The 115,343-nt window shown below is 39.1% G+C and carries 110 protein-coding genes, 1 tRNA gene, 1 other RNA gene and 4 pseudogenes (1 of these 116 cut by a window edge); 44 read left to right on the top strand and 72 right to left on the bottom strand.

Annotation, left to right across the window (positions count from 1 at the left end):
• Window positions 1–199, top strand: partial view of an MATE family efflux transporter gene (locus tag EAL49_RS02155; RefSeq protein ID WP_240461639.1) — the 3' end only. 1,118 nt of this gene lie to the left of the window's left edge; 199 of the gene's 1,317 nt are visible here — the last part of the coding sequence; the start codon falls outside the window, past its left edge; it ends in the stop codon at window positions 197–199.
• Here the strand turns inward: EAL49_RS02155 and rny are convergent, their stop codons facing one another.
• On the bottom strand, window positions 200–1,711 hold the full coding sequence (rny, locus tag EAL49_RS02160) for a ribonuclease Y (protein ID WP_240461640.1): 1,512 nt from the start codon (window positions 1,709–1,711) through the stop codon (window positions 200–202).
• On the bottom strand, window positions 1,689–2,363 hold the full coding sequence (locus EAL49_RS02165) for a 5-formyltetrahydrofolate cyclo-ligase (RefSeq protein ID WP_120828609.1): 675 nt from the start codon (window positions 2,361–2,363) through the stop codon (window positions 1,689–1,691). The genes rny and EAL49_RS02165 overlap by 23 nt, the downstream gene beginning before the upstream one ends.
• Before the next feature lie 97 nt (window positions 2,364–2,460).
• Between EAL49_RS02165 and EAL49_RS02170 the strand changes: the two genes are divergently transcribed.
• Window positions 2,461–3,018 (top strand): hypothetical protein, encoded by a 558-nt coding sequence (locus tag EAL49_RS02170; RefSeq protein WP_120828611.1) that lies wholly within the window; start codon window positions 2,461–2,463, stop codon window positions 3,016–3,018.
• A gap of 6 nt (window positions 3,019–3,024) precedes the next feature.
• Window positions 3,025–3,906, top strand: coding sequence for a signal recognition particle-docking protein FtsY (ftsY, locus tag EAL49_RS02175; RefSeq protein ID WP_101006128.1), 882 nt, complete (start codon window positions 3,025–3,027; stop codon window positions 3,904–3,906).
• An 8-nt stretch (window positions 3,907–3,914) separates the two neighbouring features.
• Here ftsY and EAL49_RS02180 read toward each other — a convergent pair.
• Window positions 3,915–4,112: pseudogene (locus EAL49_RS02180) on the bottom strand (YkgJ family cysteine cluster protein); the annotation flags it as partial.
• Window positions 4,113–4,118: 6 nt separating this feature from the next.
• On the bottom strand, window positions 4,119–5,084 hold the full coding sequence (gene moaA / locus EAL49_RS02185) for a GTP 3',8-cyclase MoaA (protein ID WP_120828612.1): 966 nt from the start codon (window positions 5,082–5,084) through the stop codon (window positions 4,119–4,121).
• A gap of 87 nt (window positions 5,085–5,171) precedes the next feature.
• Between moaA and mobA the strand changes: the two genes are divergently transcribed.
• Together mobA and flhB are read left to right on the top strand one after the other, a co-directional pair.
• A complete protein-coding gene (mobA, locus tag EAL49_RS02190) occupies window positions 5,172–5,777 on the top strand; it encodes a molybdenum cofactor guanylyltransferase MobA (protein ID WP_120828614.1) in 606 nt (201 codons plus the stop codon).
• A complete protein-coding gene (flhB, locus tag EAL49_RS02195) occupies window positions 5,770–6,846 on the top strand; it encodes a flagellar biosynthesis protein FlhB (RefSeq protein ID WP_120828616.1) in 1,077 nt (358 codons plus the stop codon). The genes mobA and flhB overlap by 8 nt, the downstream gene beginning before the upstream one ends.
• 53 nt (window positions 6,847–6,899) lie before the next feature.
• Here the strand turns inward: flhB and EAL49_RS02200 are convergent, their stop codons facing one another.
• The 8 genes from EAL49_RS02200 to EAL49_RS02235 all read right to left on the bottom strand — a co-directional run bounded on the left by EAL49_RS02200 (window position 6,900) and on the right by EAL49_RS02235 (window position 15,379).
• Complete coding sequence (locus EAL49_RS02200; RefSeq protein ID WP_015644458.1) at window positions 6,900–7,637, bottom strand: hypothetical protein; 738 nt, start codon at window positions 7,635–7,637, stop codon at window positions 6,900–6,902.
• A gap of 18 nt (window positions 7,638–7,655) precedes the next feature.
• Complete coding sequence (locus EAL49_RS02205) at window positions 7,656–8,972, bottom strand: N-acetylmuramoyl-L-alanine amidase family protein (RefSeq protein ID WP_120828618.1); 1,317 nt, start codon at window positions 8,970–8,972, stop codon at window positions 7,656–7,658.
• A 6-nt stretch (window positions 8,973–8,978) separates the two neighbouring features.
• Window positions 8,979–10,070, bottom strand: coding sequence for a decanoate oxidase/trans-2-decenoyl-[acyl-carrier protein] isomerase FabX (gene fabX / locus EAL49_RS02210; RefSeq protein ID WP_000255243.1), 1,092 nt, complete (start codon window positions 10,068–10,070; stop codon window positions 8,979–8,981).
• Window positions 10,071–10,086: 16 nt separating this feature from the next.
• Window positions 10,087–11,295, bottom strand: a complete 1,209-nt coding sequence (gene tyrS, locus EAL49_RS02215; RefSeq protein ID WP_120828620.1) for a tyrosine--tRNA ligase — start codon at window positions 11,293–11,295, stop codon at window positions 10,087–10,089.
• A gap of 23 nt (window positions 11,296–11,318) precedes the next feature.
• Entirely contained in the window at window positions 11,319–13,646 is a 2,328-nt protein-coding gene (locus EAL49_RS02220; protein ID WP_120828622.1) for a RelA/SpoT family protein, read from the bottom strand.
• On the bottom strand, window positions 13,633–13,857 hold the full coding sequence (locus EAL49_RS02225; RefSeq protein ID WP_000712204.1) for a DNA-directed RNA polymerase subunit omega: 225 nt from the start codon (window positions 13,855–13,857) through the stop codon (window positions 13,633–13,635). The genes EAL49_RS02220 and EAL49_RS02225 overlap by 14 nt, the downstream gene beginning before the upstream one ends.
• 41 nt (window positions 13,858–13,898) lie before the next feature.
• Window positions 13,899–14,621: a UMP kinase gene (gene pyrH, locus EAL49_RS02230; RefSeq protein WP_001148056.1), complete on the bottom strand. Its 723-nt coding sequence runs from the start codon at window positions 14,619–14,621 to the stop codon at window positions 13,899–13,901.
• A 71-nt stretch (window positions 14,622–14,692) separates the two neighbouring features.
• Window positions 14,693–15,379, bottom strand: a complete 687-nt coding sequence (locus EAL49_RS02235) for an MqnA/MqnD/SBP family protein (protein ID WP_120828626.1) — start codon at window positions 15,377–15,379, stop codon at window positions 14,693–14,695.
• Between the two features lie 131 nt (window positions 15,380–15,510).
• On the opposite strand from EAL49_RS02235, the gene acnB reads away from it, so the two are divergent.
• The 5 genes and pseudogenes from acnB to hofE all read left to right on the top strand — a co-directional run bounded on the left by acnB (window position 15,511) and on the right by hofE (window position 21,435).
• Entirely contained in the window at window positions 15,511–18,069 is a 2,559-nt protein-coding gene (gene acnB, locus EAL49_RS02240) for a bifunctional aconitate hydratase 2/2-methylisocitrate dehydratase (RefSeq protein ID WP_120828628.1), read from the top strand.
• Window positions 18,070–18,150: 81 nt separating this feature from the next.
• Complete coding sequence (locus EAL49_RS02245) at window positions 18,151–18,417, top strand: hypothetical protein (protein WP_120828630.1); 267 nt, start codon at window positions 18,151–18,153, stop codon at window positions 18,415–18,417.
• Between the two features lie 54 nt (window positions 18,418–18,471).
• Window positions 18,472–18,658 (top strand): annotated as a pseudogene (locus tag EAL49_RS08580) (hypothetical protein).
• Window positions 18,659–18,684: 26 nt separating this feature from the next.
• Window positions 18,685–19,974 carry an IS701 family transposase gene (locus EAL49_RS02250; RefSeq protein WP_120828632.1) on the top strand — a complete coding sequence of 430 codons (1,290 nt, stop codon included), beginning with the start codon at window positions 18,685–18,687 and terminating at the stop codon, window positions 19,972–19,974.
• Between the two features lie 93 nt (window positions 19,975–20,067).
• Complete coding sequence (gene hofE / locus EAL49_RS02255) at window positions 20,068–21,435, top strand: outer membrane beta-barrel protein HofE (RefSeq protein ID WP_120828634.1); 1,368 nt, start codon at window positions 20,068–20,070, stop codon at window positions 21,433–21,435.
• Window positions 21,436–21,441: 6 nt separating this feature from the next.
• Here the strand turns inward: hofE and EAL49_RS02260 are convergent, their stop codons facing one another.
• From EAL49_RS02260 to lolA, 3 genes are all read right to left on the bottom strand, one after another.
• The gene (locus tag EAL49_RS02260; protein ID WP_001168786.1) at window positions 21,442–21,969 is read right to left on the bottom strand and encodes a hypothetical protein; all 528 of its coding nucleotides are present in this window, start codon (window positions 21,967–21,969) and stop codon (window positions 21,442–21,444) included.
• Between the two features lie 43 nt (window positions 21,970–22,012).
• Window positions 22,013–22,397: a transfer-messenger RNA gene (gene ssrA / locus EAL49_RS02265) on the bottom strand.
• A 55-nt stretch (window positions 22,398–22,452) separates the two neighbouring features.
• The gene (lolA, locus tag EAL49_RS02270; protein WP_120828636.1) at window positions 22,453–23,007 is read right to left on the bottom strand and encodes a LolA-like outer membrane lipoprotein chaperone; all 555 of its coding nucleotides are present in this window, start codon (window positions 23,005–23,007) and stop codon (window positions 22,453–22,455) included.
• A gap of 147 nt (window positions 23,008–23,154) precedes the next feature.
• On the opposite strand from lolA, the gene secA reads away from it, so the two are divergent.
• The 3 genes from secA to hofF all read left to right on the top strand — a co-directional run bounded on the left by secA (window position 23,155) and on the right by hofF (window position 28,748).
• Entirely contained in the window at window positions 23,155–25,752 is a 2,598-nt protein-coding gene (gene secA, locus EAL49_RS02275) for a preprotein translocase subunit SecA (RefSeq protein WP_120828638.1), read from the top strand.
• The gene (locus tag EAL49_RS02280; protein WP_120828640.1) at window positions 25,742–26,974 is read left to right on the top strand and encodes an ABC transporter permease; all 1,233 of its coding nucleotides are present in this window, start codon (window positions 25,742–25,744) and stop codon (window positions 26,972–26,974) included. Before secA ends, EAL49_RS02280 begins: the two co-directional genes overlap by 11 nt.
• 274 nt (window positions 26,975–27,248) lie before the next feature.
• Window positions 27,249–28,748: an outer membrane beta-barrel protein HofF gene (gene hofF / locus EAL49_RS02285; RefSeq protein WP_100953741.1), complete on the top strand. Its 1,500-nt coding sequence runs from the start codon at window positions 27,249–27,251 to the stop codon at window positions 28,746–28,748.
• Between the two features lie 372 nt (window positions 28,749–29,120).
• Here hofF and EAL49_RS02295 read toward each other — a convergent pair whose 3' ends face one another.
• The 16 genes from EAL49_RS02295 to EAL49_RS02370 form a co-directional block, all read right to left on the bottom strand.
• Window positions 29,121–30,389, bottom strand: a complete 1,269-nt coding sequence (locus EAL49_RS02295) for a restriction endonuclease subunit S (protein WP_120828644.1) — start codon at window positions 30,387–30,389, stop codon at window positions 29,121–29,123.
• 47 nt (window positions 30,390–30,436) lie between these two features.
• Window positions 30,437–32,497, bottom strand: a complete 2,061-nt coding sequence (locus EAL49_RS02300; protein ID WP_120828647.1) for a heavy metal translocating P-type ATPase — start codon at window positions 32,495–32,497, stop codon at window positions 30,437–30,439.
• Between the two features lie 24 nt (window positions 32,498–32,521).
• Complete coding sequence (locus EAL49_RS02305) at window positions 32,522–34,042, bottom strand: YifB family Mg chelatase-like AAA ATPase (RefSeq protein WP_120828649.1); 1,521 nt, start codon at window positions 34,040–34,042, stop codon at window positions 32,522–32,524.
• A 5-nt stretch (window positions 34,043–34,047) separates the two neighbouring features.
• A complete protein-coding gene (gene def / locus EAL49_RS02310; RefSeq protein ID WP_033759593.1) occupies window positions 34,048–34,572 on the bottom strand; it encodes a peptide deformylase in 525 nt (174 codons plus the stop codon).
• Window positions 34,573–34,576: 4 nt separating this feature from the next.
• The gene (clpP, locus tag EAL49_RS02315; protein WP_000540573.1) at window positions 34,577–35,164 is read right to left on the bottom strand and encodes an ATP-dependent Clp endopeptidase proteolytic subunit ClpP; all 588 of its coding nucleotides are present in this window, start codon (window positions 35,162–35,164) and stop codon (window positions 34,577–34,579) included.
• Window positions 35,165–35,183: 19 nt separating this feature from the next.
• The gene (tig, locus tag EAL49_RS02320; RefSeq protein ID WP_120828651.1) at window positions 35,184–36,539 is read right to left on the bottom strand and encodes a trigger factor; all 1,356 of its coding nucleotides are present in this window, start codon (window positions 36,537–36,539) and stop codon (window positions 35,184–35,186) included.
• Between the two features lie 112 nt (window positions 36,540–36,651).
• Entirely contained in the window at window positions 36,652–37,488 is an 837-nt protein-coding gene (locus EAL49_RS02325) for an outer membrane protein (protein WP_120828653.1), read from the bottom strand.
• Window positions 37,489–37,509: 21 nt separating this feature from the next.
• Window positions 37,510–38,292 carry a flagellar sheath lipoprotein HpaA gene (hpaA, locus tag EAL49_RS02330; RefSeq protein WP_120828655.1) on the bottom strand — a complete coding sequence of 261 codons (783 nt, stop codon included), beginning with the start codon at window positions 38,290–38,292 and terminating at the stop codon, window positions 37,510–37,512.
• 119 nt (window positions 38,293–38,411) lie between these two features.
• Window positions 38,412–38,888 (bottom strand): cyclic pyranopterin monophosphate synthase MoaC, encoded by a 477-nt coding sequence (gene moaC / locus EAL49_RS02335; protein ID WP_033786749.1) that lies wholly within the window; start codon window positions 38,886–38,888, stop codon window positions 38,412–38,414.
• A 10-nt stretch (window positions 38,889–38,898) separates the two neighbouring features.
• The gene (gene mog / locus EAL49_RS02340) at window positions 38,899–39,429 is read right to left on the bottom strand and encodes a molybdopterin adenylyltransferase (protein ID WP_120828657.1); all 531 of its coding nucleotides are present in this window, start codon (window positions 39,427–39,429) and stop codon (window positions 38,899–38,901) included.
• A gap of 11 nt (window positions 39,430–39,440) precedes the next feature.
• Window positions 39,441–39,878 (bottom strand): molybdopterin synthase catalytic subunit, encoded by a 438-nt coding sequence (locus EAL49_RS02345; protein WP_120828659.1) that lies wholly within the window; start codon window positions 39,876–39,878, stop codon window positions 39,441–39,443.
• Window positions 39,879–40,100, bottom strand: coding sequence for a MoaD/ThiS family protein (locus EAL49_RS02350; protein ID WP_033602203.1), 222 nt, complete (start codon window positions 40,098–40,100; stop codon window positions 39,879–39,881).
• A gap of 48 nt (window positions 40,101–40,148) precedes the next feature.
• Window positions 40,149–40,727: a GTP cyclohydrolase II gene (gene ribA, locus EAL49_RS02355; RefSeq protein WP_021435953.1), complete on the bottom strand. Its 579-nt coding sequence runs from the start codon at window positions 40,725–40,727 to the stop codon at window positions 40,149–40,151.
• A 426-nt stretch (window positions 40,728–41,153) separates the two neighbouring features.
• On the bottom strand, window positions 41,154–41,900 hold the full coding sequence (locus tag EAL49_RS02360; RefSeq protein ID WP_240461638.1) for a DUF3943 domain-containing protein: 747 nt from the start codon (window positions 41,898–41,900) through the stop codon (window positions 41,154–41,156).
• 178 nt (window positions 41,901–42,078) lie between these two features.
• A complete protein-coding gene (locus tag EAL49_RS02365) occupies window positions 42,079–43,113 on the bottom strand; it encodes a bifunctional 3,4-dihydroxy-2-butanone 4-phosphate synthase/GTP cyclohydrolase II (RefSeq protein WP_120828663.1) in 1,035 nt (344 codons plus the stop codon).
• A 79-nt stretch (window positions 43,114–43,192) separates the two neighbouring features.
• Complete coding sequence (locus EAL49_RS02370) at window positions 43,193–44,032, bottom strand: glycosyltransferase family 25 protein (RefSeq protein ID WP_120828665.1); 840 nt, start codon at window positions 44,030–44,032, stop codon at window positions 43,193–43,195.
• An 81-nt stretch (window positions 44,033–44,113) separates the two neighbouring features.
• On the opposite strand from EAL49_RS02370, the gene EAL49_RS02375 reads away from it, so the two are divergent.
• On the top strand, window positions 44,114–44,734 hold the full coding sequence (locus tag EAL49_RS02375; protein ID WP_120828667.1) for a M48 family metallopeptidase: 621 nt from the start codon (window positions 44,114–44,116) through the stop codon (window positions 44,732–44,734).
• Between the two features lie 10 nt (window positions 44,735–44,744).
• On the opposite strand, the gene EAL49_RS02380 is transcribed toward EAL49_RS02375, so the two are convergent.
• From EAL49_RS02380 to EAL49_RS02405, 6 genes are all read right to left on the bottom strand, one after another.
• Window positions 44,745–47,117: a TonB-dependent receptor family protein gene (locus EAL49_RS02380; protein WP_120828669.1), complete on the bottom strand. Its 2,373-nt coding sequence runs from the start codon at window positions 47,115–47,117 to the stop codon at window positions 44,745–44,747.
• Between the two features lie 195 nt (window positions 47,118–47,312).
• The gene (gene acpS, locus EAL49_RS02385; RefSeq protein WP_020972442.1) at window positions 47,313–47,672 is read right to left on the bottom strand and encodes a holo-ACP synthase; all 360 of its coding nucleotides are present in this window, start codon (window positions 47,670–47,672) and stop codon (window positions 47,313–47,315) included.
• Between the two features lie 6 nt (window positions 47,673–47,678).
• Window positions 47,679–48,230 carry a flagellar basal body-associated protein FliL gene (fliL, locus tag EAL49_RS02390; RefSeq protein WP_000797032.1) on the bottom strand — a complete coding sequence of 184 codons (552 nt, stop codon included), beginning with the start codon at window positions 48,228–48,230 and terminating at the stop codon, window positions 47,679–47,681.
• A gap of 8 nt (window positions 48,231–48,238) precedes the next feature.
• Complete coding sequence (gene rsmD, locus EAL49_RS02395; protein ID WP_120828671.1) at window positions 48,239–48,841, bottom strand: 16S rRNA (guanine(966)-N(2))-methyltransferase RsmD; 603 nt, start codon at window positions 48,839–48,841, stop codon at window positions 48,239–48,241.
• Window positions 48,820–49,146 carry a dihydroneopterin aldolase gene (locus tag EAL49_RS02400; protein WP_120828673.1) on the bottom strand — a complete coding sequence of 109 codons (327 nt, stop codon included), beginning with the start codon at window positions 49,144–49,146 and terminating at the stop codon, window positions 48,820–48,822. The genes rsmD and EAL49_RS02400 overlap by 22 nt, the downstream gene beginning before the upstream one ends.
• A gap of 463 nt (window positions 49,147–49,609) precedes the next feature.
• Window positions 49,610–50,638, bottom strand: coding sequence for a class I SAM-dependent methyltransferase (locus EAL49_RS02405; RefSeq protein ID WP_162973090.1), 1,029 nt, complete (start codon window positions 50,636–50,638; stop codon window positions 49,610–49,612).
• A 102-nt stretch (window positions 50,639–50,740) separates the two neighbouring features.
• Here EAL49_RS02405 and EAL49_RS02410 point away from each other — a divergent pair, with 102 nt between their 5' ends.
• The 7 genes from EAL49_RS02410 to egtV all read left to right on the top strand — a co-directional run bounded on the left by EAL49_RS02410 (window position 50,741) and on the right by egtV (window position 56,510).
• Window positions 50,741–51,358, top strand: a complete 618-nt coding sequence (locus EAL49_RS02410) for an MBL fold metallo-hydrolase (protein WP_120828675.1) — start codon at window positions 50,741–50,743, stop codon at window positions 51,356–51,358.
• On the top strand, window positions 51,359–52,126 hold the full coding sequence (locus tag EAL49_RS02415; RefSeq protein WP_120828677.1) for a HesA/MoeB/ThiF family protein: 768 nt from the start codon (window positions 51,359–51,361) through the stop codon (window positions 52,124–52,126). It begins immediately after the preceding gene.
• Between the two features lie 15 nt (window positions 52,127–52,141).
• Window positions 52,142–52,915, top strand: a complete 774-nt coding sequence (gene motA, locus EAL49_RS02420) for a flagellar motor stator protein MotA (RefSeq protein ID WP_000366185.1) — start codon at window positions 52,142–52,144, stop codon at window positions 52,913–52,915.
• Between the two features lie 3 nt (window positions 52,916–52,918).
• Window positions 52,919–53,692 (top strand): flagellar motor protein MotB, encoded by a 774-nt coding sequence (motB, locus tag EAL49_RS02425; RefSeq protein WP_120828679.1) that lies wholly within the window; start codon window positions 52,919–52,921, stop codon window positions 53,690–53,692.
• Between the two features lie 5 nt (window positions 53,693–53,697).
• Window positions 53,698–54,135, top strand: coding sequence for a hypothetical protein (locus EAL49_RS02430; RefSeq protein ID WP_025455389.1), 438 nt, complete (start codon window positions 53,698–53,700; stop codon window positions 54,133–54,135).
• Between the two features lie 68 nt (window positions 54,136–54,203).
• A complete protein-coding gene (gene egtU / locus EAL49_RS02435; protein WP_120828681.1) occupies window positions 54,204–55,865 on the top strand; it encodes an ergothioneine transport permease/ergothioneine binding protein EgtU in 1,662 nt (553 codons plus the stop codon).
• A 3-nt stretch (window positions 55,866–55,868) separates the two neighbouring features.
• Complete coding sequence (egtV, locus tag EAL49_RS02440; RefSeq protein ID WP_120828683.1) at window positions 55,869–56,510, top strand: ergothioneine transport ATP-binding protein EgtV; 642 nt, start codon at window positions 55,869–55,871, stop codon at window positions 56,508–56,510.
• Window positions 56,511–56,521: 11 nt separating this feature from the next.
• On the opposite strand, the gene EAL49_RS02445 is transcribed toward egtV, so the two are convergent.
• Window positions 56,522–56,701: a hypothetical protein gene (locus EAL49_RS02445; protein WP_000468794.1), complete on the bottom strand. Its 180-nt coding sequence runs from the start codon at window positions 56,699–56,701 to the stop codon at window positions 56,522–56,524.
• Here EAL49_RS02445 and EAL49_RS02450 point away from each other — a divergent pair.
• The 7 genes from EAL49_RS02450 to EAL49_RS02480 all read left to right on the top strand — a co-directional run bounded on the left by EAL49_RS02450 (window position 56,693) and on the right by EAL49_RS02480 (window position 62,944).
• The gene (locus tag EAL49_RS02450; protein ID WP_120828685.1) at window positions 56,693–57,154 is read left to right on the top strand and encodes a hypothetical protein; all 462 of its coding nucleotides are present in this window, start codon (window positions 56,693–56,695) and stop codon (window positions 57,152–57,154) included. The genes EAL49_RS02445 and EAL49_RS02450 overlap by 9 nt on opposite strands.
• A complete protein-coding gene (uvrC, locus tag EAL49_RS02455) occupies window positions 57,155–58,939 on the top strand; it encodes an excinuclease ABC subunit UvrC (protein ID WP_120828687.1) in 1,785 nt (594 codons plus the stop codon).
• 10 nt (window positions 58,940–58,949) lie between these two features.
• Entirely contained in the window at window positions 58,950–60,215 is a 1,266-nt protein-coding gene (locus EAL49_RS02460) for a homoserine dehydrogenase (RefSeq protein ID WP_120828689.1), read from the top strand.
• On the top strand, window positions 60,216–60,560 hold the full coding sequence (locus tag EAL49_RS02465) for a YraN family protein (protein ID WP_001211696.1): 345 nt from the start codon (window positions 60,216–60,218) through the stop codon (window positions 60,558–60,560). It abuts the gene before it with no gap.
• A 91-nt stretch (window positions 60,561–60,651) separates the two neighbouring features.
• Window positions 60,652–60,972 carry a thioredoxin gene (trxA, locus tag EAL49_RS02470; RefSeq protein ID WP_000020199.1) on the top strand — a complete coding sequence of 107 codons (321 nt, stop codon included), beginning with the start codon at window positions 60,652–60,654 and terminating at the stop codon, window positions 60,970–60,972.
• Window positions 60,973–60,977: 5 nt separating this feature from the next.
• On the top strand, window positions 60,978–61,913 hold the full coding sequence (gene trxB, locus EAL49_RS02475; protein WP_120828691.1) for a thioredoxin-disulfide reductase: 936 nt from the start codon (window positions 60,978–60,980) through the stop codon (window positions 61,911–61,913).
• Window positions 61,914–62,122: 209 nt separating this feature from the next.
• Complete coding sequence (locus EAL49_RS02480) at window positions 62,123–62,944, top strand: glycosyltransferase family 25 protein (RefSeq protein WP_120828693.1); 822 nt, start codon at window positions 62,123–62,125, stop codon at window positions 62,942–62,944.
• A 231-nt stretch (window positions 62,945–63,175) separates the two neighbouring features.
• Here EAL49_RS02480 and EAL49_RS02485 read toward each other — a convergent pair whose 3' ends face one another.
• From EAL49_RS02485 to EAL49_RS02515, 7 genes are all read right to left on the bottom strand, one after another.
• The gene (locus EAL49_RS02485) at window positions 63,176–63,424 is read right to left on the bottom strand and encodes an RNA-binding protein (protein WP_000790557.1); all 249 of its coding nucleotides are present in this window, start codon (window positions 63,422–63,424) and stop codon (window positions 63,176–63,178) included.
• 317 nt (window positions 63,425–63,741) lie between these two features.
• Window positions 63,742–64,422: a F0F1 ATP synthase subunit A gene (locus EAL49_RS02490; protein WP_000401225.1), complete on the bottom strand. Its 681-nt coding sequence runs from the start codon at window positions 64,420–64,422 to the stop codon at window positions 63,742–63,744.
• A gap of 121 nt (window positions 64,423–64,543) precedes the next feature.
• Window positions 64,544–65,989: an IMP dehydrogenase gene (guaB, locus tag EAL49_RS02495; RefSeq protein WP_001221704.1), complete on the bottom strand. Its 1,446-nt coding sequence runs from the start codon at window positions 65,987–65,989 to the stop codon at window positions 64,544–64,546.
• Between the two features lie 9 nt (window positions 65,990–65,998).
• Window positions 65,999–67,360 carry an Asp-tRNA(Asn)/Glu-tRNA(Gln) amidotransferase subunit GatA gene (gatA, locus tag EAL49_RS02500; protein WP_000631406.1) on the bottom strand — a complete coding sequence of 454 codons (1,362 nt, stop codon included), beginning with the start codon at window positions 67,358–67,360 and terminating at the stop codon, window positions 65,999–66,001.
• A 58-nt stretch (window positions 67,361–67,418) separates the two neighbouring features.
• Window positions 67,419–68,009, bottom strand: a complete 591-nt coding sequence (gene coaE, locus EAL49_RS02505) for a dephospho-CoA kinase (protein ID WP_120828695.1) — start codon at window positions 68,007–68,009, stop codon at window positions 67,419–67,421.
• 1 nt (window position 68,010) lies between these two features.
• Window positions 68,011–68,799: a spermidine synthase gene (locus tag EAL49_RS02510; protein ID WP_120828698.1), complete on the bottom strand. Its 789-nt coding sequence runs from the start codon at window positions 68,797–68,799 to the stop codon at window positions 68,011–68,013.
• A 74-nt stretch (window positions 68,800–68,873) separates the two neighbouring features.
• Complete coding sequence (locus tag EAL49_RS02515; RefSeq protein ID WP_120828700.1) at window positions 68,874–69,746, bottom strand: hypothetical protein; 873 nt, start codon at window positions 69,744–69,746, stop codon at window positions 68,874–68,876.
• A gap of 76 nt (window positions 69,747–69,822) precedes the next feature.
• Here EAL49_RS02515 and der point away from each other — a divergent pair, with 76 nt between their 5' ends.
• The 9 genes from der (at window position 69,823) to EAL49_RS02560 (ending at window position 78,348) form a co-directional block, all read left to right on the top strand.
• Window positions 69,823–71,205 carry a ribosome biogenesis GTPase Der gene (gene der, locus EAL49_RS02520; protein WP_120828702.1) on the top strand — a complete coding sequence of 461 codons (1,383 nt, stop codon included), beginning with the start codon at window positions 69,823–69,825 and terminating at the stop codon, window positions 71,203–71,205.
• A 143-nt stretch (window positions 71,206–71,348) separates the two neighbouring features.
• Window positions 71,349–71,633 carry an HU family DNA-binding protein gene (locus EAL49_RS02525; protein WP_050839937.1) on the top strand — a complete coding sequence of 95 codons (285 nt, stop codon included), beginning with the start codon at window positions 71,349–71,351 and terminating at the stop codon, window positions 71,631–71,633.
• A gap of 57 nt (window positions 71,634–71,690) precedes the next feature.
• Window positions 71,691–71,767 (top strand) — tRNA-Arg (locus EAL49_RS02530).
• A gap of 562 nt (window positions 71,768–72,329) precedes the next feature.
• Window positions 72,330–72,935 carry an LPP20 family lipoprotein gene (locus EAL49_RS02535; RefSeq protein ID WP_001236597.1) on the top strand — a complete coding sequence of 202 codons (606 nt, stop codon included), beginning with the start codon at window positions 72,330–72,332 and terminating at the stop codon, window positions 72,933–72,935.
• A 19-nt stretch (window positions 72,936–72,954) separates the two neighbouring features.
• Window positions 72,955–73,572 (top strand): HP0838 family lipoprotein, encoded by a 618-nt coding sequence (locus EAL49_RS02540; RefSeq protein ID WP_001268730.1) that lies wholly within the window; start codon window positions 72,955–72,957, stop codon window positions 73,570–73,572.
• Window positions 73,569–75,332 carry an OmpP1/FadL family transporter gene (locus EAL49_RS02545; protein WP_033753243.1) on the top strand — a complete coding sequence of 588 codons (1,764 nt, stop codon included), beginning with the start codon at window positions 73,569–73,571 and terminating at the stop codon, window positions 75,330–75,332. The genes EAL49_RS02540 and EAL49_RS02545 overlap by 4 nt, the downstream gene beginning before the upstream one ends.
• A 21-nt stretch (window positions 75,333–75,353) precedes the next feature.
• Window positions 75,354–76,337, top strand: coding sequence for a UDP-N-acetylglucosamine 4,6-dehydratase (inverting) (gene pseB / locus EAL49_RS02550; RefSeq protein WP_020972469.1), 984 nt, complete (start codon window positions 75,354–75,356; stop codon window positions 76,335–76,337).
• Window positions 76,334–77,611 (top strand): bifunctional phosphopantothenoylcysteine decarboxylase/phosphopantothenate--cysteine ligase CoaBC, encoded by a 1,278-nt coding sequence (gene coaBC / locus EAL49_RS02555; protein ID WP_120828704.1) that lies wholly within the window; start codon window positions 76,334–76,336, stop codon window positions 77,609–77,611. Before pseB ends, coaBC begins: the two co-directional genes overlap by 4 nt.
• Window positions 77,611–78,348, top strand: coding sequence for a hypothetical protein (locus EAL49_RS02560; RefSeq protein WP_120828706.1), 738 nt, complete (start codon window positions 77,611–77,613; stop codon window positions 78,346–78,348). The genes coaBC and EAL49_RS02560 overlap by 1 nt, the downstream gene beginning before the upstream one ends.
• Before the next feature lie 377 nt (window positions 78,349–78,725).
• Here the strand turns inward: EAL49_RS02560 and thiE are convergent, their stop codons facing one another.
• From thiE to EAL49_RS02590, 6 genes are all read right to left on the bottom strand, one after another.
• Window positions 78,726–79,379, bottom strand: coding sequence for a thiamine phosphate synthase (thiE, locus tag EAL49_RS02565; protein ID WP_120828708.1), 654 nt, complete (start codon window positions 79,377–79,379; stop codon window positions 78,726–78,728).
• The gene (thiD, locus tag EAL49_RS02570) at window positions 79,372–80,181 is read right to left on the bottom strand and encodes a bifunctional hydroxymethylpyrimidine kinase/phosphomethylpyrimidine kinase (RefSeq protein WP_120828710.1); all 810 of its coding nucleotides are present in this window, start codon (window positions 80,179–80,181) and stop codon (window positions 79,372–79,374) included. Before thiD ends, thiE begins: the two co-directional genes overlap by 8 nt.
• On the bottom strand, window positions 80,178–80,957 hold the full coding sequence (gene thiM, locus EAL49_RS02575; RefSeq protein WP_162973083.1) for a hydroxyethylthiazole kinase: 780 nt from the start codon (window positions 80,955–80,957) through the stop codon (window positions 80,178–80,180). The genes thiD and thiM overlap by 4 nt, the downstream gene beginning before the upstream one ends.
• Window positions 80,958–81,048: 91 nt before the next feature.
• Window positions 81,049–84,060 (bottom strand): HsdR family type I site-specific deoxyribonuclease, encoded by a 3,012-nt coding sequence (locus EAL49_RS02580; protein WP_120828714.1) that lies wholly within the window; start codon window positions 84,058–84,060, stop codon window positions 81,049–81,051.
• Window positions 84,057–85,265, bottom strand: a complete 1,209-nt coding sequence (locus tag EAL49_RS02585) for a restriction endonuclease subunit S (RefSeq protein ID WP_120828716.1) — start codon at window positions 85,263–85,265, stop codon at window positions 84,057–84,059. Before EAL49_RS02585 ends, EAL49_RS02580 begins: the two co-directional genes overlap by 4 nt.
• A gap of 9 nt (window positions 85,266–85,274) precedes the next feature.
• Window positions 85,275–86,861: a type I restriction-modification system subunit M gene (locus tag EAL49_RS02590; RefSeq protein WP_120828718.1), complete on the bottom strand. Its 1,587-nt coding sequence runs from the start codon at window positions 86,859–86,861 to the stop codon at window positions 85,275–85,277.
• Between the two features lie 179 nt (window positions 86,862–87,040).
• On the opposite strand from EAL49_RS02590, the gene EAL49_RS02595 reads away from it, so the two are divergent.
• The gene (locus EAL49_RS02595; RefSeq protein WP_120828720.1) at window positions 87,041–87,727 is read left to right on the top strand and encodes a phosphatase PAP2 family protein; all 687 of its coding nucleotides are present in this window, start codon (window positions 87,041–87,043) and stop codon (window positions 87,725–87,727) included.
• 23 nt (window positions 87,728–87,750) lie between these two features.
• Here EAL49_RS02595 and EAL49_RS02600 read toward each other — a convergent pair whose 3' ends face one another.
• Complete coding sequence (locus tag EAL49_RS02600) at window positions 87,751–88,710, bottom strand: COG2958 family protein (protein WP_120828722.1); 960 nt, start codon at window positions 88,708–88,710, stop codon at window positions 87,751–87,753.
• Window positions 88,707–90,308, bottom strand: coding sequence for an ABC-F family ATP-binding cassette domain-containing protein (locus tag EAL49_RS02605; protein WP_033750776.1), 1,602 nt, complete (start codon window positions 90,306–90,308; stop codon window positions 88,707–88,709). The genes EAL49_RS02600 and EAL49_RS02605 overlap by 4 nt, the downstream gene beginning before the upstream one ends.
• 254 nt (window positions 90,309–90,562) lie before the next feature.
• Between EAL49_RS02605 and guaC the strand changes: the two genes are divergently transcribed.
• From guaC to EAL49_RS02620, 3 genes are all read left to right on the top strand, one after another.
• Complete coding sequence (gene guaC / locus EAL49_RS02610; RefSeq protein ID WP_162973084.1) at window positions 90,563–91,540, top strand: GMP reductase; 978 nt, start codon at window positions 90,563–90,565, stop codon at window positions 91,538–91,540.
• Window positions 91,541–91,722: 182 nt separating this feature from the next.
• Window positions 91,723–93,270, top strand: coding sequence for an MBOAT family peptidoglycan O-acetyltransferase PatA (gene patA / locus EAL49_RS02615; RefSeq protein WP_276205818.1), 1,548 nt, complete (start codon window positions 91,723–91,725; stop codon window positions 93,268–93,270).
• A 9-nt stretch (window positions 93,271–93,279) separates the two neighbouring features.
• On the top strand, window positions 93,280–94,374 hold the full coding sequence (locus EAL49_RS02620) for a hypothetical protein (RefSeq protein ID WP_120828728.1): 1,095 nt from the start codon (window positions 93,280–93,282) through the stop codon (window positions 94,372–94,374).
• Window positions 94,375–94,376: 2 nt separating this feature from the next.
• Here EAL49_RS02620 and gmhA read toward each other — a convergent pair whose 3' ends face one another.
• The 15 genes and pseudogenes from gmhA to cdh all read right to left on the bottom strand — a co-directional run bounded on the left by gmhA (window position 94,377) and on the right by cdh (window position 107,702).
• Window positions 94,377–94,955, bottom strand: coding sequence for a D-sedoheptulose 7-phosphate isomerase (gene gmhA, locus EAL49_RS02625; protein WP_120828730.1), 579 nt, complete (start codon window positions 94,953–94,955; stop codon window positions 94,377–94,379).
• Window positions 94,948–96,339 (bottom strand): D-glycero-beta-D-manno-heptose-7-phosphate kinase, encoded by a 1,392-nt coding sequence (gene rfaE1 / locus EAL49_RS02630; RefSeq protein ID WP_120828732.1) that lies wholly within the window; start codon window positions 96,337–96,339, stop codon window positions 94,948–94,950. The genes gmhA and rfaE1 overlap by 8 nt, the downstream gene beginning before the upstream one ends.
• A complete protein-coding gene (gene rfaD, locus EAL49_RS02635) occupies window positions 96,336–97,328 on the bottom strand; it encodes an ADP-glyceromanno-heptose 6-epimerase (RefSeq protein WP_120828734.1) in 993 nt (330 codons plus the stop codon). The genes rfaE1 and rfaD overlap by 4 nt, the downstream gene beginning before the upstream one ends.
• A gap of 8 nt (window positions 97,329–97,336) precedes the next feature.
• The gene (gene gmhB / locus EAL49_RS02640) at window positions 97,337–97,858 is read right to left on the bottom strand and encodes a D-glycero-beta-D-manno-heptose 1,7-bisphosphate 7-phosphatase (protein WP_033616055.1); all 522 of its coding nucleotides are present in this window, start codon (window positions 97,856–97,858) and stop codon (window positions 97,337–97,339) included.
• Window positions 97,848–98,609 (bottom strand): sulfite exporter TauE/SafE family protein, encoded by a 762-nt coding sequence (locus EAL49_RS02645; RefSeq protein ID WP_120828736.1) that lies wholly within the window; start codon window positions 98,607–98,609, stop codon window positions 97,848–97,850. The genes gmhB and EAL49_RS02645 overlap by 11 nt, the downstream gene beginning before the upstream one ends.
• The gene (locus EAL49_RS02650; RefSeq protein ID WP_120828738.1) at window positions 98,600–99,271 is read right to left on the bottom strand and encodes a type III pantothenate kinase; all 672 of its coding nucleotides are present in this window, start codon (window positions 99,269–99,271) and stop codon (window positions 98,600–98,602) included. The genes EAL49_RS02645 and EAL49_RS02650 overlap by 10 nt, the downstream gene beginning before the upstream one ends.
• 4 nt (window positions 99,272–99,275) lie before the next feature.
• On the bottom strand, window positions 99,276–100,943 hold the full coding sequence (gene pgbB / locus EAL49_RS02655; RefSeq protein ID WP_120828740.1) for a plasminogen-binding protein PgbB: 1,668 nt from the start codon (window positions 100,941–100,943) through the stop codon (window positions 99,276–99,278).
• 4 nt (window positions 100,944–100,947) lie between these two features.
• Window positions 100,948–101,604: a hypothetical protein gene (locus EAL49_RS02660; RefSeq protein ID WP_120828742.1), complete on the bottom strand. Its 657-nt coding sequence runs from the start codon at window positions 101,602–101,604 to the stop codon at window positions 100,948–100,950.
• Window positions 101,601–102,038 (bottom strand): dUTP diphosphatase, encoded by a 438-nt coding sequence (gene dut, locus EAL49_RS02665; RefSeq protein WP_120828744.1) that lies wholly within the window; start codon window positions 102,036–102,038, stop codon window positions 101,601–101,603. Before dut ends, EAL49_RS02660 begins: the two co-directional genes overlap by 4 nt.
• Entirely contained in the window at window positions 102,028–102,522 is a 495-nt protein-coding gene (gene greA / locus EAL49_RS02670) for a transcription elongation factor GreA (protein WP_120828746.1), read from the bottom strand. The genes dut and greA overlap by 11 nt, the downstream gene beginning before the upstream one ends.
• Before the next feature lie 40 nt (window positions 102,523–102,562).
• Window positions 102,563–103,645, bottom strand: a complete 1,083-nt coding sequence (gene lpxB / locus EAL49_RS02675) for a lipid-A-disaccharide synthase (protein ID WP_120828748.1) — start codon at window positions 103,643–103,645, stop codon at window positions 102,563–102,565.
• Entirely contained in the window at window positions 103,645–104,106 is a 462-nt protein-coding gene (gene mua, locus EAL49_RS02680; RefSeq protein ID WP_120828750.1) for a nickel-binding protein Mua, read from the bottom strand. The genes lpxB and mua overlap by 1 nt, the downstream gene beginning before the upstream one ends.
• A gap of 6 nt (window positions 104,107–104,112) precedes the next feature.
• Window positions 104,113–104,466 carry a hydrogenase/urease nickel incorporation protein HypA gene (gene hypA / locus EAL49_RS02685; RefSeq protein ID WP_000545280.1) on the bottom strand — a complete coding sequence of 118 codons (354 nt, stop codon included), beginning with the start codon at window positions 104,464–104,466 and terminating at the stop codon, window positions 104,113–104,115.
• Between the two features lie 58 nt (window positions 104,467–104,524).
• Window positions 104,525–106,681 (bottom strand): flagellar hook protein FlgE, encoded by a 2,157-nt coding sequence (gene flgE, locus EAL49_RS02690; RefSeq protein ID WP_000946402.1) that lies wholly within the window; start codon window positions 106,679–106,681, stop codon window positions 104,525–104,527.
• 203 nt (window positions 106,682–106,884) lie between these two features.
• Window positions 106,885–107,702: pseudogene (gene cdh / locus EAL49_RS02695) on the bottom strand (CDP-diacylglycerol diphosphatase).
• A gap of 268 nt (window positions 107,703–107,970) precedes the next feature.
• On the opposite strand from cdh, the gene EAL49_RS02705 reads away from it, so the two are divergent.
• On the top strand, window positions 107,971–108,300 hold the full coding sequence (locus tag EAL49_RS02705) for a zinc ribbon domain-containing protein YjdM (protein ID WP_120828754.1): 330 nt from the start codon (window positions 107,971–107,973) through the stop codon (window positions 108,298–108,300).
• Window positions 108,301–108,356: 56 nt separating this feature from the next.
• Here the strand turns inward: EAL49_RS02705 and EAL49_RS02710 are convergent, their stop codons facing one another.
• The 3 genes and pseudogenes from EAL49_RS02710 to EAL49_RS02720 all read right to left on the bottom strand — a co-directional run bounded on the left by EAL49_RS02710 (window position 108,357) and on the right by EAL49_RS02720 (window position 111,209).
• Window positions 108,357–108,572: a hypothetical protein gene (locus EAL49_RS02710; RefSeq protein ID WP_001206520.1), complete on the bottom strand. Its 216-nt coding sequence runs from the start codon at window positions 108,570–108,572 to the stop codon at window positions 108,357–108,359.
• 84 nt (window positions 108,573–108,656) lie between these two features.
• Window positions 108,657–109,532 carry a twin-arginine translocation signal domain-containing protein gene (locus EAL49_RS02715; protein ID WP_120828756.1) on the bottom strand — a complete coding sequence of 292 codons (876 nt, stop codon included), beginning with the start codon at window positions 109,530–109,532 and terminating at the stop codon, window positions 108,657–108,659.
• A 150-nt stretch (window positions 109,533–109,682) separates the two neighbouring features.
• A pseudogene (locus EAL49_RS02720) lies at window positions 109,683–111,209 on the bottom strand (catalase).
• 321 nt (window positions 111,210–111,530) lie between these two features.
• Between EAL49_RS02720 and EAL49_RS02725 the strand changes: the two are divergent.
• Window positions 111,531–113,900 carry a TonB-dependent receptor gene (locus EAL49_RS02725; RefSeq protein ID WP_120828758.1) on the top strand — a complete coding sequence of 790 codons (2,370 nt, stop codon included), beginning with the start codon at window positions 111,531–111,533 and terminating at the stop codon, window positions 113,898–113,900.
• Here EAL49_RS02725 and ruvC read toward each other — a convergent pair whose 3' ends face one another.
• Window positions 113,901–114,374 carry a crossover junction endodeoxyribonuclease RuvC gene (ruvC, locus tag EAL49_RS02730; protein ID WP_108247398.1) on the bottom strand — a complete coding sequence of 158 codons (474 nt, stop codon included), beginning with the start codon at window positions 114,372–114,374 and terminating at the stop codon, window positions 113,901–113,903.
• 130 nt (window positions 114,375–114,504) lie between these two features.
• Between ruvC and EAL49_RS02735 the strand changes: the two genes are divergently transcribed.
• Window positions 114,505–115,236: an NYN domain-containing protein gene (locus EAL49_RS02735; RefSeq protein WP_120828760.1), complete on the top strand. Its 732-nt coding sequence runs from the start codon at window positions 114,505–114,507 to the stop codon at window positions 115,234–115,236.
• The last annotated feature ends 107 nt before the right edge of the window (window positions 115,237–115,343 follow it).

Genomic DNA, 115,343 nt, shown 5'->3' on the forward strand with positions numbered 1-115,343 from the left:
CATTTCTAAAGTCTCACTATACATTAACACCCTAAGCTTATGGGGGTTAAGGATCATACCCATTTACTTGCTTTTAATTCATCATTTTAAGGTGGAATTTATTTTTGTGGTGATCGCATCAGAAACTTTTTTGCGCTCATTCATCTATTATAAAGTTTTTTCTAAAGGCATATGGAAAAGGTGCGGGAAAAAGGCTTGATTATTGCTTGAGCGTAGCGGTCGTTTTGAAACGGCTTTCTCGCACCACTTGCACGCCCACTTCGCCCACATACTGAGCGCTCTCTTCTATCTTTTTAGCGATCTTTCTGGCAATAATAGGCACTTGATTGTCCCTAACTTGGTTGGATTTGACAATCACTCTTAATTCTCGCCCGCTCTCCATCGCATACGCTTTTTCCACCCCATCAAATTCTAGTGCGATCTCTTCTAAAGCTTGCATGCGTTTAGCGTATTCTTCATCGCTCTTTCTCCTAGCCCCAGGACGCCCTGCAGAAAGTGCATCAGCCGCGCACACGCTCGCGCACTCCACGCTCAAAATCTCTTCATGCCCATGGTGGGCGTAAATCGCATTGATCACAACCGGGTCTTCTTTATGGCGCTTGCACACCTCAACGCCTAAATTCACATGATCTCTCCCAAGCTCTTGGGTGAGCGCTTTACCAATATCATGCAAAATACCGGCTCTTCTGGCGAGCTTTTTATCCCCCCCAAGCTGCTCTGCAATCAAGCCGGCTAAAAGAGCGACTTCTTTAGAGTGCTGTAGGGCGTTTTGCCCAAAACTAGAACGATAACGCATTTTGCCTATTAAAATTTTAAGCTCATCTTCCATAGCCCCAAGCTCTAATTCTAGCACCACGCTCTCCCCTTCAGAAAGCAATTCTTTTTCCAGGTTGCGCGCGACTCTGTGATAAACCTCTTCAATCCTGTTAGGCTGGATACGGCCGTCTTCTATTAAAATTTTAAGCGTCTCGCTCGCCACTTCACGCCGATAAAGATTGAAACTGGACAAACACAATTCGCTGCTGTCTTCGCTAAATTCTATATCCACCCCGCTGACTTTTTTAAACGCTTCAATATTTTTCCCGTCTTTGCCTATCACACGACCAATATAATCTGAGCAAGGCAAAGCGATACGAGTTGTTAAATTCTCTGTCGCATAATTACCCGCAAAACGGGCTGTCGCTTCCGCTAAAATGGCATACGATTTTTTCTTGCCCTCTTCTTTGGCTTCTTTTTCATAACGCCTGATTAACGCGCTTTTTTGGGCTTCTAATTCTTCTTCTAATTGCTCTAAAATCATGTTTTTAATTTCATCTTTGGTATAAGCCATGTAATTGAGCATCGCGTCTAGCGCTTTGGCTTGAGCTTCTTTACAAACAGCGCGCTGTTTTTTGAAATTTTCCCTCTCTTGTTCTAAAATCTGGCGTTCTTTTTCAAGCTCTTTTTTTTCCTTTTCTAAATAGCGTTTTTCATCTCTTACAAATTCTTTGTGCTGTGCTTCTAAATGTTTCAAATGCGCTTCTTTTTTGTCAAAATGGGTTTGGAGTTGCAAGTTCTTGTTTTCATATTGCTGTTGCAATTTGCATTCTTGGCTTTTCATGCGCATCTCTTCAGCTTCAACAAAAGATTTCGCTTGAAACTCCATTAATTTGGCTTTAGCTGAAGCGCTTTTTAAAGTGGCTTGCCCTCTAGCGTAATAGATCTTTTTCATCACATAATACATGACTAGAGCGGTAATCAAACACGCTACCAAGACTTCTAATGAAATGTAAATTAACCCGCTGCTCATAATGTTTCCTCTTATTATTCTTCATAACGATACGAGCATTCATGTAAAGATCCGCTTCAATGTCATAGGCGTTTGTGAGAACACCATTAGCCAGCGCTAACTCCCTACTCACAAACACGATCAAGGGGCGTTTTAGTTGCTTTTTGAATAATTGGGGCAAACTCCTATCATACATGCCTAGCCCAAAACCCACGCGCCTAAAGCTTGTATCCATTCCTAAAATCGGCACGACAATACAATCTAATTCCTGCTTATAACAGCGCGACAAACTCGGCTCATCAAACCACCCTAAACGCCTTAAGGGCAACCTAAAGGGTGCGATAGTAAAGCCCTCTTTAGAAAAATGAGCGCCTTTTTTGATGCTTTTAGGCAACCACACGCGCTTATTTTTTTGTCTTAACTTCAAAATCAAAGGCCTAATGTCAAGCTCATGCCCTAACGGGCTATACAATAAAATATTTTGATAATCTTTGAGTTTCCAAAATAAAAGCTTGCAAGCCAGTTTATCCCTAACTGCTTTATCTTTGGTTGGTTTAGCCCTTTTCAAGCGTTCTTTACAAAAATCTCTAAAAATCGTTTTAATGGTTATAATCCTTAAATTTTAGACTTACATTATAGTATAATTTTAGGTTATTAGTTACCATTTTATTATTCCTAAGGATGTGTTTATAATGAGAATTAAGGCTTATTTTTTGCGTTTTATCGCGCTGGTTTTGATCGTTTTGTTAGGTTTTAGCGCTTGTAAAAATTCTCAAAAACCTCAAGATTCTCAAAACAATACCACCCAACAAGATAGCCCTAAAACCTACACCGCTATGGATCTAAATAACCAAGAATACACGATTACAGGCGATTTAGATTCTCTAAACATCAGCCCGGATTCCAACACCCCTACTCTATTAGTTTTAAGTGCTTTAGACGATTTTTTAAAAAATTACGCTCCCACCTTTAACATCTTAAAAAAAACTTTTAAAGATCGTTTGAGGGTGCTTATTTTACTCAATCAACCCTATTCAAGCGATGCAATCAAAGACTTTATTGCACCCTTTCAAGCTGATTTGATGATTTTAAACCCTAAAGATACCGCTCTTTTTGATCATTTAAACCATAACGCTTTAAACCATTCCTTTAACATGCTCTTATATGACAAACATCAATTGATTAAAATATATCAAGGGATCGTGCCAATAGAAATGCTCCAATTTGATATTTCCCACTTAAAGGATTAAAAAATTATGTTTAATTTTTTCAAAAAAATTGTCAATAAAATTAAGGGTGAAGAGGCTAAAGAAGAAAAACGCCAAAGCGTTTCTAAGGAGGAATTAGAAGAAATTTTGATTGGCTTTGACATCCAATACGATTTGATAGAGAGCTTGTTACAGCATTTAGGCGATTTGGTTACGCCCAAGCAATTAGAAGTCGCTTTATTGCGTTTTGTGCGTGGGGAAAGCTATTATGATAAAACCCGCCTAAAAACTATCACCACAAAACCCTTAGTGCACTTAATCGTGGGGGTTAATGGGGCGGGTAAAACCACAACGATCGCTAAATTAGCCAAGCTCTCTTTAAAACAGCATAAAAAAACGCTTTTAGGGGCAGGCGATACCTTTAGAGCGGCCGCAGTCAAACAGCTCCAATTGTGGGGTGAAAAGCTTAACATTCAAGTCATTAGCGCTAAAGAAGGGAGCGATCCAAGCTCTCTAGCTTATAACACCATAGAAAGCGCGATCGCTAAAAATATAGATGAAGTTTTTATAGACACCGCCGGGAGGCTACACAACCAGACCAATCTTAAAAACGAGCTTTCTAAAATCGCGCGCACCTGCTCTAAAGTTTTAAAAGACGCCCCCTTTTATAAATTCCTTATTTTAGACGGCACGCAAGGGAGTTCTGGGCTAACGCAAGCCAAAATTTTCCATGAGACTTTGGCGTTAGATGGCGTGATTATGACTAAGCTTGATGGCACTTCTAAAGGCGGAGCGATTTTAAGCGTGCTGTATGAGCTGAAATTACCCATTCTTTATTTAGGAATGGGCGAAAAAGAAGACGATTTGATCGCTTTTGATGAAGAACGCTTTATAGAAGACTTGGTTGATGCGGTGTTTGTGGAACAATAAATTAAAAATTATTGATTAATAATAACCCTAAAACTTATATCCATGTGGTTTGTTTCTTGCAAAGCGTTACAAACCTCTGCGTTTTTGGCATAAAACTCCTTCAGTGGGATATGAGAATAAAGCTTTTTGTGCACTTCATCAACCCTGCAAATTAACGGGTGCGATTCATAAATCTTGCACAGATTGGTTTCTGAATCCAAAAATTTACTCCCCTACCCCCCTGTGTAGTAAAACGCCCTTGTGGGAGTTTCGCTGTTTTTATCATTCCACATGTTTTTTTCTGGTTTATTGATGACAGATTGTTTTAAAAGCCTTTTCATCATTTTTGTATCCTTATTGATGATCGCCTCTTTAGCGTCTATGGCGTCTTGATAGTATAAACATGGGCAAATCTTGCCATCAGAAGCCAAACGGATACGATTACAAGATTGGCAAAAGTCATCGCTATGCGGAGCGATAATGCCAAATTGATAGCCATTTTCTAGCGTGTAGATTTTAGAAGACCCTTGTTTGGGTTTTTCTGTCTCCATTATTTTGTATTTTTGAGCGATCAAATCTAAAATTTCTCGCTCTTTCAAGCCTTTAACCAAACTTTTAGCATGCGTATTTTCCATAAATTCAATGTAGCGGATTTGTATATGCCTGTTTTTTGCGTATTCTAAAAGCTCTAAGATTTCATCATCATTAACGCCTTTCATCACAACCGTGTTTAATTTGAGTTTTAAACCCACTTTTAAGGACTCTTCAATCCCTTCTAGCGTGTTTTTAAGAGCGTCTTTTTGAGAGATTTTTAAAACCCTATCGCTTTTTAAAGAATCTAATGAAACATTCACCCGTGATAACCCGGCATTTTTTAAATCCTTAGCCATTTTTTTGAGTAAAAAACCATTAGTGCTTAAAACTAACGCCACTTCTTCATTGTAAGCGTGTAGTTTAGCGATAAACTCATCTAAACCCTTGCGTAACAATGGCTCTCCGCCAGTGATCCTAATCTTTTTAACGCCTTCATCAATGGCGATTTTAAGAAATTCTAAAACATTATCCAAAGGCAATAATTCTTCATCATCAAAAAAATCTAATGGCGTAGCAGGCATGCAATACTGACACCTGAAATTGCATTGTTTGGTTACAGAAACCCTAATATAATCAATAACCCTATTAAAACTATCTACTAACACTCCCTTTATCCCTTATGCCCTTTATTTAAGCTTTTAGTGTAACATAATAAAACAATGACTTAACAACATTAAACATGGATAGATCTTTTGAAAAACCCTATCATTGATAACATTCCTTGCGTTTTATTAGCTGGGGGCAAAAGCTCTCGTTTTATCATCAATAATATTCAAATCAATAAGGCTCTCATGCCTTTAAAATCGTATCCTAGCCTTTTAGAATACCAATACTCGCGCCTTTTAAAACTTTTCAAAAAAGTCATTATCAGCGCTAAAAAATCGTATGAATTAAACGCTCCCTATCTTTTAGAAAGAGAGAACGATCTTTTTTCACCCCTTTTTGGCATTCATAACGCTTTTTTAACGCTGCAAACCCCTTATATTTTTTTTATCCCTATAGATACGCCTTTAGTGTCCTTTGAAAGCATTAAAACTCTTTGTGAAATTAAAAATTTTAGCGTAGTCTATGCTAAAAGCCCTACAAAAGAGCATTATTTGATTTCTCTGTGGCATCAAAATACCCTTAACGCCCTTAGTTACGCTCTTAAAACGCAAAATTATCGCCTTAGCAATCTTATCAAAAACGCCTCTTCAGTCGCTATCCATTTTGACAAAGAAGAAGAATTTTTAAACCTCAACACCCTAAAAGACTATGAATTAGCCGTTCAAATTTTAAAAGAGAGGGCCAATGGCTGAAGAAGAAAAGACCGAACTCCCTAGCGCAAAAAAAATCCAAAAAGCCAGAGAAGAAGGCAATGTGCCTAAAAGCATGGAAGTGGTGGGGTTTTTAGGGTTATTGGCCGGGCTAATGAGTATTTTTGTTTTTTTCATATGGTGGGTGGATGGCTTTAGCGAGATGTATCGCCATGTGTTGAAAGATTTTTCCCTAGATTTTAGTAAAGAAAGCGTTCAAGAGCTGTTTAACCAACTGGCTAAAGACACTTTTTTATTGCTTTTACCGATTTTAATCATTTTAATGGTGGTGGCGTTTTTATCCAATGTCTTGCAATTTGGCTGGCTCTTTGCCCCTAAAGTCATTGAGCCTAAATTTTCTAAAATCAACCCTATCAATGGCGTCAAAAACCTTTTTTCTTTAAAAAAGCTCCTTGATGGGAGTTTGATCACTTTAAAAGTTTTTTTAGCTTTTTTTCTGGGGTTTTTCATCTTTTCCTTGTTTTTAGGGGAATTAAACCATGCGGCTCTTTTGAATTTGCAAGGCCAGTTGTTGTGGTTTAAAAGCAAGGCGTTATTACTCATTTCTTCGCTTTTATTTTTATTTTTTGTCTTGGCTTTTGTGGATTTAGCGATCAAACGCCGCCAATACACCAACTCTTTAAAAATGACTAAACAAGAAGTTAAAGACGAATACAAACAGCAAGAAGGGAACCCAGAAATCAAAGCCAAAATCCGCCAAATGATGGTAAAAAACGCCACGAATAAAATGATGCAAGAAATCCCTAAAGCCAATGTCGTGGTTACTAACCCTACCCATTACGCCGTCGCTCTTCAATTTGATGAAGAACACCCTGTGCCTGTGGTAGTGGCTAAAGGCACGGATTATTTAGCCATTAGGATTAAGGGCATCGCTAGAGAGCATGACATAGAAATTATAGAAAACAAAACGCTCGCTAGAGAGCTTTATAGAGACGTGAAATTAAACGCTGCCATACCAGAAGAATTGTTTGAAGCCGTGGCGATAGTCTTTGCTCAAGTGGCTAAATTAGAGCAAGAACGCCAAAAACAAAAGATCATTAAACCTCTTTAAGATTTTTTAAACCCGCTTTTAAGCCCTAAAAAGACACTCAATTAATGAGAGCTTTAAATTTGATGTTCCAAACGCCTTAAAGTGTTATGGATGTATTCTAAAAGCCACCCTAACAAGCCTAAAAAGTAAAAACCCAATCGCATGCCATAGTATTCTTTAGTTTGAATGAACATGCTAGAGCATAGCACCACCACGCTAAGCCCCACAATCAAAATAAGCGTGTTAGCGTATTCATACAACCCAAAAAGGCGTTTGTGATAGATTAAAACCAGTATCAACAAAATAAGAGCGAGTGTAAAAAGGGAAAAATCCACGCAATCAGACACGCTTAAAAATCTAAAACTCTGTAAAGAAGAAGCAAAAACCCACACGATGCAAATATTCATAGAGGGCAAGAAAGATTGCTTCATGCTAGCCCCTAAAAAACGCCACAATAAAGTCGCTAACAGTGCAAAATAGAAAAGATAAAGCGCCATTAAAGAATCTTTAACAGGAAAATTCCAAGCGTAGAAGGAAAGGCATAATATCCCTACGCAAGCGCATTTTTGGCGCGTGAGGGTGAAAGGCTTTAGAATAAGCACAAGCAGATAAATTAAAGAAACGCCTATTAACCCCAAGTAATCTAATTTGACAATGAAATCATAAACATGGTTTTCAAACAAAAAAAACAATTGCGAAAAATCATCGCTGAAATGCGAAAGCAATAAAGTTTCCACATTGAACAAAAACAACAAAAAAAACAATGAAGAAAAAACGACCTTATGCGTGTATATTTTTTGATAAAAATTCATCTATAACCTAATCATTGCCTAATCATTCTTGCTGAAGAAACTATCAATGCCATCAGCAATGCCCTTAGCCAAGATTTTTTGATACGGTTTGCTTTGGATGCGCCTAGATTCTATCGCATGGGAATTATAACCAATTTCTATTAAGATTGAAGGCATTAAAGCCCCGGCCAACACCCAAAAAGGCCCCTCTCTCACGCCCCCATCCACCACATCAGGGTAATTTTTGCGGATACTTTGGAGCATGCCGTATTGCACATCAATCGCCAGTTTGTTAGAGACAATCAATCGCTGCGTGTTTAATGAATTTAAAAGCAAACTTTTAGAAAAATAATCCATCAAATTCACATCGTCTTTATTTTCTTGCTCAGCCACTTTCCTAGCCCTTTCGCTCCTTGCGGTGGATAAAAAATAAGTTTCTATGCCATGAGCGTTAGAGGTGGAGCGCTTGGGGATGGAATTGGCATGCACTGAGATGAATAAATCCGCGCTTTTTCTATTGGCTAATTCCGTGCGCCCCACCAAATCAATATAAATGTCCTTATCCCTTGTCAATAAAACGCTATAGCCTCTTTTTTTAAGCTCTTTATGCAAAAACTTCACCACTTCTAAAACAATGTCTTTTTCACACACTAAATTCGCGCTCATCGCCCCGCAATCTTTCCCCCCATGCCCGGCGTCTAAAACGATCTTTTTATGTTTTTTGCGCTTGGTTTTGATGAAAGCGTCATTTTTTTCTGCTATAAAAACTTGGTTCTTACTCTCATTTTCTGCTTCTTTTTTAGGAATTTCTTTTTTAGCACTCCTTTCGTTCAATGGAGAGTGCGCATGTTTTGAATGTGCATGCTTAATGGGCGTTTTTTCTTTGGTCTCTTTAGACTTTTTAGCCTCTTTTTTAATGGGCTTAGGGGTGGGTTTAGGTGTCTGGTGTTTTAACGCATGGTGTTTGGGGGGGTTTGGTGCCATTTGATGCCTAATTAAGGGCTTTTTCTCCACGATAGAAATATAGAGCTTGTCTTTAAAAATCTTAATCTCATAAGTCATCTTAGGAGCGTAGCCAATGACCACTCGTGCTAATTTAGGGCTGAATTGCGCGATCGTGATGGACGATTGTTTAGAAAATTGGTAATGCTTTTTAGGAATGGTTAAAACGGCTTCTAATTCCAAATAGCTCTTGAAATTTTTGAGCGAAACTTCTTTGAATTTTTTAACTTCTTGATTGAACAGAATTTTAACACTGCTAGAGCCAAAAGGCACAATGTTGATAATTTTAAGGGTTGTAGCATAAGCAAAATGCAACCAAAAAAGACATGCAACAACCCCTAACCTCACAAGCACTACAAATTAACCCTCTGTAAGCTCTTTAATCAATTCATGCACGCTGATAATCTTATCCACTCTATAGCCATTAGCCCCGGTAAAATAAAGCCCCTCTTCTCTGTTTCCTAAATAACTGCGCCCCAAGCCATCAGCGATACAATAGCCCACTTTTTTAGCCTCTTCACCCCTGTTACAAGGCGCTACACAATTGCTCACGCATGCGATTTTAGGTGCGTTACCCTCTTCAATACGCTTGATCACCCCCGTATTAATAGCCCTAGCCGGATAGCCTACAGGCGATTTAATGAGTAAAATATCTTCTTTTTTGAGCGTGGGCAAAAGATCGGCATACGCTTTAGCGTCGCATTCTTTCGTGCCTAAAAAACGAGTCGCCATTTGCACCCCACTCGCTCCAAGGCTTAACATGGTGTCTATATCCTTCCTATCCCAAATCCCCCCAGCAGCGATGATAGGGATATTCCCCCATTCCTTAGAAGCTTCCACGACTTTAGGCACTAAGTTTTCTAATCGGAATTCTTCTTTGAAACAATCTTCGTATTTAAAGCCCTGATGCCCCCCACTCAAAGGCCCTTCCACAATGAAAGCGTCCGGGATTCTTTTATAGCGATCGCTCCATCTTTTACAAAGGATTTTTAAAGCCTTCGCTGAAGAAATAATAGGGATGAGCGCCACATCGCTAAAATCCTTAGCGAATTCAGGCATGTTGGTGGGCAAACCAGCCCCTGTAATAATGATATTCGCTCCTGCTTCACAAGAGTCCCTTAAAACACGGCCATAGTCATTGATAGCGTATAAAATATTCGCTCCTAAAGGGTTGTTCCCGCAAATCTTCCTAGCGTTTGCAAAAATCTCATTCAACGCTTTTTTGGAGTAAAAATTCAACGCTTCAAAGGGTTTTTTAGCCACAATCCTTTCTACAAAACGCATGTTTTTATAATAACCAGTCCCTACGGCTGAAATCACTCCTAAAGCCCCTTCTTTGGCAACATTTCCAGCTAGTTCATCCCAGCTAATCCCCACACCCATTCCCCCTTGAAAGATAGGGAATTTTATGGTGTGCTTACCGATTTTTAGCGGTTTGAGTGTTGATACCATAGCTCTTTCCTTAATATTAGTTAATATTTAATTTCATAAATCTTTTCTTACCAAGCTGTATAACATAATTTCCTTTAACAAAACGATAACTCTCATCTTTTATCGCTTCTTGATTAATCTTTACCCCTCCCCCTTGAATATCGCGCCTGGCTTGTGAAGTGGATGGGCAAAAGCCAATCTGTTTTAAAACATCTAAAATCCCAACCCCCTCATCAAAATCGCTTTCTGATAAAATTTCGGGCAAAAGGTTTGCGCTAAACACTTTAGAAAATTGATCTTTAGCCTTAATCGCTTGTTCATTATCATAATAACGAGCCACGATTTCACTAGCGAGATCCTCTTTAACGGCTTTAGGGTGCAAGGTTTGATTTAAAATACCATGTTTTAAGTCTTCAATTTCTTCTAAAGTCTTAGCGCTCAAAAGGGTGTAGTATCGCCACATGAGATCATCGCTCACGCTCATGATCTTCCCAAACATCGCATTAGGCTCTTCAGTGATCCCCACATAATTCCCCAAGCTTTTACTCATTTTTTGCACCCCATCAAGCCCTTCTAATAAAGGCATGGTAATAATAGATTGCTCTTTATTCAAGCCATAAGATCGTTGCAAAAAGCGCCCCACCAGCAAATTAAACTTTTGATCATTGCCCCCAAGCTCAATATCCGCATCCATCGCCACTGAATCATAGCCTTGCAACAAAGGGTATAAAAATTCCACGATGCTAATGGGGCGGTTTTCTTTATAGCGTTTAGTGAAATCGTCCCTTTCTAGCATTCTAGCGACTGAAAACTTCGCGCACAATTCTATCATGCCTTTTGCGCCTAAAGCGTCAAGCCAAGTGGAATTAAAGCACACTTCAGTGTGTTTTTGATCTAAAATTTTATAGATTTGCTCTTCATAAGTTTTAGCGTTTTCTAAGACTTGCTCCCGGTTTAAGGGTTTTCTCGTTTCATTTTTCCCTGTAGGATCGCCTATCATAGCGGTAAAATCCCCAATCAAAAACTTAACCCTAGCCCCATATTGTTGCAATAAAGCCAGTTTTTGGATCAATACCGTATGCCCTAAATGCAAATCGGGAGCGGTAGGATCAAACCCGGCTTTAACGATAAAGCGTTCATTGGTTTCGTAATATTTTCTCACCAGCTTTTCAATGTATTCTAACCCAATGATTTCATTAGCGCCTCTTTTGATCTCTTTTAAGGCGGTACTGACTTTTTGTTCCATGTTTATTCCTTAATTAGGGCTTATTATGATTCATAAGCGTCATCTAGACTGGATAATTCTACAATCCTATCCTGATATTTGCGATTGATTAAGGCTCTGATCCAATCCGCCTTATCTGTGGCTATTTCAAAACTCACTTCGCAATGGCTAGAATACTTGTCTTTATAGCCCAAGTAAGACACACCCACAATGTTGCATTCATTCCTGTTTAAAAAAGTTAATAAACCCGCTAAAACCGACTTTTTTTCGCCTAAATAAAACATCATTTTATAAATCGTTCGATCCCGCTTGTGCCATTCTATATAAACCATAGGCGCTTTAGCATCCACTTCCGCTATCGCTTTTTTGCAAAATTTATGGTGCGCAACCGCCTTTGGATCTTTCAAATCCGTTACAATCGCAATGATTTCATCGCCATATTTAGGATAACAACAATCATTCAACAACACCTGTTTGATTTCTAAAGCGTTGCTGGAACAAACGCTAAAATGTTCTAATTCCTTACACTGCCATTGCCGGTTGGGGGTTAAAAAATTCAAAACATTGGTTTTAAAACCCAAATACCTCAAACCTCGAGTCCATAAACTCATCTCTTGGTATTCCAAAATCGCGTCTTCTTTTAAAGAAAACACCTTATTTTCAATTTCTTCAGTGAGCTTGGCTAAATTTTCAAAGCTTTTCATCGCTTCTGTTAAGGTGGTCTCCACCCCACAATCCGTTAATTTTTCTTCAAAGTTTTTATAATCTTTCAAATCCGCATCTTCAAAAACAGAGCGCCCAAAAAAAGTCGCTAAGATATTGATCATGCTCTTAGTGTCAATTTCTTTCAAGCGGTTTCTTCTTTGGATGCGCAAATGGTTTTTAGCCTTAGAAGTTTTAAGCTGATCCATCCAAATGAAACGAGGTATTATTTTATCGCCTTTAATGATTTTAACCACATCCCCACTCCTTAATTCTTGATTGAGTAAGGCTTTTTTACTATTGATATAAGCGTCCGTGGCTTTATCGCCCAAATCGCTATGCACCATGTAAGCGAAATCTAAAGCGATCGCGCCCACCGGTAAAGTGTAAGTGTCCCCATGGGGCGAAAAAACGACAATATCTTCACGATACAAATCGTTCTTAGCGAGTTCGTAAAATTCTTTAGGGTCGTTTTTTAGATCGCTGTCATGGTATTTAAAATTTTGCAACCACCGCATGCCCTCATGATGTTCTTCATTATCCACGCCCCCAGCTTTATACTTCCAATGGGCTGAATTACCATACTCCGCCCCCATGTGCATATCAAAGGTGCGGATCTGCACTTCATAAACAGAAGATTCATCAAAAATCGTCGTGTGTATTGTCTTGTAGCCATTTTCTTTCGGTAAAGCGATGTAATCTTTAAAACGAGAGACAATGGGCTTGAAATTCAAATGGATAATCCCTAAAACCTTGTAGCAATCAATCGGGTTTTTCAATAAAATCCTAATGGCTAACAAGTCCAAAATTTCATCAATATTAACCGCACCTTTTCGTTGCATCTTAAGATAAATAGAATAAGGGCGCTTCACCCTTGTAACGAGTTTGAAATCCGAATGGCTAAACCCGCTGTCAAAAAGCTTTTTTTCTAACTTGCTCGCAAAAGCGTTGAGTTTTAAAAGTAAAGACTGCTTGTTTTTGTGTAAATATTCCTTGATATTTTTATACTCTTCTGGATAAATATAATAAAAGCTCTTGTCTTCTAATTCATTTTTGATTGAAGACATGCCCAATCGGCTCGCTATGGGGGCATACACCGCTAAAGTCTCTTTAGAAATACGCACCTGCTTGTCATGAGGCAAGGCGTCTAAGGTGAGCATGTTGTGCAACCTGTCGCTAATCTTTACCACTAAGGCTCTTGGATCTTGTATCGCGCTAATAAGGATCTTTCTAAAAGTGAGGGCTGAAACCACCATTCTGGGATCTTGAGAGCTCACGCCTAACTCTTCTTTCCTGATTTCAGTGATTTTAGTGAGCGCATCCACTAAATTAGCCACATCTTGCCCAAATTCTCGCTCAATCGTTTCAATCTCACAAGGCGTGTCTTCTACCACATCATGCAAAAGCGCGGCGCACACCATCGCCTCATCGCCCCCACAAAACGCCACCACGCTCGCCACGCAAATAGGATGGACAATATAAGGCTCGCCGCTCTTTCTGTATTGACCCTTATGGCTTTTGGTCGCTAAATTTAGGGCGTTTTCAATCTTGGGCGTGGAATCAATTAAAGTCCTTAAGATTTCAATGCCGCCCTTTGGGGTCGTAACTTTTTTGATAACATCCAAAATCCGTAAGAATCCGATATCAACGGATTTATCAATTTCGTTCATCTATCCTGTCTATATCAATTTTCCCTTCAGCGATTTCTCTAATGGCAATATCCACTAATTTATGACGCTTAGGGTCCATATTCACTAAAGTTTTGGCTCCGGCGTTTAATTGCTTCACCCGAACGAAAACTAAATTATCTAGCATGTAGCGGTCGTTCCCAATATTTTTTAAGGCTTGAGCGACTAAACTCTCTGTTCTCTCTTTTTTCAAACTGATCCTTTTATTTTGAGTTCTATCCAATGTTAAAGGGCTTATTTTACCATAGAAAATACGCCTTGTTGGTGCTTGATCACTTGCAACAAATTCCCTTTTTTGAACATGTTACACACCACAATGGGGAGCTTATTGTCTTTAGCTAAAGAAATAGCGGTATCATCCATCACTTCAATATCCCCTATCAAGGCATCGTTATAGCTTAAAGTGTCTAATTTTTTAGCGTCTTTAAACTTGTTAGGGTCTTTGTCATAAATACCATCCACTTTAGTCGCTTTAATGATTAAATCCGATCCAATTTCAATCGCTCTTAAAGTGGCCGCCGTATCCGTAGTGAAAAACGGGTTTCCCGTGCCTGCGCCAAAAATCACCACCCTACCCTTTTCTAAATGCCTGATCGCTTTTCTGTAAATGTAACTTTCACAAATTTCTTTGATTTCAATCGCGCTCTGCACCCTTGTGTCTAAGCCGATATGCTCTAAAGCTTCTTGCATGGCTACCGCATTAATCACGGTGGCTAACATGCCCATATAATCCCCACTGGTGCGCCTGATAATCCCCCCTTGAGCCGCGCTAACCCCCCTAATGATATTGCCTCCACCAATCACAATACCCACTTCAATATCGTTTTCCACTAAGCTTTTGATCTCTTTAGCGATGTGATCTAACACATGAATGTCAATCCCAAACTGGTTGTCCCCAGCTAACGCTTCCCCAGAAAATTTCACCAAAACCCGTTTGTTTTTTATTTTTGCTTGCATGATCCCTTCTTAAATTAATAAAACTTTAATAAAACTTATGATTGTAACCTAATCTTGCTTAAAAACACCCTTTAACTAAAACGCTTGGGTTTTTGAATGCGTTTGAATAACAATTCACGATAGAACGCTTTAAGGCCTAGTTGTTCCTTTTTGCCTAAAGTGTAGTAAATTTTTTGCAAGTAGTTTAAAATGTCTTGGCGTTTTAAGTTGGTTTTTAAAGCGGCTTCTTTAAGGATGTAGTAAGGGATTTTTGTTTTTTGGTGTTTGAAAGCTAAAGACAAGCGCTTGTAAAAATCCTTGTTTTGATGGTAGCACAAACGCCCAAAAACAAAGGGTAAGCGTTTCTTTTCATACCAAAGAGCGGCTAAATCTATAAAATCTTTTTTAGGGTTAGAATAATAAAATTGCAGCGCTTTATTGCCGATTAAAACTTCGCCTTTTAACCCTAGCGCTTGAGAAAGGGCGTTTGAAGAAGCGCTCTCTTTGTCAAAAGCGTTTTCTTGATTTACAACCAGCACGCTCAAAACTTCCTTATAAGCCACAATGCCTAAAGAATAAGGATAAAGCGCGAATGGATGGCCAGCGATAGAAGAAATAAAGCCCGCATCAATACGCCTGAATAAAAAACTTTGATTGAGTTTGGAGGGGTAGGTTTTTTTAAGCCGTAAAAATTGTTTGAAATGACAAGGGGTGGGGTAGGATTTGATAAACACATCAAAAGGGAGCATGTTCAAATAGTCAATTTTACCAAAACGCACTTAAAATCCTTTTTTGTATCGCATGGTAGCTAAAGTTTCTTACAACTTAACTAAAAGTAAAAAGAGTTTTGTTATCATGGAGTAGTTTGTAATGCATTAGCGAGTAACGCCATTTAAAAAGGAGAAATTTAATGAAAGATTTTTTAGAAGATTACAAAAAAAGCGTTTTAGAAAGAGAAAGTGAGGGCATTCCGCCACTCCCTTTAAACGCTAAACAAGTGGAAGCGGTCGTTGAGATTTTGATGAAAGATCCCGCAAACGCCGCTTTTGCTAAAGAATTACTCATTCACAGAGTAAGCCCTGGGGTTGATGAGGGGGCGAAAGTCAAAGCGGAATTTTTAGCTAAATTGTCCCAAAAAAAACTAGAATGCGCACACATTAGCGCTTTAGAAGCGACCACTCTTTTAGGCACGATGCTTGGAGGCTATAATGTAGAGCCTTTGATTATGGGTTTAGAAAGCCAAGACAAAGAAATCGCTAAAGAGAGTGCGAAAGCTTTAAAAACCACTCTTTTAGTTTATGGATCGTTTGATAAAATCGCCGCAATGAGTAAAACTAACGCTTTAGCTAAAGAAGTGATAGAGTCATGGGCGAATGCAGAATGGTTTTTGAATAAAGAGCCTTTGAATGAATGCATTGAAGCGTGCGTGTTTAAGATTGATGGCGAAACCAATACCGATGATTTAAGCCCAGCGAGCGATGCTTTCACGCGAAGCGATATTCCTTTACATGCCAAAGCCATGTTAAAAAACCGGATTGAAAATTACGAACAACGCATAAAAGCCATTAAAGCTAAAGGCGTTCCTGTAGCGTATGTGGGCGATGTGGTAGGCACAGGAAGCTCTAGAAAAAGCGCGACAAACTCTATCATGTGGCATTTTGGTAAGGACATTCCTTTTGTGCCTAATAAAAGGAGTGGGGGCATTGTGATTGGGGGGGTGATCGCTCCGATTTTCTTTGCGACTTGTGAAGATAGCGGGGCGTTACCTATTGTGGCTGATGTTAAGGATCTAAAAGAGGGCGATTTGATTAAAATCTATCCTTATAAAGGCGAAATCACGCTGAACGATAAGGTGGTCAGCACTTTTAAATTAGAGCCTGAAACTTTGTTAGATGAAGTTAGGGCTTCTGGGCGTATCCCTTTAATCATTGGTAGGGGTTTGACGAATAAAGCGCGTAAATTCTTGGGGCTAGGCGAATCTGAAGCGTTTAAAAAACCATCCGCTCCTAAAAGCGACGCTAAAGGCTACACTTTGGCTCAAAAAATTGTAGGCCATGCTTGCGGGGTAAAAGGGATCTTACCTGGCGCTTATTGTGAGCCAAAGGTTACCACCGTGGGCAGTCAAGACACCACAGGGGCGATGACTAGAGATGAGGTTAAAGAATTGGCGAGTTTGAAATTTGATGCGCCTTTTGTGTTGCAGAGTTTTTGTCATACCGCCGCTTACCCAAAGCCTAGCGATGTGAGTTTGCATGCGACTTTGCCTAGCTTTATCACTCAAAGAGGCGGCGTGGCGTTGCATCCGGGCGATGGCGTGATCCATACATGGCTGAACCGCATGGGATTGCCTGACACTTTAGGCACAGGGGGGGATAGTCACACCCGTTTCCCTTTAGGCATTAGTTTCCCGGCAGGGAGCGGGTTAGTCGCTTTTGCAGCGGTTACAGGCACGATGCCATTAAACATGCCAGAATCCGTGTTGGTGCGTTTTAAAGGGGAAATGAATCCTGGGATCACCTTAAGGGATTTGGTGAATGCGATCCCTTATTATGCCATTAAAAAAGGGTTACTCACGGTGGAGAAAAAGGGTAAAATCAATGTCTTTAACGGGCGTATTTTAGAGATTGAAGGCTTGCCTGATATTAAAATGGAGCAGGCTTTTGAACTAAGCGATGCGAGCGCTGAAAGGAGCGCGGCGGCTTGCGTGGTGCGTTTGAATAAAGAGCCGATGATTGAATACTTGAAATCCAATATCAAGCTGATTGATGAGATGATTGCAAGCGGTTATGAAGATAAAGAAACTTTGAAAAAACGCAAAGATGCGATGCAAGCTTGGGTGGATAATCCGGTATTGTTAGAGCCAGATAGTAACGCTCAATACGCCGCTGTCATTGAAATTGATGCGGCAGAAATCACGGAGCCTATTTTGGCATGCCCTAATGACCCCGATGATGTCGCTACTTTGAGCGAAGTTTTAGCGGATACGACCGGCAAAAGACCCCACGCTATTGATGAAGTGTTTATTGGCTCTTGCATGACGAATATCGGGCATTTTAGAGCCTTTGGTGAAATCGTTAAAAACGCTCCTCCCAGTCAAGCACGCCTTTGGGTAGTGCCACCCAGTAAAATGGACGAACAAGAGCTGATTAATGAGGGCTATTATGCGATTTTTGGAGCTGCCGGGGCAAGGACTGAAGTCCCAGGCTGTAGCTTGTGCATGGGCAATCAAGCGAGGGTTAGGGATAATGCGGTTGTCTTTTCCACTTCCACGCGCAATTTTGATAATCGTATGGGTAGAGGGGCTAAAGTGTATTTAGGCAGCGCGGAGCTTGGGGCGGCGTGCGCTTTACTAGGGAGAATCCCCACTAAAGAAGAATACATGAATTTAGTGAGTGAAAAGCTAGAAAGCCAAAAAGACAAGATCTATCGCTACATGAACTTTAACTTAATGGAGAATTTCAGGCTCTAGTTTTATTTTCATTAAAAGGGAATGATCCCTTTTATTTGGCTATGACTGAGTGTTGAGAGAGGATAAAAAAGGAGAGCGGTGATGAAAAAAATCGTTGTGAGTTGGTGTGTAGCGTTGGCTTTTTTGAGTGCGGATTCAACGCAAGCCAATAAAGCGATCAGTAATGCGGATTTGATTAAAGAAATAAGGGATTTAAAAAAAGTCATCAGTGCACAAAACACTGAGATCAACAATTTAAGAAAAGTGCAAGAAGTGTTGTCTGGACAATTAGTGGACATGCGTAAGGATATATTAAGCACTAGAGATTATTGCATTAGCTTAAGGCCTTATATCTATAATTGGTGCTAGGGGATCATCAAAGCATGAGAGCATGCGGCCATTTAATCCTTTGATGCTCCTTTAATGGTTGAAAAATTAAAGTTGGTGGGGTTTGGTTCCCGCTCTATTTCCTTATAATGGGGATTTTATAGGGTTTGAGTGTCCAAGCGTATTAATCCCACACGCCTTGAAAAAAGCCCTCTTGTTGGATTGTAGGGGTAAAATCAGTCCCCTTGTTAGGGTTAATTATTCTATAATAATAAAATTTTAGGAAATTCAGTTTAAAGATATTAAAAAATGCCATACGCCTTAAGAAAAAGATTTTTCAAACGCCTTGCGCTGATTGTTTCCACTTTTTGCACGATAAGTTTGAGCGCTAAAAGCTATCTGTTTTCCCCCTTGCCCCCAGCACACCAGCAAATCATTAAGACAGAGCCTTGCTCTTTGGAATGCTTGAAAGACTTGATGTTGCAAAATCAAATCTTTTCTTTTGTTTCTCAATACGATGACAATAACCATGATGAGAGCCTTAAAACTTATTATCATGACATACTCAATAAACTCAACCCCGTATTCATCGCTTCTCAAACTCCAGCTAAAGACAGCTATGAGCCTAAGATTGAATTAGCGATTTTACTGCCTAAAAAGGTGGTGGGGCGTTATGCCATTTCGGTGATGAACACCCTTTTAGCGTATTTGAACACCAGAAACAACGATTTCAATATCCAAGTCTTTGACAGCGATGAAGAGAGTCCTGAAAAATTAGAGCAAACCTATAAAGAAATTGAAAAAGAAAAATTCCCTTTTGTGATAGCCTTATTGACTAAAGAGGGCGTGGAAAATTTGCTCCAAAACACCACCATCAGCACCCCTACTTATGTGCCTACGGTGAATAGAGCACAATTAGAAAATCAAACCGATCGTTCTTTAAGCGAGCGCTTGTATTTTGGGGGGATTGACTATAAAGAGCAATTAAGCATGCTAACTTCCTTTATTAGCCCTAATTCACCCGTGATTGAATACGATGATGATGGCTTAATAGGCGAACGCTTGAGACAAATCACGGAGTCTTTAAACATTGAAGTCAAACACCAAGAAAATGTTTCTTACAAGCAAGCCACCAGTTTTTCTAAAAATTTTAGAAAAAACGATGCGTTTTTTAAAAATTCTATTTTGATTTTAAACACCCCTACCACTAAAAGCGGCCTTATTCTTTCTCAAATAGGGCTTTTAGAATACAAGCCCTTTAAAATCCTTTCCACACAAATCAATTTCAACCCCTCTTTACTCTTACTCACCCAGCCTAAAGACAGAAAGGATTTATTCATTGTCAATGCCTTGCAAAACAGCGATGAAACGCTTATAGAATACGCCTCCTTATTGGAGAGCGATTTAAGGCATGATTGGGTGAATTATTCCAGCGCAATCGGGCTAGAGGTGTTTTTAAACACACTGGATCCGCATTTTAAAAAATCTTTTCAGGAAAGTTTAGAAGACAATCAAGTCCGTTACCACAATCAAATTTATCAGGCTTTGGGGTATTCTTTTGAGCCAATAAAAAATGAAAGCGCAACCAAAAAAGAATAATATTTAGATAATTATTTGAATACTTTTATTTTTAATGGATTTTTTAATAGAATTGGAATATGATACGAGCGAAAATTAAACAAAGGTTATTCTGTGTTAAAATTTCAAAAATCACCCTTATTGTTTGTTTCTATTCTTTACACTCAAAGCCCTTTGTTGGCTTTTGATTATAAGTTTAGTGGGGTAGCGGAATCTTTTTCTAAAGTGGGGTTTAACCATTCCAAACTCAATTCCAAAGAAGGGATTTTCCCTACAGCCACTTTTGTAACCGCTACGATCAAGCTTCAAGTGGATTCCAATCTGCTCCCTAAAAACATTGAAAAACACAGCTTAAAAATAGGCGTTGGCGGGATTTTAGGAGCGCTCGCTTATGATTCTACCAAAACGCTCATAGACCAAGCCACGCATCAAGTCTATGGCTCAGAACTTTTTTTCTTCATAGGGCGTTGGTGGGGGTATTTAGGCGACGCTCCTTGGAAAGACTCCCGCATAGAATCTGACGCTCACACCCGTAATTATGTGCTGTATAATTCCTATTTGTTTTATTCTTACGGCGATAAATTCCACCTAAAGCTAGGGCGTTACCTTTCTAAAATGGATTTTATGAGCGGTTATACGCAAGGCTTTGAACTGGATTATAAAATCAACTCTAAAATAGCGTTAAAATGGTTTAGCTCTTTTGGGAGGGCTTTAGCTGCGGGGCAATGGATACGAGATTGGTATGCCCCTATTGTAACTGAAGATGGCAGAAAAGACGTTGATTATGGCATCCATGCGGTGCAACTCTATTTTTCTAGCAAACATGTTAAAGCCACGCCCTTTTTTTATTTTTCACCTAAAACTTACGAAGCGCCCGGGATTAAAATCCATATTGATAGCAACCCGAAATTTATAGGTTTAGGGTTACGATCCCAAACCCTTATCAATGTGATTTTCCCTGTTTATGCTAAAGATTTATACGATGTGTATTGGCGTAACTCTAAGATTGGCGAGTGGGGTTCATCGCTTTTAATCCACCAACGCTTTGACTGCAACGAATTTAACTTTGGCTTTGGTTATTACCAAAATTTTGGCAACGCTAACGCAAGGATTGGCTGGTATGGCAACCCGATCCCTTTTGATATAAGAAGTAACAGCATTTATGGTTTGGTTTTTAGTAACGCTGTTACCGCAGACTCTGTTAGCGGATATGTTTTTGGTGGGGGCGTGTATAAAAGATTTTTATGGGGTATTTTAGGCCGATACACTTACGCCACTAGAGCGAGCGAAAGATCCATTAACTTGAACTTGGGCTATAAATGGGGTTCTTTTGCTAGCGTTGATGTGAATTTACAATACTATGCGGTGAGCATGCACAACGGCTATAAGGTTAATGATCTCACCAGCCCTTTTGATAAAGCCTTTAAAGCGAACACACAAGACAGGAGCAATCTCCTGGTGAGTTTGAAGTTCTTTTTTTAAACCCTATCAATTAGGCTTAGTGGAATTGAGCCATTGTTTTTGGAAATTAATGGCTTTTCTCAATTCGGCTTCTAGTTGGGCTAAAACATCTTTTAAGGGCTTAACATCAACCAAATTGTCTTGCTTGAAAGAATCCAGCTGTTTGTCAATTTGCAAAGCGGCGTCTAGCGCGTCTTGGGGGAATACCGGCTCGCCTAAAGCCTTCTTAACCGCTTCGCCGATTTCAATCGTTTCAGAGCCTTGATGATCTTTTAAGTTAGGATTATTTTCTTTGTCCTTAGGCTTAGGCTCTAAAATCAAGCGCAAATGTTTGATTTTTTCATGCAAATCGCTAAGATCTTTTAAGTGATCGGTATTGCGTCCCCTATCCACCGCTTTTTCTAAAAGCTTATCGCTCAGGCTCACTAACTGATCGCTTAATTTCACGCTGTTAGCTTGAGCTTCTGTTACTTCATCAATATCAATCGCTGCTAGAGCGCTCACAAAATAAAAGGGCAACGCCCACCTTCTAAAACGAGAGAAAAACTTCTGCATTTACCTTCCTTAAATACGCTATAAAAATGATACTTTTTTAATATGGTGGAGCTGTGGGGAATCGAACCCCAGTCCAAAAATCTTGTCCTAAACACAAACTTCTACAATGCTTAGAAAATTGGTTAGTTTTTAGCCTTAAAACTAGCTCTGGTCCAACTTTCTAAAACCTTGAGGTAGTTTCAAGAGTTCTTGTTTCTTAGTTTAAAAGGCGAACCACCTTTTAAAAGCGTCTAGCTTAAGGTTATGGAGTGATTAAAACGCTAGAAATTCTAATCAGTCCAGCTCCAAAAGGAGATTAACTCACGCGGCTTTAGCGTAAGCTGGAGCGTAATCTGCGTTGTTTACAGTTATTTTTGTTGCTGTTTTACAAGCAGCACTTGGCATGCTGTCTGTGCGACAAGAAATCTGTCGAAATCCAAGTCAGCCCCATGATTCTAAAAACTTGGTTATTGTAACTAACTTTTATTAATGAGCGGCTAAAAATCACTGGCGCACAATATCAATATTTTCATCTTTAGGCTTAAAAACAAAGATTTCATCAGCAATGGTGGGGTTAATTTCTGCTTGAGAAAAAGTGATCGTTACAAGATTATTCATTTCATCTTTAAATTCCAGCGAAAAAGGCTTGCCGTCTTTGAAAACCAAACGATAAATGGTTTTGTTGATAGTCGTTTGAAAAGAGCCGTCAGTTTGCTTTTTTAAGCGCTTGAGAATGGTGAAAAAATCCGTCTTGTCTTTTAAGGGCGTGATGGTCGCTTGAAACAAATTAGGCTCATAAATTACCACTTCTTTATCGTTCATGTAAATTTCTTTTTTTAAAGGCTTTTCATAAACCCATAAAGCCCAATTAGGGGCTTTAGCCTTTAAAACTCCGTAATAAACCAAAGGTTTTTCACTTTTTAAAACCTGCTTGAAATGCGCGCTAAAACTTTGCAAATGCTGCAAGATCTCTTCTTCTTTAGAAAGCGTTGGAGGATTTTTAGCATAAGCAACGCTCGTAAAAATCAAAACCATTACAATCTTTAAAAAAGCTTTCATTATTCAAACCTTAAAACAATCTCTCATCTTTAATAAAACCCTTCATTTTACAAGACTTTTATTTTATCCATGCTAAAATGGGATTAAAAACTGACGCTTTAATAAAATAAATGAGGTTAAAGCACTCTTAATAAGGTTATCACTACTATGATAAAAGCAATCATTGGAAAAATCATTGGCACCAGAAACGATCGCTGGATCAAACAATACAAAAAACAAGTCCTAACTATCAACGCCTTAGAGCCTGCTTATGAAAAAATGAGCGATGATGAGCTGCAAAACGCTTTTGAAGAATTAAAAAAACGAGTGCGATCCACAGAAAAAGATTTGCAAGAAAAAACCCTTTTAGAAGTCCTTCCTGAAAGTTTTGCTATCACTAGAGAAGCGAGTAAAAGGATCTTAAAGATGCGCCATTTTGACGTACAACTCATTGGGGGCATGGTTTTAAACGATGGCAAAATCGCTGAAATGAAAACCGGTGAGGGCAAGACTTTAGTCGCTACTTTAGCGGTGGCTTTGAACGCTTTAAAGGGCGAGAGCGTGTTCGTGGTAACCGTTAATGATTACCTAGCCCATAGGGATTCTAAAGAAATGGAGCCGTTGTATCAATTCTTAGGTTATAGCGTAGGCACGATCACTGCAAGCGTTCGAGATGATGATGAGCGTTTAGAAATTTATTCTAAAGACATTGTTTATGGCACTAATAATGAATTCGGCTTTGATTATCTAAGGGATAACATGAAATATTCTTTAGAGCATAAAGTGCAAAAATCCCATGCGTTCGCTATTGTTGATGAGGTGGATTCCATTTTAATTGATGAAGCGAGAACCCCTTTAATCATTTCAGGGCCTGTGGATAGGCGCATGGAAAATTACAACAAGGCTGATGAAGTCGCTAAAAGCATGCAAGCGGAAATAGATTTCACCATAGATGAAAAAAACCGCGCGATTTTAATCACTGAAGAGGGGATTAAAAAAGCCGAAAACCTCTTTGGCGTGGATAATTTATACAAGATTGAAAACGCCGCCCTATCGCACCATTTAGACCAGGCTTTGAAAGCGAATTATCTCTTTTTTATTGATAAAGATTATATTGTAGCCAATAATGAAGTGGTGATTGTAGATGAATTTACCGGCCGTTTGTCTGAGGGGAGGCGCTTTAGTGAGGGCTTGCACCAGGCTTTAGAGGCTAAAGAGGGCGTGAGCATTAAAGAAGAGAGCCAAACCTTAGCCGATATTACTTTCCAAAATTATTTCAGGATGTTTTCCAAACTCGCTGGCATGACCGGCACGGCTCAAACCGAAGCCACAGAATTTTTAGAAATTTATAATTTAGAAGTGGTGTCTATCCCCACTAATTTAGCGATCAAACGAAAAGATTTGAACGATCTCATCTATAAGAGTGAAAAAGAAAAATTTGACGCCGTGATCCTTAAAATTAAAGAATTACACGATAAGGGACAGCCGGTTTTAGTTGGCACGGCCAGCATTGAAAAGAGTGAAACCTTACACGCTTTACTCAAAAAAGAACGCATCCCTCACACCGTTTTAAACGCCAAGCAGCACACCAAAGAAGCTGAAATCATCAAAGACGCCGGGCTTAAAGGGGCGGTTACGATTGCGACTAACATGGCAGGGAGGGGCGTTGATATTAAACTCACTGATGAAATTAAAGAGCTTGGAGGGCTGTATATCATTGGCACTGAAAGGCATGAGAGCCGCAGGATTGACAACCAATTAAGGGGGCGAAGCGGGCGCCAAGGCGATCCGGGAACAAGCCAATTTTATTTGAGTTTAGAAGACAATCTGTTGCGCATTTTTGGGAGCGATAGGATTAAGGGGGTGATGGAAAAATTAGGGCTTAAAGACGGCGAACACATTGAATCAAAGCTTGTTACAAGAGCGGTGGAAAACGCGCAAAAAAAAGTGGAAAACTTGCATTTTGAAAGCCGTAAGCATTTGTTAGAATACGATGATGTGGCTAATGAACAACGAAAAAGCGTGTATAAATTTAGAGATGAATTGTTAGATGTTAATTACGATATTAGCGCTAAAATCGCTGAAAACAGAGAATACGCGCTCAATCAAATCTTTTCTAAACTCAAAGCCTTTGACCATCAAAACCTGTCTGAAGAGGAACTTTTAGAGCTTAAAAACATCTTAAAAGAAGATTTTAACGCTCATGTTGCATTAGAAGATTTAGAAAAAGCCTCCCCTATTGAAAAGTTTGTGGCTGAAAAATTAAAAAGCGATTATGAAAACAAAATGAAAGTTTTGGACAGCGAACAAAGAAGCCGGATTGAACGCATCGTGTATTTGCAGATTTTAGACAACGCATGGCGAGAGCACCTTTACACGATGGATAATCTCAAAACCGGTATCAATTTAAGAGGCTATAACCAAAAAGACCCTCTCGTAGAATACAAAAAAGAGAGTTACAACCTTTTCTTAGAACTCATTGAAGACATTAAAATGGAAGCGATCAAAACCTTTTCTAAGATCCAGTTTGAAAACGAGCAAGATTCTAACGATGCGGAGCGTTATTTGGATAACTTTAGCGAAGAAAGAGAGCATGAGAGCGTAACCTACCGCCATGAAGAAGCCTTAGATGAAGATTTGAATGTGGCCTTGAAAGCTTTCGCTAAAACCCCTAAAAGAAACGAGCCTTGCCCTTGTCAAAGCGGTAAAAAATACAAAGATTGTTGCGCTAAAAGCGGGCCTAAAAAGGGCTTATTTGCCAAATAGATCGTTGATTTTTTTCCTTATCAAGCGTTATTTGCGTTTTGATAAAAGCCAGCCATTTATTAGCATCACCGCTTTGTTGGCTTTTTTTGGCGTGGCGGTTGGCGTGATGGTTTTGATTGTGGCTATGGCGATCATGAACGGCATGAGTAAGGAATTTGAAAAAAAGCTTTTTGTGATGAACTACCCCTTAACGCTCTATACCACAAGCCCTTATGGGATCAGCGAAGAAGTGGTTCAAGCTTTAGAAAAAAAGTTCCCTAATTTGCTTTTTAGCCCCTATTTGCAAACCCAAAGCCTGATTAAAAGCGCGCATTCTATGAATGGCGGCGTGGTGTTTGGGGTTGATTTTTCTAAAGAAAGGCGCATCAATGAAGTTTTAAACGACGCTTTAAAAAACATTAATGAAAATGATCTTCTCAAAAACCCTTTCAATTTGATCGTGGGGAAAAGCTTGAGATACAGCTTGAATTTAGATCTCAACCAAAAAGCCGATTTGTTTTTCACCGAATTAGAGCCAACAGGCCTAACCCTCTCCCCTATCATGAAGCGTTTTACCATAAAAGGCGATTTTGATTCAGGGCTAAAATCTTATGACATGAGCTACATGTATGCGAACCTTCAAGCCATAAGCGCGATCAGGAGGTTGCCCTTAGGGCTTTATGATGGGGTGCATGTCTATTCTAAAACGCCCATGAAAGATATTGAAATTTTACGCAACGCTTTAAAAACGATCAACCACCATGGCATAGGCATTGAAGGGTGGTGGCAACAAAATGGGAATTTTTTCTCGGCGATGGAATTAGAAAAAAGAGCGTTATTCATTGTGCTCATGCTCATTATTTTAATGGCGTCTTTGAATATTATTAGTTCGCTTTTAATGGTGGTGATGAACAGGCGTAAAGAAATCGCCCTACTCTTTAGCATGGGGAGCAGCCAAAAAGAAATCCAAAAAACCTTTTTTTATTTGGGCAATATCATTGGTTTAGGCGGTGTGGCACTTGGGGTGGTTTTAGCGTTTTTAAGCATGTATCTTTTAAGCGTGTTCCCTATCATCTCGCTCCCAGCAGATGTCTATGGCATTAACACCTTGCCTTTGGATCTGTCTTTAATGGATTTTATGCTCACTCTAATAGGCTCTGTGATCATCGTAGGGCTTTCTTCTTATTACCCGTCTAAAAAAGCTTCTCGTATTGACGCTTTAAGCGTGTTAAGGAATGAATAAATTAAAAAATTAAATAAGATTAAATAAGGCTTTGAGTGTCTGTATTTGACTAACAAAGAAAAATTTTATTCTCAAAATTAAAAAAAACCATAATATTATGCTAGTATTAACGCACGACTTAGTTAAGAATTAACTTTGTAAGTCGGACTTCGTAGAAAAAAGGACGAAAGATGAACAGACTGATTAGACTCTCAAGATCTGTAAGAAAAAATTTTCTTTAAAATGGTGTTGGCCTACTCTATTTAGATTTTTTTGTTTATACTAAGGGTTAAACATGAACTATAAAGTTGCATCTGCTAAAAATATCGCAACGCTTCTTTTTTTATTCTCTTCTCAAGCCCAAGCGTTTGATTTGGGTAAAATCGCTAAAATTAAAGCGGGTGCTGAAAGTTTCTCTAAAGTTGGTTTCAATAACAAACCCATCAACACTAATAAAGGACTTTACCCTACCGAAACCTTTATGACGATCATGGCTTACATGCAAGTGGATTTTACGGAACTCTTGCCTAAAAGTGCTACGGCTAACGGGCACCATTTAGACGGGAGTCTTGGAGGTTGGGGGGGTGCTGTAATTTATGATACCACTAAGGATTTTATTAACGAAGTTACAGGGAAAACCTATGGGGCTATGGCTTGGAACTATGTGGGCTATTGGGGCGGTCTTGTAGGGCAAAAACCATGGGCTAGTTGCGGGTTAGCCACAGGGAATTTGACCCAAGGCCAATACGATAAGATGACTCAAGCTGAAATGACACAGCTGTCCAATCAAGAAGCTTTAGAGGCTTCCACTTGCGCGAAAAGTTATGCCGATCACACCAGAAACTATGTGATTTATAACGCTTACTTGCGCTACAACTACAAAGATATTTTTGAAATTAGGGGTGGGAGATACGAATCCCCAGCGGATTATATGAGTGGTTACAACCAAGGCTTGGACATGACCTTAAACTTAGGGAATTTCAAATTCTGGTGGTTTAGCTCTTTTGGCCGTGGCTTTGCCTATAACGAATGGCTTTATAATTTCTATTCGCCCAAAACCTACACCCTTAAAAACGGGCAAACCATAAACCCTGGGGTGCATGCCTTTTATATCATTTGGAATTACAAGGGTTTCAGCATTCAGCCTTTCGTCTATTTTTCACCCTTTAATGAATACGACCCCAACTTTACGATCACTTATGATAGTAACCCCACTTTTACTGGCTTGGGGTTTCGCTCTCAAACCGATATTACCGTGCTCAATCCTTTTTACGCTAAAAGATTTTGGGACACCTATCAATTTGGCATGCCAGCCGGTAAGAACGCGCACAGCTTGATGATCAAACAAAAGTTTGAATGGAATGAATACAATTTTGGTTTTGGGATTTATAAATCCTTTGGGAACGCCAACTGGATGATAGGCTACCATGGTAACCGCTTGGGCTTTGACTTTTGGACGAACACCGTTTATGCAAACACCCTTAACTCTTTGTCTTACATGATGGATGCGAACGCTTTCACCGTGTTTGCCTTTGGCGGTGGGGTGCATAGGAAATTCCTTTGGGGCTTATTGGGGCGTTTGACTTATGGGCCTAGGGCGAATGAACAAGTCCTATCGCTCAACTTGGGCTATAAATTCACTAAAAATTTCTCAGCCGACATTAAATTTGAATATTATAATGTGTTGATGCATCAAGGCTATAAAATGGGGTGGAACGGGCCAAAATTAGACAGCCAGCCCGCCACCGATCAAGACAGGAGTCATATTTTCACCGAAATCGTGTGGAAGCTTTAAACCCTCTTTAAATAACAACCCTTTAAGGGTTTGTTAAACGCCTAGCAAAAAACAGCCGTTAAAAACCGCTTTATCGCCTATTTTGGGGCTTGTTTTTAAAAAAGCGTTAGAATTTTAAACTTTTTTATTGTGCTATGGGTATTTTTGGATCTGTTATACTAAAACTTTTATTTTTAAAAACGGGCTTTTATTTGCTTTGTTTTGTCATTTTAAAAAATATTTCAAATTCTTTTTATAAGGGGATAGAGGGGTATTTTGAAATAATTCTCCCCCTTAACCCCCTTAAGATCCCCCTAACCCAAGAAGACCGCTTTTTTTAGAGAATACCACTTGCTACCGCAAGCTCTTTTATCATTGATTGTAAAAACGCTTTTAGCATTTTTTAACTTCTTTGTGGGGGGTGAGTGGCTTGAAAGTCAGTAGTTTTTCTCGGTAATATTCGTATTGCTTTTTTCGCGCTTTTATTTCAGCGGGGATACCGGCTAATAAATCGGTGGTTAGAGCCGCAAATTGATCCAAAATCTTAACGATCTCTTGTTGGACTTCTAGGGGTGGGATGGGGATTAAAAAATTTTGTAAGTCTTTGCTATAAACATGAGGAATTCCCCCTGTGCTTTTTGTTGCATGGATTGCATCTTGTTGCGTTGTAAGATAGTGAAAAAGATATTTAGGCATTAGGGTTTTTTGTTTTGGTGAAACAGAAAAAGAGTCAGCAAGAAAAACAGGAATATCCCAATAACTAACATAGCCAGCATACACTCCAGATGAAGAAATCGCTATTGTTTCTCCGCTACGATTTGCCTCGTTGTGATAATAAGCGGGTTGTCTTCCCCCCGAAATAACGGGGACTTTTCCAAAAGTTACGGCTTTTTTTGTTATTGATTTTCCTTTTTGAAAATCACACACCTCCCCCAACTTCCTAAACTCCACCCCTTTAGGCGCTAAAGTTTGGAGCAGGGTTTTTAAGCGTTTAGGGTAGGTTTTTGCGCTCATTTTGGCGTCTTTGTGGTTTGAATGGATTCCATTAAAGTCTAAAAGCATGTTTTGGTAGTATTCGTATTGCTTTTTGCGCGCGTTTAATTCTGTGTTTAATTCTGTGTTTAATTCTGTGAAAGCGTCCAAAATCTTAACGATCTCTTGTTGGACTTCTAGGGGTGGGATGGGGAACTTATATTTTTTAAAAGCAGTCATATCCACAGAAGCAAAACCTGAAACATTAATATTATTTTTGCACCATTCCCCTAAAAGAAAGCATTGGTAAAAAAAGAATTTCATGTCTAAAGCAAGATTACAATTCGCTTTTTTGCTTAAAAAAGTGAATCGTTGATTCGCTAACGAATCAACGATTAAAAGGGCATGCTCTCCTATCGTTGCTGTTGTAGAAATGATAATAGAATTTTTAGGGAATAATTTCTTACCTTTTAAAGCCTTTGGGGTAATGTGTTGGATAGAGTCTTTTAAAATCCTCCCATTTTCTCTAATGTCTTCCATTCTAAACCAAGGGATAGTCCCTTTTTCCCAAAATTCAGGATTTTTTTTTGATGGGGTGTAACCATTTTTGATTTCAAAAACCTCTTCAAGCGTTTTAAACTCCACCCCATCAGGCGCTAAAGTTTGGAGTAACCGCTCTATTTTATGCATTTTGTTTCCTTAAGCTTCTAGCTCGCTAATGATGGATTCAAGGCGCTCTAAGCCCTCATCGCGCGCATGGAATTGGCTAAGGCCAAAAGCGTAACCCCCACATCGCCAAAGACCGCTTCCCACAAGCTCGCTACCCCCATAAGCCCTAGCGCAATAAAAACGGCTTTAATCCCCAAAGCAAACAGGATATTTTGCCAAATAATGCTTTTAGTTTTTTTAGCGATCGCTAAAACTTTCACTAAAGAATTTAAGGAGTCATTGGTGATCACAATGTCCGCGCTTTGCTTGCTCAATTCTGAGCCTTTCCCCATGCCAATGCCCACATCAGCGCTCGCTAGAGTCGGAGCGTCATTGATGCCATCGCCTACAAAAATCGCCGGGGCTTTATAGCGTTCTTTAAAAGTTTTAAACACGCTCGTTTTTTCTTCAGGCAACAAGCTCGCATGATATTCACAGCCCAGAGTTTGAGCGATGCTCTCAGTCGCGCTTTTTCTGTCCCCGCTCAAAATGCAAAAATTTTCTATCCCTTGCGCTTTTAAATCCCTTAAGCACTCTATGGCGTCATCTTTAATCTCATCGCTAATGACGATATAGCCTATATAAGTTTGGTTAAAAGCCACATGCACGATCGTGCCGTTTTCTTTGGAAGGGCTGTGCGCGATATGGAATTGATCGAGCATTTTTTCATTCCCTGCGATGATTAGATCCGTATGGCATTGCGCTTTAACCCCCATCCCGCTCAATTCTTCGTAATTTTTAATGTCATGCTGGTGCTTATCGTCCTTTAACATTTCTTCGCATGCTTTTTGAATGGATAAAGCGATCGGGTGCGTGGATAAAAGCTGCGAACAAGAAGCGTAATGCAAAACTTCTTCTTTAGAATGCCCATTTTGCGGCACAATATCTGTTACTTTAAAAACGCCTTTAGTCAAAGTGCCGGTTTTATCAAAGGCGATGCTTTTAGCTTGGGTAAGCACTTCTAAAACATGCACGCCTTTCATTAAAATACCCTTTCGGCTCGCCGCTCCCACGCCTCCAAAATACCCTAAAGGCACAGAAATCACTAACGCGCAAGGGCAGCTCACCATTAAAGCCACAAGCCCCCTATAAATCCACTCATCAAAGCTCCCCATAGAAAATAAGGGCGGTAATATAGCAATCATTAACGCAATGAATAAAACGCTTGGGGTGTAGTAGCGTGAAAATTTAGTGATGAATTTCTCGGTTTCGCTCTTTTCATTCGTGGCTTGTTGGACCAAATCCACCACTTTAGCGATAGAAGAATCTTTATACATTTTTTCTACTTGGATTTCAAGGACCGCTTTTAAATTCAAGCTCCCCCCTAAAACTTTAGAGCGTTCGCTGACATTAACAGGCATGGACTCCCCACTCAACGCCCTTTCATCTAGCAAACTTTCGCCCTTAACTACCACGCCATCCACAGGCACTTTTTCGCCAACTTTCACCACCACGATGTCATTAATTCTTAAATCTTCAGGCGCGACGCTCACTAATTCATCGCCCTTTTTCAAATAAGCCAAATTAGGAGCGACATCCACCAAAGCCTTAAGGGATTTTTTAGAGCGAGAGACAGCGAGTTTTTGCAAAAATTCGCCCGCTGAATAAAACACCATAATAGACACGCTCTCTTCATAAGCCCCCACGCAAAAAGCCGCAATAGTCGCAATGAGCATCAAAGCGTTTTCATCAAAAAACTGCCCTTTCCTAAGCCCACGAAACGCCCCTAAAATCACATCTTTACCGCTCACTAGATACACTAAAGCCAACACGAAAAACATAGCCTTTTCAATCAAAGGGCTAGGATTTAGGTTTAAGATTAAAATCGCGCCCAAAAAGACCATGATCGTAATAATGAGTGGCGTAAAACTCAAGGGTTTTTCTGTAGCCTCTTTAAAAGACAGGCTCAAATGCGGTTCATTTTGCTTAATAAAATCCTTAACTTTTTCAAAATCGCTCGTATCCAAAAACAGCTTACTGGTGCTGAAATTGATTTGAGCTTTTTTCACATAGTCCAGTTTGTTTAAATCCCTTTCTAATTTAGACGCGCAATCAGGGCAATCCAAATTATGAATGTGGTATTCTTGCATTTTCTCTCCCTTATAAAAATCCTTTTAAGAAATCTTTCTAAAACTCAGCGCTTTAAGCATGTGAGATTTTTCTATATTCTCGCAAGCGTTTAAATCCGCAATCGTCCTAGCGACTTTTTTGACCTTATTAACAGAGCGCATGGACAGATTAAACCTTTCAACCGCCTGCTCCAACAACTTTTGCGCTTCAAAATTTAAAGGGCAAAATCGTTCGATCTGCTCTTCATTAAGCTTACCATTAAAAGCGCTCTGTTTCCTTAACTTTTGCTGTTTGAAAGCTAATAACACCAACTCATGCATCTCTTTTGAAGTCCAAGAATGCGACGGCGTGTCTTTATAATTCCCCTCTTCCATTTGCACAAACAAATCAATCCTATCTAAAAAAGGCTCGCTCAAGCGGTTTTTATACTGCGTGATTTCTCTGTCTTGGCAACGGCATGCTTTGGTTGCGCTGAGTAAATTCCCGCACAAACAAGGGTTTTGAGCCCCTACAAATAGAAAAGAGGTTTCGTATTCAATTTTGCTATGCACTCGTGAAACCACCAATTTATTGTTTTCTAAAGGCTCTCTTAAAGCTTCCAAAATATCCTTTTTAAAATGAGGCAATTCATCAAAAAAAAGCATGCCGTTATGCGCTAATGCGATTTCGCCAGGTTTTGGCTCTTTTAAAGAGCTTGAGCCTAAAATGCTGGATTTTGAAGCGCTTTGGTGCGGGTTTCTAAAGCTTCTTAAGGGGTAATAGGCGCTGTCTTGCTCGCTTAAAATGCGTAATTTTGTGGCTTCTAGGATTTCATTCAAACTTAAGGGAGGTAAAATATAACGCATGCGATTAACGATCATGCTTTTACCGCACCCTGGACTTCCCTCTAAAAGCAGGTTATGAAACCCAGCGCTAGCGATCAAAGCGGCTTCTTTAGCGATAGCTTGCCCCTTAACTTCTTTAAAATCTAAAGCGTAGGTGTCTGAAAAATAATACTCTTTGTGGTGGATTTCTATCGTTTCAAAAGGGAGGTTTTTAATGTGGGTGTGCGCTTTGATTTCAGGGTTTTGCAAGATTTCTAAGGCTTCTTTAAAATGCTCCACAAAAAAACATTGCAAATTAGGAATGAGCGAAAAAAGCTCTTCATTCGCTTTAGGCGCGATGATTTTTGCATGGGGGCGTTTGATGGCAATGTCTAAAAGCATGGGGAAAATATTAGAATTGGGTTTGATCTTACCATCAAGCCCTAACTCCCCAAAAGCAAACCACTCTTTAGCGCTTAATTCTTGTTTTTGCAAAGCGATTAAAAGAGCGATAGGTAAGTCAAAATGACTCCCTGATTTAGGCAAATCTGAAGGCGAAAGGTTGATGGTGATTTTTAAAGGCGGGAAAGTGAAATCGTTATTTTGTAAGGCTGATTGGACTCGCTGCTTGGCTTCTTGGATAGAGTTATTAGCTAAGCCTGAAATCACAAACGCCGGTAAAGCCCTTGTGAAAGTCGCTTCCACAGCCACGATTTCTGCCACCCCCTTTTGCATGGTCGCACAAAATATCGTGTTAATCATGGTTGCTACTTGCGTTTTTGTTTTTTTTGCAGCTCTTTGAGTTCTTTTTCAAATTTCTTACGCTTCAAAATGGACAATTTATCCACGAATAGCACACCATTGAGATGATCTATCTCATGCTGAATGGCTACCGCTAATAAAGCGCTCGCTTCTAAGATTTTCACTTCAGCGAAGCGGTTTTGATACTCTATTTTAACCTTTTCAAAACGCTCCACTTCTTCATAAAACCCCGGCACAGACAAGCACCCTTCTCTATACATCAATGAGCCCTTCGTTTCTATCCATTTAGGGTTAATGATTTCTAAGCAATCTTCTTTGTGTTGCACATCGTCTTCTCGTGGGAGATTGATGATGAGCATTCTTAAGGGCAAGCCCACTTGAATTGCGGCTAACCCTATTCCCTCACTAGCGATCATGGTTTCATACATGTCATCTAGTTGTTGGTGGAGTTTTTCATCAAAAGAAACGACCTCTTTAGAGACATTCCTTAAGATTTTAGAAGGGTAATGGATAATTTCTAATAACGCCATGCGATCACTTCACATTTTTTTGTAACACTTTATCAATCAAGCCATACTCTTTAGCTTCTTTAGCGCTCATGTAAAAATCCCTATCCGTGTCTTTAGCGATTTGCTCTAAGCTTTGCCCTGAATTTTGAGCCAAAATAGAATTCATCAAACCCTTAAGCCTAAGAATTTCGTTAGAAATGATTTCAATATCGCTCGCTTGCCCTTGAGCCCCCCCTAAAGGCTGGTGGATCATAATCCTTGAATGAGGTAATGAAAAGCGCTTGCCCTTAGCCCCACAGCTCAATAAAAACGCCCCCATAGAAGCCGCTTGACCGATGCAAATCGTAGAAACATCAGGGCGGATAAAATTCATCGTATCATAAATACTAAGACCGCTTGTTATCACCCCACCGGGAGAATTGATATACAAACCAATGTCTTTTTCAGGATCTTCAGCTTCCAAAAACAAGAGTTGGGCCACAATAGAAGACGCCACGCTATCATTAATCTCACCGCTCAATAAAACGATGCGATCCTTTAAAAGGCGCGAGTAAATATCATAGCTGCGCTCCCCACGATCGGTATTCTCTATCACATAAGGAATGTATCCCATCATTTCTCCTTTTTAGCGCTCAGCTCACTTGAGTTTTTTGAGCGTTAGGCCTCATTTTTTCTAAAATTTCTTGTTGCTCTTTGGATAGGTTTTTATCCAAGAAATAAGTCAGCACCCTATCTTCAATCATCGCCATTTTCACCGCTGCTAACATGTTGTTTTTGCGGTATTGCTCAATGAGATTTTCTGGGTTTTGCCCTGTCATCAGCGCTTCATAATACAAGGTTTGAAAGACTTCATTATCATGCACGCCAATTTTTTCTTCTTTAGCTAAAGCGTCAATGATGAAAGTGATTTTCACGCTTTTTGTCGCATCATTCCTAAAACTTTCACGCTTTTCTTTAGCTTTTTCTTGATTTTCTTGCAAGGATTTGACTTCCTCTGCTTGCATGGAATAAAGAGCGTTCCTGAATAACAAATCCATTTCTTGCTCTATGATCGTTTTAGGCAAATCAAAAAGGATTTTTTCATCTAAATTTTCAATCAATTTTTCTTTCAACTCTTCATTGTAGAGCCTGGCCTTATTTTCTAAAAATAATTGCCCTTTAACCCTTTCTTTTAAAAGCTCTAAAGTCGCATTTTCTTCATTAGCTAACACGATTTTAGCGAGTTCGTCATTGATTTCTAACACTTCACGTGCTTGAATCTGGTACAATTTCACTTTAAAAAGGGCTTCTTTGCCGGCTAAATGCTCTGCGTGGTATTCGCTAGGGAAAGTCAAAGAAAATTCTTTTTCTTCGCCTGCTTGCATGCCTAAAAGAGCTTTTTCAAAATCTTCTAGCATTTGCTTACTACCCAAAATCAAACTGAAATTTTGAGCCTTGCCCCCCTCAAAAGGCGCATTGTCTATAAAGCCTTCAAAATCAATCGTTAATTTATCATCGTTTTGAGCTTTTTTTTGAGCGTCAGTGTCTATAAACTTCGCATAGTCTTTAGCGAATTGCTTCAAACGCTCATTAACCTTTTCTCCATCTACCGCTTCCACTCCCACGCTAGGCACACACTCTTTGATCTTGTCTAACACGATCGTGGGCTTCAAGCCGATATCTGCTTCTATTTCAAAATGCGTGTCTTTTTTTTCAAATTTAGTGAAATTGGGGCTACCGATGAGATCCTTAGCTTCAATCCCCAATTCTTTGAGAGCGTTTTTTAAAATCTCTTGAAACATTTCTTCTTGGGCGTCTTGTTCAACTTGAGCTTGGTAGCGACTTTTCACTAAACTAAGGGGGACTTTACCTCTTCTAAATCCGTCAATCTTAACTTTTTGGGCGATTTTTTGAGCGATTTTATCATAACGCTTTTCTAAATCTTCAATGGAAGGTTTAGCGCTCAAACGGGCGTTAGCGGTGTCAATCTTTTTCACTTCAAGATTCATCTTTTTCCTTAATGGTTAAAAATTAAAGTTTTATGGTCATTATAGCTTAATTTATTTTAATTCCGGTTTATAAAAAGCGCTTTTAATTCTAGTTTTCAAAAATTTAAAAAAACTAAAAATCATAAGTTGAAGTGAGATAGACAGAGATATTGCGCTTGAAATGAAGGGTGTATAAGGGGGTTTCAAAATAATCGTTGGTTAGAAAGGGGATGCGAGCGCCAAATTCTATCGCCCAATTCTTATACCTTGAAAAGCGGTAGCGATACCCCACATTCAGCATCACTTGAAACATGTAAGGGTGATAAATGCTTGAAGGATCTTTAGCCCACTTTTTAAAAATCTTTGTTTCATAAAACCAAGTTTCTCCCACGAAATTCATTCCTAAAATCAGCGTTCCAAAAGCGCGTTTGTATAAAAAGTCAGCTCCCACGCCATAAAAAATAGCGTTAATAAAAGTTTCTTTTCTTTGCAATTTTTCTCTATACCTTTTAGGGATTTGCGAGCTTTCTCTCAAACTATCGCCTAATATGCCTTTATTTTTGAGAAAAAAACCATAAGCATAGTCCAAAGAAGCATAAACACGGAAACCATAGCGTTCTTTTTTAGGAAAAAATTGTTTATAGCCATAAATCAAACTGACTTCAGCGAAAGGAATGTCTCGGTATTTTGAATGGTTTTCAAATTTTTCCCTACTCTGTAGCCATGACATTTGCACCACGCTTGTGCCGTAATAATGGGAGCTTTTGTCTATGTTAAAAGGCTTTCTTCTTGGCTTTTTAGGTTTAGTAAAACACGGAGGGTGGGTTTTACCCCTTAAACACTTCTTGGCTAAAAACCGCTGGTATCCTAGATCTTCTTCTTTGACGACCGTATAGGTAACTAGATCATCAGATCTTAAATACGCGCTTAAAAAGAACGCTAAAACCCCCCTTTTAAGCAACTCGTTCAAGCGTTCTTTTTCTTATCTGTTTTATCGGTTTCTTTTGTTTTTCAATTCCTTAGCGTCTTTTTGATAAGATTCTAAATTCTTTTGAGTGAGTTTTTTGTCTACTTCTTGCATAATATCCATAAAAATCTTATTCAAAGCGCTTTTAATCGCATCATTAGAATTATCCGTTCCCTTAACCATAGTGCTAACTAACCCTCCGCTATGGCTTGAATGGGTGGTTCGCAAGAATTTTTGTTGGATGTCTAACTCGCTCAAATCCATCGTGAAAGAATCCAAAGATTCCCCACTCATAGGCTCTATTATGGTAACCTTGATAAAACCGGCTGAAATCAAGACCCCTTCCATTTTGTCCAAACCAGTGGAGAATAATAACCCAGGTTCTGATTTTTTCTGTGTGGTTCTTTTAGGATCGGGGCGTAACACAATCTCCCCATTCATAGCGACAGCCAAATACCCTTCTTTTTTTTGTGCAAAAGAAAAATCGTCTTTATCGCTGCTATCCACGCTAATAACCTTATAGCCTTGATTTTGTAAAATCTCTTCAACCTTAATTGCGGTTTGATTTTTGAATTTATTTTCATACTCTTTAGCAATATTATCGCTATATTGGAAAGCTGGCCTTAAAAGCAAGATCTTTTCGTCTAACGCTTGAGCTTTAGCGCTAGCTGGATGGTAATTCAATTTCAAAGCGACTTCATTAGTTTCAATAATGTGCGGGCTGCATCCCACTAATAACGCCACCATGCTCGCACCCAAAAGGTATTTTTTCCATGCAAAATCCTTAAAATGACCATTTTTTTTCATCGTTCTATCCTTGATTGTAATATTTTAGATTTCTATAACAACAAACACGAAGCAACCAACACGCTTTTGTTGTCAAAATGTTATTTTACCCTAACATCTTTAGATTATTAGATTTTTTTCTATTTTTTAGCGTTATAATCCCCACTTTTACCTCCACTCTTATGCTCTAACATCACACCGCTAATCACCATGCCCTTATCAATGGCTTTCACCATATCATAAATAGTCAAAAGCCCTATGCTCACGCTCATTAAAGCTTCCATTTCTACGCCCGTTTTAGCTTGAGTTTTGACTCTTGCATAGAGTTTAAAACTGCAAGTCTCTTTTTCTTCTAAAATATCAATATCCACCCCATTGAGCATGATTGAATGGCACATAGGAATGAGCTCGCTTGTCTTTTTAGCCCCCATAATCCCAGCAATAATCGCAGTCTGCAATACCGGACCCTTTTTAACGCAATGATTAATAATAGCGTTATAAGCCTCTTCATTCATGCTGATACGACCGCTTGCTAGAGCGATTCTTTCAGTGGTTTCTTTATCCCCTATATCCACCATTTTAGGCTGATTTTCTTCGTTCAAATGAGTGAGCGGCATTCTTTTTTCCTTATTGTTTGGGGCGAAACGCTTGAATGTTTTTTTCATTCACTTGCATATAATTTCCTAAAATCAAATCCACGCAATAAGGAATGGCTGGAAAAACTGCCTCTAAACATTCTCTAATGCTTTTTGGCTTACCGGGAAGATTGAGAATCAAACTCTTGTTCCTGATGCCAGCGCTTTGGCGCGACAGAATCGCTGTAGGCACATATTTTAAGCTAGTCATTCGCATAAGCTCTCCAAACCCAGGAAGCATTTTTTGACACACTTTTTCTGTGGCTTCTGGGGTTACATCTCTTAAAGCAGGGCCTGTGCCTCCTGTAGTAACGACCAGATCGCATTGATACTCATCGCACATTTTAATCAGCGCTTTTTCAATCAATCCTCTTTCGTCAGCGACAATTTCATAATGAAATTCTAAAGGATTGAGCAAATATTCACGCAACACTTCTTGTATCGCTTTACCGCTTAAATCTTCATAAACCCCTTTTGACGCTCTGTCGCTCGCGCTCAAAACGCCTATATGAATCGTTTGCATTCAAACTCCTTTTAAGCTAGAATCCCGCTCCCTTTTAAAAGATGGCTTCTTTCTTTGGCGTAGATGCGTTCATTATTGACTAAATCGTATTTCCAAATAGGGGCGTTACGCTTAAAATCTTCAATAAATTTTTCATATAATTCTAAGGCATTTTTTCTATTTTTTCCCATTAAAACGCATAAAAATGAGCTTTGCCCTATCAAAACATCGCCTAAGCTGTGCGCCATTTTCAGCGTTACGCCCCAATCTTTGGCTCTATGGTGCCATTTTTCAAACCAAGCCTTTAATAACGCTTCATGAATATCAAAACTCAAGCCTTGAATACGATCTTCTTCTCTCACAATCCCCACAAACACGCAAAACGCTCCAAAGTTTTTGGCGCAAGCTTCTTCTTGATAGGCTTTTAAAAGCTTGTCAGTATCCAACGCCCCTTGAATGATTTTTAGCACCTAGCCCCCACAAACCGGTGGCAACAAACTGATCACATCGCCATCTTTTAAAGGTGCATCTAAATTGTCTATTAAACGATCATTAATTGCTACAGCGCAAACGCCCAACCACTCTTTTAGGCCCTCTTTTTCTTGTAAAACCGCCCTTAATTCTTTCAAATCATTCGCTTTGATGAAAAAATTTTCTTCTTTTATGGGTCCAAAAAATCGCACTTCTACCATTATCTTACCCCTATATTGTGCCTTTTAAAGCTTCTTTTAAGAGAATTTTCACAATAAATGCCCCATTTTGAGCTTTTTAACTTCTAAATACCCTTGATTATGCTCATTAGCGCACACGATCAAGCTCTCTCTTGTAACCTCAGCGTATTTTTCTAAAGCGGCGATTTTTTTAGGGTTATTCGTGAGCAAGCGTATTTTTTTAATGCGGTAGTGTTCTAAAATCTCGCCTGCAATACTATAATCCCTTTCATCGTCTTTAAACCCTATCATTTCATTGGCTTGAATGGTATCATAGCCCTTATCTTGTAAAGCGTAAGCATTGACTTTGTTAAACAGCCCTATCCCACGCCCTTCTTGGCGCAAATAAATCACTAGCCCCCCTTCTTTAGAAATCCTTTCTAACGCCATTTGCAACGCCCCCCCGCAATCGCATTTTTGAGAGCCTAGAGCATCACCCGTTAAGCATTCTGAATGCAAGCGCACTAAAGGATTTTCTGGAAAATCAAGGGTGAAAATCACTAAATGATCTTTAGAGCCATTAGAGTTTTTTTCTCTAAAACACTGGATATAAAACTCCCCAAATTGAGTGGGTAATTTGGCTTGGTTAGAAACTTCTAATCGTTTCAAGAATACTCCTAAAATTAGTTTAAAAACGCATCTTTTAAAAAAAGGTATTCTATCAAAACTCTTTGTAGTTTTTTTAATAAAATCTTTTAAAATCCCAAGGGTTCATTCAATGGAGTGGCTTTAAGGGGTTTGCAAGTGTTGCCTAAAACGCTGTCCATAGTAAAGGAATTATTTGGGTCGTATCCGTATTTAGTTTTGGATTTCAACCCATACCACCAATAGCGGTTCTGTTTCCCCCTACTCTATTGGCTTTTAATTTAGCAAACTTCTTGGCTGTCCCATATTGATTAAAAGCGATCATCAATGATAGATGATAACGAATAAGAGTTGATAGGGTTTTTTTCGTTATCAATCAAGCTTAGCGCGTTTAGAATTATTAACCCTAATGAAAATGTTTTGAAATCGCTTGACATAAAGTTTCTTTTTTTAAAATTTGTAAGTCAAATTCAAACCATTAGGGCTTAGACTAGAATGGATTTCATGTTTATTGCGGATCCCTAAAGCTTCCCCAAGCCCTAAATCCCTAATCACAAAACCGATAGGATCCATCAGCGCAATAACCAAACGACCCAAAAATAAAGAGCCAAAAAGCCTACCCCCATTGCGTTGGATATAGCGCGTGAGCTGGTAAAACCCTTCCCCTAGTATCGATCCTAATAAAGGCGTGATCACCAAATCCTGCCAGCTAGGCACTTCCACAAACGCTTCCAAGCCATATTCCCAAAAAACCGTAGAAGTGATAAAAGAAAAAAACGCCGAAGTTATCCAGCTAAACCCAGCCATGCGCGGTTGCATGTAATACATAGCCCCAAAATAAGGGTGCAAAATTTCATTGAAAATAAAACTATCGTTGTCCAGTTTTGGCCCCATGCGGACATTCTCAAACCAACTTTTGATGCCAAACTTTTCTCTATCCCAATTCGTTACGCTCTCTGGCATGAGATACAACCCTATAATCCCTATCACCAACGACACGCCCAAAATCCCAATGCTCGTGCCTAAATATTTCCAACGGCTATTAGGGGCATAAGGGATAGTATTGCTTTTTTTAAACTTCTTTTTAAAGTGTTGCCAAATAAGATTTTTAGAGGGGCGTCTGAGCGTTTCTTCTAATTGAATGCTATTAGCGTTTAAAAAACTACAGCCTAACCCCCAAATAACAACGCAAACCACCCAAATTTTTTGGAATGTTTTTAGAAATATTTTTAATAATATTTTTAGGAATGTTTTTAATGAAATCAGCATAAACTCTATTATTACTCTCATCAGGTTGCAAACTTTATTGCTTGACTTAAAAAGAGTTTATTATATCTTAAAATATTGCAACGCATTCAATCAAATGAAACAAGCTTTAAAGGCTAATCGTTTCTACAAGTTTAAGCCCAAACCCGCTCAAAGCCTGATACTGCCTGTCTTCAGAAGAGCTTAAGAGCCTAAAATCCTTTATCCCCAAATTTTTTAACACTAACGCCCCAATCCCAAAATCTTTAACGATATTATTTTCTTTAGAATGGGTGTTCATAAAAACCAAGTAACCCCCCTCGCGCTTCAAATATTCTAACGCTTTAAAAAACACTTCAAACGCATCAGTCGTTAAAAAATCAAAATCCTCTTTAATAGGGTGGAAACGCACTAAAGGGGCTAAATCGTTGGCTTTTGCGCCTTTAAACTTAAAAGCGTAATGGTTTTTTTGCTGGTGATCTAAAAAAGTGTAGCATTGCGTTTGATTTTTTAAAAATTCTTTTTCTTCTTGACAAAACATTTTAAGCAAATTTTCATTTTCTAAACGATAACTGATCAAGTCAGAGACATAAAGGGTTTTAAGGTTGTGTTTAAGGGCAAAATCGCTCAAAAATTTGTCCCCCCTTCTCGCCATAGAACCATCTTCTTTCATGATTTCACAAATCACGCTCACCGGTTTTAATCCAGCCAATTTGCACAAATCCACGCTCGCTTCAGTATGGCCCGTGCGCGCTAACACGCCTCCATCTTTAGCGATCAAAGGGAAAATATGCCCCGGGCGCACAAAATCGCTCGGTTTTGTGGTGTCTTTACACAATAAGTCAATCGTTAAATGCCTTTCAAAAGCAGAAATCCCGGTTTTGGCTTCTTTAGCGTCAATGGATACCGTGAAAGCGGTTTCATGGTTAGAATCATTCACGCTAACCATAGGGGGTAATTCAAATTTTTTCGCTAGATCTTTGGTTAAAGACACGCAAATCAACCCCCTGGCATGCGTGGCCATGAAATTGATTTTTTCAGGGGTGGAAAAAATCCCGGCTAAAACCAAATCCCCCTCATTTTCTCTGTCTTCATCGTCCATGACAATCAGCATTTCGCCATTTTTATACGCTTCTAAAGCTTCAGTAACTCGTTTTAAAACCATTCTAACTCCCTAGTTTCATTCAGTAGTATTGAGTGTCATAAAAATAAGAAATATAGCATGTTTAATAACGATTATTACTTTATTGTTGGTTAGGGAAAAGCAATTTCAAAATATTCCATTGTTTGATCGCGCCTTTATGCAAAGATCGACCTATCCTGATGCTTAAAGGTAATTTTTTAGGCCTTTGTTTTTCTGTGTTGGAGTTTTGAGCGTTCATCCCGTCGCAAGCGATCGCAAATTCTTCTAACACATAGTTTTTGACCCCATGCCAATAATGCCTGTCCATCACGCAATCTATAGGCATCACCCATTCTTTCGCGCTGTATTTCAATAATTTTTGCGCGGCTTTGGGGGCTAAAACATACCCTTGAGTGCCAATGCCATCTTTAAAATTTAAGATTTGAGAAACCCCTTTAATGGAGGTCTTTTTTTTAGCCACATTTTCTTCTAAATGCATCAAGCGGATATAGCCTAATTTGTTGATGTGTTGGTCACAAAACTCTAGGCTTTCTTTAAAACGCTCTTTTAGGGTTATATCGTCTTCTAAAATACAGATCGCTTCATTAAGTTCTATGCATTTTTGCCACAAGGAATAATGGCTCGCATAGCACCCAAGCTCCCCAAACCCCATCCTCTTCCCGCAATGCTTGAGCGCGTAAAAGAAATTTTTAAACGCGCAAAGGGGATATTTTTTATCTTCGCAAAAAGCCAACAAATCTCCAACCGCAAAAGAAGGGTGCAAATGCTCTAAAATCAAGGGGTGTAATTGAGTGGGAGAACTTTTAGAATAGATCGCATCAAAAATTTCATAAGAGATCCCTTGAAGTTTAAGGCTCTCTAAAAGGGGGGTTATATGAGTTTCTTTTAAAGAAAAATTGTGACAGGTTTTTGGGCTTAAATGAATAATAAAAACACGCATGTTAGCCTTAATTCTTAATACAAATAAAATCAATGTTAAACAGATTTACATTCTAGCGCAAATTTTAGTAAAATACGCATCATGTTAGATGATATTCCTATTACCATTCAAAAAAGCAAAAAAATCAAAACCCTAAGCTTGAATATCACGCCCTCTTTGGAAGTGATTCTCAAAATGCCTGATTCTTGCTCTCAAGCTAGGGCGAGTGCTTTTTTAAAAGAACAAGAAGCTTGGTTAAAAAAAACCCTTTTAGCGATGCAAGAAAAATACTCCCTTTTACACTCGCGCCTAGAAACCTATCAAAATAAAATCCTTGTGTTTGATGAGGTGAAAAACGCCAACGATTACACCCTAACAGAGCTTAAAAAAATCTTAAAAACTTATTTGGAGCAAAAACTCCCCTTAATCGCTCAAAAAATGCAAACTTCCTATACCGGTTTTAGTGTTAGAAACAACGCCAAAGTTTTAGGGAGCTGCTCTTATCATAACCGCTTGAGTTTCGCTCTTTTATTGGTTTGCGCCCAAAAAGAAGCGATTGATTATGTCATCATCCATGAGCTCGCCCACACGATCCACAAAAACCATTCTCAAAATTTCTGGCGCTGCGTAAAAACCTTTTGCCCTAATTACCGCGCTCTAAGAGAGCATTTAAAACAAAGGGTTGTTTTTTATACCCAACTGCTCAAGCCATTACAGCCATAAACATTAAGCCTTAAAAATGATAGCTCACATACGCTGTGATGCTTCTAGGAGGCGCAGCTTCTTTCCCGTTAGGGCTAGTGCCTATCCCACTAAACCAATATTTCATGTTAAAAATGTTATTGATTTGCAAGCTCGCACTAACGCTTTGATTTTTGCGTTCCCATAAAACGCTAGAAATTTGCAAATTCCACACCCAATACCACGGCGTCATGCCTGCTGTTTTAGTGATAATAGCCCCATTTTTGATCGTGGGCGCGTATTCTGTAAAAGGCACGGTGTTTAACACATCGCTATAAGCGCGGCTATAAAAGAAAGAGCTCAACCCAATCGTGGTTTTAGCGTAAGTGTAGCTCGCGTCTAAAATGAATTGGTACGGGCTTACAAAAGGGAGTTTTTTGCCAAAAATATCTTTTTTAGGCCCTTTAGGATTAGCAGGGTTAGTGACCATCGTGTGGCTTGTGATATTAGCGTCTATGAAAGTGTAAGCCACATGGAAATTAAGCCCTCTAATTGGCGTGTAATACAGCTCCAACTCCACGCCTTGCGATCTCGCATTCACCGGTTCTCTGTTATCCCCATAGCGCCCGGTAAAATAGTGGTTCGCAAAAATCACAAAATAATTCGCGTTAAAACTCACTTGATTGTTGAAATAATATCTTGATCCGCCCTCCATGACATTAAAGATTTGAAAATAATCCGTGCTTGTGCCTACAAAATTACCGATATTGCTGAATTGGGGCGGAATGTAACTTCTTTGATAGTTGAAATAAAACAACCAATCTTTAATGGGTTTATAGCCCACATTCACCGCCGGATTCCACTGGTTATAACGATCTTTAATCGTTTTTGGGGTTTGCCCTGCCTTAAAGGGGGGAGCGTCTTTTTTCTCGTAATTTAAAAAAGTGTATCTCAACCCTGGCGTGATTGTCAGCATGCCGTTATTGAAATTGACTTCATCGCTTGCATACACGGCGGTATAATTGTTGAAATTATTGAGTGAAGTCCCTGGATCAAACCCGCTCCCATTAGGCATGCTAGGGTTTGTCCTGGTGGTGGATCGGCGGTATAAATCTTCAGTTAAAAACCTCATCCCCATATTAAATGTTTGTTTGACTTTGCCGGTATTGACCACGAGATTGAGTTTAGGCTCAAAGGCATTCACCACGAAGCGGCGGATATTGTCAAAAAATTGCCAACAAGGGCTATTCGTATCGCTATAAGAATACAACCCGCAATTAGGGTTAGTCGCGCTAATCTTTCCTTTCCCTTTAAAAGGGAGAATCTGGTTTTGACTGCTCATATACACGCTTTGGTATTGGTTGGAAAACCCAAAATCCCTGCTCATGTCATGCGTGAAATAAGTGAATTTAAAATCCCCTCCCACTTTCCTATCCGGATCACCAAAATAATTTTGATACACAATCCCAAAGCGTTTGGCTCGCCCTCCATCTTGATTGTCAGGGCGCTCGTTAATGAAGCGGTTATAAGCGTAATCTTGTGCGCTTAAAGTGCCTGGATGGTAAGAGTTGTATTGATAATATTGATAATAGGCCTTAAAAGTATTGGTCGCATTAATCTTATAAATCGCATCAAGTAAGTAGTTTTGCACCTTTGTAGGGCTATCTTGCCTAAAACCCTGCCCATTAATCCAATTGCCTTGAATGCTAATGCCTATATACTTACCCAACATTCCAGCCGTTCGCCCATAAGTGTTAAACAGCATTTGGTTGCCTAAAGTTTGGGCTAAAGGCTTACCTTTTTCTTCGGGATCTACAAAATTCCCGTTGGACGAACGCCCCCAAAAAGTGATCCTTTCAGCCGCTTGATTTTCCCACTCTTTAGGGATTTCTTTCGTGATGACATTCACCACGCCCCCAAAAGTGTTAGGCCCGTATTGGACGCTCGTGCCTCCCTTAATCACATCAATCCTATCCACTGACTGGAAGGTTACAGGGAAAATAGCCAATTCAATATTAGAATACGGCGCGCCATAAATAGGGATACCATTGACTAAAATCATGCCCGTATTGCTATGCCCGTTACCGCCCCCACCAAAACCGCGCACCGAAATTTTAGGCAGCACTCCTGTGCCTGTAGCGTCTCTGATTTGAATCCCTGGCACATTTTGCAAGGCGTTTTCAATGTTCAAATTACCCGTTTTTTTGAGTTCTTTGTTGGAAATCACCGTGCGAGAACTTGTGGAATTGCGCACTTCTTCACTTTGCCAAGAAAGCGGGGCGCTTGAACTGAATTTTTGCTCAGTGGTTGTAACTTTTTTTAAAAAATGGTGCTTATCTTTCGCGCCCACCAAAGAGCTAAAAGAAAAAGTCAAAACACCCAACGCTAAAAAATAAGGGGATTTTACTCTCAAATAATCATTCATTATGATAACCTTTCTCATTTAATTAAAAGCCGACATACTATAAGAATAATTATTATAATTAGCTTAAGAATTGAAGTTTGATTTTATTTATTTACAATTTGTTATTAAAACAATTTGAAAAAGGTTTTTGTGTTTTTTTAAACAGCTTAAACGCTTTTTAAAAACAGAATGTTATGGGGTTTTAGAATGCGTTATTTATAAATTTAACGAAGAAACCATTACAACCGCTATTGCAAAACCAGCGTCATGGCTGATGCTCGCGCTCAAGCTTTGGATGTTAAAATAGTTCATTTTTTCTTTGGAAAGGGTGATTAAGGGGGCGTTTTTAGGGCTTTTAGAAATGTGCATATCCAAAAAGCTTAATTCCTTACCAATGCCTACTTGAAGGGCTTTAGAGCAAGCCTCTTTGAGCGCGAAAAACCCAGCGATGGTGCTTGATTTATCCTTGCATAAAAGAATCTCGCTTGGCGATAAAAAACGCTCTAAAAACTTCATTTTGAAGCGTTTCACGCACTTTTCTATCCTAGCAATAGAGACAATATCTATGCCAATCATTTAAAATTATTGGATGATAAAATCAGTGAAAAAGACATTTTTAATAAAGCCATCAATCAAAAACGAATTCAAATGGCTTTTAATTTCATCTTTAAGCTTGTTTTTACCCTTATTAGTAACCACCTCTTCCACGCTTTTAGACGATAGGATTTCTATAATCGTGTCCTTAATCGCTGTGTCTTTAACTTTCACTTCATTTAAAAGTTTTTCATTACTCAATTCCAACGAAATAGAAGCTTTAAGGTAGCGTCGGCCATTTTGAGAGACTAAATTCACCGCAAAAGGCGCATCAATCGCATACAAAGGCCCAAGCACTAAATATTGCTGGATATTAGAGCCTTCTTTGGCTTCTTGATTTTTGTTCGCCATAGGATTAGCTTGAACTTCTTGGGTGTTTTTAGAAGCGTTTTCTTTAGATTCTTCCTTATTCCCCATAAGCAGCATGATAATCACCCCTACTAGTAAAAGCATCACTAACACGCTTCCAATAATGACAAATAAAAGGGCTTTGCTTTTTTTTTGGGGTTGTTGCGCGGTATTTTCTTGTTCTTCTGCCATGCCTATTCCTATTGAAAATAAGTTAAAGTGGTTTTCCCGAATTTTTTCTGTTTGATTATAGCTAAAGTTGCAAGACTTTTAGGCATCTCATGCAGGCTTTCATGCTCAAAAACCACTAAAAGATTTTTGGGATTAGAGCGTTTCAATAACCTTTCTAAAGCTTGAAAACACTTTTCATAAATCCCTAAAAACCCGCTTGTTTCAAAAGGAGGATCAAAATAAAGGATATTCAAAACGCCATTTTTTAAACACAGCGTGGGCAAAAGCTTGAAAGCGTCATCTAAAAAGGTTTGAATTTCAATTTCCTTTTTCAGGCGGTTTTTAAAAAGGGAAATATTTTCTAAAAGCGTTTTATAAGCGCTTTTATTTTGCTCAAAAAACACCGCGCTTTTAGCCCCCCTACTCAAAGCCTCTAAACCCATAGAAGCGCTGCCTGAAAACACTTCTATAAAATGCGCTCCATTAATTTCTGCTTGCAAGGTGTTAAAAAACGACTCTCTTACGATCGCTTTGGTGGGGCGCGTGCTAGAAATGTTAGGCAAATTCAAGCCTAATCCCTTACAAGCCCCCCCAATGATCTTAAATTTTTTTACTGGCTGATGATTTGACATAATTTTTGGGTGTATTCTTCTAGCAATTGCTTAATCTCTTGCTCTTTAGAATGTTTGATTTCTCCGCAAGGTTTTTCGCTCTCTTTTAAGGCGCAATAAAAATTTTTTACATCTTCTTTCACGCTCTGTTTGGTAAAAGGCTTTCTTAAGCGCTCTTCTATAGAGCATAGGGGCTTATCAATCTCTAGCGTTTCATCATCGCTTAAGACAAAGTCGCAAACTTCCACAGGAGAAAGGCAATCGCTCAAATAAAATTCCAAACTTTTTTGGTGCAACAAAGACTTGCAAGAAAGAAAAATTTTCAAAAAAAACCCCTTTTTTACTTTCAATAGATTTAAATTGTTTCAAATTATAGCAATTTTTTCTTTTAAACACCAACCTTAACTAAATAAAGCTAAAAATTGTTTCATTTTGTAAAAAATAAAAATAGAATGTTAAAAGTAGGGTTCAAGTAACATCTTTTTTTTTTTTTTGGTATAATGGGCGTAAGGTAAGAGCAAAAGGCGTATTATATTCCTTCCTTCTTTACTATAAATTAGCATTTTAATAAACTTTTTCATTAAAATGTCCTGATGCTCTTACCTTAATTGAGAAAGCGGGTCAGCCGCTCTCATTTTTCAAACAAATTAATTTTGAAATCGTAATGTTTAATAGTAAATACTTAGTGTTTAATATTCTAAAAATTCCAAAATATAAATTCCCCCTTTAAAAACACGCAAACTCTTTAATTATCTAACCCTAAAAATGCTTTTAATCATTTTTTATATTTCACCTTTTTTTCACAAATTCCACCGCCTTGAAACGCTCCCCTAAACCTCCGGGGCTAATTAGGGGTTTGATTTTAGCGGCTTCTTTTAAATACCTTTCATAATTCACGCTTTTTGAAAATACCTCCAACAATTCCATAAGCCCCATATCAAGCAAAGCGTTAGCCTGCGATTTAAAGAATGAAAATTGCGCATGGTGTTTTTCAAACAAAAAGCGCACTAAAGAAAAATTGACATCATAAGTCAAATCGCTTTGCTGATACAAAGAAGCTAAATGGTTTAAAATATCCTTGAAATCCAGCGCTTGATGGTTTTTAAAAGCCCTTAAATGCATGTCTTTTCGCTCTATTGTATCGCCATAATCAAAGCTTAAAAACACCCAAGAAGAAGCCTTATTCAATTTTTCTAACAAATCCTTAATAAAAGCGTTCAAAAATAACGGCGCGCACCCTTCTTTTAAATTCAAGGTTTTAAGAAGTTCTTTAGTAGGCTCATTGATATTATCCCAAACGCTTTGGTGATCATGGGTGATGAAAAGCATTTGATTGTCTTTAATGATCTCGCAAGCGAACGCATCAAACAATTCATTAGAGACAACAAACGCGCTTTCCTTTTTTTTCAAATCAAGCCCTTTTAAATCGCAGCTGGTTAAATTTAATTGTGTGGCTTGTTTAAAAGTGGTTTGTTGGATATTTTGCAATTCTATTAAAGGCTCACAGCTGACAAACTCGCATTTTTCTATCACGCCCTCGCTCAAAGTTTTTAAAAAATTGGCTATATCGCTCAAAAAATGCCCATGATGAGAGCCAATTTCTACAATTTTTAAAGGCAAAAATAATTTTTCTTCTTCTAAAAGTTTGATGATATAAAACGCCATAGCGCCCCCAAAAAACTTGCTCAAAGACACCGAAGTGTAAAAATCCCCTTTTTGACCGATTGTAGCCTTTCTGTAATACCCTTTTTTTCCATAAAGCCACTCTTGCATGTAATTTCCAAACGAACGCACGATTTTCCTTTCATTCAAACTCATCTCAATCAACAATAAGAGAGCGCTATTCTAGTCAAAATCGCCTTATTTTTGCGCTATGATATTTGATGATTTTTTAAGCTAGTTTAGTAGGGAGTTAGTGGTTTGGAAATTTTAAGGCGAGAGTGCGGGGCGGTGGAAGAAAACGCTTATATTGTGAAGCTTTCTAGTGGGATAGATTTTATTATCGATCCCGGATTTTCTAGCAGCGAGTGGGTGTTAGAAAACGCTAAAAACCCTAAGGCGATTTTAATCACGCATGGGCATTATGATCATGTATGGGATAGCGTTCAATTGTCAAAAACCCTTAAAGACACCCCCATTTACGCCCCCAAAGACGATGTTTTTATGTTAGAAAATGATATTTTCCATTTAGGCATGCCGGTTTTTAGCCCCAATTTCAGCGTGCCTTGCAACAAGGGTTGCACCACTTTAGAGATAGCAAACACTACCATTAAATATTGGCATTTTCCCGGGCACACGCCCGGTTGTTCTATCATAGAAATAGAAGGGGTGATTTTTAGCGGGGATTTTATTTTTTATCGCAGCATTGGCCGTTATGATTTCCCTTATTCTAATGAAAAAGACATGAAAGAGTCCCTGTTAAGGTTTCAAAAATTAGATTTCCCTAAAGACATAGAGATTTATCCAGGGCATGGGGATAAGACGAGTTTTTTTGCTGAAAGAGAGCATTCTAAAATTTGGGTTTCAAGGATGGCTTAATTGTTAAGCCGGCCAGAAAAAGAGCGTTATTTGCGCCATATCATGCTAGAAGATGTGGGCGAAGAAGGCCAATTGAAGCTTTTAAAATCTAGCGTTTTAGTTATTGGGGCTGGGGGTCTTGGATCAGCGGTTTTGATGTATTTGTGCACCGCTGGGATAGGAAAAATCGGTATTGTAGATTTTGATGTGCTAGATATGAGTAATTTGCAACGCCAGATTATCCATTCACAGGATTTTTTAAACCAATCTAAAGCCTCTAGCGCGAAAGCGCGCTTAAAACAACTCAATGCTGGTATTGAAATAGAAACTTTTGAAGAACGCTTTAAGGCTCATAACGCTCTTTCTCTCATAGAGCCTTATGATTTTATCATAGACGCTACAGACAATTTTAACGCTAAATTTTTGATCAATGACGCTTGCGTGTTAGCCCAAAAACCCTATTCGCATGCCGGGGTTTTAAAATACAGGGGGCAAAGCATGAGCGTTTTACCCCATAGCGCATGCTTGGCGTGTGTTTTTGATAAGCCCCCTAAAAAGGGATTAAATCCTATTTCAGGGCTTTTTGGGGTCTTACCCGGAGTTTTAGGGTGTATCCAAGCGAGCGAATGCCTTAAATATTTTTTAGGGTTTGAAACTTTACTTATAAATACTTTACTTATAGCCGATATTAAAACGATGGATTTTAAAAAAATTCAAGCACCCAAAAATCCTGAATGTAGGGTTTGTGGCACGCATAAAATAACGCATTTACAAGATTATGAAATTTAGATTAAGGGGTAAGTTTTGGATTTATCAACCATACTAGGCTTGGTATTGGCGGTCGCTTCTATTTCGCTAGGCGATATTTTAGAAGATGGCAATCCGTTGCACATTATCCATTTGAGTTCAGTCATCATCATCGTGCCCACTTCGCTTTTTGCCGCCATGACAGGCACGCATGCACGCTATGTGAAAGCCGCTTACAAAGAGATAAAAATTGTTTTTTTAAACCCTAAAATCAATTTGAACGAAACCATTAAAAATTTAGTGGAATTAGCCACTCTAGCCAGAAAAGATGGGGTGTTGAGTTTGGAGGGGCGGGTGGCGCAAATTGAAGACGATTTCACCCGTAATGGTTTGTCTATGATCATAGATGGCAAGGATTTAAAATCCGTTAAGGAAAGCTTAGAAATCAGCATTGAAGAAATGGAAGAGTATTACCACGGTGCCGCTCATTATTGGGAAACAGCCGGCGAGACCGCTCCTACTATGGGGTTAGTGGGGGCGGTTATGGGGCTTATGCTAGCCCTGCAAAAACTGGACAACCCGGCTGAAATGGCAGCAGGGATCGCTGGGGCATTTACGGCTACTGTTACAGGGATTATGTGTTCTTATGCGATTTTTGGCCCTTTTGGGCATAAGCTCAAGGCTAAGTCTAAAGACATTATTAAAGAAAAAACCGTTCTTTTAGAGGGGATTTTAGGCATCGCTAATGGGGAAAACCCAAGGGATTTAGAAAACAAACTCTTAAACTACATCGCTCCCGGTGAGCCTAAAAAATCCCAATTTGAGGGCTAAACTATGGCTAAGAAAAACAAACCCACCGAATGCCCCGCCGGCGAAAAATGGGCGGTTCCTTATGCGGACTTTTTGTCGTTGTTGCTCGCGCTTTTTATCGCTCTTTATGCCATTTCAGCGGTCAATAAATCCAAAGTGGAAGCCTTAAAAACCGAATTCATTAAGATTTTTAATTACGCTCCCAAGCCAGAAGCGATGCAGCCGGTTGTAGTGATCCCCCCTGATTCAGGGAAAGAAGAAGAACAAATGGCGAGCGAAAGCTCCAAGCCGGCTTCGCAAAATACCGAAACAAAAGCCACTATCGCTCGCAAAGGAGAAGGCAGTGTTTTAGAGCAAATTGATCAAGGCTCTATCTTAAAGCTCCCCTCTAATTTGCTGTTTGAAAACGCCACTTCAGACGCCATCAATCAAGACATGATGCTTTATATTGAGCGGATCGCTAAAATCATTCAAAAACTCCCCAAAAGGGTGCATATCAATGTGAGAGGCTTTACAGACAACACGCCTTTAAATAAAACCCGTTTTAAAAGCCATTATGAATTAGCCGCCAATCGCGCTTATAGGGTGATGAAAGTCCTTATGCAATACGGCGTCAATCCTAACCAATTGTCTTTTTCTTCTTACGGCTCTACAAACCCTATCGCGCCTAATGATTCTTTAGAAAACAGAATGAAAAACAATCGTGTGGAAATCTTTTTTTCAACCGATGCGAACGATTTGAGCAAGATCCATTCTATTTTAGATGAAGAATTCAATCCCCACAAACAGCAAGAATGAATCGCATGAAATCAATTTTTTTATCCATCTTTTTGTTGTTAGCGATCCTTGTTGGCAGAGAAAAGGACGCTTCTTCAAACCTTTTTGATTTGATTGATAAAGGGATCAACAGAGAACAAGAATTAAAAGAGCAGGAGCAAAAAACGCGCTTAAAACTGGCTCAAAGCCCTTTAGTGGCTTTAGAGATTGTCCCCCAAGAAACGCCCTATTTAGAATGGCAAGGGGCTAGGGAGTCGTATTATTTAAAGGTGAGCGCTGTAGTGGAGAGCGTGGTTATCTTAAAAATTGACATCAATCAAGGGCGTTCTTGCTCCCTCTACCCCACGCCTAAAAGCGTTTCTTTAGTGAGAAACCAAAGCGTAGCCTATGAGATTTTATGCGAAAACCAGCCGCTATGGATAGAAGTGAGCACGAATTTAGGCAAACGCACCTTTCAGTTTTAACCTGCAACCAACATTAAAGAATGCCTTTAGCGTTTTAAAACCCCTTTATTCAAATAAGTTTGGTTATAATGCTAGGCATGGGCGTTTTTAAACAATTGATCAAAGAATTGTATGAATGGTTGCTCCATTCTATGGATATGGCTACGCAGCATTTAGTTGCCATAGTATTAAAAATAAGCATGGTAAAATATTTGATAAAAGAATTTCATGATCGCTTCATTTATTTTATAGATTTGATTGCGCAACATTTTATCATCGTTGCGCTTTCTAGTCTTCTCGTGTTGGTGTTTGGGGTTTTGATTGGGGTTTTGGTGTTTTATAACTCAAAGGCTAGGGCGTTTTTGCTCCCTGTGGTGAATTTCCTCTACACCATCCCATCGCTAGCGTTATTCGCGTTATTCATTCCTGTGATTGGGGTGGGGTTAAAAAACGCGCTTTTAGTGTTGGTCTTATACGGCTTATTACCCATTGTCCATAGCACTTATAACGCTTTAAAAGAGGTGCGAGAAGAGGTCATTAAAGCCGCTATTGGGCTAGGGTGTAACCCCAAAGAGTTGTTTTTTAGGGTGCACTTCTTGCTCGCTATCCCTCAAATTTTAGTGGGTTTAAGGATTGCGGTGGTGATGTTAGTGGCGATGGCTGGGATCGGGGCGCTCATTGGGGCTGGAGGCTTAGGGCAAGCGATTTTTAGAGGGCTAAACACGCAAAACACCACGCTTTTAGTGGCGGGCAGTTTGATCATAGCTCTTTTTAGCGTTTTAGCGGATCAATTTGTGAGCGTCTTTCAGCATGAAAACGCCTTGCAACGCCTATTTTCTCAAAACGCCACCCAAAAACAAAAAAGAAGAGTTTATATTAATTTAGCGGTGTTTCTTTTTTTATTGCTAGCGAGCGCTTTATGGCTCATTCCTAGAAACGCCATAGAAGAAAAGCCCTTAGTCGTAGCGACAAAACCTAGCAGCGAGCAGTATATTTTGGGCGAGATTTTAAGCCTTTTGTTAGAAAAACACCACATTCCTATCAAGCGGGCGTTTGGCATTGGTGGGGGGACGATGAATATCCATCCGGCATTAATTAGAGGCGATTTTGATTTGTATGTGGAATATACCGGCACCGCTTGGGTGAACACGCTCAAAAACCCTTTGACTCAAAAAGTGGATTTTGAAACGATCAAAAAGCGTTATGAAAAGGAATTTAATCTTTTATGGGTGGGGCTTTTGGGCTTTAATAACACCTATTCCTTAGCGATTTCTAAAGAAGACGCTCAAAAATACGCGATTGAAACTTTCAGCGATTTAGCCTTTCATAGCCCAAATTTTGATTTTGGAGCGGAGTTTGATTTTTTTGAAAGAGAGGACGCTTTTAAGGGCTTAGTGAAAGCTTACCGCTTTCATTTTAGAAGTTTGCATGAAATGGATATTAATTTGCGTTATAAGAGTTTTGAATCCCATAAAATCAACGCTTTAGATGTCTTCACCACAGACGCTCAAATCAAAGAGTTGGATTTAAAGGTGCTTAAGGACGATAAAGGGTTTTTCCCTAATTATCAAGCCGGTATTGTTATAAGAAAAGAAATAGTAAAAAAGTATCCTGAAGCACTAGAAATCTTAGAAAAATTGGATTCAAAAATTAGCGATGAGAAAATGCAGGATTTAAACTATCAGGTGGAAGTGTTGAAAAAAAGCCCTAAAATCGTAGCTAAAGATTTTTTAGAAAGATTAGGGTTATAAAGCATGAAAGAAATCGTCAAAATAGAGAATGTGTCTTTTAACTACCGCAATCGCGCTGTTTTTAAGGATTTTAATTTAAGCATTGAAAAAGGGGATTTTTTATGCGTTTTAGGGGAGAGCGGGAGCGGCAAAAGCACGCTTTTAGGCTTGATTTTAGGGCTTTTAAAACCTGATCTTGGGAGCGTTAAAATCTTTAATGAGACCCTTTCAAACAACGCTTTTTTACGCCAAAAAATAGGCTATATCGCTCAAGGCAATTCCTTATTTTCTCATTTAAACGCCATGCAAAACATGACCTTTTGCCTTAATTTACAAGGCATAAACAAACAAGCCGCTCAAAAAGAAGCCAAAGCCTTAGCGTTAAAAATGGGGTTAGAGGAGAGCCTTATGGATAAATTCCCCAATGAATTGAGCGGGGGGCAAGCCCAAAGAGTGGGCATTATTAGGGGGATTATCCACAGGCCAGAACTCATTTTATTAGACGAGCCTTTTAGCGCTTTAGATAGTTTTAATCGTAAGAATTTGCAAGATCTCATCAAAGAGATACACCAAAATTCTTGCGCTACTTTCATTATGGTAACGCATGATGATGAAGAGGCGCAAAAGTTAGCCACAAAAACCCTAGAAATCAAAGCCCTTAAATAAGAGCAATGATTTTAAGGCTGATTTAAAAATTCTGGTGTGGTGTTGTTGGTGGGCGTTTGCATAGAAGAATTAGAGCTGTTTGAAGTTTTTTTAGCGGGTTTTTCATTGAATGGGGGGGCTTTATAGCCGCAAGCTTGAATCGTTATTGCTACAAGCGTTAAAAAGCATGTTAAGATCAGTTTATGGAACAAAATATTTTCTCCTTACTCATTCAAAAAAAGTCTTATAAAAAGCTTGAAACCCTTTTGAAATTCAAAAAGCTTAAGGTTTTTATGCCTTTAAGTTTACAAGAAAATTTGCTTTTTATCTTCATAAAAGACTCTAAATTGCTTTTTGCGTTTAAAGATCTTTGGGCTTCTAAAGAATTTAACCAGCGATTCGCTAAAGAAATCAGCCATTTTTTAAACACGCAAGGGCATGCTTATGGGTTTGATGAATTTAGCGCGTTAGAAATTTTAGGTTATGTGCCTAAAGATTCCTTAGAAAAAGCCAATTTTTATGCCCCCATTAAAAAACAAGCCCGTTTTTTTCGCCCTAGCGCTTTAGGGTTGTTCCATAACCCCATTAAAGACGCTCGTTTGCATGAATGTTTTGAAAAAGCGCGCGCTTTGATCCACTACCAACGCAGTTTTTTTGAGAAGTGAATGGCTGATTTATTGTCCAATTTGAAAAACCTTCCTAATAGCAGTGGCGTGTATCAATATTTTGATAAAAACCGCCAATTACTCTATATCGGTAAAGCGAAAAACTTAAAAAAGCGCATCAAAAGCTATTTTTCTGTCCGTAATAATGAAATCACGCCCAACCATCGCGCAAGCTTACGCATCCAAATGATGGTCAAACAAATCGCTTTTTTAGAAACGATTTTAGTGGAAAACGAGCAAGACGCTTTGATTTTAGAAAATTCTTTGATCAAGCAGCTCAAGCCCAAATACAACATTCTTTTAAGAGACGATAAAACTTACCCCTATATTTACATGGATTTTTCCACCGATTTCCCTATCCCTTTAATCACACGAAAAATTTTAAAACAGCCTAGCGTTAAATATTTTGGCCCTTTTACGAGCGGGGCTAAGGATATTTTGGACAGCTTGTATGAATTGCTCCCGTTAGTTCAAAAGAAAAATTGCATCAAGGATAAAAAGGCATGCATGTTTTATCAAATAGAGCGTTGCAAAGCCCCATGCGAGGATAAAATCACCAAAGAAGAATATTCAAAAATCGCTAAAAAATGTTTAGAAATGATTGAAAATAAAGACAGACTCATCAAAGAGCTTGAATTGAAAATGGAGCGCCTTTCTAGTAACTTGCGTTTTGAAGAAGCTCTCATTTATAGGGACAGGATTGCAAAAATCCAAAAAATCGCCCCTTTCACTTGCATGGATTTAGCCAAACTCTATGATTTGGATATTTTTGCTTTTTATGGTGCAAGCAATAAAGCGGTGTTGGTGAAAATGTTTATGCGTGGGGGTAAAATCATTTCTTCAACATTTGAAAAAATCCACTCTCTCAACGGGTTTGACACTGATGAAGCGATGAAACAAGCCATTATCAATCATTACCAATCGCATTTGCCTTTGATGCCTGAACAAATTCTATTAAACGCTTGCTCTAACGAAACGCTTAAAGAATTGCAAGAATTTATCTCTCATCAATATTCTAAAAAAATCGCTCTTAGCATTCCTAAAAAGGGCGATAAGCTCGCTTTAATAGAAATCGCTATGAAAAACGCTCAAGAGATTTTTAGCCAAGAAAAAACCTCTAATGAAGATCTGATTTTAGAAGAAGCGCGATCGCTTTTCAATTTAGAGTGCGTGCCTTATAGGGTGGAAATCTTTGATGTAAGCCACCATTCAAACAGCCAATGCGTGGGAGGAATGGTCGTGTATGAAAATAACGCTTTCCAAAAAAACTCTTATCGGCGCTACCATCTAAAAGGCTCTAACGAATACGATCAAATGAGCGAATTGCTCACCAGAAGGGCTTTAGACTTTGCCAAAGAGCCACCGCCTAATTTGTGGGTAATAGATGGAGGAAGGGCGCAATTAAACATCGCTTTAGAAATTTTAAAAAGCAGCGGGAGTTTTGTAGAAGTGATCGCTATTTCTAAAGAAAAAAGGGATTCTAAGGCTTATCGCTCTAAAGGGGGCGCTAAAGACATTATCCATACGCCTAGCAATACTTTTAAATTGCTCCCTAGCGACAAACGCTTGCAGTGGGTGCAAAAATTGCGCGATGAAAGCCACCGGTATGCGATAAACTTCCACAGATCCACTAAACTTAAAAACATGAAACAAATCGCTCTTTTAAAAGAAAAGGGTATAGGAGAAGCCAGCGTGAAAAAATTGTTGGATTATTTTGGGAGTTTTGAAGCGATAGAAAAAGCGAGCGAGCAGGAAAAAAACGCCGTTTTAAAAAAACGAATTTAAAGGAAAAAACATGAAAAAAAGATTGAATATAGGGCTTGTGGGTTTAGGGTGTGTGGGGAGCGCGGTAGCTAAAATCTTACAAGAAAATCAAGAAATCATTAAAGACAGAGCCGGCGTGGAAATTAAAATTAAAAAAGCGGTGGTGCGAGATGTGAAAAAGCACAAGGGCTATGCTTTTGAAATCAGCAATGATTTAGAGAGTGTGGTTGAAGATGAAGAGATTGATATTGTCGTAGAGCTTATGGGTGGGGTGGAAGCGCCTTATCTTTTAGCTAAAAAAACTTTAGCCAAACAAAAAGCCTTCGTTACAGCCAATAAAGCCATGTTAGCGTATCACCGCTATGAATTAGAACAAATCGCTAAAAACACCCCCATAGGCTTTGAAGCGAGCGTGTGTGGGGGTATCCCTATTATCAAAGCTTTAAAAGACGGCTTGAGCGCTAATCATATCCTTTCTTTTAAAGGGATTTTAAACGGCACGAGCAATTACATTTTAAGCCAGATGTTTAAAAATCAAGCGAGCTTTAAGGACGCTTTGAAAGACGCGCAACATTTAGGCTATGCGGAATTGAACCCTGAATTTGACATTAAAGGCATTGATGCGGCGCACAAATTGTTGATTTTAGCGTCTTTAGCGTATGGCATTGACGCGAAATTAGAAGAAATCTTGATTGAAGGCATTGAAAAGATAGAGCCAGACGACATGGAGTTTGCTAAAGAGTTTGGTTATAGCATCAAACTTTTAGGCATCGCTAAAAAACACCAGGATTGCATTGAATTAAGGGTGCATCCAAGCATGATTAAAAACGAATGCATGCTCTCTAAAGTGGATGGGGTGATGAACGCTATCAGCGTTATAGGGGATAAAGTGGGCGAGACTTTGTATTATGGGGCTGGGGCTGGAGGAGAGCCTACCGCAAGCGCGGTCATTAGCGATATTATAGAAATCGCAAGGAAAAAAAGCTCTCTAATGCTAGGCTTTGAAACCCCTCAAAAACTCCCCCTAAAACCCCAAGAAGAAATCCAATGCGCTTATTATGCGCGTTTGTTAGTGAGCGATGAAAAAGGGGTTTTTTCTCAAATTAGCGCGATTTTAGCTAAAAACGATATTTCACTCAACAATGTCTTGCAAAAAGAAATCCCGCAATCTAACAAGGCTAAAATCTTATTTTCCACGCACACCACCAACGAAAAATCTATGCTGAACGCCCTTAAAGAGCTTGAAAATTTACAAAGCGTGTTGGATACCCCTAAAATGATCCGTTTGGAAAATTGAATGCGTTTTTTGAATAACAAACACAGAGAAAAGGGCTTAAAGGCTGAAGAAGAAGCTTGCGAATTTTTAAAAACGCTGGGCTTTGAAATGGTGGAGAGGAACTTTTTTTCACAATTTGGCGAAATTGATATTATCGCTTTTAAAGAAGGGGTTTTGCATTTCATTGAAGTCAAAAGCGGGGAAAATTTTGATCCCATTTATGCGATCACGCCGAGCAAATTAAAAAAGATGATTAAAACGATCCGCTGTTATTTGTCTCAAAAAGATCCTAATAGCGATTTTTGCATTGACGCCCTTATTGTGAAAAATGGTAAATTTGAGCTTTTAGAAAATATCACTTTTTAGATTTTTATCAAAAATCAATGCGATTTCATTAACATTCTTAGGATAAGATAGTTCTCGTTAATCAAAATCATAGAATAATTAGGAGTAACCAATGAGTCACTATATTGAATTAACTGAAGAAAATTTTGAAAGCACCATTAAAAAAGGGGTTGCGTTAGTGGATTTTTGGGCGCCATGGTGTGGTCCTTGTAAGATGCTATCCCCTGTGATTGATGAATTAGCTAGCGAATATGAAGGTAAGGCTAAGATTTGTAAAGTCAATACCGATGAGCAAGAAGAATTGAGTGCGAAATTTGGTATCAGGAGCATCCCTACGCTTTTATTCACCAAAGATGGCGAAGTTGTCCATCAGTTGGTGGGCGTGCAAACTAAAGTTGCTTTAAAAGAGCAATTGAACAAACTTCTAGGCTAGTGGCCATGATAGATTGTGCGATTATTGGAGGTGGTCCTGCAGGTTTGAGTGCGGGGCTTTACGCCACTAGAGGCGGTGTTAAAAACGCCGTTTTATTTGAGAAAGGAATGCCTGGAGGGCAAATCACTGGCAGTAGTGAGATTGAAAACTATCCGGGCGTTAAGGAAGTGGTGAGCGGGTTGGATTTCATGCAACCATGGCAAGAGCAATGCTTTCGCTTTGGCTTAAAGCATGAAATGACCGCTATTCAAAGGGTTTCTAAAAAAGGCTCTCATTTTGTTATTTTGGCAGAAGACGGCAAGACCTTTGAAGCTAAAAGCGTGATCATCGCTACCGGTGGTAGCCCTAAACGCACAGGCATCAAGGGCGAGTCAGAATTTTGGGGTAAAGGCGTTAGCACTTGCGCAACATGCGATGGCTTCTTTTACAAAAATAAGGAAGTAGCGGTGCTTGGTGGGGGCGATACCGCCGTAGAAGAGGCGATTTATTTAGCCAACATCTGCAAAAAAGTCTATCTCATCCACAGAAGAGATGGTTTTAGGTGCGCGCCTATCACTTTAGAGCATGCTAAAAACAATGATAAGATTGAGTTTTTAACCCCTTATCTGGTGGAAGAAATCAAGGGCGATGCTTCTGGCGTGTCTTCTTTAAGCATTAAAAACACAGCCACTAATAAAAAAACAGAATTGGTCGTGCCAGGGCTTTTTATTTTTGTGGGTTATGATGTGAATAACGCCGTGTTGAAACAAGAAGATAACTCCATGCTATGCGAATGCGATGAATACGGCTCTATTGTCGTGGATTTTTCCATGAAAACGAACGTTCAGGGCTTGTTTGCGGCAGGAGATATTCGCATTTTTGCCCCCAAGCAAGTGGTTTGCGCTGCAAGCGATGGCGCTACGGCAGCCTTAAGCGTGATTTCTTATTTAGAACACCATTAAATCAAGCTTATAGCCCTAGATTTTAGGGTTATGAGTTCTCGCTTCAAACATTCATCAGATCTTTTAAAACTTTTTTGTAGCCGTGATGCGGTTTTATTCGCATGGTGTTGGTTTTTAGTTGGATATGGAATATCAAATTTAAAAAAGTTTTATTGTAAAACAGAGCCTAAAAACGATATACTCTATTAAAAATTATGGGAGTTTAAGCTTTGCGTGTTTTTATCATTTCTTTAAATCAAAGAGTGTGCGATGAATTTGGTTTAGTTTTTAGAGACACCACAACTTTACTCAACAATATCAACGCCACCCACCACAAGGCACAAATTTTTGATGCGATTTATTCTAAAACTTTTGAAAGCGGGTTGCACCCCTTAGTTAAAAAGCATTTACACCCTTATTTCATCACGCAAAACATCAAAGACATGGGGATCACAACCGATCTCATCAGTGGGATTTCTAAGTTTTATTACGCTTTAAAATACTATGCGAAGTTTATGAGCTTGGGGGAGCTTGGGTGCTATGCGAGCCATTATTCCTTGTGGGAAAAATGCATAGAACTCAATGAAGCGATCTGTATTTTAGAAGACGATATAACCTTGAAAGAGGATTTTAAAGAGGGCTTGGATTTTTTAGAAAAACACATTCAAGAGCTAGGCTATGTGCGTTTGATGCATTTGTTGTATGATGCTAATGTAAAAAGTGAGCCATTAAACCACAAAAACCATGAGATACAAGAGCGTGTGGGGATCATTAAAGCTTATAGCGAAGGGGTGGGGACTCAAGGCTATGTGATCACGCCTAAGATTGCCAAAGTTTTTTTGAAATGCAGCCGAAAATGGGTTGTTCCTGTGGATACGATAATGGACGCTACTTTTATCCATGGCGTGAAAAATCTGGTGTTACAACCTTTTGTGATCGCTGATGATGAGCAAATCTCTACGATAGCGCGAAAAGAAGAACCTTATAGCCCTAAAATCGCTTTAATGAGAGAACTCCATTTCAAATATTTGAAATATTGGCAGTTTGTATAATCAATAATAAAAAATACTAAAGAGCGTTTTAAAGCTTTAGTTGTCCCTATTTGATTAGAATAATTTAATTAATATAAGACTGATTTTTAATCGCTTTTAAGAATGGATTACAATCTTTAAATGGATTTTAAAAGGGTTTTTAACCCCTTTTAGCTTCTATAAGCAATCTAAATAAGACATATTAAAAGAATGAAGTGCATTAGAAAATTATTTTCTAATTTTCTAATGCTACTAAGACTTTTTAGGATTGGCTTCGGTTACCCTAATCGTTCTGCCCATAAAATCCGTATTGTCTAATTTAGCGATCGCTTCACTAACGCCCTCTTCTTGCATTTCTACAAAACCAAAACCTTTAGGTTTCTTCGTTTCTCTGTCATAAATCAGCTTGACATTAAAAACTTTGCCAAATTGACTGAAAAGCTCCTTGACTTGCTCACTGGTAGCGCTATAAACCAAATTCCCTACATAAATGTTTTTCAAGATAAAATTCTCCGGTAAAAAAATGACAACATACCCATAAGAATATGAAAAAGTTATAAAAAAGTAACACTTCTAAAACCCAAACACATCCAAAACAGAAGTATGGTGGATTTTATCTAATGATTGCTTAAAAAATTATAAAAGCTATTAAAATTGGGTATTGATAATAAAATAGAACTTACACAAGCAAGCGGTAATTTTAAAAAGCGTTATCAAAGAATAAGCATGGTTTCAAAACCACCCCCTATCCTTTTAAAAGCTCTACCATAAAACAAAGTTTTAAAAAACATTATTAAAGCCAAACAAGAATGTTTTGGTTAATGCCCTTCATCGGTTAAAACGGCCCCTGCCAAATACACATAAGTGAGGATCATAAAAACAAAAGCTTGTAAAATCCCCATGAAAAACAAAACCATAAAGGGCGCTACAGGAACCGCCCAAGGCACTAACAAGAGCATGATGAGCAAGAACATGTCATCGCCCTTGATATTCCCAAACAAACGAAACGATAAAGACACGATCCTAGAAAAATGCGAGATGATCTCAATAGGGAACATGAAAGGAGCGAGCCACTTCACAGGGCCTGCAAAATGAGCGAAATACTTAAAAAAGCCCTGCACTCTAATGCCTTCAAAATGGTAATAAAAAAATACAATCAGCGCTAAAACCAGCGTAAAGCTCCAGCTAGCCGTAGGGGATTCAAAACCAGGAATGATGCCTATCATGTTAGAAAAAAAGACATACAAAGCGATCGTGCCTGCTAGGGGGAAGTATTTGCGGGCTAATTCTTCGCCTATAATATCCTTAGCCACGCTCAAAATCGCGCTAATGATGCTCTCATACACATTCTGCAAACCCATAGGCACCATCTGCATTTTGCGCGATGCGCCAAGCGAGATTAAAAACATCAAAACCGCTGTCAAAACGACAAAAAAACCGGTGATAAAATCATGATTAGAGCTAAAAAAATTAGCAATAGTAAATACTCTGTGTTCCATGAAAAAGTTTCTCTAAGCCTTATTGAAAATTTCCTTAATTGTAGCAATTAAGTTTTAAAAACTCATTAAATTAAGCTTTTTAACGAGTTTTTTAACGATTTGTCTTGTTTTCTTTTACAATTCACCCATAATAATTAGGGGCTTCTTTAGTAATATCCACGCCATGCACATGGCTTTCTTTTAACCCTGCGCTAGTGATTTCTACAAATTCAGCGTTTTGATACAATTCCAAAATATTTTTCGCCCCCTGATACCCCATAGAAGAGCGCACGCCCCCTACTAATTGGAAAATCATATCCGAAACCTTACCACGATAAGGCACACGCCCTTCAATGCCTTCTGGGACTAACTTTTCACTCGCCACGCCCTCTTGAAAATACCGATCAGAGCTCCCTTTAGTCATAGCCCCAATGCTGCCCATGCCCCTATAGCTTTTATATTGCCTCCCTTGATAGATCATAAAATCCCCTGGAGATTCTTCTGTGCCAGCGAGTAAAGAGCCTATCATCACGCTTGATGCCCCCAAAGCTAAAGCCTTAGCCACATCGCCTGAATAGCGGATCCCTCCATCTGCAATCACAGGAATATCAAATTTAGACGCTACTTCTACGCAATTATCAATCGCGCTCACTTGGGGCATTCCCACCCCAGCCACAATCCTAGTGGTGCAAATGCTTCCTGGCCCAATACCCACTTTAACAGCGTCCGCTCCCGCGCTAATCAAATCGCTTGTGGCCTCTTTAGTAACCACATTCCCTACAATCACATCCACTACCAAGCTTTTTTTAATCTCTTCTAAAGTGTGTAAAATGTTCGCCGAATGCCCATGTGCGCTGTCTAACACCAACGCATCTACCCCCGCTTTAACTAACATTTCAGCCCTATCCAACTGCCCCACTCCAATAGCCGCCCCCACTCTCAAGCGCCCAAAATCATCTTTATTAGCCTCAGGGTATTCAATGCGTTTTTGAATGTCTTTAATCGTGATCAAGCCTTTTAAAACATTATCTTTATCCACAATGGGCAATTTTTCAATCTTATGCTTGTGCATCAAATCGCTCGCTTCATCTAAGCTAATGCCCACATGAGCGGTAACTAAAGGCATTTTAGTCATCACATCGCCCACTTTTTTACTCAAATCGGTTTCAAAGCGCACGTCTCTGTTGGTTAAAATCCCAATCAACAACCCCTTATCATCTACCACAGGCACGCCTGAAATCTTGTAATTATCCGTTATGACTTTAGCGTCCGCTAGCGTCCTGTGTGCATGGATAAAAATAGGATCATTAATCACCCCGCTCTCGCTTTTTTTAACTTTAGTGATTTCTTTGAGTTGCGTTTGAATATCCATGTTTTTATGCACGATGCCAATACCCCCAAGGCGCGCCATAGCGATAGCGGTTTTATGCTCTGTAACCGTATCCATAGCCGCGCTAATAAAGGGGATATTCAAACGAATGTTTTTAGTTAAGCGAGACTTTAAGCTCACATCTTTAGGTAAAACGCTGGATTTTCTAGGCACCATCAACACGTCTTCAAAAGTCAAAGCCCTTTGTAAAATTCTCATTTCCTATCCTTAATCTAATTTTAAATCTAATTCTTGCTCTAAAGCGTAAGAAACGTCTAAAAGGCTTTGCTCATCAAAAGCCTTAGCAATGAATTGCATCCCAATAGGCAAGCCTAAAGGATCTTTAGCGACCGGCAAGGAAAGGGCCGGCAAACCGCTCAAATTCGCCCCAATCGTGTAAATATCGCTCAAATACATTTCTAAAGGGCTTGCATGGTAATTGAATAAATGAGCGCTCGTAGGAGCAACAGGAGTGAAAATCAAATCCACTTCTTCAAAAATCTTGTTGTATTGCTCTTTAATCATCAAACGCATTTGCTGGGCTTTCAAATAATAAGCGTCATAATACCCGCTGCTTAAGACAAAATTCCCTAACATGATGCGCCGTTTCACCTCATCGCCAAAACCTTCACTGCGGCTTTTGAGATACAATTCTTTCAAATCTTTAATATTTTGAGCCCTCCTCCCATAACGCACCCCATCAAATCTGGCCAGATTCGAACTCGCTTCAGCCATGCTGATAATATAATAAATAGAGATTTGATAATGCGAATCCAACATCTTTTTTTCCACAATCTCATGCCCCATTTCTTTCAAGGCTTTAAGGGTGTTTTCATAAGCGAGTTGCACTTCATTGCTCGCATCTTTTATGTGATCCCTTAAGATAGCGATTTTAAAGCGTTTGTCTCTGTTAAGGTTTTTAAAGGTTTGCGTGGGTTTGAGATTCGCGCTCGTGGAGTCCTTGCTATCATACCCACTAATTGCGTCAAATAAAATAGAAGCGTCTTCTACATTTTGCGTGATAGGCCCGATTTGATCAAAACTAGAGCAATACGCGATCAAACCATAACGGCTCACCCTCCCATAAGTGGGTTTTAACCCCACGCACCCGCAATAGCTCGCTGGCTGCCTGATAGACCCGCCCGTATCGCTCCCTAAAGCCGCCACCGCTAAGCCGCCAGCGACTGCTGCTGCACTTCCTCCGCTACTCCCTCCAGGCACTCTGTTTTTATCTCGTGGGTTTTTAGTGATCCCATAGCAACTAGACTCTGTGGTGCTTCCCATCGCAAACTCGTCCATGTTAGAAAGCCCAAACCCTGCCATGCTGTTTTGGTGCAAGTTTTCCATCACGCTCGCATGATAAGGAGCGATATAGCCTTCTAAAATCTTGCTGGAGCAAGTGATTTCCCACCCCTTAACGCTGATATTGTCTTTAATAAGGATTGGCACCCCTTTAGCGCTAGCGCCATTAAGGCTAGGGGCTTTAATGTAAGCGTTCAAATCTGAAGCTCTAACCTTAGCGTCAATTTCGTTTTTAAGGGTTTCTAATTCATCTTGGGATAAAGAAAGGGCTTGTTTTAAAGTGATCATGTGTTTAGCCTTACAAAAAATTTAATGGTAGTTTAACATACTTACATATAAAACGAGCTTATAAGAGCGTTTTTAAAAAGCGTTCAACCTGCTTATTTAAATCTTTTAAACTGGAGCTGTTGTCTATAATATAATCGCTCATGGCGCATTTTTGCTCTATATCCATTTGACAAGCTAAGCGCTGCAAGATTTCAGCCTCTTTGAGTTTGTCTCGCTCTAAAAGACGCTCAATTTGTAAAACCCTAGGTGCATAGATTAACACCACTTTACTCACAGGGTAGCACTCTTTTCCCCCCACTTCAAAAAATAAAGGGATGTCTAAAAAATACGCTTGATGATTTTTTTCTAATTCATAGGCTTTTTTAAGCATGCATTCACGGATTAAGGGGTGTAAAAAATCCTCTAGCCATTTTAACTCATTAGCGTTTTGAAACACGATCGCGCCAAGTTTTTTTCTGTTTAAAATGTCTTTTTCTAAAATCTCTGATCCAAAATGTTGGGCGATTTTAAACCGGTGCTCTTGCAATAATTGGTGAGCGATCTTATCCGCATCTAAAATTTCATAGCCTTGCGATTCCAATATTTTAATGGTGGTGCTTTTGCCGGTGCCTATCCCCCCTGTGAGAGCGATAGCGTTTTTTAAGATCATTTTAAGATTTGATATTGTCTTTAAAGACTTCTTGTAAATTTTTAGGCAAAGCGAATGCAGCCCTATGAATGTCTTCGTTATAATATCTCACGCTTGTTAGCGCTTCTATTTTTGGCGTCATTAAATCTTTTAAGGGGTGGGTTTTAAAAGAAGCGTAAATATAACCCTTATTGCTCAAAATCCTTAAAGGCGCTACAAAAGGCATGGCAACAGCAAAAAAGTCGCCCAAGTTTTTAAGGGCGTTTTGCATGCTCACATGCTCTAATAGTGGGTGTTTGGCTACCGAAATAAACACCCCATCTTCTTTAAGCATTCTTTTTAAACCATCTATTTTATGAATATCCGGCTCTTGCAAGCAAAGGATCAAATCGTATTTTTTAATGTCTAAATCTAAGAGTTGTTTAGCGTGCGTGAAATTCTTATTATTTTTCACTTCATGGAAATGGGGGAAAAAACTAATGAAGCTATCCAAAATCTTTTCATCCGCTTGCACAAAATCGATATGCGTGTCGTATTTAAAAAGCTGGTGGGCTAATTCCAAATCAAACCCATCCACGATTAAAACCTCTTTAAGCTCCTTTTTAGTGCAACCCCCCATATGAGCGAGCAACTCGCTTTCAATGTGCAAAAAATTCTTGAACAACAACTGGCGGTTGAGCATCGCAATTTCACCAAAATCCTTAGATTTAAAAATCTCTAAGATATTATGCTCGCTTCTAACATCTAATAATTTCGCTTCTATGGTGTATTCTTTACGCAAATACGGCGTGATTTCTTGGGTGATCCACATTGACATTCTCTCATCACTTTGTAATATTTAATTTATATGCTACCCAAAAAATCTAAATTGTCGTAATAAACGCCCTAACTTTGGCATTCTAAAAAAAGTTCCGTATCGCTCTTAAAACGCTCTTTTTTAAAGTCCAAATCAATACTGATGGCTTTATGCTGGCTGTCTAATTTATCGGTTGAATGCTTTTTTAACACCATTTGACACTTTGAAACCTCAATGGCATCTAAAGCCTTATCCCCTATCGTATAAAGATCGTCGCTCTTTTTTTCTAACAAAAAGGATTCATAAAAAGGCCTTAAACTCAAATCGCTGTCATTAGTGGTATAAACATACGAAGAAATTTTGCCCTTAAATTGCGCGATTTGCGTTTTAGTGTCATTAAAAGTGAAAGTTTGGATCTGGCGATCTTTATCGTTTTGATCTTTTAAAAAACGCTTCAAGGCTTTGGATTTGATTTCTATCAGCCATTGATCCCCTTCTTTACTCATCATAATATCCCCATTTTTTAGGGGGTAGAAATTTTGTTGGGAGTATTCAATGAGTTTTGGATTTTTTGTTTTTCTTTTCGGTTTGTAAAGGAACGGGCTTTTTTCATTATTAGTGTTGTTATCAGACTCATTTGGGTATAAAGGCGGATTTTTTGTATCGTTATCGCTTGGCTCATTCAATAAAATCACAGAAGTTTCAGGGTTAAAAGAATTGTCTTCATCTTTAGTCAGTTGGAAAAAAGCGTTTCTTTCATTTGTAGGCTGATACACCATGTTTTGTAAAAAAATCGTTTCGCTAAAGACTTCATAATCCGAATCCACATAGCTAGGGCGTTTAGAGCCGTCATTTTCTTGCTCTTGGGCTTTTTTTTGCAATTTAATAAACCTCTCTTGCGAGCAAGCTAAAAAGCATATTAAAATCATTATTACCACGCCTATTTTTTTGACTAAAAACAATGCTAGACCCTTATTTAAGCTTTAAATAACTATAATATTGTAATCTAATTTTGATTAAATTGAAGCGATAAAAAAGATGAATACAAGCCATAAAACTTTAAAAACCATTGCGATTTTAGGCCAACCTAATGTGGGGAAAAGCTCGTTATTTAACCGCTTGGCTAGAGAAAGGATCGCTATCACTTCAGATTTTGCAGGCACTACACGAGACATCAACAAACGAAAAATCGCATTGAATGGCCATGAAGTGGAACTATTAGACACAGGAGGCATGGCTAAAGACGCTCTTTTGTCTAAAGAAATCAAAGCCCTTAATTTAAAAGCCGCTCAAATGAGCGATTTGATTTTGTATGTTGTGGATGGCAAGTCTATCCCTAGCGATGAAGACATCAAGCTTTTTAGAGAGATTTTTAAGATCAACCCTAACTGCTTTTTAGTGATCAATAAGATTGATAACGACAAAGAAAAAGAGCGAGCTTATGCGTTTTCTTCTTTTGGCATTCCCAAGAGTTTTAACATCTCCGTTTCGCACAATAGGGGCATTAGCGCATTAATTGATGCTATATTGAACGCACTGAATTTAAACCAAATCATAGAGCAAGATCTGGATGCGGATATTTTAGAAAGTTTAGAAAATAACGCATCAGAAGAAGAAACTAAAGAAGAAGTCATTCAAGTGGGCATCATTGGGAGGGTGAATGTGGGCAAAAGCTCGCTCTTAAACGCGCTCACGAAAAAAGAAAGGAGCCTTGTTTCTAGCGTGGCTGGCACTACCATTGACCCCATAGATGAAACCATCCTCATAGGCGATCAAAAAATCTGCTTTGTGGATACCGCCGGCATCAGGCATAGGGGTAAGATTTTAGGCATTGAAAAATACGCTCTAGAACGCACGCAAAAAGCCTTAGAAAAATCCCACATCGCGCTTTTAGTTTTAGACGTGAGCGCTCCTTTTGTGGAATTGGACGAAAAGATCAGCTCCTTAGCGGATAAACACTCTTTAGGCATCATTCTTATTTTAAACAAATGGGACATCCGCTACGCCCCTTATGAAGAGATCATGGCGACCTTAAAAAGGAAATTCCGCTTTTTAGAATACGCCCCCGTTATCACAACCAGCTGCTTAAAAGCGCGCCATATAGATGAAATCAAGCATAAAATCATAGAAGTCTATGAGTGTTTTTCCAAACGCATTCCCACGAGCTTGCTCAATAGCGTGATCACTCAAGCCACCCAAAAACACCCCTTACCAAGCGATGGAGGGAAATTAGTGAAAGTGTATTACGCCACGCAATTTGCCACCAAACCCCCTCAAATCTCTCTTATAATGAACCGCCCTAAAGCCTTGCATTTCAGTTACAAACGCTATTTGATCAACACCTTAAGGAAAGAATTTAATTTTTTAGGCACGCCTTTAATCCTTAACGCTAAAGATAAAAAGAGTGCCCAACAAAATTAAATTTTTTACGCATTAAACCCCCTTAAAAAAGCGTTTTTGCTTGATTTATCTTTAGGATTTGATTATAATTACCGCTCAATCAGTCAAGCTAAGCAATTAAATCGCTTGGTTTTAGCATCTATTAGAAAAGGGGTTATCCACATATGAACAAAGCGGAATTTATTGATTTGGTTAAAGAAGCGGGTAAATACAACAGCAAAAGAGAAGCCGAAGAAGCGATCAGCGCCTTTACTCTAGCGGTAGAAACGGCTTTGAGCAAGGGTGAAAGCGTGGAATTGGTTGGTTTTGGCAAATTTGAAACCGCAGAGCAAAAAGGCAAAGAAGGTAAAGTGCCAGGAAGCGATAAAACTTATAAAACTGAAGACAAACGAGTGCCTAAATTCAAACCCGGCAAAATCCTTAAACAAAAAGTTGGAGAAGGCAAGTAAATTCAACCCGCTCAGCAAGGGGCTTATCAATAGATTGTGAGTTTCTTGCTTTCTTATGTCCTTGTAGCTCAGCTGGATAGAGCGTATGATTCCTAATCGTAAGGTCGTGGGTTCGAATCCCGCCAAGGACACCATTCGCACTATTTTTACTACCATAAGGATTTAAAATAGTCGTTGTTTGTGTTGTTGATAAAAAAGGTTGGTAATTAAAAGAACTTAAAAACTCTTTTTGAATCATTTTAAAAATTTAACCTTATCCTTAAAAAGCGCTCAAAAAAATATTTTATTTCTCATCTTATTTAAAAAATATTCAAAGCATTTTTTACAATTAAAAAATCTTGCAAAAAGCAAGCCATAACCTCTTAAAAAAGCGCTCTTCAGGGGGATTTTAGTTTAGGGTTGTAGGAAGAATTTTCAAAATACCCCCTACCCCCTTAAGAAAATGAATTTAAAAATCAAACTTAAAAAATGAGTTTTATCATCAAATAAAATCTTAAAACGATAAGCCATTAAAATCCCCTTTTTTTAAAAAATTGAGTTATCCCTATTAAAAATTCTAGGAAAGCCAAAAACAGATCACAATCCCCTAGATTTTAAAACGCACTAGCCTTATAAGATTAGTGAGAATATCCGCATGACAAATCCGTTCAAAAATGATATAATAGACTTGATGAACTCATTTTAAGGAAAATGCCCATGCGTTTGCACACTGCCTTTTTTGGTATCAATTCATTGCTTGTTGCCGCTCTTTTGATAAGTGGTTGCAGTCTTTTTAAAAAGCGTAACACTAACGCTCAGTTAATCCCCCCTTCAGCTAATGGCTTGCAAGCCCCCATTTATCCCCCAACCAATTTCACCCCCAGAAAGAGCGTTCAGCCTCTCCCAAGCCCTCGCCTTGAGAATAACGATCAGCCCATCATTAGCTCTAATCCCACTAACGCTATCCCTAACACCCCCATTCTCACGCCTAATAATGTCATTGAATTGAACGCAGTGGGCATGGGTGTGGCTCCAGAATCCACCATTTCGCCCTCTCAAGCCTTGGCTCTAGCCAAGCGAGCCGCTATTGTTGATGGCTACCGCCAATTGGGTGAAAAAATGTATGGTATCAGAGTGAACGCTCAAGACACCGTCAAAGACATGGTTTTACAAAATTCCGTGATTAAAACGAGAGTCAATGCTCTCATTCGTAACGCTGAAATCACTGAAACCATCTATAAAGACGGCTTGTGTCAAGTCAGCATGGAGCTTAAATTAGACGGCAGGATTTGGTATCGTATTTTGAGCGGAGCGAGAGGATAAACCCTCTTACTCTATAATCATGCGGTATTTTAGAAGCGCTTTTTTATTATTTTTCATGACGCTTTTTTTGATCTCTTGCTCCAAGCACCCTTTTTCTAAGCAAACCCCCAAAACTAGGGAGCAGATCAAACAAGAAGAAGCTCGTAAAAAAAGAGAAGAGACTTTGAATGCCTTGCGCCAATTCAGGCTCATTTATATTAACACGCCGGTTTTTCGCTTTTATGATTACGGCACGATTAAAACCGATAAAGACCATAATATTGAAGTAACCCTTTATAAGCTCAGCCAAAGAGTGGGCGATATTTATATGACTAAACGAAGCATTTGTTTTAGCCAAAAATGTTCGGCTAAATGGATTGCTGCAAGGGATTTGTTTGGTAAGGTGAGTTATGGGGATTTGTTTGATGACATTGTTTTAGGGAGGGATATTTTTAAGGGCTTAGGCAAACGCCACCTAACCCCTGAATATGTGATCCAAAGGTTTCAAAAAAGCGGGGAAATTATCCTTTATGAAAGAAAAAATGGTTTGATTTCTTTCCAGAATTTGACGCAAAAAATTGCCATTAGGATTGAACCCTATGAGCCTTCTTTACAAGATTTAGAAGACAATGAAAACGCTGATAGCGAGCTTCAATGAAAAACTTTTCCCCACTCTATTGTCTTAAAAAGTTCAAAAAACGCCATTTACTCGCTTTGAGCTTGCCCTTACTCTCTTATGCGAATGGCTTTAAAATCCAGGAGCAAAGCCTGAATGGCACGGCTTTAGGCTCGGCTTATGTCGCTGGGGCTAGAGGCGCTGACGCTTCTTTTTACAACCCAGCAAACATGGGCTTTACCAACGATTGGGGCGAAAACAGAAGCGAATTTGAAATGACCACCACCGTGATTAACATTCCAGCTTTTAGCTTTAAAGTCCCTACAACCAATCAAGGCTTGTATTCGGTAACGAGCTTAGAAATCAATAAAAGCCAACAAAATATTTTAGGCATCATCAACACTATAGGATTAGGCAATATCCTTAAAGCGCTCGGGAATACGGCCGCTACCAATGGCTTGCAACAAGCAATCAGTCGGGTTCAAGGACTAATGAATCTAACCAATCAAAAAGTCGTAACGCTCGCCTCAAATCCTGATACTCAAATCGTGAATGGCTGGACAGGCACGACTAATTTTGTTTTACCCAAATTCTTTTATAAAACGCGCACGCATAACGGCTTCACTTTTGGGGGGAGTTTCACCGCTCCTAGCGGGTTGGGCATGAAATGGAATGGTAAAGGGGGGGAATTTTTGCATGATGTTTTCATCATGATGGTAGAGCTTGCCCCTAGCATGAGTTACACTGTTAATAACCGCTTTTCTGTGGGGGTGGGTTTGAGGGGGCTTTATGCGACCGGGAGCTTTAATAACACCGTTTATGTGCCTTTAGAGGGCGCTTCGGTCTTGAGCGCGGAGCAGATTTTAAATTTACCCAATAATGTTTTTGCCAATCAAGTGCCAAGCAACATGATGACTTTATTAGGCAATATCGGCTATCAACCGGCTCTAAATTGCCAAAAAGCCGGTGGGGATATGAACAATCAAAGCTGTCAAGAGTTTTACAACGGCTTGAAAAAAATCATGGGCTATAGCGGTTTAGTGAAAGCGAGCGCGAATCTTTATGGCACGACTGAAGTGGTGCAAAAGTCTAACGGGCAAGGCATATCAGGGGGCTATAGGGTGGGTTCGAGTTTGCGCGTGTTTGATCATGGCATGTTTTCGGTGGTGTATAATTCTTCGGTTACCTTTAACATGCAAGGCGGTTTAGTGGCTATCACAGAGCTTGGGCCTTCTTTAGGGAGCGTGTTGACTAAAGGCAGTTTGAATATCAATGTTTCACTCCCCCAAACTCTAAGCCTGGCCTACGCCCATCAATTTTTTAAAGATCGCCTAAGGGTTGAAGGGGTGTTTGAACGCACCTTTTGGAGTCAAGGGAATAAATTCTTAGTAACTCCTGATTTTGCGAACGCCACTTACAAGGGCTTGAGTGGGACGGTCGCTTCCTTAGACGCTGAAACGCTTAAAAAAATGGTGGGTTTAGCGAATTTTAAAAGCGTGATGAACATGGGGGCTGGCTGGAGGGACACGAACACCTTTAGATTAGGGGTAACTTACATGGGTAAAAGCTTGCGTTTGATGGGCGCTTTTGATTATGACCAAGCCCCAAGCCCCCAAGATGCGATAGGCATTCCGGACTCTAATGGCTATACTGTGGCTTTTGGGACGAAATACAACTTTAGGGGCTTTGATTTGGGCGTAGCAGGGAGTTTCACTTTTAAAAGCAACCGCTCCAGTTTGTATCAATCCCCAAACATTGGGCAATTAAGAATCTTTAGCGCTTCTTTAGGCTATCGCTGGTAAAACATGCCAAAGAATCAAAACATGCTGGATAACAAAACGATTTTAATCACCGGAGGCACCGGGAGTTTTGGCAAATGTTTTGTTCGTAAGGTCTTAGAAACCACCAACGCCAAAAAAATCATCGTTTATAGCCGAGATGAATTGAAACAAAGCGAAATGGCCATGGAGTTTAATGACAGCAGGATGCGTTTTTTTATCGGCGATGTGAGGGATTTAGAGCGCTTGAATTACGCTTTAGAGGGCGTGGATATTTGTATCCATGCGGCTGCGCTCAAGCATGTCCCCATCGCAGAATACAACCCCCTAGAATGCATTAAAACCAATATCATGGGAGCGAGCAATGTGATTAATGCATGCTTAAAAAATGCAATCAGCCAGGTTGTCGCTTTAAGCACCGATAAAGCCGCTAACCCCATTAACCTTTATGGCGCGACAAAATTGTGCAGCGATAAACTTTTTGTGAGCGCAAACAACTTTAAGGGCGCTTCTCAAACCCAATTTAGCGTGGTGCGTTATGGTAATGTGGTGGGGAGTCGTGGGAGCGTGGTGCCGTTTTTTAAAAAATTAGTCCAAAACAAAGCGAATGAAATCCCTATCACGGATATTCGCATGACACGATTTTGGATCACTTTAGATGAGGGGGTTTGTTTTGTGCTAAAAAGCTTGAAAAGAATGCATGGGGGTGAAATTTTTGTGCCAAAAATCCCTAGCATGAAAATGACTGATCTCGCTAAAGCCCTAGCCCCTAATATCCCTACTAAAATCATAGGGATTCGCCCGGGCGAAAAACTCCATGAAGTGATGATCCCTAAAGATGAAAGCCATTTGGCCCTAGAATTTGAAGACTTTTTCATCATTCAGCCTACTATAAGCTTTCAAACGCCCAAAGATTACACGCTCACTAAACTCTACGAAAAAGGCCAAAAAGTCGCCCCTGACTTTGAATACAGCAGTCATAATAATAGCCAATGGCTAGAGCCTGATGATTTATTAAAATTATTATGAATTTTTTAGAAGATTTATTTTATCCTTTAAGATTATTAGAAAACAAACGCATTTTATTGCTCGTGAGCGGCTCTATTGCGGTGTATAAATCCCTAGAATTAACGCGCTTGTTGTTTAAAAGCGGAGCTAGTGTTCAAGTGGTGATGAGTAAAGGCGCGAAAAAATTCATCAAACCCTTAAGCTTTGAAGCTTTGAGCCATCATAAGGTCTTACACGATCACAATGAAAAATGGCATTACAACCACCAAAACGCCTTGCACCATAACCACATCGCATGCGCTGCTAACGCTGATTTGCTCATCTTTGCCCCTTTAAGCGCTAACAGCTTGTCTAAAATCGCTCACGCTTTAGCGGATAATACCGTTAGCGCGGCGTTTTTAGCCTGCACTTCCCCTAAAATCCTAGCCCCTAGCATGAACACTAACATGCTTAAATCCCCTATCACTCAAAGCAATTTGCAACGCTTAAAGGATTTCAATCACATCATTTTAGACACCCAAAACGCCCTTTTAGCATGCGATACTAAAGGCGATGGGGCGATGGCTGAGCCTTTAGAAATCCTTTTTAAAGCCGCTCAAACGCTCTTAAAAGACGCTTATTTTGAAAACAGAGAAGTGGTAGTTATGGGTGGCGCGAGCGTGGAAAAGATTGACAGCGTTCGAATCATTAGCAATCTTTCTAGCGGGATTCAAGCGAGCGCGTTGGCTTTAGCGTTATATTTTAAGGGAGCGAAAGTTACTTTCATTGCATCAAACTTCCCTACCCCTTTGCCTAAAGAAATCACAAAAATTCTAGTCAGTGATACCCAATCTTATGAAAACGCCTTAAACAAAACCGCTAAAAACTTAAAAAAACATGCCTTAAAACCCCTACTCTTTAATCTAGCCGCCATTAGCGATTATGTGCCTAAAATTTCTTTTAACCATAAACTTAAAAAAAGCGAGTTGGGTCAAACGCTAAACATTGAATGCGTTCAAAATAAGGATTTGTTAGCTTCTGTTGATCCCAATCAATTTATTAAAATCGGTTTTAAAGCCGAAGACGATCAACAAAACGCCATGCAAAATGCACAAAATCTTTTAAAACCCTTTCAAAATAACGGCAAAGATTGCTCTGTGGTTGCTTTGAACCTCATTAAAGATTCACGCCCTTTTGGCTCATTAGACAATGAATTATGGCTCTTTAGTCATAAAAAAACCCAAAAAATCCCTTCTATGAACAAACTAGAAGCGAGTTTTAAAATCCTTGATTTTATCAAAGACAACGCCCTTTAATGCTAGAAGCCCTAAACGCTATAAGTCAGCTTAACGCCCTTCATTCCAAAAACGCCACGCACCATTTTAACGCCACCTTACCCATTCTTTTAAAGGTGCTAGAAAAACAAGATAAAGACCTTTTTCTTTTGCAAGTGGGTAATAGAATTATCCCCACTAAAAGCGAACAGGAATTAAAAATCAATCAGCCCTATTTTGCGACCATGCAAAGAAACCAATTGGGCGATATTGTGCTTAAAAATTTAGTGCCTGCCCCAAAAATCTTAGACGAGTTGGACGACTTGCCCGCCCTTGAAATGCAAAAAATCAAAGAAATCTTAAGCGCTAAAGACAGCACCCCCTTAAAAGAATACAAAGAACTTTTAAGCGAAAAATTAGTCCATGCTAAAAATTCGCAAGAGTTTTTGAATATAGCCAACATGCTTTTAAGCTTGCAATCGCAGGTTTTAAGCTTTGTGGTTCAAAACGAACACAAAAAAGCCTTTTTGCAAATGAAAGCCAAAAAACAAAGCGTTGATTTTTACGCCCTCTATCCTAATTTAGGCGAAATTAGCGGTGTTATTTACTTGAAAGAAAAAGAAAAACAACTTTTTTTAAAAACCACTCTCCAAAGGACTAAAGAAATTTTAAAAGAGGCTCAAAACACCCTTTTAGGCTTTTCTTGCGTGGAAATTGCGTGCGAAAAAACCCCCATGCTTTTTGCGTTTGAAGAGCGTTTGTTGGATACGATAGGCTAGATTTTTTAATCCGTTCTAAATCTCAATAACGAAAAACTTTATTTTTAAATTTTGTTTTTTAAGCTCTATTTTCTTAGCGTTTTTAATTTTATTACCCCACTAAAACAAAGCCTTTATCTTTAATTTATGTGAAAACGCCCTTCCTAAAGCAAGGGGCTTCCTAACCAAAGCGTCCCAACAAACACTAACCAACGGACACTAACATGAAAGGCTTTGTTCTTTAAAGTCTGCATGGGCATTTCCTGCCCCAAAAAGACTAAAGGTATTTGGCTATCTTTTAGCTTAAATACAGCCTAACAGCTATGCACTTACTGCACCCTAAAGGACAGAGTTTTTCGTGCTAGTGGGATAAAATTTATATAAAATTTTAGAATTTCTCACGCATTTTTTAAAAGTGTTTCAATCGCTAAACTTTTATCTTTAGCCTGTGTGATCGCGCTAATGACGGCGATACCACTAAATTTTTGTATTTTTAAAGCGTTATCTGTCGTGATGCCCCCAATCGCTACAAGGGGTTTTTTCACCCCGCTATCTTGTATTTTTTTTAAAAGTTCTATGCCTACAACTTGTTTGGCGTCTTTTTTAGATGGTGTGGGAAAAATAGGACCTACCCCTAAATAGGCTATATTATCTAAATGGCGCGCTTTTAGGGCTTGCTCTAAAGTATTGACGCTCAAACCTATAAAAAGGCGCTTCTTGCACAAAGCGATCACCTTTTCTATAGCCATGTCTTCTTGCCCCACATGCACGCCATCAGCCTTTAATTCTAACGCCAGTTGCACCTCATCATTGACAATAAAAGGCGCGCCGTATTTTTTGCATAATTTTTGACACTCTAGAGCTAATTGTTTGATTTGAGTAGGATCTTGTAAGGCTAAATCGCCTTTTTGGCGGAATTGAAACGCTGTGATTTTGGATTGTAAAGCTAATTTCAAAGTGTCTAAAAGCGCGTTTATCCTATCGCCTTTTATATGGTAGAAATCTTGCGAACCAGCCACAAACATGAGTTTTAAGCAATTCGCATCAAACATGCTCTTTAACGCTCCACAAATTCAAAGGCCCATGCCCATGCCCAATATTTAAGGGGTTTTGAATGATGATAGTTAAAAGCTCTTTAGCCTTTATAATAGCGTTTTTTAAATCCAACCCTTGAGCGAGTAAGCCCACAATCAAGCTAGATAAAACACAACCCGTGCCATGCGTGTTTTTCGTGTTAAAGCGCTTGGCGTTTAGGATCAATTCAGTGTCTTCTAAAAACACCCAGTCGTTGCTAAATTCCCCCTGAAAATGTTCTGTATGCCCCCCTTTAATCACAGCGTTTTTAACGCCTAAATCTCTTAAAATGCCCATCGCTTTTGAAGCGCTTTTATCATCTCGCACTTGAACGCCTGTAAGTGCATAAACTTCAGGGAGGTTAGGGGTTAGTAAATTGGCTTTAGGTAAAAGGCGTTTTTTTAAGCTTAAAATCGCATCTTCTTCTAAAAGCAAGGCCCCATTCTTTGCCACCATCACCGGATCTAAAACGCAAAACCCAAAATCGCATGTTTGTAAAGTGTCCGCCACGCATTCAATGATTTGATTATTGCATAACGCTCCCATTTTGAACGCTTTGATAGAAAAATCATCTCTAATGGCTAAGATTTGCGCTTTTACGCTCTCAACGCTCAACGGATAAACCCCATGCACGCCCTGTGTGTTTTGCGCGGTGATGCAAGTGATCACGCTTGTCCCAAACACGCCCAAAGTTTGGAACGCTTTCAAATCGGCTTGTATCCCAGCGCCCCCACCGCTATCGCTACCGGCAATGCTTAAAACTTGCGGGTAAATTTTCACAACTCTTCCTTAATAAGGCTATTTTCTAACTTTATGGGCAAGCTCAAAGCGTCTAAAAAATAAAACAAGAACGAACCATTAGAGCCGTTATTTTCTAACACCTTTTTTTGCGCATTAAAAGCGGCTTGTTTATAGAGCGCGCAAAGTTGTGCCATAGAATCTAAGGGGTCTTTTTTCAAACTTAAAAAGCTTGCACACGCTGCACTATGTAAACACCCAGCCCCCGTAATGAGCGCTAAATACTCGCTCCCCCCAGTAACACTCAAAACTTTTTTCCCATCGCTCACGTAATCTGTTTTACCCGTCATTACCGCTATCACAGAATATTTTTGAGCCACTCGTTTGATTATTTCTACAGGCGTGGTAACATCATGAGAGTCTAACCCCTTACTTTCGCAAGAAATACCCACTAAAGAGCCTAATTCTGCAGCATTGCCCCTAAGCGCGCTAATCCCACCACTTTTCAAAAGCTCTAAACTTGTGTCATGGCGTAAAGCGCTCGCACAGCACCCCACAGGATCTAACACAATGGGTTTATTCAAAGCTTTATAATGTTTGATAGCCTCTTTAGCGCATAAAATGGTGCGTTCATTGAGAGTGCCAATATTGATAGCGAGCGCGTCAGAAATTTTTGCCAAATCTTGCATTTCAGCAATGGCATCGCTCATTAAAGGCGATGCCCCTAAGGCTAACAAACCATTAGCCACAAATTGCGCCACCACATAATTGGTGATATTATGCACTAAAGGGCGTTTTTGGCGTAATTCTTTTAACACCACAAGCCTCCTTAAATTTTCTTTTATTTTACAAAAAATCCATTAAACGGCGCTTTTTTTGAATTTTAATACAAAAGCGTTCAAAAATGAACTATTTTTCATTAATCTCATCTTTTTTAACCTCATTTTTTTTAACCCCATTTTTCTTAAATATAGAACTAGTGAGATCGCAAAAGCGGTGGAAAAAACGAGAAAGGCTTGCAGCGATTTTTTCTTTCATTTCTTGATAGCGCGAATTTTTGCCAAACCTGGAGGGTCTTTCTTCAATGATTTTAGGGAATTGCGTCCCGCTAAAACTAATTTCGCCCCCTTTAAAGGCTTGCTGCATGAACGAATAGGCTTTTTCTTCATTCAAGCGGTTTTCTTCTATGATATTTTGGAATTCCTCTTCTCTTTTTTGGTGGATATAGCTTTGAAAATATTCATGGACTTTTTGATCCTGGCTGTTGTATTGGTCAATGAAATCCATGATCAAATCTTTTTTATTCCTTAACTCTATGCTGGAGTTGATGATCGGCTCTATTTTGGTTTTAACGCCTTGAATTTCCACCCCATGCTCTTTAGCGAACTCTTCAATCAAATTCAAAATATAGTCAATATTGACTTCCACCTGCTTAATGAGTTCAATTTCAAAAATCAAATCGTCGTTAATCTCTTCTTTATCCCTCCCTTTTTCTGGCCTCATTTCATCGTAAAAATCAAGGTATTTGCTTTGATAGTCTTGAAAATCCCTGGGATTGATGTAATCGTCTTTTTTGAAATTTTCAAAGCTGTTTAAAATATTTTCTAATTTCAAAATCTTGCCAAAAAGCTTAATGAAATCCTTTTTTTGGCTTTCTGAAATAATCGGCTCTTTTAAGGGAAATTCTCTTAAAAGCCTTCCAATCAAACCCTCATAGCCCTCGTATTCTTTATTATTATGCGTGTAGCCTTTCAAATAATCTTCATATTTCCTTAATAACGCAATGGATTTAGCGTCCTTGTTGCCAAAAAGCATGAGCGCGTCATTTAAATCCTGCTCTAAATCCCTAAAACACACGATATTCCCATGCGTTTTAACGCTATCTAAAATGCGGTTTGTGCGTGAAAAAGCCTGAATTAGCCCATGGTATTTCAAATTTTTATCCACCCAAAGGGTGTTGAGCCTTGTAGCGTCAAACCCGGTCAAAAACATGTTCACCACCATTAAAAGATCGATTTTACGATCCTTTACTTTTTGAGAAAGATCCTTATAATAGCTTTGGAATTTTTGATCCGAAGCGTCAAAAGAAACGCCAAACATCCCATTATAATCCGCAATCGCGCCCTCTAAAAAATCCCTTGAGCTTTTGTCTAGCCGGCAAGCGCTTTCATTGTTTTCATCTTCTAGCGCATCAAGTTCTTCATTAGCGCTATAGCTGAAAATGGTAGCGATTTTAAGGTCGTGTTTTTCTTCTTTAAAAGCTTGGTAATACTTTTTCAGCGCTTCTATACTAGAGCATGCCAGAATGGAATTGAATTTTTTGTTTTTAGTGGCTTGATTGAAACGCTCTAAGATGCATTTAGTAATTTCTTTGATCCTCCTAGTATCTAAAAGGGCGTTTTTTTCATCAACCGCCCTAACCTTATCATCTTTAATGCCCTCTTTAGCTTTAATGGTGTTGTGGTATTCCACTCTAAAGGGCAAAACATTTTTATCTCTGATCGCATCAATAATGGTGTATTGGTGGAGGCATGTCCCGAATTTCTGCTCTGTCGTGCCTAACGGGTTGTTTTTATCGCAATTTTGTGCAAAAATGGGCGTGCCTGTGAACCCAAAAAGGTGGTATTTTTTAAACGCTTTAGTGATAGCTTGGTGCATGGAGCCTAACTGACTCCTGTGGCATTCATCAAAAATCACCACCACTTCTTCATTAAAAACCGCATGCCCTTTAAGGTGGGATTTAACGAATTTGTCTAATTTTTGGATCGTGGTGATGATGATTTTAGCGTCAGGGTTTTCAAGCTGTTCTTTTAAAATTTTGGTGCTTGTGTTGGAATTGGCGCAATCTTTTTGGAATTTATCGTATTCTTTCATGGTTTGATAGTCTAAATCCTTTCTATCCACCACAAACAAGACTTTTGAAATGCGTTCCAATTCTTTAGCCAAAGTCGCGCTTTTAAAGCTCGTTAAGGTTTTACCGCTCCCTGTCGTGTGCCAGATATAGCCTCCATTCTGGCTTTTCGTTTTACTATTTTGCGCGGTTTTGATTTTTTCTAAAATCCTTTCGGCTGCCACGATTTGATAAGGCCGCATCACCAACAAAATCTCTTCGCTTGTGAAAACGCAATAGCACGTTAAAACATTCAAAAGGCTGCGCTTTGCAAAAAACGATTGGGCAAAATCCATTAAATCTTCAATATTGTTATTCTTGCTGTCCGCCCAATAATTCGTGAATTCAAAAGTATCGGCTTTATGGTTTTTTTCTAGCTGGGCCATTCTTGTGGTGTTTGAATAGTATTTAGTGCTCGTGCCGTTACTGATAACAAAAATCTGTACAAACTCAAAAAGCCCGTCTCCGGCGCTAAAACTATCCCTTTTATAGCGCTTGATCTGATTGAACGCCTCTCTAATCGCCACGCCTCTTTTTTTCAATTCCACATGCACTAAAGGCAAGCCATTCACAAGGACACTCACATCATAGCGGTTTTCATACTTCCCTTTAGCGCTGTATTGGTGGATCACTTGCAAGGCGTTTTTATGGATATTTTTCTTATCAATGATTTTAATGTTTTTGGTTTTCCCGTTCTCTAGGGTTAGGTTAAAAATTGGATCTTCTTGGATTTTTCTCGTTTTAGCCTTATAGTCATCGTTTTTATTAGCGATGAATTGAGAATAAAGAGTGTCCCATTCTTTAGGCGTGAAACAATGATCATTAAGCTTTTCTAACTGCTCTTTTAAATTGTCTTTTAATTCTTGTTCGTTGTGGATTTTTTTGAATTCATAGCCTTGTTTTTCTAAAAGCGCGATAAACGCCCTTTCTAGCTCTGCTTCGCTCTCATAAGCGCTTTTTCGTTCGTTATTGCTGTGATACTCCGCTACCACGGTGCTTTCATTGCTTTCTGCGATAATCTCATAATTCATTTTTTAACTTCTTTATTTGGGGTGAGTGGCTTGAAAGTCAGTAGTTTTTCTCGGTAATATTCGTATTGCTTTTTTCGCGCTTTTATTTCAGCGGGGATACCGGCTAATAAATCGGTGGTTAGAGCCGCAAATTGATCCAAAATCTTAACGATCTCTTGTTGGACTTCTAGGGGTGGGATGGGGATTAAAAAATTTTGTAAGTCTTTGCTATAAACATGAGGAATTCCCCCTGTGCTTTTTGTTGCATGGATTGCATCTTGTTGCGTTGTAAGATAGTGAAAAAGATATTTAGGCATTAGGGTTTTTTGTTTTGGTGAAACAGAAAAAGAGTCAGCAAGAAAAACAGGAATATCCCAATAACTAACATAGCCAGCATACACTCCAGATGAAGAAATCGCTATTGTTTCTCCGCTACGATTTGCCTCGTTGTGATAATAAGCGGGTTGTCTTCCCCCCGAAATAACGGGGACTTTTCCAAAAGTTACGGCTTTTTTTGTTATTGATTTTCCTTTTTGAAAATCACACACCTCCCCCAACTTCCTAAACTCCACCCCTTTAGGCGCTAAAGTTTGGAGCAGGGTTTTTAAGCGTTTAGGGTAGGTTTTTGCGCTCATTTTGGCGTCTTTGTGGTTTGAATGGATTCCATTAAAGTCTAAAAGCATGTTTTGGTAGTATTCGTATTGCTTTTTGCGTGCGTTTAATTCTGTGTTTAATTCTGTGTTTAATTCTGTGAAAGCGTCCAAAATCTTAACGATCTCTTGTTGGACTTCTAGGGGTGGGATGGGGATGGTTAAAGTTTCAATATCTGCTTTATTGAGTGCGGGGATACCAGCACCAAATTGAGATTTCATAAGAATGATTTGAGAATTTTTTAAAAAATAATATAAAAATTTGTAATTGAGTTTTTCTGAATTTAATTCAATCACATAACAATGAGCGCCCGCCCAAAATTTTGAAGTCATGTAATTTACATAACCGGCAGAAGCACCGCCCTGACTTATGATAATCTTTGGATAATCTGTATTATATTCATTCCAATAACCAGAAGCATGAATTCCTCCATTCATAACAGGATATTCTCCATAATCCAAAAGAAGCTCTTTATTAAGTTGTTTTCCTTTAAAAATATTTATTACCTCCCCCAACTTCCTAAACTCCACCCCTTTAGGCGCTAAAGTTTGGAGTAATCGCTCTATTTTATGCATTTTGCTTCCTTAAGCTTCCAACTCGCTAATGATGGATTCAAGGCGATTCCTTAAAGCGCTTTGTTTGGCTACGATTTGAGAAATCTCCCTATTTAAGCGCTTAATGTCAATAATCTCTTTCGTGTCTTCTTGCTCCACATAAAGGTTGTAATCGTTTTCTTTGATTTTCTCAATATCGGCTAGGGCGCAAAAATGCTTGATTGCTTTCCTTTCAATATAGGTTTGCAAAATCTTTTCTCGGTTGTGTTCTTTGAGCTTGTTTTTCTTGCCTTCTTTGACAAATTCCTTACTCGCATCAATAAAAAGCGTGGTGTCGTCTTTTTTGTTTTTCTTAAGCACTAAAATGCAAGTAGCGATATTCGTTCCAAAAAAGAGGTTTTCCGGCAAAGCGATCACGCAGTCAATAAAATTATTCTTCACTAAATACTCTCTAATTTTCTTTTCCGCACCGCCTCTATAAAGCACCCCGGGAAATTCTACGATCGCAGCAGTGCCTTGATTGGACAGATAAGAAAGCATGTGCATGGTGAAAGCGAGATCGACGGCGTTTTTGGGCGCTAGCACACCGGCTTTATTAAAGCGCTCATCGTTCATTAAAAGGGGGTTTTTATCGCCTATCCATTTAGTGGAATAAGGAGGGTTGGAAACGATCGCATCAAAAGGCTCATCGTCTTCATGCTTTGGGTCTAAAAGCGTGTCCCCTAGTGCGATGTGGAATTTAGAATAATTGATGTCATGCAAAAACATGTTGATACGGCAAAGGTTGTAAGTGGTCAAATTGATTTCTTGCCCAAAATACCCTTTGGAGACATTTTTATCGCCCAGCACTTTAGAAAATTGCAAAAGCAATGATCCGCTCCCGCAGCATGGGTCATAAACTTTATTAATGCTCTCTTGGTTGTGCAGAGTGATTTTAGCGAGCAGTTCGCTCACTTCTTGGGGGGTGAAAAATTCCCCTCCGCTTTTGCCGGCATTGCTCGCATACATCGCCATTAAATATTCATAAGCGTCGCCAAAAACATCAATCCCGCTTTTTTGGTAGTCGCCTAATTGCATGCCCCCTATGGCTTGAAGGATTTTAGTCAATTTTTCCACCCTGCTTTTATGAGAGATCCCTAATTGGTTGCTATTGACATCTAAATCTGCAAACAAGCCTTTGACATTGTCTTCTGATTTAAAGCCAAGGCTGGATTTTTCTATCTCGGTGAAAATATTTTGTAAGGTTACATTGAGATCTTCATTATTGGGCGCGTTTTTTAACACATTGCAAAATAGAGCGCTTGGCGGGATGAAAAAGCCTTTTTCTTCAACTATCGTTTCTCTTGCGATTTCGGCTTTTTCATCGCTTAATTTGGCGTAATCAAAATGCGGATCATCTTTTCGCGCTTCTAAATTGATGTAATTGGTCATGTTTTCTGAAATGTAGCGATAAAAAAGAATGCCTAAAACATATTGCTTGAAATCCCAGCCGTCTATTGAGCCTCTCAATTCGTTCGCCACTTTCCAAATAGCGTTGTGCAATTCGTTGCGCTCTGATGAAGAAGATGAATGGCTATTGTTTTTCTCGTTTGCTCGGGTGTTTTGGGTGTTTTCCATGATAAGCTCCTTTTTAGCGTTTGGTTTTGGCGGTTTTTAGCGCTTTTTAGCGCGCCCTTTAAAAGTTTCATTAAGGTTTCATTGCAAAGAATATTATTTTTTATTCCTTGCTTTTGCCCTATATTTGTGGTGTAAATCAGCTATAATTCTCTTTTTAAAAAACATTAAAGGTGGTTTGAATGGTATTTGACAGAACGATAAGCGTGAGAGAGAAAAAAGCGGCTAAGACGCTTGGGATTATTGGGGTGGTCTTTTTTATATTGTTTGGCATTGTGATAAGCGGGGTGGCTTTGCGCCAAGAGTGGGTGCAACAATTAGATTTGTTTTTTATAGATTTGATTCGCAACCCTGCCCCCATTCAAGGGAGCGCGTGGCTTTCTTTCGTGTTTTTTAGCACCTGGTTTGCGCAAAGCAAGCTCACCACTCCTATAGCCTTACTCATTGGCTTGTGGTTTGGGTTTCAAAAACGCATCGCTTTGGGGGTGTGGTTTTTCTTTAGCATCTTATTAGGTGAATTCACCTTAAAACTCCTTAAGCTTTTAGTGGCGCGCCCACGGCCTGTAACCAATGGCGAATTGGTTTTTGCGCATGGCTTTAGTTTCCCTAGCGGGCATGCTCTAGCTTCTGCACTTTTTTACGGCTCTTTGGCGTTGTTGTTATGCTACTCTAACGCAAACAATCGCACCAAAACTATTGGCGCTGTTATTTTACTTTTTTGGATTGTTTTAATGGCGTATGATAGGGTTTATTTGGGCGTGCATTACCCTAGCGATGTGTTAGGAGGGTTTTGTTTAGGGATTGCTTGGTCGTGCTGCTCTTTAGCGCTTTATTTAGGGGTTTTGAAACGCCCTTATAAAGTCGCTTAAAGCATTTTTTAAAATCTCATTTTTTAAAAAGAAAGTGATGAGTTAGGGTATAACTCTTCTTTCTTTTTGATTTCATCAAACTCGTCCTTATAGCGGTTTGGGAAATCCGGATCATAATCCACAACGCTCTTTAAAAAATCACGGAATTTTTTATTTTTTTCGCTAAGTTCTAAAGCCACAGTGTAGTCAATTTTTTCTTTATATTTAGCGTTTAATAAAATAGCACTTTTATCTTCATCAGTCCTTAAATCAATCACGCCAATCCCAAAACTCGCATGCAAACGCTTCAATAAATTCATTAAATCAGTGTTTTGCGTATCCATATTGCAACCCACTAAATACCCCTCATTAGCCCAAGAGCTGTTAGAAATCGCTTGGAAATAATACTCCCTGCAATTAGTTACGCTGATTTCTTTTTTCAATTCAAAGCTCACTAATTTAATAGGCAAGGTGTCAAATTTCTTAGAAAAAGCGATTAAATTTTCATTAGACAGCTCGGCGTGTAAAAACCTAACCCCCACCATGTCCGGATAAAGCCATCTGTCCATGCCTTTTTGCGACTTTGAACTTTCTTCATGAAAAATGGTTTTTGTGTAGCATTTTAAATTTTCATTATCAAAAGCCATGTAGGTTAAAAAAGGGTGCAAATCCCTTTCATGCACGATTTTAGTGCTTGGAATGCTTGGTTTTTCAGCGTTTAAGTCCGGCTCTTTCATAACCGGCTCTTTTGTCGCGCTTTTTAAAGCGATTAGAATTGGTTTTTCTTGCACTTTAAAAAAAGGCATTTCTTCGCCCTTGTTTAAGGCTTCATAAATATAAGCGCTAACGCTCTGGTGTGGGGTTTTGCCCCCACAATCAAACATTTTTGCAATCTTGCCTTTTTCAAAAAGCTCTTTGGCCTTATGATAAATTTCAGTAGGCTTAATAGGCTCTTTAATCACTTCTAAAACGCTTTGAATGATTTCAATGTCTCGTGGCTTCATTTTTTGCTCGCTAGATATTCTTCATAACTGCCTTTAAAATCAATGATTTGAGCGCCTTTAGGGCTTGGGACTAATTCAATGATCCGGTTTGCATACGCATCGATCAATTCTCTGTCATGGCTTATGCAAATCACCGCCCCATCAAATTTATAAAGCGCTTCGCCTAAAGCGATAATCGCTTCTAAATCCAAATGGTTAGTCGGCTCATCTAAGACTAAAAAATTCCCCCCTTCTAGCATGAGCTTGGATAAAACCATTCGGTGTTTTTCGCCCCCACTCAAAGCGTTCACGCACTTTTCTTGCTCTTCGCCATTAAAAAGCATCCTCCCTAAAGCGTTTCTCACCTCTGCGCTTTCAATCTTTTTATTGAAATTAAAGAGCCATTGATACAAGGTCTCTTCGCCACTAATTTCTTCGCTCACGTTTTGAGGGAAATAGCCTCTTGAAACGGTCGCCCCCCATTTCACCACGCCCTTATCCGGCTTTAATTCTTCTACTAAAATTTTGCAAAGCGTGGATTTACCCACGCCGTTTGGCCCTATGAGAGCGATTTTATCTTTAGGCATCACTTTCAAGCTCACTTGATTTAAAACAATCTGCCCATCATAACTTTTAGAGATGTTTTCGCATTCTAAGGCTTCATTACCAATGGTTCTTTTGGGTTTAAAAATGATGCTAGGATCCCTCCTACTGGATACCGCTAAGCTTTGAATGTCTAATTTATCCAGTTGTTTTTGGCGGCTGGTGGCTTGCTTGGCTTTAGAAGCGTTAGCGCTAAAACGAGCGATAAATTTTTCTAGCTCTTCTTTTTCTTTGAGTTTTTTATTGCGTTCAGCCTCTTGCTGTTTAGCGATCAGAGTAGAGGCGATATACCAATCGTCATAATTCCCGCTAAATTCGCGCACGCTGTGAAAATCCAAATCCAAAATATGCGTGCATACTGCATTTAAAAAATGCCTGTCATGGCTAATGACGACCATCGTGCCTTCATGGCGTTTGAGGTTGTTTTCTAGCCATTCAATAGCGTTTAGATCCAAGTTGTTTGTAGGCTCATCTAAAAGCAAAATATCCGGTTTAGGGAATAACACTTGAGCTAAAAGGATCTTAAATTTATCGCTGCTTGGCAAGGTTTTCATCAAATCGTTATGCCTAGAGCTAGGAATGCCTAAATCTTCTAAAATCTTTTCAATCACCACTTCGCATTCATACATGGGATCTTCTTCTACGCAAATGGTTTCCAACTCCCCTAGTCTCGCATTCACTTTATCATCGCTCAAATCCCCTTCAGTGTATAAGCGCTCTTTTTCTTTGATAGCGTCATACAAACGCTTGTTGCCTATTAAAACCGCATCTTTAAGGCTCAAATCTTCAAAAGCGTATTGATCCTGCCCTAAAACCCCCATTCTCATCCCGCTTGTGATGATGACTTCCCCACTGCTACAATCAATGCTCTTGCTTAAAATCTTTAAAAAAGTGGACTTCCCTGCCCCATTAGCCCCAATAAGCCCGTAGCGCTTGTTTTTATCCAGCTTGATATTCACGTTTTCAAACAATTTTTTAGTCGCATAGCGTTGCGTTAAGTTGATGGTTTGCAGCATCTTATGATTCCTTATTTTTTGTGATTAGACTTACAGAAAGCTTATTGTAGCGTTTTCTTTGCAATATTGTATCTCTTGTTTATTGTGGTTATCTGTAAGGTCTCTGACACCTAAATCTTGTTTGAGTTTATCTAATTTTTCTCTTGCTTTTTTATTCAAATTAAAGTAGATTACACAAGGCGCTTAAAATAATGTTTTAAAAGCAAAAATGTTCGTGTTTGACTAACATATGAACGATCAAAAGGATTGTGTCAATGAAAGTATTTGATTATGAAGATGTCCAACTAATCCCCAATAAATGTATCGTGAATAGCCGTTCAGAGTGTGATACGACCACTACATTAGGTAAACACACATTTAAAATGCCCATAGTGCCAGCAAATATGCAAACAATCATCAATGACTCGATCGCAGAATTTCTAGCAGAAAATGGCTATTTCTATATCATGCATCGTTTTGATGGAGCGGCAAGAATCCCATTTGTCAAAAAAATGAAGGAACGCCAATTAATTAGCTCAATCAGTGTGGGGGTAAAAAAGGAAGAATATCTTTTTGTAGAAGAGTTAGCCAAACAAGGATTAACGCTAGACTATATCACGATCGATATTGCTCATGGCCATTCAAATTCTGTCATTGAAATGATCCAACACATCAAAACACATTTACCAGAAACTTTTGTGATTGCCGGAAATGTTGGCACGCCAGAAGCAGTCCGTGAATTAGAGAACGCCGGTGCTGATGCTACGAAAGTTGGCATCGGGCCCGGGAAAGTGTGTATCACCAAAATCAAAACGGGCTTTGGCACGGGTGGTTGGCAATTAGCGGCTCTTAGATGGTGCGCTAAAGCAGCAAGAAAGCCGATTATTGCAGATGGTGGCATTCGCACGCATGGGGATATTGCAAAATCAATACGCTTTGGCGCAACAATGGTCATGATTGGCTCGCTTTTTGCAGGGCATGAAGAATCATCTGGAGAAACAAAAATAGAAAATGGTATCGCATATAAAGAATATTTCGGTTCGGCATCAGAGTTCCAAAAAGGTGAAAAGAAAAATGTTGAAGGTAAGAAAATTTGGATCCAACATAAAGGCTCGTTAAAAGACACGCTGGTTGAAATGCATCAAGATTTGCAATCTTCAATCTCCTATGCAGGCGGGAGAGACCTTGAAGCGATCCGGAAAGTGGATTACGTGATTGTGAAAAATTCAATTTTCAATGGGGACACAATCTAAAAAGATTGATAAAACGAAAGCAAAAGACAGAAAAAAGGGTTTTCAACCTCTTTTTCAAGCGATTTGCTTTGACTTGGGTTTTTGTTGTTTTTTGATCCTTTCTTTATTTTCATTTCTTGTAGGATCATTTTTTTTGTATAGTGTTAGCTTCCATCATCCATCTCAATCTTAAGGGTTTTTGTTTGTTATTCAACACGCCGTTATTCATCTTTGCTTTTTTGCCTGTTGTCTTTTTAGGGTATTTTATCTTGCAAGCTTATGCTAAAAATCCCCTGTTCCCTAAACTATGGCTCGTATTGGCTAGTTTGTTTTTTTATGCTTTTTGGAATGTGAAGTATTTGCCCTTATTGGTTGGCTCTATTATTTTTAATTATTTTGTGGCTTTGAAAATCCATCAAACCAAGCCAAATGCATATAAAAGATTATGGCTTATTTTGGGCCTGATCGCTAATGTTTCACTTTTAGGATTTTTCAAATACACTGATTTTTTCTTAACCAATTTCAATCTGATATTGAAGAGCCATTTTGAAACCTTGCATTTAATCTTGCCTTTAGCGATCAGCTTTTTCACTTTGCAACAAATCGCTTACTTGATGAACACTTACAAGCAAAATCAAATACATGCAGCCCAAAACGAGAGAGAGAGAGAGAGTGAAAACGCTCCTATTTTATTAAATCCCCCTCCTTCATTTTTTTCATTTTCGCATTTTTTAGATTACGCTTTATTTGTGAGTTTCTTCCCTCAACTCATTGCAGGACCCATTGTGCATCATAGTGAGATGATGCCTCAATTTAAAGATAAAAACAATCAATTTTTGAATTACAGAAATATCGCTTTAGGCTTGTTTATCTTTTCTATCGGTTTGTTTAAAAAGGTCGTGATTGCGGATAATATCGCTCATTTTGCTGATTTTGGATTTGATAAGGCAGCTAGCTTAAGTTTTATTCAAGCATGGATGGCGTCTTTATCTTATTCGTTCCAGCTGTATTTTGATTTTAGCGGTTATTGCGATATGGCTATAGGCATTGCCCTCTTTTTTAATATCAAACTCCCTATCAATTTCAATAGCCCCTATAAGGCTTTGAATATCCAAGATTTTTGGAGGAGGTGGCATATCACTTTGAGCCGCTTCTTAAAAGAGTATTTGTATATCCCTTTAGGGGGTAATAGGGTGAAAGAATTAATCGTGTATAGGAATTTAATTTTAGTGTTTTTGATTGGGGGGTTTTGGCATGGGGCTGGTTGGACTTTTATCATTTGGGGGCTATTGCATGGGATTGCTTTGAGCGTTCATAGAGCGTATTCTCATACCGCTAGAAAATTTCATTTCACTATGCCAAAGATTTTAGCATGGCTCATCACTTTTAATTTAATCAATCTTGCATGGGTGTTTTTTAGAGCCAAAAATTTAGAAAGCGCTTTGAAGGTTTTAAAGGGGATGGTTGGTTTGAATGGCGTTTCGCTTTGTCATCTTTCAAAAGAGGCATCAGACTTTTTAAATCGTGTCAATGATAACATGATCATGCACACTATGATGTATGCATCCCCCACATTCAAAATGTGTGTTTTGATGGTAATCATCTCTTTTTGTTTAAAGAATAGTTCCCATTTATACCAATCCAATCAAATGGATTGGATTAAAACGACAAGCGCTTGTTTGTTGCTCTCTGTAGGGTTTTTATTTATTTTTGCCAGTTCTCAATCTGTCTTTTTGTATTTTAATTTTTAGGACACTGCTATGGAATTTTATAAAAAACAGACTTTAATCATTGTTTCTTTTTGCCTCTCTCTTCTTGTAGGTGTTGGATTGTTTAATTACCTAATCGATCCTTTTGAGTATTTCAGGAAAGCAAAATACCCCATTGATTGGCATGAAAGAGTTGGGGGAACTTTATTGCCTTTTGAGGGAGTGATCAAGCATTACCCTTATAACAATATTTTGATAGGCTCAAGCATCAGTTTGAATTTTAGCTTAAAAGACATCCATGACTTGCTGGGGTTGAAAGATCCTATCAAACTAACCGTCTCTGGTATGAATATTGGAGAAATATTATCATTGCTTCCTTTTGCTTTCAAGCACCAACCAGTCAATACCATCGCTATGGATTTAGCCCTACTTGGTGGGGGTTTGAACCAGCGCTCCAAATATTTTTTTGAATACCCCTATTTTACTGGAGGTTTTGTGTATTTATACAACTTTAGAGTCTTTAAAAACGCATTGTTCTACTTTTCTACAAATTATCTTAAAATTAAAGAAAAATCTTTTTGCAAACTCAATTCTTGGTTCCAATTATATGATTTTTGCAATAGCGTTTTAAATCGTTATGATTATAATTTCATGTTTGGTCATAATAACCCCTATGACTATACGCTGGATAATGTGAAAAGATCCTATTTATCAGCGTTAAAAAATCCTAATCAATTAGCCATAGATGAAGAAAATGCTTATAAAATCACCAAACAGCTAGGGGATTTTATTCAAAAACACAGCGATAAACATTTTATTTTATGGACAAGAACGGACTCGCTTTTAAAATATAAGGTTTATAACCATACCATTTTAACGCGCAATCTAAACACCATCCACAACGCCTTAAAAACGCTTTTAAAATACCCTAATGCAGAAATCCATGACCTACGCACCATGCCATTAGCTAAAGAGATAAAACGCTATAAGGATATAGGGCATTATGATCCCATAGGTTCCAAAGAAGTCTTGCAAGCCATAGCGAGCAAAAGATATCTACTCAATCCCAATAACATTGATTCATTCAAGCAAAAACTCATCCAAACGATAGAAGACTATCAAATCCCTAAAGAAATCCAAAATTAGGGCTAATTTTTACGAGCGAAATGCCTTTCAATGCAATCGCATAAGATGTGGATCATAAGAATGTGCATTTCTTGGATTCGTGGAGTGTCATCGCTAGGGACGATCAACGCTATATCGCTTAAAGGCTTCATTTTCCCCCCATCACGCCCCGCTAAGCTAAGCGTTTTCATCCCTAAATCTTTGGCTTTTTCATAAGCTTTTAGGACATTTTTGGAATTACCGCTTGTGGAAATCCCTATCAAAACATCGTTTTTTACCCCCAACGCTTCCACTTGTCTGGCAAACACTTCTTCATAACCATAATCGTTCGCAATAGCAGTAAGGGCTGAGGTATCGGTGCTTAAACTTATCGCGCTCAAGCCTTTCCTTTCCAGTTTATAGCGTCCGGTCAATTCAGCGGCAAAATGCTGCGCATCGCTAGCGCTCCCCCCGTTACCGCAAATAAGGATTTTCCCTTGATTTTCTAAAGTTTCTATCAAAAGATGAACGCTTTGCTTTAACGCTTCTTGTAAACTTTCTAAGCTTTTTTCTAACGCTTCCTTATGGGCTAAAAATTCTTTTTGAATCAAATCATTAATCATTATATGTCCTTTTAATTTTTTCTATGATAGCGCTCGTGGAATAACCTTCTTCAAACTCCATCAAACGGGTTTCTTTAGCAAACTCGCTCCCTATGATTTCTTTATTGAGGTAGTCCGCTCCCTTGACTAAAATATCAGGCTTTAGGGCTTGAATCAATTTTATGGGTGTGTCTTCTTCAAACACCACAACATAATCCACGCAAGACAAACTCGCTAAAAGAAACGCCCTGTCTTTTTCGCTCACTATGGGGCGTTTATCCCCTTTAAGCCTTTTAACGGAAGCGTCGCTATTTAACCCCACAATGAGAATATCCCCTAAAGCTTTAGCCTTTTGCAAATAACTCGCATGCCCTTTATGGAGGAGATCAAAACAGCCATTGGTGAAAACGATTTTTTGCTGATGGTGTTCTAAAGTTTCTAACAGCTTTTCTAAAGGGAGGATTTTGGGGTGCGTTTGGTTTAAAATTAAAGCGATTTCTTCTAAACTCGCTAATGCGCTCCCCATTTTACCCACCACCACAGCCGCCGCCGCATTGGCAAACTCGCAAGCATCTTTTAGGCTCTTTGATTCTAATAAAGAGAGCGTTAAAGACGCGATCACCGTATCGCCAGCTCCCGTGACATCATAAACTTCTTTAGCGATAGTGGGGCAATTGACTAGCTCGCCTTTTTCTAAAAAAGCGATGCCTTGTTCGCTCAAAGTGACTAAAGGCATGGCGATTTGATAAGTTTCTTTTAAGATTTTAAGTGCTTTTAATAAATTCGCATGGCTGTCTAACTTCAAATGGAGCGCATGCTCTAATTCAGCGCGATTAGGCGTGATCAAACTCGCATGAGAATATTTGCTATAATCTTTCCCTTTAGGGTCGCATAAAATGAGCTTGTGGTGTTGGTTGGCCAGAGTGATCATTTTTTGAGTGAGTTCAAAATCCAACACGCCCTTATTGTAATCTGAAAGGATCACGCCATCTATTTCTTGGATTTTTTCTGTGAAAAAATCTAAAAGTTTTTTTCTTAAATCAGCGTTTAAGGGGTCTTTGATTTCCTTATCCACGCGCACGATTTGCTGGTTTTGCGCGATGATGCGCGTCTTAAGCGTGGTGCAACGGGTTTTATCTATTAAGACGCCTGAAGTGTCAATCCCTCTTGTTTTTAAAGCGCTAATGAAATGCTTGCCTTCTAAATCATCGCCCACTACCCCACATAAAAAGACTTTAGCTTTTAAAGAGATAAGGTTATTAGCCACATTGGCCGCTCCGCCTAAATTCTTGCTCTCTTTTTTGACTTCTAAAACAGGCACAGGGGCTTCAGGAGAAAGGCGTTCGCTCTTCCCACACAAATAATAATCAGCGATCAGATCGCCTATGACTAAGATTTTTTTCATGCGTGTTGTTCTTTAAAAATCGCATAAATATGGGGCAAATAATCCTTAATACCGCTTTCTAAATCGTATAAAGGGGTGTAATCTAAATCCAAAATAGTAGGCTCAAGATGTGCTTGGGTGTGCTTTTGGAAAAAAGCGTAAGGGTTTTTAATATAGCTCACTTTAAAATCCCCTAAATGCTCTTTTAAAATGCTAACGATTTCGTTATAGCTTCTGGCTTGGGAATAGCCCACATTATAAACCCCGCTTTTTTGAGCCTTCATCGCTTTCACATTCGCTTGGATCACATCTTCAATATAGACAAAATCCCTTAATTGCTCGCCAAATTCAAAAAGCTTGACTTCCTTAAACGCCATCGCTTGCAAAGCGAGTTGCAAAACCATGGAAGCGGTTTTTTCTTTATAAAATTCCCTAGGCCCATAGACATTAAAATACCTTAAGCCCACTTGAATGTTATCGCTTGAATGCGAAAGAATAAATTCGTCCATGCAAAGCTTGGAAAAGCCATAAACGTTTTCAGGGATTTCGTTTTTGCCTACCACATTGGGGGCTTTGGTGTTGCCATAAACGCCCGCTGAAGAAGCGTAAATCACTTTAGCTTTTTTGGAGCGAGCGATTTCTAAAAGGTTTAAAAAAGCCTGATAATTGGTTTTCATCACTAATTCTTGATTGAGCATGGTCGTATCAGAGACAGCCGCTTGGTGGAACAAATAATCAAAATGCAATTTTTCTAAACGCCTTAAATCTAAAGGGTTGTTAATATCAGCTACAATCACCTCACCCTTAAAACCGATTAAATTCTTAAAATGCCCTAAAGAACTGGGGCGGTTATTACTAGAGAGCGTGTTACTGCGGAATTTATCCAAAACCACTACTTTAGCTTTAGGGTGGTTCTCTTGAAAATAAAAGGCCAGATTACTGCCTACAAAGCCAGCCCCACCGGTGATTAAAATCGTTTGATTTTCTAATCCATCATCAATATAACGCATTACTATCCTTATTTGATTAGTTCCATCATCTCTTTAAGATCTTTACATTGTATCCAAGAATGAGGAGTTTTTAAAAAATTTGAGCTCAATAAAAGGTTATTTTTAACTTTAGCGTTCAAGCCGGCTAACATGTCGCTCTCCTTATCGCCTATCATAAAAGATCGCTCCAAGCAAATTTGATGCTCTTTAGCGGCTTGCAAAATCAAAGAGGGTTTTGGCTTTCTGCAAGTGCAATTTTCTTCTGGGGCGTGCCTGCAAAAATAGACGCCATCCAGATTAAAACCTAATTCTTTAAGCAAGCTTTCTTGGAGGTATTCGGTGAGGTTTTCAAAATCTTTAAGGGTGTAATAGCCTCGGTTGATCCCGGATTGGTTGGTGATTAAAAGCAGTTTGTAGCCTAAAGATTTCGCATGCTTTAGCAATTCAAAAATCCCTTTTTGAAACTCAAAATCTTCTTTTTGACTCACATAACCTTTGTCAATATTGATAATGCCGTCTCTGTCCAAAAAAAGGGCTTTGTTAGTGTTCATGCGAATGCGCTCCTTTATGATCATGCTGAGTGGTGCTGTTTTGATGATGCATCATATCGCTTTGGTAATGCATTGCATGGGGTGTTTGGTGGCTAATGAGCATGATCCCCATATAAAGGACATAAAGCCCAAAAACCCCCATTAAGCCTTTAGACAAAAGATTGAAAAATTTCCTGTAAGAAACGGAAATTTTGCTCAAAAAAATCCCCATTAAAAACAACGGCACGCTGGTGCCAAGCCCAAAAGAAAGGCCTAGCATCGCTCCCATAAACGCGCTATGACTGAGAATCACGCTCGCTAAAAACGAATACACCATCATGCAAGGTAAAAACCCGTTCAACACGCCTAAGAAATATAGCCCTAGAATGTTTTGAGATTGCAAGGTTTTTTTCATCAAAAAAGAGATGAAAGGGATTTGAAAGCTTAATTTTTCCACTTTAGATCCCAAGAGCGCTAAAAGGATTAAAACAACTCCCATGCTAATGAATAAAACACCCCTAAAACCCATGCTCACGCTAAGACTATGCCCTAGACCTGCCGTTATAGCCCCTAAGAGCATGTAGGTGCTGATCCTCCCTATATTATAAAGGGCATGGCAAGTGAGTTGGTAAGAAAAGCTTGTAATTTTAGAAAATCTTATTTGACTGAACGCGCTCACAATCCCCCCACACATGCCCACACAATGCCCTAAAGACATGCTCAAAGCGGCTAAAAACATGCCCAAAAAACTCAAATGATGCATCATTTGCATTCTAGTATCCCTGCTTTTTTAAGAGCGATTTCCATCCCGTCAAAAACCAAACGCTCCTTGCAAACAGAATGGGGTAAAAACGCGCTCAAATACTTCGCATCGCCCCCACAAAGATAGATTTTTTCATCTTTGGCTAGATGTTGGATACAAGCAATCACGCTCAAAATCATGCCGTAATTCACGGCGTCTCTGGTGTTTTTAGGTAAAACTTCTAAAGAATCTAAGGCTTTGAAAGGCTGCTCTAAAATTTTAGCGCTTTTTCTATACGCATGGGTATATTGGGCTAACCCGGGTAAAATACACCCCCCTAAATGCTTGCCCTCTTTGATTAAATCTATCGTAATCGCGCTCCCTGCATCCACCACCACGCCATTATCCACCGCCAAACACGCCATTTGCCGGTCTATCCCAAGCCCTATATAATCGGTTTCTAAATGAAAAAATCCTGCAAGATTTTTAGCGTTAGGGTAACAATCTAAAAGGGCTTTTTCATTTTCTTCATTCACGCTAATGTAAAAAATTTCTTTTTGAATATCCAAACGCTTTAAGTCTTCTTTAGCGCTTGAAAAGAGCTGATAACCTTGCGCAAAATGGATGCGCGTGTTACCTATATCGCATAAAACCAGGTTTTTCAAATCTTTAAAAGATTGCCCAGCTGGCATAGGCTCACTTCTTATTCATTTCTAAAGCTTTTCTTCTTTCTTCAAGCTCTTTTGCATCTCTTTCTTGATGTTCTCTCGCTCTTTGTTCAAATTCTCTCGCCCTTTGTTCGGCTTTGGCTTTTTTCTTTTCTTCTTTCAAGCGGCGTTTTTCTTCTTTAGGACTGAGTTTTGGCACTTCTTTAATAGCGTTATCCTCTTTTGAAGCAGGAGCGTTTTCTGTGCCTTTTTGGTTACCCTCTTTTAAAGCAGGAGCGTTTTTGTTTTCTTGATTTTCTTTTATGCCTTTTTGGATAGCGTTATTTTGATCCCTAATAGGCTCAGGCCTTCTGGTTTTAACTTCTTCTTCTTCAAACCCACTATTTCTTGGCTTAACTTTGTTTTCTTCTAAAGGCTTTTCTTTAGCTTTATGCCTTTCTTGCAAATAAATAGGAGCGTTCCCTTTTTCGCCTTTTTGAGATTTTTTAGATGCAGATTTTTCCACAACGGGATAAAGTTTTGGTTTAAAATCGTTATAATCTAAATAGTAGCGATCATAATACACCCGATTTTTGTCATAAAACACCCCTTTATCCAAACGATTGGATGAAAAAAACTTAAAACTGCCTATAGACGGCGTTTTATAGACATTATACGAATCAAAATCATTCAAATCCACTTCTATCACATACCCACGCTTTTCTAAAGAATACAATTTATTATGGTTTAATACAATCGTATTGAGCGAAGCAAAGGGCAGTTTCACGCTGTTTAATTCCCTCAAACTCTTATCCATTTGCAAAATCTGCCCGTCTAGCGTGAGCACGTATAAAGTCCCCTTATCATAAAGCAAATCTACAATATCCCCATCATAGTTGAACTCTTGACCGCTCACTACTGAGAGTATTCTTTTCCCTGTAGAAGCGATCATGTTATTGCCATCTACAATAAGGTAGGTGATATTGTTAAAAAACTTATCGCTGCTGATAACAATGTTTCTAATAGGCGTAGGGTTTCCATGCACATAATCCACGACTAACAAGCGCCCATCCAGCATGGGGAACACCACGACCGTATCCATAAAAATAGGCATCGCCATTAAAGAATTGATCGTGGTGCTCGGGGAACCTTTCTCACTAAAAAGTAATTTTTGAGAAGTGATATCGTATAAATTCGCTGAATTGTCCGCTAACACCACCGCTAAAAGATTCCCTTTAACGCTCGCGCTCAAGGCAAAAGTCTCCAAAGGAATAATGATAGATTGTTGGCTGGCGTTAGGGTTATTGCTAATCAATTCCACTTGATGACAGACTTTATCTTGGACTTCCGCTTCAACGCCCTTTAATTTCAATTCCGTTTCTTCAGTCTTAACCACTTTCCTTTTGCTTGTTTTTTTATCAATCTTGTTCAAACAATCTTGCGCAAGGATGAAAAACCCTTGACTCTCATTTAAAAAACTGCTTTCATAATTGAAATTCTTACCGATTCTTAGCTGCGTTAAACCTTTATCGCCTATAACCGCTCCATTTTTCAAAATGGCTCCATAACGATTAGACGAAACGATACTTTCTTGCAAATGGTTAGGGAAATACGCTTCGCCTTTAATTTGGTGTTTAGCGGGTTTGAAGTATTTTTTCATGTTACAGCCGCTAAAGACAATTAGGGCTATGAGTAAGATTAAAAATGGTTTATTCATCAAATCAATGCGTTCCTTGAATGGTTTCTTTCTTTAGATTAGTTGGTTTGGAAGGGTTTTGTTGAGTATCTTCTAACATTCCATAATGTTTTAAAACAGAGATTATAGCATAGAGTGAAGAACTTAGAGGGATAGTGGATAAACTTTGATGCGCTTTTTTGATTGCGTCTTTAGAATTTTCTTCATACAACAAATTCACTTCTTGTAAAGCGCTCATTTCTTTAAGAATGGGGCTTTTTTCAAGCAAGCTTTTATCTCTAGAGAGCGATGCGTAAGAATATTGTGCAAAAGTTTTAACGATTTCATTAGAAGATTGCGAAAGTTTTTTAAACTCGTTTGCATCGTTTCTTTCACTCGCTCTGGCGAACTGATACAAGTCATACAACTCTGGGGCGACTTCTTTCAATCTTTTTTGCAAGGCTATATTATTAGGACTCTCTAGCACTTCATTATAAATTTGAGTGATCCGCTCTCTCGTTTGCTCATGCTTATAATCTTGTAATTTTGTATCCCCTAAATAAGCGATAAAAGCTACCACGATAAACAACAACACCCACTTATAGCGTTTGAAAAACTTTTCTAATCTAAACGCTCCCTCTAAAAGCTTTTCATCGCTTTTAAATTCGTTTCTAACTTGCTCTAAATTTTCCTTAATGCTCATGCCTCACTCACTCCTGTGCTGCCAAACCCCCCGCTACCCCTTGAAGTTTCATCTAATTGTTCGCATTCTATAAATTCGGCTTTATAAGTTTTTTGAACCACCCCTTGAGCGATCCTATCCCCTACTTGAACTTTAAAATCTTTATCGCTCAAATTCGCTAAAATGACCTTAATTTCGCCCCTATAATCATTATCCACCGTGCCAGGAGAATTTAACACCATCACCTGATGATTCAAAGCCAAACCGCTACGGGTACGCACTTGTAATTCATACCCCACTTCTAAAGACAAACAGATCCCTATTTTCACCAACCCCACGCTATGAGGTTTGATCATTACTTCTTCTACAGCATGCAAATCAAAGCCTGAAGAACTCTCGGTTTGGTATTTAGGGATAAGGGCGTTCGGATGGATTTTTTGGATTTTAATTTTCATCAAAACAAATCTCTTTATAATAAATGTCTAAAATTTCAAAATCGCTCTCGCCATTAGGCAATTGAATGCTCACCGCATCGCCCTTACTTTTACCTATCAAGCTCTTAGCGATCGGCGAACCAAAAGAGATCAACCCTTTAGCCGGATCGCTCTCCACGCTCCCTACTATCGTATAAGAAAACTCTTTATCGTTGTCTAAATTAAGGATTTTAATCGTGCTACCAAAACTCACTTTATTATGGGCTAAAACGCTTGGGTCAATCACTTGAGCGTTAGCGATAATTTCGCTTAAATCCACGATTCTCGCTTCAATGAAGCGTTGTTTTTCTTTAGCGGCATGGTATTCAGCGTTTTCTTTCAAATCCCCATGCCCTCTAGCAATATCAATTTCTTTCACAATATTAGGCCGTTCCACCTCTTTTAATTGCTTCAATTCCGCACAAATTTTATTGTATCCATGCACACTCATAGGTTCTTTATTCATTTAATCTCCTAAGCTTATTCAGTAGAGATTATAGTAAAAATTAAGTTAAATTCAGCAAAAAAGCCATTTCATTAGCGATTTTTCTCGCGCTCCCACTGGCTAAATATTCCCTTAATCTCAAACTTTCTTTAAAATAGCGTTCTCTGTCCATTTCTTTATACGCTTTTAACAAACCCTCTACGCTCAAAAAATGCTGGATCAATTCCGGGTGCAATTGGCTCTCCCCAAGCCCTGGAGTCTCATCATTTAAGGCGTTATAAAAGATGTTCGCTAAACCTATATAATGCAAATTGACCAACATTCTAGCGATCAAAAAATCCATCGTTTTAGCCCTATACGCTAGCACAAAAGGCGTGCCAATCAAAGCGGCCTCTAAAGTCGCTGTGCCGCTGCAAATGAACGCAAACTCCGCTTCAAATAAACTTTTATGTGCATCATAAGAAATTTCAAATAATTGAATGTCTTCTCCATAAAGAGCTTTCAAATCCAACCCCTTAAAGAAACTCGGCACCACTAACACACGCCTTTTAAACCCTTCATTTTGTTCTAAAATTTGAGCCACTTTGACAAACAAAGGGAACATTTTAGCGATTTCGCTTTTTCGGCTTCCTGGCATAAACACTAGAGTTTCGCCCTTAATATCTTTTTTATAGTATTTAATCTCATCTAATAAAGGATGTCCTACATATTGAGCCTTTTTTTGGTAATAGCCCACTTCAAAAGGCAAAATCGCTCCCAAAAAATCGCAGTATTTTTCAAGACTTTTAGCGCGCCATTTTTTCCATGCCCAAACTTGCGGTAAAATATAATACATGATTTTTTTATGCGGATCTTGTTTTTTGATTTTTTTGGCTAGGGGGATATTGAAAGAAGAAGAATCCATTAAAAGCACCATATCCGCTTGTTTGGCTAATTGGACCATTTCTTTATGGGCTTTGAGTAAAAACCCTAAACGGCCTATCACATCTCTAAACCCCATGACAGAAAATTCCCTAGGGCTATAGAGTGCGTTTTTCCCTTCAAACACGCCAATGAAACGATAATCTTTAGGCAAATTTTGGCGTAATTCCTCTAAATGCACATTAGAGCTCGCTTCTAAAGCGCTCACTAAAATCGTGGGCATTATTTGTCTTTCAAAAGGTTTTGGACTTGATAGAGCTTGATTTCTTTATGCAAATCCCTTAGTTCAATTTTGAGCAACGAATTTTCAAAATCTTTTTTAGAGAGATGGTTTTTTAAAAGCCTGTTTTCGCGCAAAACGCTGCGGTACTGCAAGTAAATCCCTTCATCAAACACGCGCTTGCTTGGTTTTGCCATGATAACCTGATTATCACTAGTGAATACCTCCACTTCTTCAAGGGCTTTAGGGAAAATCACATCCTCTTCTGTATTTTGCGTTTCTTTGTTTGAGCGGGAATTTTCTTTTTCTGATTTTTTTTGACAGATTTCTTGCTTCAAACCTTTTAAAACGCTTTTTTTCTTACGCAAGATTTCTTGGACTTGCTTCAATTCCAAACGGATTTTTTTTAAAACTTCCCTAGTGTCTTCAATTTCTTGCTGGTAAGCGTTCAATTCTTCTTGCATCGGTTTTTATTCCGCTAACATTTCTAAAGACAACAAACGCATTTCGTTGCCTTGAGTGATAATAACATTCTTGCTGTGGCATTTCTCACACACCCCATAATCTAGGGCGTTAGGCTTAAAAACATGCGAACAATCCTTACACTCTAATTCAACCTTTTCATCCACAATGTCTAAAATAGCGTCTTTACACACCAAAGATTCTTCTCTAAAAGTCTCAAACGCGCTCACAAACAAGCTCTTATCCATAGCACTTCTTTCACCAATACCGACCACGACTCTTTCAATCTTATGGGCTTGATTTTTCTTCGCATGCTCTTCGCAAAGAGCGATTAAAGAAGAAACGACCGAGTATTCATGCATACTAAACCTTAATCTTTAAATTAGCCCCTATTATATTGTATTAGAGTAATCCTTTGGTTTATTGCTTAAGATTCAATAGGGTGTTAAGGATTTGATCGGATGTGGTTACCGCTTTAGAGTTCGCTTGAAACCCCCTTTGAACCACGATCAAATTCGTTAAACTCCGGCTCAAATCCACATTACTAGACTCTAGTTTGGATCCTGAGATCGAACCCCTACGCCCCGTATTAGCCGCGCCGATTAAGGCTTGCCCTGAGTTTCCGGTTTGAGAAAAGACATTCCCGCCTAAAGCCTGTAAGCCCGCATCGTTAGCGAAATTCGCTAAAGCCACTTGAGCGAGCGCTAAAGTCCTGCCATTACTGAACGCTCCTAAAAGCACCCCATCTGAATCAAAACGAACATCCATCAAATCGCCCGCTTGATAGCCGTTTTGCTCAATCGCATAAGTTTCAGAAATCTTATCCACGCTCGTTAGCCCGTCAAAACTCCCTGAAGAACCAAAGGCTAAATTGATGCGCTGGGGGGCATCAGCGCCATTTTTAGGGTCAAATTGCAAAAGAGGCGGGTTCATGCCTGCAAGCGATCCATCGTTATTAAAATGCAAACGGCCTCCTTCAAACACATTAGGCCTAGCCGCTGACCCCCCTACTAATTCCCCAGGCTCAGGCACGATCACCCTAAAATTCCATTCCGCTCCCCCACTCCTATAAAACTCAATGCGCATGGCGTGTTTAGTGCCTAAGCTGTCTATCACATCAATGCTTGTCGCATGCGTAGCGTGGGTGAATTTAGAACTGCTTGCTGACGCTCCCCCTTCAATCAAAGAAGCGGTATTAAGCCCTTTCATCGCATTTTTAAACAAAACATTGTTCGTTACGCTGTCTGAAGAATACCCGCTCACAAAGATATTGAGATTTTCTTTAATGACATTTTTATTGTCTTTATTATTGATTTCAAACATGCCGTATTGGTTGATTGTAACCCCTATAGAAGCGGCTGAGTCTTGGTAATTGTCCGCTAAGCTAGGATCTTTAACGATATTAGCGTCATGCTGGATTAAGGCGCGCAAGTCTTCAGTGGTCCTAAACTGCCCAATATCTGCATTAGGGCTGATAGAATGCGTGTAGCTGTATTTGAAAGCCGTTACATCTTTATCGCCGTCTAAAAAGTTAGCGAACGCTCCGGTTCCGGCTTGAGTAACCACAATGTTTTTAAGCTTTTCATCGCCATCTAATTCATTGGTGTTTTCCAAACGCAATTGCTTGCCGTCCAAATAAGCTTCAATGCCTGTTTGGCTTTTGACCGCATTGATCGCATTTTTCGCCGCTACTAAGCTTGAAGTCCGGCTCACCGCTGAATCGTTCGTGAAAGAAATCTTAACCCCATTCAACTCAAGCGTGCTGTTTTCTGCAGAAGGGAGGATGTCTTTGACCATTTTCGCGCTTTTATAGCTCACCCAGATCCCTTGGTTTTCATTCAATAAAAGAGCGTCGCCATCTTCATTGTATAAAGATCCCATGTCTTCGGCGACTTGAGCTAGATTCGTGCCTGAATCATACACCGGATTAATGCCATCTGAAGGGGTTTTGGCTGAAGAATCCAAAGCGAATATTGCCGCTGTTTGATCCGCATGCCTTCCAGCGTTTAAATTCGCCCTCATAGAAATGCGGTTACTCGCTCTGGCTGGCATCACCATTCCTGGATCAATTCTAATGTTTTCTAAAGGACCAGTGTTATCCACTTTTAAAGCGTCTGTATCGCTCCCTTTATTGCCGGTATCGCTCCCGTTTCTCACCCACCCTTGCACCACAAGCCCGCCGGTGGTAACCAAACTCCCTTGCGAGTCAAAAAGAAACTCCCCATCTCTAGTGAAATTGCGCGTGATCCCCCTATCAGGGCTAATGATAAAAAAGCCATCGCCTTGAATCGCTAGATCGGTTTTGACATCTGTGTTTTGGATATTGCCTTGTGAAAAGATTTTAGTCGTCGCATCCACGCCTACCCCAAGCCCCACAGAAAAGTCATTCTGCCCTGCCAACCCGTTTTTATAGGGTGCGGTAGCGATGAGTTTGACTTGAGAGAGCATATCCACAAAAGAAGCCCTAGAATATTTAAACCCAGTGGTATTCACGTTCGCAATATTATTACTCTCAATATCCAAAGCGATTTGGTGGGCTTGCATCCCATTGACACCAGACCATAAAGACCTAAGCATGGTTATCCTTTAATTTAAAGAAATTCAATCTATGCAAAATAAAGCAAAAGTTGTTCCTAAATAGCTTTTTAGAATGATTGGTTGCGGATTTTAAAGTTTTGTTAATCAAAAAGATCGGTCAAATTCATAAGAAAATAGGGGGTTTTGTAACACCACCCCTTAATTACGCTTTTTAAAACTTATCGCTCAAAATCTAGCCCGCCTTAACGCAAAATCGCGCATTCATGATCTTGAATCTCTTCGGCTGAAGCGCGATTTAAAGTCAATGGGTTAAATTGTGTCGCTAATAAGACAAAGGAGTTATCGCTTTGTTGCACCACCGCCAAGCCATAGTCTCCCATGCGTTTGTGTGCGTTAGGCACTTCTTTATTAAGCATGACAAACGGGCTTTTTTGCGCCAATTCGCTCTCTGTTACCCGACGCGCCAAGTATTTATGCCCGTTCAAGCCCCCTGATAATGGCGACCAACGGCTGTTGATTTTTTTTAGATTATTATCCAATTGTTTGCGCGCATCAAGGCTAATGCAAGAGATATGGATGTGAAAATGGTTTTGCGATCGCCCTTTGCTAGAGTTAATCGTCAAAGAGATTGCGCTATCAGGAATGGGTTTGCCGTATTTTTTACTCATAAAATCACGCGCTTGCCAGGATAAGTAAAAAAAGTTAGGCGTGGAAGAATCAAGCAACAAAGGGCTTTCAATACCGCTAATGTGAGTTGTTGGCATCAACAAATATTGCAACGGGCCGTTAATATCTTTTAAAACCACATAGCCGGCATCGGGTTTGACTTCTATGCATGGCGAAGGATTCTGATTTTTCTCATAATTAGGCAAACATTTCTCAAAAACAATCTTACGCAACACATTCGGATCTTTAGCGTTTAAGCTCATAACAACGATAGCCATTAGCGCTAAAAAAAGAAAGTCCGCTTTTTTCATCTTTTTTGCTCCTTGTTTTTAATGAGAGTTTTTGCAAACCCTCTTGTTATTTTTCTACAATAGTGGTTAAAATCTTTAATCATTATGATTATTTTAATGAATTTTAACTTATTAGTAACATTTAGTAACCTATTTTTAGAAAGAGCTTTTTGAATACTAACTAGAAAAAATTTAAATTGATAACATTAAAAAATCTAAAAGAATTTTTTAAAATATTAAATAGCTTGCGCTAAGCAGACGATAATTTTTCACCATGCGATCTTAGGGGGTTGATACTTATCAAAATAAAGCGTTTTATAACCTTGATTTAGGTAATATCATCACACTAATACCACAATAAGGACGATTATCATGCAAGATTTACCCCCATGCCCTAAATGCAACGATGCCTGCACCTACCATGATGGCACGCAATTGGTTTGCTCTAGCTGTTTGTATGAATGGAATGAACATGAAGTTAATGATGAAGAATTGATCGTTAAAGATTGCCATAATAATCTTTTACAAAATGGGGACTCGGTCATTCTCATTAAGGATTTAAAGGTTAAAGGCTCATCTTTAGTGCTTAAAAAAGGCACTAAAATCAAAAATATCAAGCTTGTCAATAGCGATCACAATGTGGATTGTAAAATAGAAGGGCAGAGCCTGTCTTTAAAATCTGAATTCCTCAAAAAAGCTTAGGAAAATACAAAAGCTTAAGAGTGAGAAAAGCTTAGTGGCTTTTTGAGCTTATAAAGTCATTTTTTAGAAAAAATCAACTTGTCCAGCTTGAAAAAAATCACCGCTCCAATGGTTTGCCCCAAGAAAAGATTGAGCCACAACGGAAAATTGAAATAATAAAAAATCTCCATAAAAGGCAGCATCACCAACGCGCTCAACATCCATCTAAGCCAATAAACCAAAAACAGCTTAGAAGCGTATTCTGTGCCAAGTTTCTTAAAAAATTCTCGCATAAAGACAACCCTTTAAACCCTTTTTGCAAACTCTCCCTAAAAAGGAAAGCCCGCTATCAAGGAATATTCCTAAAATTCATGCCTTTAGACAATCGTATAGGACACTCTTTTTTCAAAAAGTTTGCTCTCGTAATTGCCTAAATCCCTACCATCTACAAGGGCGAAAGCATCGCCAAAAGTCGCCAATAAGGCAGAATCTAACTGCATGTCTTTATGGCGATTCAATGGGATGAAGACTTCCTTGTGATTATTTTGAAAATCAAACGCTAGAAATGAATCTTTCAAATACACTTCCACTCTAGGAGCGTTTTTCACCACGCTGTTTTGACCCAATTTCAAGCCTTGCACTTCAGCGCTTTTAATCCCACACGCATGGCATAAGGACACAAACATGCTCTCTTTTGAAATGGTTGCAAACCAAGGCAAACTTTCACGCTTAGGCAAATTTTCTTTACCCTCTAAAGCCTTCTGTCTCTTAGGCATCTCATGCTTGATAAACGCATAAAAATTACGAACGCTTTCTTTAGGGGTTGTTCCCTTGAGTTGGTTGGCAATGTTAGCCACGCTCGCATCGTCTCTTTCATAACGCCCCATTGCTACAAAATCGCTCGTTTCAAACAAACGCTCATTCAATTGATAGCTAGCGATCTCATAAGACAAATGGACTTGCTTTTTTTGAGCGCTTTTTAAAAAATCCACTTGCAAATAAGGCACTCCAAAATTGAGCATGCTTTTATAATTGGCATGATTGCCTTGTAAATGCACATTGCTCGCTACAACACTCGGCATGGGAATGAAAAGTGAAGTGTGTTCTGCAGAATCAAAATCAATACTGTATTGAGCTTCTATTTTATATTTTGCAACACTCCCTTTGCTTTCTTCTGCCTGCAAAATCTGTGCTCCTAAAACAGCACCTGTAGCGCCTAAAGCAGTCGTTTTAATAAAATCCCTTCGTTTCATAACTATAACTCTTTATTGTAATTTTTAAATTCGTTGAATGAATGAAAAAGTAGGACACACCACCAACCCTAAAGGATTGATAAGTATCCAAAAACCTAAATTTTGAAAGACAAAGCATTCCTAAAAAATAAGAACGCTTAAAGAAAAGGGTTACTTTTTCTTTTTCATGTGGTGCATGTCTTTTCCATGCATGTCATGCATGTCTTTCATCATTTTTTGGTGTTTTTCAAGAGCTTTTTTAACTCCCTCAGCGTATTTGGGGTCAGCTTTCTTGAAATGCTCCAATTGTTTATCCACAATTTCCTTATGGGTAACATGAGCTAAAGACTCTCCAATAGTGTCATGCAACCTTTCTTTTTCATCAGCTGGCAATGAGCGGTAGTAATCACCTGGTTGGGTGTAGTAATCGCTATCATCAGCCCTGTAATCCCAATTCCACACTTCAAACTCTTTTTCAATATGAGCTAAATTGAACTTAGGATCCCTAGCGCTCTTATCTTCTTTATAACCAGGCAATGAGCTAGGTGTATAATTTTGTAAAGAGCCATAGTATCCGTTTTGCATGTAACCATCTCTGCTAGAAGAGTGGAACGGGCATCTTGGCCTGTTAACCGGTATTTGAGGGTAATTAACGCCTAAGCGGTAGCGGTGTGTATCCCCATAAGAGAACAAGCGAGCTTGTAACATTCTGTCTGGGCTATAGCCAATTCCAGGAACGACATTAGCCGGAGTGAAAGCCGCTTGTTCTACTTCTGCGAAATAGTTTTCCGGATTTTTATTCAATTCTACAATGCCCACTTCCATCAACGGATAATCTTGGAGATACCAAATTTTAGTAACATCAAACGGATGGAATCGATACTTCTTAGCGTCCTCTTCTGGCATGATTTGAACAGACAATTTCCATTTTGGGAAATCCCCTCTAGCGATCGCATCGAACAAATCCCTTTGATTGGAATCGGGATCATACTTTCTGATTTCTGCGGCTTCTTCATTAGTCAAGTGCTTAACGCCTTGCATGGTGTGAAAGTGGAATTTCACCCAGAAGCGTTCGCCCTTAGCGTTGATAAAGCTAAAAGTGTGGCTGCCAAAACCATCCATATGGCGGAAAGATTTAGGGATCCCTCTATCGCTCATAACCCATGTAACTTGGTATAAGCTTTCAGGAACATTGCTCCAGAAATCCCATACCATGTCGTGGTTAGGCAAATTGGTTTGAGGATCTCTTTTTTGAGTGTGGATAAAATCAGGGAATTTGATCCCATCACGGATAAAGAAAACCGGTGTGTTGTTGCCCACTAAATCCTAGTTGCCTTCTTCAGTGTAATACTTCATCGCAAAACCTCTTGGGTCTCTTACCGCATCCGCACTACCTCTTTCACCAGCCACGGTTGAAAATCTAAAGAAGCATTCCGTTTTCTTGCCAATTTTAGAGAAAATTTTCGCTTTAGTGTATTTAGTGATGTCTTTAGTCACAGTGAAAGTGCCATAAGCCCCACTCCCTTTAGCATGTACAACCCTTTCAGGGATTCTTTCTCTGTCAAACGCCGCTAACTTTTCCAAAAACCAAGTGCTTTGTAAAAGAACAGGACCTCTAGGGCCAGCCGTGATCACATTGTTGTCATCCCAAACGGGAGCGCCAAAAGCGGTGGTTTGTTTCACATCTTTATTAACCATCTTTTTTCCTTTTATGATTTTGAATCTTCGTAATATGACATTAGGCCAATTACTTGCGGTGATTATTACATAATTTGTTATACAAAGACTAACAAGATTCAATTTCCTTAAAAAATCTTTTTTTTAAGAATAAAAAAACCCCTTAAGTATTTCTATTCGTAACAATTAATAAAAATAAGAAAGATTAAACGCTAAATTTTATTTTTAATCTGGTTTTAATAATAATTATCATACTATTATATCTCAACGCGTTGATGGATTTTGTTTTTTTTTTTTTTTGATTTTTATTTTTTGAATTTTTAGATTAAGGAGAGTTGTTGGATGTTTTTAAGACCATATATTAGGCATGTTTTGTGTCTCCCCCTACTCGCTGAGACTTGCTATAGCGAGGAGCGCACTTTAAATAAGGTTACCACCCAAGCTAAAAGGATTTTCACCTACAACAATGAGTTTAAAGTAACTTCTAAAGAATTGGATCAACGCCAAAGCAATGAAGTCAAAGACCTATTTAGGACTAACCCTGATGTGAATGTGGGCGGAGGGAGCGTGATGGGGCAGAAAATCTATGTGAGAGGCGTTGAAGACAGGCTTTTAAGGGTTACGGTGGATGGGGCTGCGCAAAATGGCAATATCTACCACCACCAAGGCAACACCGTGATTGACCCTGGCATGCTCAAAAGCGTGGAAGTTACTAAAGGCGCGGCGAATGCGAGCGCGGGGCCAGGAGCGATTGCAGGAGTGATTAAAATGGAGACTAAAGGAGCGGCTGATTTTATCCCTAGGGGGAAAAATTATGCGGCTAGTGGGGCGGTGAGTTTTTATACCAATTTTGGCGATCGAGAGACTTTTAGATCGGCTTATCAAAGCGTGCATTTTGATATTATCGCTTACTACACGCACCAAAATATTTTCTATTATAGAAGCGGTGCTACAGCGATGAAAAACCTTTTCAATCCCACACAAGCCGATAAAGAGCCAGGAACTCCTAGCGAGCAAAACAACGCTTTAATTAAAATGAATGGTTATTTGAGCGATAGGGATACGCTCACTTTCAGCTGGAACATGACACGAGATAACGCTACACGCCCTTTAAGGAGTAACGCTATAGGGTTAGCCTATCCTTGTGAAGCCCCCTTTAGCCCTGATGGCGCTCAAGGGTGTCCTAATGTGTTAGATAGTTTCACAAGGTATTTGTATCACTCTATTAATAGCGCTAACAATCTTTCATTACAATATAAAAGGGAAGCGGGAAATTCTTTTGGCGACCCACGATTAGATTTTACCCTTTATACAAGCATCAGGAACGCTCAGTTTGATCCCTTATTTGATCCTAATGGCGTTTATGCTAAATTCCCCACTTCTTTAGCGAGTGCATGGGAAAGAGAAAATTACCCATGCGTGGAAGGCGGGTATTGCACCCCAAGCTTTTTGGATGTGGATAAACCAAGCTCACAGCCCAGGAATTTGTTTTTAAACAACACCGGATTAAACCTAAAAGTCGCGCATGTGATTGATGAAGCCACAGACAGCCTTTTTGAATACGGATTCAATTACCAAAATTTAAGCGTTTTTGACGCTCGTATCCCTAAATCAGAATTATACAGGCCTAATCAAGTCTATACTGATGATAAAGGGCAAAAACAAATCGCTTGCTCTCTTGTGGATAATAACCCCAATGACCCTACGCTATGCCAAAGAGGGAAAGCCAATGGGAATATTTACGGAGGCTATGTGCAAGCGAATTACTCGCCTCATAAAATCATCACTTTTGGAGCCGGGGTAAGGTGGGATGCATACACGCTTTATGATAAAGACTGGAACCACCGCTACACTCAAGGCTTTAGCCCTAGCGCGGCTCTTGTGCTAAGCCCCATTGAGCCTCTATCTTTAAAAATCACTTATTCTCAAGTTACAAGGGGGGTTATGCCAGGAGATGGCGTGTATATGCGCCAAAACGATTTACGATACGCTAAAAATATCAAGCCTGAAGTGGGCTCTAACGCTGAATTTAATATTGATTATTCAAGCCAGTATTTTAGCGGGAGGGCTGCGGTGTTTTATCAGGCTTTGGATAATTTCATCTCACAATACGCACAAAATTTGATTGTAACCAATTTGAGTCAAGCGATTCGCATTTATGGCTATGAAGTGGGTGGGACTTTCAGATACAAGGGCGTGAGTTTGAATGTAGGGGTCTCGCGCACTTGGCCCACCACTAGGGGGTATTTAATGGCGGATAGCTATGAGCTTGCCGCAAGCACCGGTAATGTTTTTATCATCAAATTGGATTACACCATCCCCAAAACAGGGATCAATCTTGCATGGCTTAGCCGTTTTGTTACCGGTTTAGATTATTGCGGGTTTGATATTTACTTGCCTGATTATGGGACGGCTGAAAAACCCAAAACCCCTACCGATTTAGCCAAATGCGGATCCCAGTTAGGGTTGGTGCATATGCATAAACCGGGCTATGGCGTGAGTAATTTTTATATCAATTGGAGTCCTAAAACCAAAAGCCGCTGGAAAGGTTTGTTGCTTTCGGCGGTGTTTAATAATGTTTTCAACAAATTCTATGTGGATCAAACAAGCCCTTATGTCATGAGCCCGGATATGCCAGGCACGGATGCTGTTAAAAGAGCGATCGCCGAGCCTGGGTTTAACGCGCGTTTTGAAGTGGCTTACAAGTGGTGATTAGTGGAACTTCAATCGTTGTGCATGCGTGATGGCAACGGCTATCGCATCGCTAATATCCAAAGGCTTGATTTCGCTTGTGATGTTAAGCAAGCGTTTGACCATAAAGGCCACTTGCTCTTTAGCGGCTTTCCCGTTACCGGTTAGGGCTTTTTTGACTTGTAAGGGCGTGTATTCGCTAAAATTACCGATCCTTTCTAAAATCTTTAAGGACAACGCCCCCCTGAATTGCGCGAGTTTGATCACGCTTTTAGGGTTATACCCAAAAAAAATATCTTCAATCGCTACTTCATTAACTTCGTAACGATCCAATAAGCAATCTAAGGCTTCTATCAAATCTAAGATTTGTTCTTGCAAGCGTGTCGTGGTGATATTGATGAACCCGGCTGTGATTAAAGAAAGCTTGTTAGAAGCGTGAGAAATGATAGCATACCCGCATTTCCTACTGCCCGGATCTATTCCTAAAATACGCATCAATCATTCCTATTATTTAATTGCAAGGTTTAAAAAACGCTATTATTATATCCATGTTTCTTGTTGGCGCAAAATACAAGATTGCATTAAGAATTTTAAAAAATTTAGCGTATAAATAAGGGAGCAATAAATGAAAGCAAACACAATCATACTGGTGGATTGGGAGAATTTCAGGCGCGATATTAAACAAACAAAATGCGTTAATTACAATATCGCTTTAGATGTGATCGTTACTATCAGGGCTTTTTTACTAGATGATGAATGGATCAGTCGTATTTACTTTTATACCACTCCACCCTTTGATTTTGAACATGCGTTATGGGATAAAAGAAATGACACCCTCCAAAATGAAAAAAATCCGGGAACAGAAATGAAAATCTTCACGAGCAGCGACATTGAAGAGATTTTACAAAGCAGTGAAGCGACTAAATGGGAGAAGATTTATAGCGATGTGGAAAATTTCCAACACGATCTGGCTTCATTGGATCAAGTGGAATTAAGGTTAGGGAGGACTAAGTTAAACGCAATAAGGGTGGAGTTTGATGGGAGTTATAGAGCGTTATTGGAACAAAAGCAGGTGGATATGCTCATGGGTCTTGACATTCAAAGAATAGCCTTTAAAAAAATAGCTGATAGGATTTTGATATTTTCAAAAGATACGGATCTAATCCCCGCGCTCAAATTAGCCAGAGATGAGGGGCTAAGGGTGGATATTGCCAATTTGTCTAACAGATTGTCTCTTCTTAGCCAGGATTTGAAATACAATTCGGATAAAGTGAGGAAATTGAGCAGTAACGAAGTCAAAGACAAGCTTTTTTCCATCAGAGAAAATCTCACTAAAACCAACTGGGCTTTAAACTAAACCATAAAAAGGGTTATTTCATTTTTATAGAGTTTAAAAAATCATTTTTTAAAAACTCAATTATTGGCATTTGATTAGAACAAAGCCAGAATTTTTAAAGGGGTTTT

This window comes from Helicobacter pylori (genome assembly GCF_003637665.1).
GTDB classification, from domain to species: Bacteria; Campylobacterota; Campylobacteria; order Campylobacterales; family Helicobacteraceae; genus Helicobacter; species Helicobacter pylori_CK.

Excerpts from the sequence above, each read along its gene's own strand:
- EAL49_RS02460 (WP_120828689.1), top strand. The coding sequence starts at position 58,950 with ATGAAAAAAAGATTGAATATAGGGCTTGTGGGTTTAGGGTGTGTGGGG.
- thiE (WP_120828708.1), bottom strand. The coding sequence starts at position 79,379 with ATGTTTGATGCGAATTGCTTAAAACTCATGTTTGTGGCTGGTTCGCAA.
- gatA (WP_000631406.1), bottom strand. The coding sequence starts at position 67,360 with ATGATCACTTTAAAACAAGCCCTTTCTTTATCCCAAGATGAATTAGAA.
- greA (WP_120828746.1), bottom strand. The coding sequence starts at position 102,522 with ATGAATAAAGAACCTATGAGTGTGCATGGATACAATAAAATTTGTGCG.
- EAL49_RS02590 (WP_120828718.1), bottom strand. The coding sequence starts at position 86,861 with ATGGAAAACACCCAAAACACCCGAGCAAACGAGAAAAACAATAGCCAT.
- lpxB (WP_120828748.1), bottom strand. The coding sequence starts at position 103,645 with ATGCCCACGATTTTAGTGAGCGCTTTAGAAGCGAGCTCTAATGTGCAT.
- uvrC (WP_120828687.1), top strand. The coding sequence starts at position 57,155 with ATGGCTGATTTATTGTCCAATTTGAAAAACCTTCCTAATAGCAGTGGC.
- EAL49_RS02250 (WP_120828632.1), top strand. The coding sequence starts at position 18,685 with ATGCCATACGCCTTAAGAAAAAGATTTTTCAAACGCCTTGCGCTGATT.
- EAL49_RS02705 (WP_120828754.1), top strand. The coding sequence starts at position 107,971 with ATGCAAGATTTACCCCCATGCCCTAAATGCAACGATGCCTGCACCTAC.
- guaB (WP_001221704.1), bottom strand. The coding sequence starts at position 65,989 with ATGAGAATTTTACAAAGGGCTTTGACTTTTGAAGACGTGTTGATGGTG.
- rfaE1 (WP_120828732.1), bottom strand. The coding sequence starts at position 96,339 with ATGAAAAAAATCTTAGTCATAGGCGATCTGATCGCTGATTATTATTTG.
- fliL (WP_000797032.1), bottom strand. The coding sequence starts at position 48,230 with ATGGCAGAAGAACAAGAAAATACCGCGCAACAACCCCAAAAAAAAAGC.
- tig (WP_120828651.1), bottom strand. The coding sequence starts at position 36,539 with ATGAATCTTGAAGTGAAAAAGATTGACACCGCTAACGCCCGTTTGAGC.
- fabX (WP_000255243.1), bottom strand. The coding sequence starts at position 10,070 with ATGGTATCAACACTCAAACCGCTAAAAATCGGTAAGCACACCATAAAA.
- EAL49_RS02220 (WP_120828622.1), bottom strand. The coding sequence starts at position 13,646 with ATGAACGAAATTGATAAATCCGTTGATATCGGATTCTTACGGATTTTG.
- def (WP_033759593.1), bottom strand. The coding sequence starts at position 34,572 with ATGGCGTTATTAGAAATTATCCATTACCCTTCTAAAATCTTAAGGAAT.
- ftsY (WP_101006128.1), top strand. The coding sequence starts at position 3,025 with ATGTTTAATTTTTTCAAAAAAATTGTCAATAAAATTAAGGGTGAAGAG.
- moaC (WP_033786749.1), bottom strand. The coding sequence starts at position 38,888 with ATGCCGCTCACTCATTTGAACGAAGAAAATCAGCCTAAAATGGTGGAT.
- pgbB (WP_120828740.1), bottom strand. The coding sequence starts at position 100,943 with ATGAATAAACCATTTTTAATCTTACTCATAGCCCTAATTGTCTTTAGC.
- dut (WP_120828744.1), bottom strand. The coding sequence starts at position 102,038 with ATGAAAATTAAAATCCAAAAAATCCATCCGAACGCCCTTATCCCTAAA.
- egtU (WP_120828681.1), top strand. The coding sequence starts at position 54,204 with ATGCTAGGCATGGGCGTTTTTAAACAATTGATCAAAGAATTGTATGAA.
- pyrH (WP_001148056.1), bottom strand. The coding sequence starts at position 14,621 with ATGCAAGCAAAAATAAAAAACAAACGGGTTTTGGTGAAATTTTCTGGG.
- EAL49_RS02430 (WP_025455389.1), top strand. The coding sequence starts at position 53,698 with ATGAAATCAATTTTTTTATCCATCTTTTTGTTGTTAGCGATCCTTGTT.
- coaE (WP_120828695.1), bottom strand. The coding sequence starts at position 68,009 with ATGATCTTAAAAAACGCTATCGCTCTCACAGGGGGGATAGGCACCGGC.
- coaBC (WP_120828704.1), top strand. The coding sequence starts at position 76,334 with ATGAATTTTTTAGAAGATTTATTTTATCCTTTAAGATTATTAGAAAAC.
- motB (WP_120828679.1), top strand. The coding sequence starts at position 52,919 with ATGGCTAAGAAAAACAAACCCACCGAATGCCCCGCCGGCGAAAAATGG.
- EAL49_RS02600 (WP_120828722.1), bottom strand. The coding sequence starts at position 88,710 with ATGAAGCCACGAGACATTGAAATCATTCAAAGCGTTTTAGAAGTGATT.
- EAL49_RS02560 (WP_120828706.1), top strand. The coding sequence starts at position 77,611 with ATGCTAGAAGCCCTAAACGCTATAAGTCAGCTTAACGCCCTTCATTCC.
- flgE (WP_000946402.1), bottom strand. The coding sequence starts at position 106,681 with ATGCTTAGGTCTTTATGGTCTGGTGTCAATGGGATGCAAGCCCACCAA.
- EAL49_RS02620 (WP_120828728.1), top strand. The coding sequence starts at position 93,280 with ATGGAATTTTATAAAAAACAGACTTTAATCATTGTTTCTTTTTGCCTC.
- EAL49_RS02295 (WP_120828644.1), bottom strand. The coding sequence starts at position 30,389 with ATGCATAAAATAGAGCGGTTACTCCAAACTTTAGCGCCTGATGGGGTG.
- tyrS (WP_120828620.1), bottom strand. The coding sequence starts at position 11,295 with ATGGAACAAAAAGTCAGTACCGCCTTAAAAGAGATCAAAAGAGGCGCT.
- EAL49_RS02245 (WP_120828630.1), top strand. The coding sequence starts at position 18,151 with ATGAAAAAAATCGTTGTGAGTTGGTGTGTAGCGTTGGCTTTTTTGAGT.
- EAL49_RS02350 (WP_033602203.1), bottom strand. The coding sequence starts at position 40,100 with ATGGTAGAAGTGCGATTTTTTGGACCCATAAAAGAAGAAAATTTTTTC.
- acpS (WP_020972442.1), bottom strand. The coding sequence starts at position 47,672 with ATGATTGGCATAGATATTGTCTCTATTGCTAGGATAGAAAAGTGCGTG.
- EAL49_RS02545 (WP_033753243.1), top strand. The coding sequence starts at position 73,569 with ATGAAAAACTTTTCCCCACTCTATTGTCTTAAAAAGTTCAAAAAACGC.
- EAL49_RS02525 (WP_050839937.1), top strand. The coding sequence starts at position 71,349 with ATGAACAAAGCGGAATTTATTGATTTGGTTAAAGAAGCGGGTAAATAC.
- EAL49_RS02585 (WP_120828716.1), bottom strand. The coding sequence starts at position 85,265 with ATGCATAAAATAGAGCGATTACTCCAAACTTTAGCGCCTAAAGGGGTG.
- EAL49_RS02535 (WP_001236597.1), top strand. The coding sequence starts at position 72,330 with ATGCGTTTGCACACTGCCTTTTTTGGTATCAATTCATTGCTTGTTGCC.
- EAL49_RS02595 (WP_120828720.1), top strand. The coding sequence starts at position 87,041 with ATGGTATTTGACAGAACGATAAGCGTGAGAGAGAAAAAAGCGGCTAAG.
- EAL49_RS02580 (WP_120828714.1), bottom strand. The coding sequence starts at position 84,060 with ATGAATTATGAGATTATCGCAGAAAGCAATGAAAGCACCGTGGTAGCG.
- EAL49_RS02200 (WP_015644458.1), bottom strand. The coding sequence starts at position 7,637 with ATGAATTTTTATCAAAAAATATACACGCATAAGGTCGTTTTTTCTTCA.
- ruvC (WP_108247398.1), bottom strand. The coding sequence starts at position 114,374 with ATGCGTATTTTAGGAATAGATCCGGGCAGTAGGAAATGCGGGTATGCT.
- mog (WP_120828657.1), bottom strand. The coding sequence starts at position 39,429 with ATGCAAACGATTCATATAGGCGTTTTGAGCGCGAGCGACAGAGCGTCA.
- EAL49_RS02260 (WP_001168786.1), bottom strand. The coding sequence starts at position 21,969 with ATGCAGAAGTTTTTCTCTCGTTTTAGAAGGTGGGCGTTGCCCTTTTAT.
- secA (WP_120828638.1), top strand. The coding sequence starts at position 23,155 with ATGATAAAAGCAATCATTGGAAAAATCATTGGCACCAGAAACGATCGC.
- EAL49_RS02605 (WP_033750776.1), bottom strand. The coding sequence starts at position 90,308 with ATGCTGCAAACCATCAACTTAACGCAACGCTATGCGACTAAAAAATTG.
- gmhA (WP_120828730.1), bottom strand. The coding sequence starts at position 94,955 with ATGATTAATGATTTGATTCAAAAAGAATTTTTAGCCCATAAGGAAGCG.
- EAL49_RS02375 (WP_120828667.1), top strand. The coding sequence starts at position 44,114 with ATGTTAGATGATATTCCTATTACCATTCAAAAAAGCAAAAAAATCAAA.
- der (WP_120828702.1), top strand. The coding sequence starts at position 69,823 with ATGAATACAAGCCATAAAACTTTAAAAACCATTGCGATTTTAGGCCAA.
- rfaD (WP_120828734.1), bottom strand. The coding sequence starts at position 97,328 with ATGCGTTATATTGATGATGGATTAGAAAATCAAACGATTTTAATCACC.
- rny (WP_240461640.1), bottom strand. The coding sequence starts at position 1,711 with ATGAAAAAGATCTATTACGCTAGAGGGCAAGCCACTTTAAAAAGCGCT.
- acnB (WP_120828628.1), top strand. The coding sequence starts at position 15,511 with ATGAAAGATTTTTTAGAAGATTACAAAAAAAGCGTTTTAGAAAGAGAA.
- rsmD (WP_120828671.1), bottom strand. The coding sequence starts at position 48,841 with ATGTCAAATCATCAGCCAGTAAAAAAATTTAAGATCATTGGGGGGGCT.
- EAL49_RS02510 (WP_120828698.1), bottom strand. The coding sequence starts at position 68,799 with ATGTGGATCACCCAAGAAATCACGCCGTATTTGCGTAAAGAATACACC.
- EAL49_RS02660 (WP_120828742.1), bottom strand. The coding sequence starts at position 101,604 with ATGAGCATTAAGGAAAATTTAGAGCAAGTTAGAAACGAATTTAAAAGC.
- gmhB (WP_033616055.1), bottom strand. The coding sequence starts at position 97,858 with ATGAACACTAACAAAGCCCTTTTTTTGGACAGAGACGGCATTATCAAT.
- EAL49_RS02735 (WP_120828760.1), top strand. The coding sequence starts at position 114,505 with ATGAAAGCAAACACAATCATACTGGTGGATTGGGAGAATTTCAGGCGC.
- EAL49_RS02715 (WP_120828756.1), bottom strand. The coding sequence starts at position 109,532 with ATGAAACGAAGGGATTTTATTAAAACGACTGCTTTAGGCGCTACAGGT.
- EAL49_RS02490 (WP_000401225.1), bottom strand. The coding sequence starts at position 64,422 with ATGGAACACAGAGTATTTACTATTGCTAATTTTTTTAGCTCTAATCAT.
- hypA (WP_000545280.1), bottom strand. The coding sequence starts at position 104,466 with ATGCATGAATACTCGGTCGTTTCTTCTTTAATCGCTCTTTGCGAAGAG.
- EAL49_RS02725 (WP_120828758.1), top strand. The coding sequence starts at position 111,531 with ATGTTTTTAAGACCATATATTAGGCATGTTTTGTGTCTCCCCCTACTC.
- EAL49_RS02540 (WP_001268730.1), top strand. The coding sequence starts at position 72,955 with ATGCGGTATTTTAGAAGCGCTTTTTTATTATTTTTCATGACGCTTTTT.
- hofF (WP_100953741.1), top strand. The coding sequence starts at position 27,249 with ATGAACTATAAAGTTGCATCTGCTAAAAATATCGCAACGCTTCTTTTT.
- EAL49_RS02650 (WP_120828738.1), bottom strand. The coding sequence starts at position 99,271 with ATGCCAGCTGGGCAATCTTTTAAAGATTTGAAAAACCTGGTTTTATGC.
- EAL49_RS02370 (WP_120828665.1), bottom strand. The coding sequence starts at position 44,032 with ATGCGTGTTTTTATTATTCATTTAAGCCCAAAAACCTGTCACAATTTT.
- hpaA (WP_120828655.1), bottom strand. The coding sequence starts at position 38,292 with ATGAAAAAAAATGGTCATTTTAAGGATTTTGCATGGAAAAAATACCTT.
- guaC (WP_162973084.1), top strand. The coding sequence starts at position 90,563 with ATGAAAGTATTTGATTATGAAGATGTCCAACTAATCCCCAATAAATGT.
- pseB (WP_020972469.1), top strand. The coding sequence starts at position 75,354 with ATGCTGGATAACAAAACGATTTTAATCACCGGAGGCACCGGGAGTTTT.
- flhB (WP_120828616.1), top strand. The coding sequence starts at position 5,770 with ATGGCTGAAGAAGAAAAGACCGAACTCCCTAGCGCAAAAAAAATCCAA.
- EAL49_RS02170 (WP_120828611.1), top strand. The coding sequence starts at position 2,461 with ATGAGAATTAAGGCTTATTTTTTGCGTTTTATCGCGCTGGTTTTGATC.
- clpP (WP_000540573.1), bottom strand. The coding sequence starts at position 35,164 with ATGGGATACATTCCTTATGTGATAGAGAATACCGATCGTGGGGAGCGC.
- lolA (WP_120828636.1), bottom strand. The coding sequence starts at position 23,007 with ATGAAAGCTTTTTTAAAGATTGTAATGGTTTTGATTTTTACGAGCGTT.
- trxA (WP_000020199.1), top strand. The coding sequence starts at position 60,652 with ATGAGTCACTATATTGAATTAACTGAAGAAAATTTTGAAAGCACCATT.
- EAL49_RS02450 (WP_120828685.1), top strand. The coding sequence starts at position 56,693 with ATGGAACAAAATATTTTCTCCTTACTCATTCAAAAAAAGTCTTATAAA.
- EAL49_RS02365 (WP_120828663.1), bottom strand. The coding sequence starts at position 43,113 with ATGGTTTTAAAACGAGTTACTGAAGCTTTAGAAGCGTATAAAAATGGC.
- EAL49_RS02710 (WP_001206520.1), bottom strand. The coding sequence starts at position 108,572 with ATGCGAGAATTTTTTAAGAAACTTGGCACAGAATACGCTTCTAAGCTG.
- egtV (WP_120828683.1), top strand. The coding sequence starts at position 55,869 with ATGAAAGAAATCGTCAAAATAGAGAATGTGTCTTTTAACTACCGCAAT.
- EAL49_RS02645 (WP_120828736.1), bottom strand. The coding sequence starts at position 98,609 with ATGCAAATGATGCATCATTTGAGTTTTTTGGGCATGTTTTTAGCCGCT.
- EAL49_RS02305 (WP_120828649.1), bottom strand. The coding sequence starts at position 34,042 with ATGATTAACACGATATTTTGTGCGACCATGCAAAAGGGGGTGGCAGAA.
- trxB (WP_120828691.1), top strand. The coding sequence starts at position 60,978 with ATGATAGATTGTGCGATTATTGGAGGTGGTCCTGCAGGTTTGAGTGCG.
- EAL49_RS02300 (WP_120828647.1), bottom strand. The coding sequence starts at position 32,497 with ATGCAAGAATACCACATTCATAATTTGGATTGCCCTGATTGCGCGTCT.
- EAL49_RS02380 (WP_120828669.1), bottom strand. The coding sequence starts at position 47,117 with ATGAATGATTATTTGAGAGTAAAATCCCCTTATTTTTTAGCGTTGGGT.
- EAL49_RS02405 (WP_162973090.1), bottom strand. The coding sequence starts at position 50,638 with ATGAGTTTGAATGAAAGGAAAATCGTGCGTTCGTTTGGAAATTACATG.
- mua (WP_120828750.1), bottom strand. The coding sequence starts at position 104,106 with ATGCAAGAAGAATTGAACGCTTACCAGCAAGAAATTGAAGACACTAGG.
- EAL49_RS02465 (WP_001211696.1), top strand. The coding sequence starts at position 60,216 with ATGCGTTTTTTGAATAACAAACACAGAGAAAAGGGCTTAAAGGCTGAA.